Source organism: Bacillus cereus group sp. N21 (genome assembly GCF_016483395.1).
Lineage (GTDB): Bacteria > Bacillota > Bacilli > Bacillales > Bacillaceae_G > Bacillus_A > Bacillus_A pseudomycoides.
On the sequence record NZ_JAEHBX010000001.1, the window covers coordinates 1 to 115,343 of the forward strand.

Here is a 115,343-nt window from a genome sequence, read left to right on the forward strand (position 1 = left end):
AGTGTTTTTTTTGGCCCCATGCCGAGTGAAACCAGAAGGAGAGAACGAGCGCGGGTTACCTTTTGTTTTCATAGCCCGTAATGTGAGTGTTGGATAATGAAAATGGGAGTATGCGGTGAAAGTTTTAGTTTGTGTAAATACAAATTGAAAAACGAGGTATTCCATTTTTTAAGTTGGAAGAGAGGATCCGCTCATGCATAGAAGCGGTCAGTGCTTTTTTTGGTCCCATGCCGAGTGAAACCAGAAGGAGAGAACGAGCGCGGGTTACCTTTTGTTTTCATAGCCCTAATGTGAATGTTGGATAATTGAAATGGATGTATCCTGTAAAAGTCCGATTAGTGGGGCTAATAATCAGTGGGGGATGAAGAAAACTCCCACTGATTAAAGTTTCACTTTATACAGAAAAATTTCGTAGATTCTATTTCTCCTCGGATGAGCATATTGTGAAGTAGCAAGTCCGAGGAGGGACATGGATGACGGTTGAACAACTAGTACCTTTGATTATAATGGCATTTGCCTTAGGGATGGATGCATTTTCTGTAAGCCTCGGCATGGGTATGATAACGCTCAGAATGCGACAAATCATTTATATCGGTATGACAATAGGGCTGTTTCATATTGTTATGCCGTTTCTCGGTATGATACTAGGTCGTTTTTTATCAGAGAAATTTGGGCATATTGCGACTGTTGCTGGGGCTATTCTGTTAATTGGATTAGGATTTTATATTGTGTATTCTTCCATTTTAGAAAGTGAAGAAACAAGGTCTGCTCCGGTAGGAATTAGCTTATTGGTATTTGCATTTAGTGTAAGTATAGATAGCTTTTCAGTTGGGCTCAGCCTCGGGATTTACGGAGCGCAAATGGTTGTAACAATATTGATGTTTGGATTGATCAGTATGATATTAGCATGGGGTGGTTTACTTATTGGAAGACATGCAAAGCATATGCTCGGTACATATGGTGAAGTACTCGGCGGTATTATTCTTGTTGGGTTTGGATTATGTCTTCTTTTTCCAATATAATCTTGCTATCATAAATGGTACATTTAGTTTTTGACATTTTTATCAAGATAGTTATGTAGGTTTATTGTTTACGGGGCTATTTTATAAATAGTAGTACTTTGCTGGATGAAATGAAATTGGGAATGGTAACGGAATCCTCTTTCCTGTACAACCTTACTGTTTCTATTATTGCTTGTCGCACTAAAAATAACTCTAACTCTTATACATAGAAGGGATGGTACAAGTGACAAGAGTAAAACAAATTTTGGGTATTATTATTAGCTTTTTCGTATTTTGGTTTAGTATGCTCGGTGTACAAATGTTTGCTGAGTTTTTAGATATAAGTTCTTTAAAATTTATTGAGGGAAAAACAGATACGGCTCGTATGTTTTATTCGCCGTATCCATTTTTTATCGTTTTTCTTATTACATTGCTCTCTTTATATTTCTTTGTTGTAAAGCTTGGAAAACCGAAGAAGGAAAATGCGCCTACGCTAGAAGAAAAGCGTGAAGAAATATAAAAAAAATCCCCCGCTTATAATGGCGGGGGATTTTTTGTTGTGGAATGAACGAGCTGTCGCCACTTTTAAATTGGCCTTACAAGCTCAAATTGTTCTCCTAATTTTGCGTAGTTGTGTCCTGCTAGGCGGCTTACTGGTTTTAGTCCTTCTGCATGAATTCGTCCGTTTTCATATAAATGTTCTGCGACGTGGAACCGGACAACGCGGCCGATAAGAAGGTCACATGCTGGGGAGTCTTCTGTTCCACCTAGTGGGATGGCGCGTTCTAATACGCATTCCATTCGAATATTCGCTTCTTTTACGCCCGGTACAGAGATGACATCACTTTCGATCGGGGTTAGTTTCGCTAATTCAATTTCACTTTGATTTGGAGGGAGGTTTGCAGCGGTTTCGTTGATGGCCTCCACATAGGATTCGTCGGAAATATGTACAACAAATTCACCTTTTTCAATGGCGTTTCGAGAAGTATCTTTTCTTTCTCCTCCTTTACGTTGTACGGAAACAGAAATGAGCGGCGGATTAGCAGCAACGATATTAAAATAGCTATATGGAGCCCCGTTTAAAACACCATCTTTTGTTACAGAAGTTACGAATGCTACAGGGCGCGGAATGATACTCCCTGTTAATAATTTGTAATTATCTTTTTCTGTTTGTTCGTTTGGATTAATCGAAAGCATATTTGTAATCTCCCTTCCTCGATATGAATACTTCTTTGTTTGTTTACAAGATAATGGAGGGAAACTCCTGCTAAAAAAATATTTTTTTGACGGTTTTTGTAAATGAGAAAAAAGAATAGGAGTAGATTCCAGCTTGGAATCTACTCCTATCATTAATAAATATATAAATACATTTTGATTTTTCAACATATAAGTCGCGGCTATGAAGAATAAAAGATGATCTGCACTCATTTTCTCGCTTTGTTTTCACTTGGCATGGGGCTGGAAAAGGATCTGACCGCTTCTATGCATGGCCGGATGGTCTCTCCCACCTAAAAAAAGTTTTTTTCAATTTGCACTTATATATCTTGAAATTGAGATAACTGATTAAAGTAAAACGTAAGCGCCAGGTCCAGTTAACGCAACGCCAACTGCAATAGCGATTAAGATCATGTTATATTCAAACCCGTTTTGTGTTACCCAGTAGCCATTTTTTCCGTGTACAGTAAAGATTGCAACTAGCATTGTACCAACGATAAATAATGAGCCAACCCAAGTGAAGATACCTGCAGCGAATAAGAAACCACCTAATAGCTCAGTTGCGCCAGCCATAAATGCCATGAATACGCCAGGGCGTAAGCCGATTGATTCCATCCAGCCGCCTGTTCCTTTCAGACCGTGACCACCAAACCAGCCAAATAATTTTTGAGTACCGTGACCCATGAATGTAATTCCGATAACAAGACGAATAAGAAGAAGACCGATGTTCATCATTTATAAAACCTCCAAAAAGTTATTTACTTACCTTATGTAAGTTATAATAAATGAGTTACTTACTTTAGTCAAGTTACTTTCTTATAAAATTTGAAGAAAATTTTACAAATCAATAATAAAAAATAAATATGTTGTAAAGACCTCTAGACGAGCGGAGGAGAAAATACAAGTAAGAAGTTAATTCTCATAATTGTTATTCAGACAATCTGAATTGACTGGAATTTTGCAAAGCGATACAATAAGGGTCTATTGGTAATAACGTAATTCTTTTCGAAAGCGTTTTTACAATATAATATTTGAAGTATGAAGTCTTACGTGTATCTCAATCTTTACTAGGGATTGCCCTATACATTTTCAACCTAATTATAAGGAGGACTATCCTATGTTTAAAAAATTATTTGGCCTTGGTTCAAAAACAAATGTAGAAACACTCGTAGCTCCATTAACTGGAGAAGTGAAAAATATTGAAGAAGTACCAGATCCAGTATTCGCTGGTCGTATGATGGGCGACGGTGTTGCAATCGTTCCCACTGAAGGTGTAGTTGTATCACCAGTAGATGGCGAAATCGTACAATTATTCCACACAAAACATGCTGTTGGAATTAAAGCGAAAAACGGTACAGAAATTTTAATCCATGTTGGTTTAGAAACTGTAAAAATGGAAGGCGAAGGTTTCGAAGCTCACGTATCTGAAGGACAAGCTGTGAAAGCTGGCGATAAATTAATTTCTTTCGATTTAGAATTAATTCGCGAAAAAGCAAAAAGCACAATTACTCCAATTGTTATTACAAATACAGATGCAGCTGAATCTATTAATACAACTGTAGGTGTTTCAGCTACAAAAGGTTCAACAGAAGTAATGAAAGTTACAATGAAATAATGATTTTTTGTAAGGAATCCATTTTATATGAAATGGATTCCTTATTTTATTTAGTCATAAGTTTTTTTCGTGGGATGTTTTAGTGATGTATGGTACTATATTGAAGGTACTTGGAACTAGGGTTTCACATATATGTGGATAAGGCGTATTTCTCTTAGAAAAAATAAAAGGGAAATGCGCCTTTTGTATGTTCACATTTCTTTTGTTCCATTGTAATGTACGTTATGATGAATGTAGGACATTCACCATAAGGAGTGGATTTGGATGAAGCGAGTGTTGTTTGTTTGCACTGGAAATACATGTCGTAGCCCAATGGCAGAAGCGTTGCTTCGTCACTATGGGGAAGGGAAATTTGAGGCGAAGTCTGCTGGTGTTTTTGCCAGTTTTGGAAGTGATGCATCTTTACATGCAAAAGATGCATTAGCAGAAAAGGGGATTAAAGTAGCGCATGCTTCGCAGCAAATAACGAATGAATTACTTGAGTGGGCTGATATGGTACTCACGATGACGGAAAGCCATAAACAACTTGTGGTTGAATATCATCCGAGTGCTAGGGAGAAAGTGCATACATTCTATGAATTTGTAGAGGGTACAAGTAAAGATATTTCAGACCCGTTTGGCGGTTCTCTTTCTATTTATCAATCAACATTAGTAGAGATGGAAAAACTTGTACAAACTTTATTGGAAAAATATTCAGAAGGTTAATGTTTCGTGTATAATACGATATTGGAGATGATCTTGCTTGGAATGAGCAAGTGAGTATCAAACTTTTGCAATCATTCATCAGTGGGGATAAGTAATCCTACTTGATAGAAGTTTCACTAAAATTTTGGAGGGGTCAAAATGAAAGTAGTAGTAGCATCTGATCACGGTGGAATGAATATCCGCAAAGAAATCGTAAGTTTATTAGAAGAATTGAATATTGAATATGTTGATTTAGGATGTGAATGTGAAGCAGGTTCTGTTGATTATCCTGATTTTGCATTTCCAGCGGCAGAAATGGTTGCAAATGGTGAAGTAGACCGTGGTATTTTAATTTGTGGAACAGGCATTGGTATGTCAATTGCAGCAAATAAAGTACACGGTATTCGCTGTGCGTTAGTACATGATACATTTAGTGCAAGAGCAACAAGAGAACATAATGATACGAATATGTTAGCGATGGGTGAGCGTGTAATTGGTGCTGGTTTAGCGCGTGATATCGCAAAAATTTGGCTAACAACTGATTATGAAGGCGGACGTCACGAAAATCGCGTAGGGAAAATTAAAACATACGAAGCGAAGTAATCTTCTATTAGGACATACTATAATTTGTTGAACCAATCTGTGAAAGGAAGAGGCGTCATGACGGAAATAGTAAAAATGAAAGAGCAGCTACAAATATCGCTTTCTGATTTTCAAGAGCAAGCTTCTTTACAAAGCGGGCAAATTTTTGTAGTGGGCTGTAGCACGAGCGAGGTGCTCGGAGAGAGAATTGGGACATCAGGAACGATGGAAGTGGCGGAAGCGATTTTTTTTGAGCTAAAACAATTTCAAGAGCAAGCTGGTATAGAGTTGGCATTCCAATGTTGTGAGCATTTAAATCGTGCTTTAGTAGTAGAGAGAGAAGTGGCAATGAAGTATCAATTTGAAATTGTAACTGTTACGCCTGTTAGATCAGCCGGTGGTGCATTAGCAACATATGCCTATCACAATCTAAAGGATCCTGTAGTCGTGGAATTTATAAAAGCAGATGCGGGCATGGATATCGGTGATACATTTATTGGTATGCATCTAAAACATGTTGCGGTTCCAATTCGTACACGTGTAAAAGAGATTGGAAGTGCACACGTAACGATGGCTAAAACACGTGCGAAACTTATTGGTGGGGCACGTGCTGTATATGCGGCAGTAGAAGAAACAGTTACTTGTAGCTAAAAATAAAGAAGAAACAGAAATACTGTATCCTTTATATAACATGTAAAGAGGTATGTAGTCTGACTTCGTAAAGGATAAAAGAAAAGACCGAACTCGGTCTTTTTTTCTTTTATGATATAGAAAGTCATGTTAGAATGTAGTTGAAAACATGAAGGTTCTAAAGAATTACAACTTGAATTTTCGTTTTTTCTCAATAAATAAGAAAAAACTATCGGGAATCAGTGTAATTCGTTCAGAAAAGGGGGATTTTGGTGGATCATTTAAAACGTCAAGATGAAAAGGTATTTGCTGCAATTGAAGCAGAACTAGGAAGACAGCGTTCAAAAATTGAATTAATTGCCTCAGAAAACTTCGTAAGTGAAGCTGTAATGGAAGCACAAGGTTCTGTTTTAACAAACAAGTATGCAGAAGGATATCCTGGTAAACGTTACTATGGCGGTTGTGAGCATGTAGACGTAGTAGAGGATATTGCACGTGATCGCGTAAAAGAAATCTTTGGCGCAGAGCATGTGAACGTTCAACCACACTCTGGTGCACAAGCGAACATGGCTGTATACTTCACGATTTTAGAGCAAGGCGATACAGTACTTGGTATGAATTTATCCCACGGTGGTCACTTAACACACGGAAGCCCTGTTAACTTTAGTGGGGTACAATATAATTTCGTAGAATATGGCGTTGATGCTGAATCACACCGCATCAATTATGATGATGTGTTAGCAAAAGCAAAAGAACATAAGCCAAAATTAATCGTTGCAGGTGCAAGTGCGTACCCTCGTGTTATCGATTTCAAGAGATTCCGTGAAATCGCAGACGAAGTTGGTGCATACTTAATGGTAGATATGGCACATATCGCAGGTTTAGTTGCAGCAGGTTTACATCCAAACCCAGTACCACATGCACATTTCGTTACAACAACAACACATAAAACATTACGTGGCCCACGTGGCGGTATGATTTTATGTGAAGAAAAATTTGCAAAGCAAATTGATAAATCAATCTTCCCTGGTATTCAAGGTGGACCACTAATGCACGTAATTGCTGCGAAAGCTGTTGCATTTGGTGAGACACTTCAAGAAGACTTTAAAACATATGCACAAAATATCATTAATAATGCACAGCGCTTAGCAGAAGGTCTTCAAAAGGAAGGACTTACACTTGTTTCTGGTGGAACGGACAACCATCTTATCTTAATCGATGTTCGTAACCTAGATATTACAGGTAAAGTTGCAGAGCATGTATTAGATGAAGTTGGTATTACTGTAAACAAGAACACAATCCCATTTGAAACAGCAAGCCCATTTGTAACAAGCGGCGTACGTATTGGTACAGCGGCGGTAACATCTCGTGGCTTCGGATTAGAAGAAATGGATGAAATTGCAGCAATTATTGCTCATACGTTAAAAAATCATGAGGATAAAGTTGCATTAGAAGAAGCACGTAAGCGTGTAGAAGCATTAACAGATAAGTTCCCAATGTATACAGATCTATAATAGATTAGATGAAGACTGCTGAAGCATATATTGTTTCAGCAGTCTTTTTTTCATTTGAAACACAAGCTCTTAATAGATAGTTTTTCAGAATACCTTCTATAAGTGATAGTTTCTACCGTAGAAGATATGAAATTGTAGTTTTCTCTGTCTGCGAGTGGCAGGATAAATGGGTTTTAAGGTAGTGAAATTTGGATATTTTCACATAGGAGAGCGGGTTAGCTAAGTGAGAACATAGATAACTTCCGAAGTATGTATACAAACAATGAATAATTTTTGGATATATAATGAAGGATACGATTTCCATAATTGGTAAAGATATTAGGTAGGTTCATAATAGATTTGAAACTTTTCCAAATTTGCCCTTGAATATTAGTAGCGTTTTCTTTACAATCGTAAATAGTGTAAAACGGCGTGTACGCACGCATGAATATCATCTGAAGGAGAGATTCACATGGGAAAACTGTATGTATTTGATCACCCGTTAATTCAACATAAGATTACATATATTCGCGATAAAAATACAGGTACAAAAGAATTTCGTGAATTAGTGGATGAAGTAGCAAGCTTAATGGCATTTGAAATTACACGCGATCTTCCACTTGAAGAAATCGAAATTGAAACACCTGTAAGCAAAGCGAAAACAAAAGTGATCGCTGGTAAAAAGCTTGGTCTAATTCCGATTTTACGTGCAGGCTTAGGAATGGTAGACGGAATTCTGAAATTAATCCCAGCAGCAAAAGTAGGACACGTTGGTTTATACCGTGACCCAAAAACATTGCAACCGGTAGAATACTATGTGAAACTTCCAACGGATGTAGAAGAACGTGACTTTATCGTACTTGATCCGATGTTAGCAACAGGTGGTTCTGCAGCTGAAGCAATTAACTCTCTGAAAAAGCGCGGTGCGAAGCAAATTAAATTAATGTGTATCGTAGCTGCACCAGAAGGAGTAAAAGTAGTACAAGAAGAACATCCTGATGTTGATATTTATGTGGCGGCATTAGATGAAAAATTAAATGACCATGGTTATGTTGTTCCAGGTCTTGGCGATGCTGGTGACCGTTTATTTGGAACGAAGTAAGACAACAGACGAGAGGGAATTCCCCACTCGTCTTTTTTGTATAAATATTGAGGGCAGGGGAGGAGTGTGGTATTTTTTGTATATGCAACATAACTTGCATATTTTTCACATATAATATAGAAGTCAAACGTCTAATAAGCCCTATATTATAGAAGAAAAACGTTATATCGTAAAAATATAATCGTGACAAACTTGTGAACTTTTTCTTCTATTATAAGGAGAAAACTTGAAGGAATCAGATATCTTTGACCAGTATTTAGAAGGGGAACGTTTTCATTTTTGGCAAGAAATTACTAATACTCAAATTTTTTGATTTTTTACGATTTCTCGTTGACAGTGCTAATACCCTATTGTATGCTAACTACGGGGATGGATGGTAGGGCTTTCAGTGACAAATTTGCATCTATTCCGTGACGAAAAAGTAAACTTTTTATTTTGTATAGAATTTATGCAAGAAAATGAGTTATTATTAACACATCGTGAATGAGGGTTACATATTGGAGGGATGAATCCTTGCAAAAAAACGATCGCAACCCGGTAAAAGCTTATGCTTTAATGTCAGGTATTCTTGCTCAATTAGTTGGTTCCATTCTTGTTGGAATTTTTGGTGGGCAATGGATTGATAGTAAGGTTGGAACGTTTCCGTTGTTTCTTATTATAGGCTTATTGCTAGGATTAGGAACAGGGATTTACGCAATGATTCGACTCATTCGACATTACTATTCGGGAGAGCAATGATGATAGACGTACATGGACTTGTCCACAGACAAAAGAAATATATGTACTACTTGCTTGCGCTTCTAGTGCTAGGATGGGGATTTACCTCTTACAAGGATGTATTTCTTGGACTGATTATCGGAACGATTTTCAGTTTTCTTAGTTTGCGCATCATTGCACGTAGAACAGACAAGCTATTAGATCGCGTTACAAATGGAGAACACGTGAAATTTAAAGCGACGGCTGTTAGTACATATTCGAGATTTGCCACGATTGGGTTATTAATTTTATTTGCCGCGAAATATCAGCATTTAATTGCGATGTGGAGCTTAGGTGTAGGATTGCTGACAGGATATCTTGTCATGATCATAGATTTTCTTTATTTAGAGTATAAGAGCAGGGAAGAGAGGTGAATTACTAGTGGAACACGGTAAATTAGTTGAATTTCTAGGTTTAACGTTCGATTTGTCCTCAGTCATGATGGTTACTGTGGCAGCAATTATTGTTTTCTTAATCGCTGTTATTGGAACTCGCACATTAGCTCTTCGTCCAACAGGAATGCAAAACTTTCTTGAGTGGATTTTAGACTTTGCGAAAGGGATTATTAACAGTACGATGGACTGGAAAACAGGTGGACGCTTTTTAACACTCGGCGTTACACTTATGATGTTTATTTTCGTATCAAACATGCTCGGCCTACCATTCATGTATTCAACAACTGAGGCTGGTGAACACATTGCATGGTGGAGATCGCCAACGTCTGACCCAGCAGTTACATTAACATTAGCCGTGATGGTAGTTACCCTCACCCATTATTATGGAATTAAGATGAAGGGTACAAAAGAATACTTAAAAGGATTTTTCCAACCTATGAAGTTCTTATTTCCTTTAAAGGTTATTGAGGAATTTGCTAACACATTAACGTTAGGTCTTCGTCTATTCGGTAACATCTATGCTGGTGAGATTTTATTAGGATTACTTGCTAAATTAGGCGGAAGTACAGTACTTGGAGCATTAGGCGCTATTGTGCCGATGTTAGCATGGATGGGATTCAGTGTATTCGTTGGTTCAATCCAAGCGTTTATCTTTACAATGTTAACGATGGTTTATATGGCTCATAAAGTAAGTCATGACCATTAATATACTTTAATAAGTAAGTAAAAAAATCTATTTTTTTATAATACAAAGGAGGACAAATTAAATGAGTTTAGGTGTAATCGCAGCTGCAATTGCAATTGGTTTATCAGCATTAGGTGCAGGTATTGGTAACGGTCTTATCGTATCACGTACAATCGAAGGTGTTGCTCGTCAACCAGAATTAAAAGGCGCACTTCAAACAATTATGTTCATCGGGGTTGCATTAGTTGAGGCACTTCCAATCATCGGTGTAGTTATTGCATTCATCGTAATGAACAAATAAGGGAGACTCCCCTTACATAGATGGCGAAGAGTGTTTTTGGACTTTCTTCGCCATTGCTTTATGAACGAAATGGTTGTCTTTTTTTTCATATAGTCAATTTAGATATCACGAAGGGAGTGAATCCTTGTGCCAACTTTAATTTTAGGAGCTGCCATTCCATTTGGAACGATTGCTTATACATTGTTAGTTTTCCTAATTTTATTAATCATGCTACGTAAATTTGCTTGGGGTCCTTTGATGGGAATTATGAAGGAACGTGAAGAGCATGTTGCTAGTGAAATCGATGCTGCAGAACAAAACAATGCAGAGGCGAAGAAATTAGTAGAAGAACAACGTGAAATGTTAAAACAATCACGTGTTGAAGCACAAGAGTTAATCGAAAGAGCGAAAAAGCAAGCAGAAGATCAAAAAGATGTTATTGTTGCTGCTGCAAAAGAAGAAGCAGAATCTATTAAAGCATCTGCTGTACAAGAAATTCAACGCGAAAAAGAGCATGCGATTGCTGCTCTGCAAGAACAAGTCGCTTCTTTATCTGTTCAAATTGCTTCTAAAGTAATTGAGAAAGAATTAAAAGAAGAAGACCAAGTGAAGTTAATTCGCGATTATATTAAAGAAGTAGGAGAAGCGCGATGAGCAATGAGATTGTAGCAAAACGTTATGCTGTCGCTCTTTTTCAAATTGCAAAAGAAAAACACGTATTAGAAATGTTTGAGGAAGAATTACGCCTTGTACAAAACGTTTTTGTAAAAAACGGAGAACTACATAGCTTTTTAACACAACCAAACATTTCAAAGGAGCAGAAAAAAACGTTTCTTTCTAACGTGTTTGCTTCTGTTTCTGAATCAATTTTAAATACGTTATATATTTTAGTTGATAACAAACGTATTGAAATTCTACCTGAAATTGCAAATGAATATGTTGCTCTTGCAAATGAAGAACGTAACGTAGCTGATGCAACTGTATATTCAGTTCGTCTTCTATCAGAAGATGAAAAGCTTAACATTGCAGAATCATTTGCAAAAAGAACAGGAAAAGATGCAATCCGTATAAAAAATGTTGTAGATGAAGATTTACTAGGCGGCATTAAAGTACGCATTGGAAATCGCATTTATGATGGTAGTTTACAAGGAAAATTAGCACGTATTCAGCGTGAACTTATGAAGAATAGATAGGGGTGAAGCACATGAGCATCAGAGCTGAAGAAATTAGCGCACTGATAAAGCAACAAATTGAGAACTATCAGTCTGAAATCGAAGTTAGCGATGTTGGTACAGTTATCCAAGTTGGTGACGGTATCGCGCGTGCTCATGGTCTAGATAACGTTATGGCTGGTGAACTTGTAGAGTTCTCTAACGGCGTTATGGGACTAGCACAAAACTTAGAGGAAAATAACGTAGGTATCATTATTTTAGGACCTTACACAGAAATCCGTGAAGGTGACGAAGTTCGTCGTACTGGTCGCATCATGCAAGTGCCAGTAGGAAAAGAACTAATCGGTCGTGTTGTAAACCCATTAGGTCAACCAGTAGATGGTTTAGGCCCAATCAATACAACAAGCACTCGTCCAATCGAAAGTCCAGCACCAGGTGTAATGGATCGTAAATCTGTTCATGAGCCACTTCAAACAGGTATTAAAGCGATCGATGCTCTTGTACCAATCGGTCGTGGTCAACGTGAGTTAATCATCGGTGACCGTCAAACTGGTAAAACAGCAGTTGCACTTGATACAATCTTAAATCAAAAAGATGAAGATATGATTTGTATCTACGTTGCAATTGGACAAAAAGAATCTACAGTACGTAACGTAGTAGAAACACTACGTAAGCACGGTGCGTTAGAATACACAATCGTTGTAACTGCATCAGCTTCTCAACCAGCTCCATTATTATACTTAGCTGCTTATGCTGGTGTAACAATGGGTGAAGAGTTCATGTACAATGGTAAACACGTATTAGTAGTATATGATGACTTATCAAAACAAGCAGCTGCTTACCGTGAGCTTTCATTACTATTACGTCGTCCTCCAGGTCGTGAAGCATATCCAGGGGATGTATTCTACTTACATTCTCGCTTACTAGAGCGTGCGGCAAAATTAAGTGATGCAAGAGGCGGCGGTTCTTTAACAGCTCTACCTTTCATCGAAACACAAGCAGGGGACGTATCAGCTTACATTCCAACAAACGTAATCTCTATTACAGATGGACAAATCTTCTTACAATCTGATTTATTCTTCTCTGGCGTACGTCCAGCGATTGATGCAGGTACTTCAGTATCTCGTGTTGGTGGATCTGCTCAGATTAAAGCGATGAGTAAAGTATCAGGTACACTTCGTCTTGACCTTGCGTCTTATCGTGAGTTAGAAGCGTTCGCTCAGTTCGGTTCTGACCTTGATAAAGCAACACAAGCGAAATTAAACCGTGGTGCTCGCACAGTTGAAGTATTAAAACAAGGATTACACAAGCCGTTACGAGTAGAGAAACAAGTTATTATTCTTTACGCTTTAACACGTGGATTCTTAGATGATATTCCAGTAGCGGATATCACTCGTTTTGAAGAAGAATTCCATGCTTGGTTAGATTCAAATGCAGCTGAGCTATTAAGTGAAATTCGCACAACAAAGAAACTTGCGGATGACGACAAATTTGCAGCAGCAATCAACGGATTCAAAAAAGTATTCGTAGCTTCTGAATAATAAAAAGCGGAAGCGGCTTCTGCCGCTGAAACTAGATTATATAAACAGGCAATTCTTACAGGAATTGCTGACGGTTATGTAGAGGAAAAGAGTAGGTGCACCTATTCTTTTCCTTCAATCATGAGCAAGAATATCTTGCAATGTAGATTAGAAAGATGAACGAAAAGGATTCTTACTAATCGAGCCAACTTCCGGAAAAAAGGTGGTGAAAACCTGTGGCATCTTTACGCGATATAAAAGCGAAAATTAACTCGACTAAGAAAACGAGTCAAATTACGAAAGCGATGGAGATGGTATCTGCATCGAAGTTAAGTCGTGCAGAGCAAAATGCTAAATCTTTCGTTCCGTATATGGAAAAGATTCAAGAAGTAGTAGCGAGTATTGCGCAAGGTAGCAAAGGGATCAATCATCCAATGCTAACAGCGCGTCCTGTAAAACGTACAGGATACATCGTTATTACATCTGATCGCGGACTAGCAGGTGGTTATAACAGTAACGTATTACGTACAGTAAGTAACGTAATTCGTGAACGTCATAATATGGATTCAAACCAATATTCAATTATTGTGCTTGGACGACTAGGACGTGATTATTTAAAACGTCGCGGCTTTAACATTATTGATGAAGTAGTTGGATTATCTGACCACCCATCATTTACAGATGTTAAAGACCTTGCTTCTCGAGCAATCGCGATGTTCGCAGATGGTGCTTATGATGAACTGTACATTTACTACAATCATTTTGTAAGTAAAATTTCACAAGAAGTAACGGAAAATAAAATTTTACCGCTTACGGAAGTGACGTCTGACAAACCGACGACAGCTTATGAATTTGAACCTTCTGAAGAAGATATCTTAAAAGTGTTATTGCCACAATACGCAGAAAGCTTAGTGTACGGTGCATTACTAGACGGTAAAGCAAGTGAACACGCAGCGCGTATGACAGCAATGAAAAGTGCTACAGACAACGCGATGGAAGTTATCGATTCACTTACACTTTCATTCAACCGTGCTCGTCAAGCAGCGATTACGCAAGAGATTACGGAAATCGTTGGTGGCGCAGCAGCGTTAGAATAGTAATATAAGGCGGAAGCGGTTCGTTCAGAATGGGAGGGGGATGGAGCTTTTGACGTAGAGGCGCTCTTTGCCTCGCAGGAAAGAGCGAAGTCACCGAGCATTCTAACCGCTGGAGCTAGATTAATAAAAAGCGGAAGCGGCTCTTTTGGAAGAGTCGCCCAAGCTATACTAATAAAAAATGAAAGCCGACTCTCATAGAAAGCTGGCTAATTTAAAGAAAGCTAGGAGGGAACCCGATGAATAAAGGGCGCGTTACGCAAATCATGGGTCCGGTTGTAGACGTTAAGTTTGACGGCGGAAAGCTACCTGAAATCTACAATGCCCTTAGAATTAAACAAGACGCAGTTAACTTAACTTTAGAAGTTGCACTTCACTTAGGTGATGATACAGTTCGTACAGTTGCGATGTCTTCCACAGACGGACTTGTTCGTGGTACTGCAGTAGAAGATACTGGCAAAGCGATTTCTGTTCCAGTTGGTGATGCAACACTTGGTCGTGTATTTAACGTATTAGGTGATGCAATTGACTTAGATGGTGAGGTTCCAGCAGATGTACGCCGTGATCCAATTCACCGTCAAGCACCTGCATTCGAAGAGTTATCTACAAAAGTAGAAATTCTTGAAACTGGTATTAAAGTAGTAGACTTACTTGCTCCTTACATTAAAGGTGGTAAAATCGGTCTATTCGGTGGTGCCGGTGTAGGTAAAACAGTATTAATTCAGGAATTAATTAACAACATCGCACAAGAGCACGGTGGTATCTCTGTATTCGCTGGTGTAGGTGAGCGTACTCGTGAAGGTAACGACTTATACCATGAAATGAGCGATTCTGGCGTAATCAAGAAAACTGCGATGGTATTCGGACAAATGAACGAGCCACCTGGTGCACGTCAACGTGTTGCATTAACAGGTTTAACAATGGCTGAACATTTCCGTGATGAGCAAGGACAAGACGTACTATTGTTCATCGATAACATCTTCCGTTTCACGCAAGCGGGTTCTGAAGTATCTGCCCTTCTTGGTCGTATGCCATCTGCGGTAGGTTATCAGCCAACACTTGCAACAGAAATGGGTCAATTACAAGAACGTATTACATCTACAAATAAAGGGTCTATCACGTCTATCCAAGCGGTATATGTACCAGCCGATGACTATACTGACCCAGCACCAGCTACAACGTTCGCTCACTTAGATGCAACAACAAACTTAGAGCGTCGTTTAACACAAATGGGTATTTACCCAGCGGTAGATCCATTAGCATCTACATCTCGTGCACTTTCTCCAGAAATCGTAGGAGAAGAGCATTATGAAGTAGCTCGTCAAGTACAGCAAACTCTTCAACGTTATAAAGAGCTTCAAGATATCATCGCTATCTTAGGTATGGATGAGATCTCTGAAGAAGATAAGTTAGTTGTACAACGTGCTCGTCGCATTCAGTTCTTCTTATCACAAAACTTCCACGTAGCGGAGCAATTTACAGGTCAAAAAGGTTCTTACGTACCTGTAAAAGAAACAGTTCGTGGTTTCAAAGAAATTCTAGAAGGAAAATATGATGACCTTCCAGAAGATGCATTCCGTCTTGTTGGTAGTATTGAAGAAGTTATTGAAAACGCGAAGAAAATGATGGCGTAAGGCCTTAGGAGGGACGAATTATGAAGACATTTCCAGTCAGTATTGTAACTCCTGATGGACCGGTTTACGAAAAAGAAGTAGAAATGGTAAGCGTGAAGGCAGAAAGTGGGGAAATGGGGATCTTATCAGGTCACATTCCAACTGTTGCACCGCTGAAAATTAGTGCGGTTCGTTTGAAAAATGGCGGTCACACTGATTATGTAGCAGTAAGCGGTGGCTTTATCGAAGTTCGTCCAGATAAAGTAACAGTATTAGCACCATCTGCTGAAGAAGCAAACCATATCGATATTCATCGTGCAAACGAAGCGAAGCGCCGTGCTGAGCAACGTATGCAAGATAAACAAGTACATGTTGACTTCAAGCGTGCAGAACTGGCGCTGCAGCGTGCAGTAAACCGTTTGAACGTTTCTGATATGAAATAAAAAAAATCCGTAAAGGTTCATTCCTTTACGGATTTTTTTTATAACTTATGGGTAACAACGCTTTCTTTTTTAGACTTTGTTATATCAAAATCTAATTATATAATGAAAAAAAATCCCTAAAAATGGTATGATTATTCTGAATATATCTAGGGAAACGCTTTACAACTGTGATTAGAAAAGGAGATGAGAAAGTGATTGGTGAAATGAAACGAGAAGCTTTACAGTCATTAAGGGGAAAATGGGGGCTTGGCGTAGGTTCAACACTGTTATATGGTATTTTAAGTTATATTCTATCACTGTTTGCAACTCTTATTGTTATTATTCCTTTTGTTCTCTTATTTATGTTACTTGGTGATTCTATCGATTTATTTGAAGGGGAAACGGTGACAATCGGCTTTACGGTTACTTTCGTTATTTTGTATGGACTTATGATGTTTATGAGTCTTATGAGTCTTATGTCATATGGTATTACAGCGTATGGTTACACGAATGTGTTTTTAAATATTAGCAGGAGAAAAGGTGCTACAATAGATGCTTTATTTGAAGGTTTTCGCGGCTTTAGAAGAATGATGAATGCTGCAAAGGCGATGATTTTAATCTTTTTATATTCTGGAATATGGATTCCTTTCGTGCTATTAATTATTGTCGGTTTGTTAGGAGATGAGACAGGGGGTGCTGGGGAAGGATCAGCAATCGCATTTTTTGTTTTATTATTTGTTTCATTTATTGTCATTATTATTGCATCCTTTTCATATGTGATGACTTATTATGTTATGATAGACAATCCGGAATATGGTGTTTTACAAGCGATGAAAGAAAGTAAAAAAATAATGAAAGGACATAAAATGGATTTATTCCTTTTATGGCTTAGTTTCATTGGTTGGGGAATATTAGCGATGATTCCTTTCGGGTTTGGGTTGCTTTGGCTCTGTCCATATATTAGTACAACGACTGCTCATTTTTATCAGTATGTATCAGAGAAAGCATAGCATCTTTATTTAGGAATTGGTTTCCTATGGTTAGCTCCATATTTTTACACGACATCTGCTGCGTTTTATAAGGAAATTTCAAAGAAATATTATAAAAAAGAAGATACTACTTTTTAAAAAACCGACTAGCATGAAATTAATCATTCGTGCTAGTTTTTTTGTGAGAGTGAAATTAATTATAATTGCTGTAAACCAAGCAACATAGAGCGAAGTCATCCTCTAGTTACTTGGTTTTTCTTTTTCCCAATATATCGACATGGGAATTTGAAGTTTGTTATAATAATAAATAATCGCATTATTTAGAAAAATTTAAAAATAATAAATAATGCAGGTGAGACATATTGTTTACTAAGTGAACTTGTTCTTAATTTAGGGGGGAGGGCTTCAGGGTGGCAAATGTATATGAAAATAGTTATATGATTGTTGGCATCTTTTTACTATTGGGCATATTACTGCCGGTAGTGGCTCTTACATTAGGCAAGCTGCTGCGCCCACATAAACCAAGTGCAGCAAAGGAAACGACGTACGAAAGCGGAATTGAACCCTATCATGATGCAACTGTTCGTTTTCATGCTCGTTATTATATTTTTGCATTATTGTTTGTCATTTTTGATGTGGAAACTGTATTTTTATATCCGTGGGCTGTCGCATATGACAAGCTTGGTTTGTTCGCGCTTATTGAAATGTTGATCTTTGTCATTATGTTGCTCATTGGTTTGGCCTATGCTTGGAAAAAGAAGGTGTTACAATGGTTATAAATTTTGAAGATTTACATCCAGGGGAACGAGTGGAATTAGAGAGAAATATCTTTTTTACAACACTTGAACAGATAAAAGGATGGGCGCGTAGTAATTCTTTATGGCCGATGACATTTGGACTTGCATGCTGCGCGATTGAAATGATGGGAGTTGGCTCATCGCATTATGATCTAGACCGGTTTGGGTCATTTTTCCGGACATCGCCGAGGCAATCAGATGTCATGATTGTTTCAGGAACAGTAACAAAGAAAATGGCACCAATTGTGCGTCGTTTATACGATCAAATGCCAGAACCGAAATGGGTTATTGCAATGGGTTCTTGTGCAACAGCTGGTGGCCCGTATGTGAACTCGTATGCTGTTGTGAAAGGGGTGGACCAAATCGTACCGGTAGATGTGTACATTCCAGGATGTCCCCCGAACCCAGCTGCTTTAATTTATGGGATTAATAAATTAAAAGAGAAGATTCGTTACGAAGCAAAGACTGGAAAGCAGGTGACGAATAGATGAGCGATCCGAATAAAGAGATAGAGGACATGAAAAAAGAGGCGGCAAGACATGCGAAAGAAGAAGCACGGAAACGACTTGCTGCTAGGCATGAGGCGGAACTGTCTAAGGATGAGGTACAAGGAGAAGAAAAAGAGAAAGCGCTACCAAAAGAGGCGGAGATAAATATAGAGGAAGCAAAACGCCTTGCCGCAGAGGCAGCAAAAGCAAAGGCGGCAGCGTTAGCGAAGCAGAAAGCAACAGAAGGCGAAGCGATATCGGAAGAGGAAAGGGCAAAAGCGAAGGCGAAAGCCGCAGCAGCAGCAAAGGCAAAAGCGGCAGCACTAGCAAAGCAGAAAGGAGCAAAAGGCGAAGCGATATCGGAAGAGGAAAGGGCGAAAGCCGCAGCAGCAGCAAAGGCAAAAGCGGCAGCGCTAGCAAAGCAGAAAGGAGCAGAAGGCGAGGCAATATCGGAAGAGGAAAGGGCAAAGGCGAAAGCGAAAGCCGCGGCAGCAGCAAAGGCAAAAGCGGCAGCGCTAGCAAAGCAGAAAGGAGCAGAAGGCGAGGCAATATCGGAAGAGGAAAAAGCAAAAGCGAAGGCGAAAGCCGCGGCAGCAGCAAAGGCAAAAGCGGCAGCGCTAGCAAAGCAGAAAGGAGCAGAAGGCGAAGCGATATCGGAAGAGGAAAGGGCAAAAGCGAAGGCAGCCGCGTTGGCAAAACAAAAAGCAACAGAAGGCGGAGCGCCATCTAACGATGAAAAGGCAAAGGCAATTGCAGTGGCGAAAGCAAAGGCGGCAGCTGCTGCCAAGGCAAAAGGTGCTGCGGGTAAGAAGGAAGAAGAGCCGAAGCAGGAAGAACCATCACCGAATCAGCCATATTTAGATGCTTATGTAAAGATTATTAAGGAGAAGACAGGCGAACATTCATTAGTAGATTACTATATTAATAAACTTTCAAAAGATGTACCAACGCTTGTTGTTGAGCCGAAGAATTACTATGAAGTGATGGAATTATTAAAGTGTCATGAAGGACTTGCCTTTGATTATATGTCGGAGTTACATGCGACGGATTTCGTTACACATATGGAAGTGTATGTCCATTTGTTTTCATATGGAAAGCGTCAATCTGTAGCAGTGAAGGTGAAGGTAGATAGGGAGGCGCCGCGGGTAGCATCGATTGCGCCGCTATGGCACGGGGCGAACTGGCCAGAGCGAGAAGCGTATGATTTGCTTGGTGTTGTCTTTGAAGGTCATCCCAATTTAACGCGTATTTTAATGCCAGATGATTGGGCGGGTTATCCGCTTCGAAAAGATTATGAGCCTTTGGATGTGGAGGTGTAGCATTATGATCCGTACAGAAGAAATGCTTTTAAATGTAGGACCGCAGCACCCGAGTACGCACGGTGTATTTAGGCTTGTTATTAAAATTGATGGGGAAATTATTAAGGAGGCTACACCTGTCATTGGGTATTTACACCGTGGAACAGAGAAAATCGCAGAGAGCTTGCAGTATACACAAATTATTCCTTATACAGATCGAATGGACTATTTATCAGCGATGACGAATAACTATGTGATTTGTCACGCTGTTGAGACAATGATGAGCCTTGAAATTCCAGAGCGTGCAGAATATTTGCGAGTACTTGCAATGGAGCTTGGCCGCGTTGCGAGTCACCTCGTTTGGTGGGGAACAAACCTTCTTGATATTGGAGCGGTTAGTCCGTTTCTATATGCATTCCGGGAGAGGGAGATGATTATTAATCTCTTAAATGAACTCTGTGGTGCGCGGCTAACGTTTAATTACATGCGAGTGGGCGGTGTAAAATGGGATGCTCCAGATGGCTGGATCCGAAAGGTCCGTGAGTTTGTTCCATATATGAGGGAGCAATTGAAAGGCTATCACGACCTTGTGAGCGGAAACGAAATTTTCTTGAATCGTGTGAAGGGCGTTGGAATATATAGCGCGGAAGATGCGCTTTCTTATTCGCTTAGCGGGGCAAATTTACGCTGCACAGGTGTGAAGTGGGATCTTCGCAAGGATGAACCGTACTCTATTTATGATCGCTTTGATTTTGATATTCCGGTAGGAAACGTGGGGGATGCTTGGGATCGTTACGTTTGTCGGATGGAGGAGATTGAGGAGTCTCTCAAAATTATTGAGCAGGCGGCTGAGCAATTCCCATCAGAAGGGCCAGTGTTGGCGAAAGTGCCGAAAATTATTAAGGCACCAAAGGGCGAGGTATTTGTCCGGATCGAGTCGCCGCGCGGAGAAATTGGCTGTTATATTGCTAGTGAAGGAAAGAAAGAGCCGTATCGCTTAAAGTTCCGCAGGCCATCTTTCTACAACCTTCAAATTTTACCGAAGCTTTTGAAGGGCGAAAATATCGCGAACTTAATTACGATTTTAGGTGGCGTTGATATTGTGCTTGGGGAGGTTGATGGGTGATGATAGAGCGGCTCTTAGAGTCATCGGCAAGCTGGACAAATTTTTTCATCTTTTTTGGGTTAGCGGTGCTTCTTTTATTTGCTGTCCTTGGATTTGTTACATATGGGATTTTAGCAGAGCGAAAAGTGATGGGATTTATGCAAGGGCGGATTGGTCCGAACCAGGTCGGCGGCAGATTCGGTTTACTGCAAACAGTTGCTGACGTTTTAAAGCTTTTATTAAAAGAAGATAGCATTCCGAAAGCCGCAGATAAGCCGCTGTTTATATTGGCACCTGTTATTGCATTTGCACCAGCTTTTATGGTGCTTGCAGTCATTCCATTTACGGATAAATTTCAGTTTGCAGATATTGGAGTCGGGCTTCTTTACTATATTGCTGTATCAGGGATTACAACGATTGGTGTTGTGACCGGGGGATGGGCATCAAACAATAAATATTCACTTTTAGGCGGGATGCGTGCGGCAGCGCAAATGATTTCCTATGAAATTCCGCTTGTAATGAGCGTCATTGGTGTTGTCTTATTAGCTGGCAGTCTTAATTTAAATGAAATTGTAGCGGCGCAGGAGAAGGTTTGGTACATTTTCGCACAGCCAATCGGTTTTGTAATTTTCTTAATCGCAGCGGTTGCAGAGTTGAACCGGACGCCGTTTGACTTACCAGAGGCGGAATCGGAACTTGTTTCTGGATATCATACAGAGTATTCGGGGTTTCGCTGGGCATTCTTTATGCTTTCTGAATATGTATACTTCTTTGGAATGGCTTCGCTCATTACGGTGCTCTTCCTAGGAGGATGGAATCCAGTTATGTTCCTTGGTTTTATTCCTGGAGCTGTATGGTTTGCCTTAAAGTTTAGCGCGGTGGTCTTTCTCTTAATTTGGTTCCGCGTTACGTTTCCACGTATCAGGGGCGATCAATTAATGGAGTTTGGCTGGAAGGTATTATTGCCAATCGCACTTGCGAACATTTTCTTAACGGCATTGATTAAGGAGTTGTTCTTCTAATCCATGAGGGGGGTGCCACTAAGATATGAAAGGACTATTTAAAGGATTAAAGTATACGCTTAGCAACTTAAGTAAGAAAAAAGTAACGTACGATTATCCCAATCAACCATTGTCACTACCAGATCGCTTTCGAGGGATTCAAAAATTTTATCCAGAAAAGTGTATTGTTTGTAACCAATGTGCCAACATCTGCCCAACTGACTGTATTCAACTAACAGGGAAGAAGCATCCGGATCCGGCGAAAAAAGGAAAAATCATTGATACGTACGATATTAACTTTGAAATTTGTATTCTGTGCGATTTATGTACAGAGGTTTGTCCAACAGAGGCAATCGTTATGACAAACAATTTTGAGCTAGCGGAGTATACGCGTGATGATTTGTTTAAAAATTTGCAGTGGCTAGATGAAAATGATGAGAACGTCAGAAAGGAGAATAAAGCATGAACGGCGAGTTGATAGCGTTTTTTTTACTATCCTTAACGGCGATTATCGGTGGTATTCTTATGCTGAACTTAACGAAAGTCATGCATATGATGCTCGCTCTTGTGTTTACGTTTCTTAGCATTGCGGGATTGTATTTTCTATTATCGGCAGAGTTTGTTGGAGTAGCGCAAATTTTAATTTATTCCGGGGCGATTACGATTATTATGATTTTTGGCATTATGTTAACGAAACATGACGCTGAAAATGAATCTAGTTTTAGTTTTCGTAAATGGCTCATCTTCTTCGCAGTAGTAGTGTTTGGCGGGGTGATGTATTTCGCTGTTAATAATATAGATTTTACAAATCGAAGTGTACAAGGAAGTGTACCACTTCATGAACAAAACACACTTCAAATTGGTACACTCTTATATTCGAAATATGTCATTCCATTTGAATTAACGTCGGTTATTTTACTTGTTGCACTTGTTGGGGCAATTGTACTTGCGAAGAAGGATGAGAAAGAGGGGGATTCCAATGAGTAGTGTTCCAACTTCCGCCTACTTAGCTCTTGCCATTATTCTGTTTTGCATCGGTTTATTCGGGGCTTTAACAAAGCGGAATACGGTCATTGTTTTAGTTTGTATTGAACTGATGTTAAATGCGGCGAATTTAAACCTAGTCGCCTTTAGTAAATTAGGTTTTTTTCCGAACTTAACAGGACAAATCTTTTCACTGTTTACGATGTCTGTTGCCGCAGCTGAAGCAGCAGTTGGACTTGCAATATTAATTGCGTTATATCGTAAACATGCAACAGTTAACGTAGATGAAATGGATTCGCTTAAGGGTTAGCATTGTGACCGAAAAGGGGGAAGGAAACAATGATCGATTATGCATGGCTCATACCGCTTTTCCCACTTACCTCGTTTTTTTTGCTCGTTATGTTTGGGGAAAAATTGAGAGAAGGAAGCAGCTTACTTGGTATCTTTCTCACATTTCTTTCCTTTGTGGGTGCGGCGACTGTATTAATAGAACGGTTTTCATCAGAAACAGTAAAGCATCAGTGGTTATGGCTCCGAATTGGTGATGTGGATCTTTCGTTTGGTTTTGAGATTAACGCATTAAATGCTTTGATGCTTTTTATTGTGACACTCGTTAGCTTCCTTGTACATGTGTATTCAAAAGGGTATATGCATGGTGATGAGAGGTTGCCCGTATTTTATGCGTATTTAGGGCTCTTTACATTTGCGATGCTCGGGCTTGTTATCTCGACGAATTTACTACAGCTTTATATATTTTGGGAATTAGTTGGACTTGGCTCGTTTTTACTAATTGGTTTCTATTTCTTTAAAGAGGAAGCGAAGGCTGCTGCGAAAAAAGCATTTATTATGACGCGTATTGGAGATGTAGGTTTATTTATCGGGATGATTTTACTCTTCTGGCAGGCTGGTAGCTTTGAATATGAAGTAATCTTTAAAGCGATGAAAATGGGAGACATATCACCTACTATGATAACGCTCACGGCAATCTTGATCTTTATTGGTGCCATGGGGAAATCAGGTCAGTTTCCGCTTCATACGTGGCTACCGGATGCGATGGAAGGGCCAACGCCTGTATCTGCGCTCATTCACGCGGCAACGATGGTTGCAGCAGGTGTGTACTTAGTGGCAACGATGTTTCCGCTATTCTCTGCAAGTCCTGCAGCGATGCAAACAGTCGCGGTTGTTGGCGCCTTTACTGCAATCTTTGCTGCGTCCATTGGCCTCGTACAAACGGATATAAAAAGAGTCCTCGCATATTCAACAGTGAGCCAGCTCGGCTATATGATGCTCGCGCTTGGCTCGGCAGGATACGTTGCTGGAGTCTTTCATTTAACGACACATGCTTTCTTTAAAGCATTGCTTTTCTTAGCGGCAGGAAGCGTCATTCATGCGGTGCATACGCAAAACATTAATGAAATGGGCGGATTGCAGAAGAAAATGAAAGTGACGGGGCTACTCTTCTTAATCGGCACGCTAGCAATTAGTGGTGTCCCGCTCTTCTCAGGTTTTTTTAGTAAGGATGAAATTTTGGCGGCGACGTGGATGCACGGCAATTATGTTTTGTTTGTCCTTGCGGTTCTCGCAGTATTTTTAACGGCGTTTTACATGTTCCGGTTATACTTTCTCGTTTTTACAGGAGAGGCGAAGAAAGAAGAGGATGTGCATGAATCTCCGCGCGTCATGACATTTCCGATGATTGTCCTTGGTATTCTTGCAGTTTTGGCAGGGTATATCAATACGCCTTGGTTTGGCACGTTTCTTGGGGACTGGCTTACAAAGAATGTCCCGTTCCAAGTAGAGCAAAGTCATGGTCCGGTGTGGATTATGATTGTTGCGACACTCGTTTCGTTTGCGGGCATTCTCGCGGCATATCTTATCTATGGGAAACGATCTATTTCTAGAGATCGGGATGGCGGAAAAGAAACAGTCCTATATAGCCTCCTTAAGGAAAAATATTATGTAGATGAACTGTATAGTGTGACTGTGCTCCCGCTCGTAAAAGGAATCGCTTATGTGCTTCACTTATGTGAGGTCTATATTGTGGAAGGAATCGCCCAGTTAATCAGAGGTATTGTGAGAGGAGCAAGCATTGTTGGTTCTAAACTTCAAAACGGAAACGTACAAGTATACGGAACCGCAGTGGCTGTTTCCGTGGCGACATTAGTTGTCATTCTGTTATATACGGGGGGGTATTGGCAATGAATGCATTATTATTATCATTCTTCATTTTCTCCCCGCTTCTAGGGATTCTCTTACTTACGTTAACACCGAAAACGGAAGTGCGTGCAGTGCGAGTCCTCGGTTTGTTCGGAACAATTCTTCCGCTTGGCATCGCGATTGTTCTGGCTAGTACATATGCTTCCGGAAAGAGCTTAACGATGTTTGCTGAAAAGGTGAAATGGATTCAATTCGGACATTTTCCGGGCGTAGATGAAAAGTTGTTTTCTATTTACTATGAGCTTGGTATCGATGGCTTTTCGCTTGTGATGATGATACTCACGGCGCTTTTAGCAACACTTGCGGCGATTACTGCCTTTTCCATTCAAAAAAATATAAAAGGTTTTTACATGCTTTTATTAACACTTGAAATTGGGATGCTCGGTGTCTTTGCAGCAGAAAATTTACTTCTATTCTTTGTCTTCTTTGAAATTACATTACCACCGATGTTTTTGCTTATTGGAAAGTGGGGGAAATTGAACAGTGAAAAAGCTGCCTATAGTTATTTGATTTATAACGGAATTGGATCAGCGATTTTACTCATTGTTTTCTCTATCCTCTTTGCAAAAACGGGTACAACAAATATTGCAGATTTAAAAGATATTTTGACTGGGGTGGACACGGCGCTTCTGGGCGATATTTCAAGTTCATTGCAGCTCGGTTTATTCATTGCACTTATGATAGCCTTTGCTATTAAGCTACCGGTATTCCCTTTGCATCGCTGGATGGTGAATGTGCATGTCGAGGCCCATCCTGCTGCGGTGATGCTCCATGCGGGTGTTCTGCTCAAGATTGGAGCATACGGCATCGTTCGCTTTGGGAAGGGGCTATTCCCGGAGCAGTTTCAAGACTTTGCGATGCTACTGGCGATTTTAGGGGTAATCAACTTGCTATACGGTGCTTTTCTAGCGATCATTCAAACAGATTTTCGAAAGGTACTCGCTTATTCCAGTATTTCGCATATGGGAATCGTTTTAATGGGACTTGGGGCACTGAATGCAGCCGGTATGAAAGGAGCGCTATTTCAAGTCGTATCTCACGGTTTAATTGCAGCGCTACTATTTTGCTTGCTCGGCATGATTGAGGGGCGTTTTGGCACGTCTGACATTACGAAGCTTGGTGGCCTTGCAAAACAAGTTCCTGTGTTAAGTGGTTTCTTATTAGCAGGAAGCATGGCTTCGCTTGGCCTTCCGGGCATGTCTGGGTTTGTTAGTGAGTTTCTTGCATTCCTCGGACTATTTCAAGGGAAGCCAATGCTCGCGGCGATCGGTGCGCTTGGAATCATTTTAACAGCGGTATATGTCCTAAGGGCTACGCTTCAAGTGACATTTGGAAAGAAGGAATTGGCAGCGAGGCCGGATGTCCGCGGCTGGGAATACGTTCCGATTGTACTCTTGCTCACTTGTATTCTTGCAATTGGTATTATGCCAGAACTGTTAGGAACGCCGCTGCAATACACAGTAAAAATATTGGGGGTGAGGTAGGATGGATATGAATACATTACTTAGCTTATCTTGGCATTTAATGGTACCGGAGTTCATTATTCTTGGAGCGGCCATCCTTCTCTCGCTTCTTGACTTATTTCTAAAGTTTGATCGTAAGTATTTAGGGCTTGGGGCGATTGGAGCGGCAGTACTATCGCTAATCGCATTAATTACATTGTATGGTGAACCGGCTGGAGACATTTTAAGTGGTTCGTTTGTACTAGATGGATTTTCAAAAGGGTTTAAAACGTTACTATTAATTGGAGCCATCCTCGTTTTATGTATGGCGATGAGCGATGATAAAAAAGAGCCGATTCAAGATAAAGGGGAATACTATTATTTATTTTTAATGGCAGTTCTCGGGGCGATGTTTATGGCGTCTAGCGTCGACTTTATTACGCTCTTTATTGGCCTAGAGTTGTTATCACTGTCTTCGTACATTTTAGTTGGGATTCGAAAGACAAATCGTGCTTCGAATGAAGCGGCGATGAAATATGTTATTAATGGCGGAATTGGGACGGCTATTACGCTCTTTGGAATGAGTTACTTATACGGCATTACGGGGGCTACTAATATTATTGGTATGCAGGAAGTTCTCATGCAAGGTGTGGATGGCAGCATTCAACTTTTGTTATCGCTTGCTTTCTTGCTTCTGTTTGTTGGGCTGTCCTTTAAAATTGCGACGGTGCCGTTTCATATGTGGGCACCAGACGTATATGAAGGGGCCGTGACACCTGTTACAACTTTCCTTGGGACAATTTCTAAAATCGCCGGTTTTATTATGATGATAAGATTGTTCCTTATGGTATTCGGCGCTATACCTGTTCATGGAAGTGAGCAAACAGTATTTGCTAACATGAGCGTATATATTGCCGTGCTCGCTATTATTACAATGATCATTGGTAATGTCGTGGCACTCAAGCAATACAGCGTAAAGCGTCTATTCGCCTATTCTGGCATAGCGCACGCTGGATATTTACTCGTTCCACTTGTAGCGTTATCACCATTTACAATGGATAGTATGTGGTTTTATATGTTGGCATACCTGTTAATGAATATAGGAGCTTTTGCAGTCATCCACGGATTAATCTTACAAAGCGGAAAGGAAAATTTCACAATTTTCTCTGGTTTATACAAACGCTCTCCGTTTGCCTCTGCAGCGATGACCATTTTCATTCTGTCTTTGGCAGGAATTCCAGGAACAGCTGGTTTTATCGGAAAGGTTAATATTTTCTTAAGTGCCTTCACTGCTAGTCCAGCCCATTACGTGCTGGCATCAGTCATGATGGGCACGACGGTTATCTCGTTTGTATATTATTTCCGTATTTTGCAGCAAATGTTCTTTCGAAAGAGTAGTGAAGAAGATCCGGTACACTTACCGATCAATTTGAAAGTCGTCATTAGTTTTTGTTTAATTGCAACTGTATTACTCGGAATTCTACCGGCAATTGGCTACAATTTCTTTTATGAATATTTTCCATTGATGAAAGATTTCTTCTTCACAGGGAACGTGGTACAATAGTGAAAACAAAAAGTGTAGAGTCATCGCTCTACGCTTTTTATTGTGGAGCAATGAGAGGGGTAAAGTGAAACTTTCGTTAGCGCGAGACCTTATCCTTCACGAATGTGATGCTCGAACAAAGTAAACTTTAATAGGTAGTGCCCCTTCTTTCGGAGGGATACTTTATACTGCCTGTTTGGGCGGGAAAAAGTGTGGTTTCCATTTATATGGGATCGTTTTGCATCCTAGGTGATGGTAAGCCAAACAAAAGGAGTCGATTTTTTTGGCGCAACTTTTAGGGCAACAAGCACTGATTGCGATTGTTTCGCATTTATTGTTTATTACCATTACGTGGTGGGCCTTACAAGGTATCCATATCGAACGCCTGATGAAATCTGGAAAGGTATTGCAGACGAGGATTTTACTCATTCTTGTTACGATTGCCATTGGGACATCTGTCAGCAACTTTTTTCTTGATTATTTAGGGTATTCGAAGAGTTTAACGTATTTAGTCAAGTAAGTGTATAGAACCTCATATCTCCGTTAACAATGGGGATAGGAGGGGATGAAACTTGAAAAGCTTAAAAACAATTCTTATTGTTGTCGTAAGTATTGTCGTATTCTTGGTCGGGTATAAAGAGATAAAGCCCGTAAGTGACGAAGAGAAAATGGAGAGTATGATCGCAGCTCTTGAAAAAAATGGAGCAGAGGTAGAGCGGTGGTCATGGTTAGCACGAGAAACTAAAACCATTTCTAATATACATACGTTTCAAAAATTGTTAAATGAAGTGAAAGAAAAAGCGGATATTCAAAAATGGGAATTGGAAACATCTCATGATGGATATAAAGCAACAGCATACAAAAAATTTTCTTCTTATGAAGAACGAATAGTAGTAACTTGGAGTAAGGAAAATAGTAAAGAAAACACTTTCATTATCTTTGAAGTAAGCGGGTCAAAATGGGACCCCAAAAACATTCGGGAAATGGATAAAATTTTTAGTACAAAACCTACAATTTACACTTGTGTTCAAGGTGTACTGAGTGATAAGATTGAAGGTGTTTTGCAAAATAAAACCAATCAGGTTTTGAAAGATCTTTCAGCAAGAGCGATCGAGAAGATAGAAGAAAGAGCATTTGTGTCAGTCTCCGCATATAATAAAAAGTGGAATGACGCTCTTTCAACAAATAGAGAGAAAATCAATGTGCAAATAGCAATACGCTCTACAGACAGCAAAGATACAATTGTGGTTGGCACACCGATCATAACTTCTGAGTATTGAATAGATATTGAAAAAAGGACACGGAGGGGAATAAATTGGAAAAAATCATCGTCCGTGGCGGAAAGCGGTTGAATGGCACAGTGCGTGTTGAGGGCGCAAAAAATGCTGTATTACCTATAATCGCTGCAGCCCTATTAGCGAGTGACGGAAAGAATGTACTATCTGAAGTACCAGTTTTGTCTGATGTATACACAATTAATGAGGTATTACGTCATTTAAATGCTGAAGTCGTATTTGAAAATAACCAAGTAACAATTGATGCTTCAAAGGAGTTAAATATTGAAGCACCATTTGAATATGTACGTAAAATGCGTGCGTCCGTTCAAGTAATGGGACCACTATTAGCACGTAATGGTCGTGCTCGTATTGCACTTCCTGGTGGATGTGCAATTGGTTCACGTCCAATTGACCAACATTTAAAAGGCTTCGAAGCAATGGGAGCGAAAGTAAAAGTTGGTAATGGCTTTGTTGAAGCTTATGTAGATGGACAATTACAAGGCGCGAAAATTTACTTAGACTTCCCAAGCGTAGGTGCAACAGAAAACATTATGTCTGCTGCTACATTAGCAAAAGGGACAACAGTACTTGAAAACGCAGCAAAAGAACCAGAAATCGTTGACTTAGCTAACTTCTTAAATGCAATGGGAGCAAAAGTACGCGGAGCTGGAACTGGAACGATTCGTATCGAAGGCGTTGATAAATTATATGGTGCACACCATTCTATTATTCCTGACCGTATTGAAGCAGGAACGTTTATGGTTGCAGCAGCAATTACTGGTGGAGACATCTTAATTGAAAATGCTGTACCAGAACATTTACGTTCTATCACAGCGAAAATGGAAGAAATGGGTGTTAAGGTTATTGAGGAAAACGAAGGCGTACGTGTTATCGGCCCAAGTAAATTAAAAGCCGTTGATATTAAAACAATGCCTCATCCAGGTTTCCCAACAGATATGCAATCACAAATGATGGCATTGTTATTACATGCGGATGGAACAAGCATGATTACAGAAACGGTATTTGAAAACCGCTTCATGCATGTGGAAGAATTCCGTCGTATGAATGCAGACATCAAAATTGAAGGCCGTTCTGTTATTATGAATGGACCTAACAACTTACAAGGTGCAGAAGTAGCAGCAACTGACTTACGTGCTGCAGCGGCATTAATTCTAGCTGGTTTAGTATCAGATGGTTACACACGTGTAACAGAATTAAAACACCTTGATCGTGGATATGTAAACTTCCATGAGAAACTAGCTGCATTAGGTGCAACAATTGAACGTGTAAATGAAAAAGTAGAAGAAGTGACGAAGCAACAAGTTTCTGACCTTCACGCTTAAGTTTGAGTAGTCTCTATGTCTTTTTGACATAGAGGCTATTTTTATTGGGCTATTATTGTTATAGTCAACAAATTCCTTTTTTATGCCTGTCCACCTGAAAAATTTAGAAAATTCTTTCCTTTGAGATTGAATCCTGTCATATCAGTACTTTATATTTTCCCTTTGCAGAAGTTCCTCCTGATATGTTCTAAAAGCTTGCCACGTTCCATAAGAATGAAATGAGTCTAATTTCATAGCGGGGGAAAAAGATGAAAATTTCAAAGCCACTTTTCATTACAATGGCGCTCTTAGTGGCGCTCGTCATTATTGTACCGACCGTACTTGTTATTCCGTTTACGAAAGCGAAAGTAAGTCAGCCGCCCGAACATCCTCCAGCCATGCAAAGTGTGCCAGCTCCTAAAAAGGTAAATACTGCTGTCCAAGTTACTGTGTATCGTAATGCACAAAAGAAGGTAGAAACGATGCCGATGGAAGAGTATGTTACAGGTGTAGTAGCTTCTGAGATGAATGCTAGCTTTGAAATGGAGGCATTAAAAGCACAGGCATTGGCAGCGAGAACATTTATTGTACAGCGTATGCTAGGCGGAAGTAAGAAAAACAATGCGGATGTGACAGATACGGTTAATGATCAAGTGTACAACAGTAAAGAAGAGCTAAAGAAGACATGGGGCAAAGATTATGAGAAAAATTTGAAGAAGATTGAAGAAGCTGTGTCTAAAACAGCCGGACAAGTTTTAACTTATGATGGTAGTCCCATTACGGCGTCCTTCTTCTCAACAAGTAACGGTTATACAGAAAATGCTGCAGACTACTGGGGGAGCGACTTACCATATTTAAAAAGCGTAGACAGTCCATGGGATCAAGCTTCTCCAAAATTTGCGAGTGAGCAAACTTTTACTGTAGATGATTTTCAAAAGCGTCTTGGCGTAAAGGTGCTTGCAAATGGAAAAGTCGGTAATATTAAAGACCGTACAGAAGGAAAACGGGTGAAGGATGTAGAGTTTCAAGGAAAGGTATTAACAGGGAAAGAAGTACGAACAAAACTGGGATTACGCTCCTCTGACTTTACATGGAAACAACAAGGAAAGAGCATTGTCGTCACAACGAAAGGTTTCGGCCATGGCGTTGGCATGAGCCAGTATGGTGCCAATGGAATGGCGAAAGAAGGAAAAGGATATACGGATATTGTTGCTCATTACTATAAAGGTATCGAAATTAAAACGCTAAACGAGTATGAAGGAAAGTTAATGGCGAAGAACTGATGCTTAAGGGTTACTGACAGTTGGGTGCTGCTCGTTTGAAAATATATCGGCGCTTTTTGGAATATATCAACCGTTCGACAAAACTTAGTGATTATTTGACAACAAAGGAGCTCATCCCAATGAGCTCCTTTTGTCATTATTTGTAGAAAACGAAAGAAATGTTAACGGCTTTTGTCTCGTTTTGTTGTGTTATAATACAGTTGTATGTGTATATATAAAATAATAACAGGGGGCATGAAATATGATGATGGATGTACCACTTCTCATTCCAGCAATGATGGAACGAGCGGAGAAATATTTTTCAAAAAAGGAAGTTGTTTCGCGCACTGCATCGCGTATTCAAACATTAACATACGGAGAGATTGCGAAGCGGACAAGACGGCTTGCTAGTGTACTAAATAAAATGGGGATTGATAGAGGGGACAAAGTTGGAACAATCGCTTGGAACCATCACCGCCATTTGGAAGCATATTTTGCAATTCCAGGAATTGGGGCGGTGTTACATACGATTAACTTACGGCTCTCCGCAGAGCATATTTCTTATATCATTAACCATGCTGAAGATAAAATCATTCTCGTTGATGAAGATATGGTTCCTGTATTAGAAAGTATTCAACACGAAATTCCTCATGTGAAAGCATTTATTATTATGACAGATGATCACGAACTACCTCACACAACACTATCACCAGTATATCATTACGACAAACTACTCGAAGAAGGCGACGAAACATTCCCATTCATAACAGACTTAGATGAAAAAGAACCTGCGGGTATGTGCTATACTTCCGCAACGACAGGAAAACCGAAAGGCGTTGTGTATACACACCGTAGTATTGCACTCCATAGTTATACGCTCGGCCTTGTGGACGGCGGGAATCTATCAGAAGTAGACACTTGTATGCCTGTCGTTCCGATGTTCCATGTAAACGCATGGGGGCTTCCGTTTGCAGGTACATGGTTCGGCACAAAGCTCGTCTTACCAGGACCACACTTTACACCGGAAATATTAGCTCAGCTTATTGAGTGTGAGAAAGTGACAATTACTGCTGGTGTACCAACAATTTGGATTGGGTTACTGCAAGAGCTTGAAAAATATCCGTATGATATTAGTAGTATTCGTACGATATGGTCAGGTGGATCAGCAGCACCAGGAAGCATGATTCGCACATATGAGGAGAAATATGGAATTGCTTTTAGGCAAATATATGGAATGACAGAAACAAGCCCAGCTGTTGTAATTAACTGTCCAAAGTCATATCAGCGCGATTTACCGAAAGAAGAATATTATGAATTACGCTCCCGCCAAGGTTACTTATTCCCAGGCCTTGAAATGAAGGTAATTGGTCAAGAAGGGGAGATCAAATGGGATGGTGAAGAAATGGGAGAGCTTTGCCTGCGCGGACCTTGGATTGCGGGTAGTTATTATAACGATGAACGTACAGCAGATTCCATGCAGGATGGCTGGTTACATACAGGAGATATTGTAACTGTTGATCCAGAAGGGTTTATTAAAATTGCTGACCGTACGAAAGATTTAATTAAAAGCGGCGGTGAATGGATTTCCTCCGTTGATTTAGAGAACGCTTTAATGGCACATGACAAAGTACTAGAGGCATCTGTCGTTGCCGTGCCACATGAAAAATGGCAAGAACGCCCTGTTGCCTGCGTTGTCTTAAAAGAAGGACAAACAGTCGAACAAGAGGAGCTCTATGCATTATTAGAAGACCAGTTCCCGAAATGGTGGATGCCGGATGACATTTTATTCGTGGAAGAGATTCCAAAAACATCTGTCGGGAAATTCCTGAAAAGGGCACTTCGTGATCAGCTGAAAAGTTATATGGTGAAGCAGCAGTAATAGTTGTATGCTAAAATCAATCAAAAAGGAGCTAATTTAGCTCCTTTTTATTTTTGAGATAAATATCATAATCTTCCATTAACTGTTTGGTATAATGAGATAAAAACTCATCTGGAGGAGAAAACATGGCGTTATTGGAGTTAAAACAATTGGGTAAGACGAACCAGTTGCAGGCGATTCAGCTTGAAATTGAAAAAGGGCAATGTGTTGTGCTGCAATGTAACAATCATACGGCGAAGATTTTACACCGCATTATAATCGGTGAAGAAGAGGCATCGGCTGGAAGTGTTTTATTTGACGGGGAACCGATTCAAAAGCAAGTCTACTCGCGCATTGGTTTTTGTTTTTTAAAAGATGAGGCATGTAACCGCTTAAAAGTAAAAGAATACTTCGCCTTTTTATCCGGATTGTATGACTCGAATATTAGCATAGAAGAAGTTGTCCAGTATGTTGGTTTACTAGATAAAATGAACGTCAAAATTGAAAAGCTATCATTTTCTGAAAAACGCCGTCTTCACATTGGGCGGGTCATGATTCATAATCCGGATTTAATTATTTTTGAAGAGCCAGAGCAAAATGTAGATATAGAGAGTACAATTATCATTCGAAAAGCAATTATGAAGATGAAAGAACAAGGGAAGGCCATCTTTATTACATCATCCTTTTTATCGGATGCACTTTCTTTAACAGAAGATGTGTATGTATTAAATCCAGATGGCGTTAAAAAAGTAGAAATCGAACAGGAAGAAGGGGAAGAGATAGATCAAGAAAATATCGTTCAAATGATTCCGCAAATGAAGCTCGAAAGAATCCCAGCAAAAGTGAACGATAAAATCATTTTGCTTGATCCGATGGAAATTCATTTTATTGAAACGCAAAATGGAACAACGCATATTCATGTTCGCGAAGGGGACTTTGTATGTGCGTTAACATTAAGTGAGTTAGAAGAAAGATTAAAAGGTTTTGGATTCTTTCGATGTCACCGCTCTTATCTTGTTAACTTACAGCGCGTACGAGAAGTGATTACTTGGACTCGTAATAGCTTTAGCTTAATCTTGGATGATGAACGAAAAAGCTCTATTCCACTTTCTAAAGGTCGAATGGATGAATTAAAAGGTGTCATTGGACTATAATGATGCTCCAGTAAGCGGAAAATAGGATTCATTCACCGGTAAAAAGACTCCTTTTACCGGTATTTTACTGCGTAACCCCTTTGTTTTTCATATGATTGAGCCAAGAACAGCGAACACAACAAGCCGAGGCGGTAAACGAGTCGCTGAAGCGAAATTATCTATAGAAGAAAAACAAAGGGGATGACAAAATGACATTGGCAATTGAAATGAAGGATGTAATGAAAACCTTTAATGAAAAAACAGCACTTCGAAATGTAAGTATTGAAGTAAAGCAAGGAGAAATCTTCGGGTTTCTAGGACCAAGTGGATCAGGGAAAACAACAACAGTGAAAATTTTAACTTCCCAATTGTTTCACAGTGTTGGAAAAGTGAAAGTACTAGGAAAAGATATTACAGGTCCAAACAGCATCGATTACAAACGAATTGGTATTTTAACAGATAACAGTGGTCTATATGAAAGACTTAGCATTTATGATAACTTACTATTATTTTGCGACTTATACGATTGTCCTAAAGAAAGAATTGATGAAGTACTATCCCAAGTGAATTTATTAGAAGATAAAAAAACACCAGTCAAAAAATTATCAAAAGGGATGAAGCAGCGCGTTACGCTAGCACGAGCAATTCTGCATAAACCGGATATTCTCTTCTTAGATGAACCAACATCAGCACTTGATCCAGTCAACGTCCAAAACATTCATAACATCTTAAAGGACCTAAATAGAGAAGGAACAACGATTTTCTTAACGACGCACAATATGGATGAAGCAGAAACGCTTTGTGACCGCATTGCTTTCTTATGCGGAGGGGAAATTGTAGCACTTGATACACCAGAAAATTTAAGACTTCAATACGCGAAAGACAAAATCGAAGTCGTCCTAAAGGATAAGAAAAAAGAAACGGTGAAAAAAGACGAATTAGGCGCAAAACGTATTTCTGAGTGGATGAAAAATGGTGAATTATTATCGATTCATTCTTATGAGCCAACACTAGGAGATATCTTTATTGAAGTAACTGGGAGGGGATTATAATGACATTTTCAATGAGACGTGTATCGGCGATTTTACGGAAAGAGATGCAGGATTTGAAGAATAACGCACAAATATTATTAATGGCGATTTTACCACTTGGATTGGCATTGTTTTATAAGCAAATGGGACAAGGGAAGGAGTTTATGGGAGGCTTTGTAATCGTCATGATATTATGTATGGTTACAACAATCTCACAGGCAACTCTTATTGCGGAAGAGAAGGAGAAACATACGTTACGAGTGCTTATGCTATCTCCTGCCTCTCCATTTGAAATTATTATTGGAAAAGCACTACCAATCATTGTTTTAACGTTTGCTATAAGTTTTCTTAATTTATTTATACTAGATGTTTTACAAGGGAATATGTTGTTCATGTTTCTGTTAATGTTATTAGGAACATTAGTGTTCATCATATTTGGGACAATTATCGCTCTTTTAGCTAAAAATTTAGTGCAAGTTTCTGTTATTGCATCACCGGTTGCAATGGTCTTACTCATGACTCCAATTTTAAGTAATGTTATAAAAAATGACATTTTGAAAAACATACTATCGTATTTACCGACTAATCATATTTTTGAAGCGTTCGTAAGTGTTGTGGAGGGGAAAGGCTTCTCTGCAATTGCTGCAGATCTAATCAATGTCTCTATTTGGTTAGTCATTTCAATTATTGTTTGCCTCTTCGTCTACAAAAAGAAACAACTAGACTAAAAAACTGAGCCAATCCGCTCAGTTTTTTCTTTTTTCTATCATTTCCTCGGAAATTTCGCAATTCCTATACATATTTTTACAGATTTTGTCGAAAAGTAATTAGTTATAGGTTGTATAGGATGAATGAATATTGTTCAAAATGATTGCTGAGGTGATGATAGAATGCGAGGAAGGAATAATAAAAAGTCGCAAAAGGTAGTTCATTTATTTCAAAAACGGTGGGTATTTCCGGCAATCTATATTGCATGTGCAGCGGTAATCTTGACGGTTGCTCTATGGTTCCAGGCAGCTAATCCAAAGAAAGCGCCTAATAAAGAGCAAAGTGCGCCGTATGGTCAAACGGAAAATCCAGTAGTACCAGTAACAAAGTCTTCAGAAGTTGTGAAAATGCCAGCTGCAAAGAATGTAGATGTTGTTGTGAAGAAGAAGTTTTATGAAGATGGAGCAGCAGAAGAGGAGCAAGAACAAGCACTTGTCTTTTATAACAACACATATTCTCCTAATAAAGGAATCGATGTTGCTGCGAAAAATGGAAAAGAATTCGATGTTACAGCTGCTTTAAGTGGTACAGTAACAAAAGCTGAAAAAGATTCGCTTCTCGGTTATGTCGTAACAGTGGATAACGGAAATGGTCTTGCAACATCTTATCAAAGCTTAGGCAGTGTAAAAGTAGAAAAAGGTGCAAAAGTTGCACAAGGTGAAGTATTAGGAAAATCCGGTCTAAGTGCAATGAATAAGGAAGCAGGTTCTCATGTACACTTTGAAGTTCGTAAAGATAATGTAGCTGTCAATCCAGAGCGTTACCTTAACAAACTTGCGACAGACGTAAAAGCAGAAGCAGGAGCAGCAAAAGAAACAAATGGTTCTGCTGATGAAAAAGGTAAAAAAGAAGAGAAATCAACAAGCGGTTCTGCTGATGAAAAAGGTAAAAAAGAAGAGAAATCAACAAGCGGTTCAGCTGACGAAAAAGGTAAAAAAGAAGAAAAATCAACAAATGGTTCTACGGAATCATCTAGCGATTCTTCTTCTACACAAGAATAATAAAACGAAAAAATCAGCTCTCACTAGGGAGTTGATTTTTTTATTTTTATATAAAAATGATTCATTTCGAGAGGGAAATAGCAATAACAAGGAAATTTGACGGAATTCTCGAATATATATTAAGAAAAGGAGGGGATTACTCTGTCATTTGTATTTGTTCTGTCGATTGCCCTTATTTTGTTGTTTATTTTATTTACTTTATATTATTACATTGCCAGTAAGAAAGAAGTTCCCCACCATCAATTATTAGAAGAAGAATGTGATCATGAAGAATGACGCCTTTGACAAGAGGCGTCATTCTTTGGTTTTTGTAGGGCAATCCATCAAGTGAAAATTGTCATTGTTAACGTATTTCTCACACGAATTTGTAATTTTTCTTAACTTAGTCCGTAAAAATACCGAACTTGTAGCATATATCAGTAGTGCGGGCAATACAATGATATAAACCAATGCAAAGAGAGTGTTTGAGGTGAGAAATCGTGGGTCATTTCATTATAAATTCCAGAATGTTTAAAGCTTACAAACAGCACTCGAATTTACTTCTTAGTCATATGCAGCGAGTCTCATTTCACACTTCTCACATCCAATTTAGGGAGGCGAGTGGTGTGCACGATTACATCAAAGAGAGAACTATCAAGATTGGCAAGTATATCGTGGAGACAAGAAAAACAGTTCGTGTGATTGCAAAAGAATTTGGGGTATCAAAGAGTACAGTCCATAAAGATTTAACAGAACGTTTACCAGAGATTAATCCAGAGCTCGCAAATGAAGTGAAAGAAATTCTTGATTATCATAAGTCGATTCGCCACCTAAGAGGCGGGGAAGCGACGAAGCAGAAGTACCGAAAAGAAGATACAGAAAGAATCGTGCAGCAATAATTCATTATACGGCAAACATTCCTTGGTCATGACGGAACATTTTTCAGAAGAATTATCTTTTCAAATATTACGTTTTCGTTAAATTTATGATAAAATCAGAAATTAGGTGTAAAAGAATTCGGGTACAACCTGATTTTGAATATCAAGGAGGAAAACACAGGAATGTTTGCGAGAGATATCGGAATTGACCTAGGCACAGCTAACGTATTAATTCATGTAAAGGGTAAAGGGATCGTTTTAAACGAACCGTCTGTTGTAGCAATTGATCGCAATACTGGAAGAGTATTAGCGGTAGGTGAAGAAGCAAGAAGTATGGTAGGACGTACACCTGGTAATATTGTAGCGATTCGTCCGCTTAAAGATGGTGTAATTGCAGATTTCGAAATTACAGAAGCAATGTTAAAGCATTTTATTAACAAGCTGGACGTGAAGAGCTTCTTTTCAAAACCTCGCATTTTAATTTGTTGTCCAACAAACATTACATCTGTAGAACAAAAAGCAATTCGTGAAGCTGCTGAACGCTCAGGTGGTAAAACAGTATTCTTAGAAGAAGAACCAAAAGTAGCTGCTGTTGGTGCCGGCATGGAAATCTTCCAACCGAGCGGAAATATGGTTGTTGATATCGGCGGAGGTACAACAGATATTGCCGTGCTTTCAATGGGTGATATTGTTACCTCCTCCTCTATCAAAATGGCTGGCGACAAGTTTGATATGGAGATCTTAAACTATATTAAACGTAAGTATAAGCTATTAATCGGAGAACGTACATCAGAAGATATTAAAATTAAAGTCGGTACAGTATTCCCAGGTGCACGTAGTGAAGAACTTGAAATTCGCGGACGTGACATGGTAACGGGCTTACCACGTACAATCACAGTATGTTCAGAAGAGGTTACAGAAGCATTAAAAGAAAATGCGGCTGTCATTGTACAAGCTGCAAAAGGTGTATTAGAGCGTACACCACCAGAACTATCTGCAGACATCATTGACCGCGGTGTGATCTTAACAGGCGGAGGCGCATTATTACATGGTATCGACATGCTTCTAGCAGAAGAATTAAAAGTACCAGTACTAATCGCTGAAAACCCAATGCACTGTGTTGCTGTTGGTACAGGCATTATGTTAGAGAATATTGATAAATTGCCACGTCGTATGTTGAAATAGTCATATAAAGGGTAGTAAAAAGTGCGAAGGAACTATTTCCTTCGCACTTTTTTTGTAAATGAAAGAAAGTAAGAGGAGGTTTGTAACACCAATTAAGAAAGCGTTTTCTTGTGCCGGATATGACAATAGTTGTTAGGTTATTGTCATAGTTTGTAAATAAAAATTATGGTATAATCATCTTTGTGAATTTCGTGTGAACTCAATGTAAAATCTATGTAAATTTGTTTTGGATTTACATTGGTGAATTTGAGTCGTTCTTACCATTCATAGGCGTAGGAGAAGCTCTAATTTAAATATACTTCTAAACTAAATAATTATAAAAATAATAACATTTCACAGGGGGCGCGATTATGAAAAAGGTTATTACATATGGAACTTTCGATTTATTGCACTGGGGACATATTAACTTATTGAAGAGAGCGAAAGATTTAGGAGATTATTTAATTGTCGCCGTTTCTTCAGATGAATTTAACAAATTAAAAAATAAAAAATCTTATCATAGCTATGAGAATCGTAAAATGATTCTAGAAGCGGTTCGGTATGTGGATGAAGTAATACCTGAACATAATTGGGAGCAGAAAGCAAATGATGTTGTTAATCATGATGTAGATATTTTTGTTATGGGTGATGATTGGGAAGGGGAATTTGATGAATTAGATGAATACTGTGAAGTTGTATATTTACCACGTACAGCTGGAATTTCTACTACAAAAATAAAAAAGGAACTAGTGCAAGTTGCTAGATAAACTTAGATGATTAGAGAAATTAGCGTAGAAATATATCTTATTTTATTTAAAATTTTACATAGCATCATGAAAATTTTCCCAATAAAAAGAAAAGTAACTTTCATTATGTCTTATGGAGAAAATCTCATTTTTATTTATGATGAAATGAAACGGAAAAAAATTGATTGTGAGGTAATTTTCTTATATAAATCTACATGTAAATATGAAGTGGATAGCTACTCGAATGTGAAGTCTTTTAAATTTGAAACGAAAAATATCCTTCATACAATTAAATCAATCTATCATTTGTCTACTTCCCAATATGTTATTATTGATAATTATTTCGGATCATTAGCGAAAGTTAAATTTAAAAAGGGGGTGCAATGTATTCAAATTTGGCACGCAGCAGGTGCTATAAAAAAATTTGGATTGTTGGCACCTTCTTTTAATAAAAGGAGCCTACGAGCTCAAAAGCGCTTTCTTGATGTTTATAGAAATTTTCATAAGATTGTTGTAGGTTCGGATGCTCTTGCAAGCATTTATAAGGATGCTTTTGGGTTATCGAACGACAGGATATTAAAAACAGGTATTCCGAGAACCGATTTGTTTTTTTATGAACAGCGCAAGAGAGAAATTAAAGACAATATTCTATTAATAAATCCGACTTTAAAAAGTAAGAAGATCATTTTATATGCTCCAACCTTTAGAGATAAAGAGTTATTAGATTTTGATTTGCATTTGGATATGGAAGCTATGTATAAAGCACTAAAAGATGAGTATATCGTTTTAATCAAGCTCCATCCGGCAGTAAGAAATAAGTTGGAGTATAAGGATAAGTATACAGGATTTTTATATGATTATTCGCTATATCCCAATATAAATGATCTATTTTTAGTAACAGATATTTTGGTAACAGATTATTCATCTGTTCCTTTTGAGTTCTGTCTTTTAAATAAGCCAATGGTCTTTTTCTCATATGATCTGAAGAAGTATACGAAAAAAAGAGGAATTATTGGAGATTACACAACCACTGTTCCAGGATCAATTGTGTACAATACCAGTGAATTAATCCAGGTTATTAAAAGCAATTCGTTTGATATGGAAGTCTTAAAAGGTTTTAAGTTGAAGTGGAATAAATATTCTCAAGGGAATTCAAGTGAAAAATTAGTTAACTATTTATTTAATCGTGAAGTGTAATTGGTAAATATCTATTTAAAAGTTAATGTGCTAGACTTTTTGATGTCCGTTCAATTGGAGAAGTCGTTAAGATATTAATATTTATAAAGGGAGTTAATTTAATGGTTTTACCTAAATTAAGTATAGTAGTACCTATTTACAACGTAGAAGGTTATTTAGAAGAGTGCCTTGATTCACTATTGGAGCAAGCATATAACAATTATGAAGTAATTATGGTTGATGATGGTTCACAAGATAATAGCTCTGATATTATGTTTCAGTATGCTGATAAGTATGAAAACTTTCATGCATTTAAAAAATCTAATGGTGGCCTAGGGAAAGCTAGAAACTTCGGGTATGAATTTATTACAGGGGATTATGTTACATTTGTTGATTCAGATGACATTATTCCTACGGGCTCATATAAAGCCATGATGAATACAGTTTTACAAACTGGTTCGGATTTTATCATAGGAAATGTTATAAGATTCAACTCTACAAAAGAATTTCCATCTGTATTACATAAAAAAGTATTTAGTGAAAATAAGCTAAAAACACATATTACTGAGTCGCCAGAATTACTGTACGATACAACTGCATGGAACAAAATCTATAAAGTTAGTTTCTGGGAAGAACATGAATTTCAATTTCCAGAAGGAATGTTATATGAGGATATTCCGGTAACAATTCCAGCGCATTTTAAAGCAAAAAGTGTAGATGTATTAACAAGTATTGTATATAAATGGAGAGCGCGGGATGCTGGTGATCAATCTATTACACAGCAAAGAACAGATATTAATAATTTAACAGATCGTTTGAAAGCCTTAGGAATGGTAGATCAACATTTTAGTGAAAATAATATTGATGGACTAGTAAAGGAAGAAAAAGATTTTAAATATCTTAGTATTGATTTACTAGTATACCTTAACCAACTTGATAGAGCTGATGAAGAGTATATAGACACGTATTTTAAGAGTGTATCGGAGTATCTGAAAAATGTAGATATGTCAGTTTTTAAGAGATTAAAAGTTATTGATCGGTTAAAGTATCAGCTGGTGCAAAATAATGAGAAACAAAAGTTATTACAGTTATTAGAGTTTCAAAAAACTGAATTGAAAAATTCTAAACCAATTAAAAAGAATGATGTTTATGTTGCCGATTACCCGTATATTGATCAATTACCAATGGAATTAAGAATATTGGAGGAAGAATTTGAGACAGTTAAAAGAGTAGAAAGTGCAAGTTGGAACGGAAATTGTCTAGAGATTAAAGGTTATGCTTATATCAAAAATTTAAATGTGAAAAGAAAATCTGATGCTGAGATCAGTGTCTTCATTAGTGATGAGCAAGGCTCGATTAGAATTCCGGTGAAAGATGTAACAATTCATAAACGAACAGACATTACAGCCAAAATGGGTATAGCTATAAGTTCAAAGATTCCTTTAAAAAGAGCATTTAACTACAACTGGTCAGGATTTGAAATTAAAATCAACTTTGATGATATTCTAAAATCTTACGAGTTAACAAATGATAAATATTATATTTTCTATTCTATTAAAAACGATGGAGTTGAGAGAACAGTTAGATTAGGACAACCAGTTGCTGGTTTAAAAACAAAGCCTAAGTACAGGGTTTTTGATGGAAATATTATTTATCCAAAGTATAATGCTGCATGGGATATTCGCTTAGAAGTGAATCAAACAAAATCGACAGTGAAAAAAATATATAGAAATAAGAAGCATTTAATCTTTGAAGGAAATACTTTATTCTCATTTAAAAACTCAAAGCTATTACTTATTAATTATGAGCTAAGAAAGTCTATTATAAAACCTTTACAAAAAACAGATAATACAAATGCATTTATGGCAAAAATAGAGGTATCTAAGTTAAGCAAGGTAAAAGACCGTGGGGAATGGTTTGGACATATTGTTGAAAATGGAGAGAAAAATCCTTTAACTCTTATGCCAATTCAATTCAATGAAATTAGTAGTATTGGTGTAAATGAAGTAGAAATTGATCACAGCTCAGCAGGGAACTTGCTAGTTAGACTGGATAAATTCTTCCCTAAAGTAGAATCATTAAAAATTGTTAATAACAGAGTTGAGCTGAGCATTAAAGTTGCAAACAATTTTTATCTTGGCATTGACAGGGAAAATATTGAACACAATTTAATGATTGAAAAAATGAATGGACAAGAACAGATAAATATGAAAATGAGTAAGTCTGAAATCAATAAGGGACATACACTTTTATATTTTGAATTTCCATTATATAAAGACAAGGTATCTATGTTTGAAAGTGGACGTTGGCAGTTAAAGTTAAAGACAACTGGACAAAAGAATTTAGAAAGTAGAATAGAATTTAAGAAAGAAAATATGGATAGTGTTCGAACAATTTTTCAAGATTATAAATATGTAATTTACCGTTCAAAGAATACTAATCTTTTAACATTGAGAGTGGAACCTGAGTGGAAGTGGATTGAAAGGGGTCCAAGAAGGCAAGAGGTAATTAGAAAAGTGCTATATCCTTTAATGAGATTATTACCTTTGAAAAAGAAAGATGTAGTATTTGAATCTTATTGGGGCAAAAATTTCGAATGTAATCCAAGAGCTGTCTATGAGTATATTGATGAATATAAAAAAGACTACAAAACAGTTTGGTTTTTAAGAGATCATCATACAAATGTACCAGGAAACGCAGAAACAGTTAGAATTAATTCGTTAAAGTATTATTATCATTTGGCAACAGCTAAACATTTTGTAAACAATGTAAACTTCCCTGATTTTTATGAAAAGCGTAAAAATGTAACTGAAATTCAGACGATGCATGGAACACCGTTAAAAACTTTAGGTTTAGATGCACCAGGAGAAGTCGTTGGTGAAGTTCAGAAGGAGAAGTTTTTAAGAAGATGTCACCGTTGGGATTATTTATCAGTTCCAAGTGATTATGTTTCTGATATTGCCAAGAGCGCATATGATTTCAATAATAAGTTCTTAAAAGTTGGTTATCCGAGAAATGATAAATTATTTAGAGATAATAATAAAGGGAGTATTAATAAAATCAAAGAAAAGATGGGTATACCTGTAGATAAAAAAGTGATTGTTTACGTTCCAACATGGAGAACAAAGGGTAAATTTAGAATGCCTATAAATCTGAATCAACTAAAACAAAATTTTGGTGATGAGTATATATTTATTGTTAAGCTACATCATTTTTCGAAAAAAGGATTCTCATTAAGTGAGTACGAAGGTTTTGCTTACGATTATAGTCATTATGATGATATTCGAGATATGTATTTAATAGCTGATATTTTGATTACTGACTATTCATCAGTTATGTTTGATTATTCATTATTAAATAAACCAATGCTATTTTACACGTATGATTATGATAATTATAAAAATAAATTACGAGGTATGTATGTTGACTTTGAAGAAGAGGCACCAGGTCCACTTATCGAAGATACAGAGACACTTGTAAAAGAAATTCAGGATATTGCTACATTCTCAAAAAAGTATCAAGAGAGAATCATACGTTTTCAAGAAAAATATAATCAATTTGATGATGGAAGAGCATCTGAAAAAATTGTTAACGAATTGTTTTAAAATTGGCTTGAAAGTTGAATATAGGGAGTCTAAGAAATAATCTAAGACTTTAGGGCAGAGGAACATTTATATTATGATTTGAAGAAAGTATATATTCAATCTTTATATACAGTGTTAGCCAATAAGGTGGCATACATGTTAGATAATCTACAACTAACTATTGAAATGGATAAAAAAGCTCGTGGAAATGAATTAAATCTTTTTTTCAGAAGCTTACAGTGAAAAGTGGATTGTGCTATTTAATAAATTTAAAAAACAATAATGGATTAAGATTTACTTATTTCCAGTTTTAGTTTTTGAAAAATAAGATTTATAACTCAGTTATTATATTTTAAGTAAAAGAACTCAAAGCTAAGTGAACTATATTTATGTCACTTAGCTTCTTATGTAAATAATAACGCTTTTAACGCTGTTAAGATGGTGAGGGAGGATTATTTTGAAACAGATTACAGTCATAGGTGCAGGAAGTTGGGGAACAGCGTTATCTATGGTTCTTGCGGATAACGGACATGAAGTAAGGATTTGGGGGAATAAGGCGGAACAAATCCATGAAATTAATGAGAAGCATACGAATGAAGCATATTTACCGGGGATTCAACTTTCTAAAACAATAAAAGGATACGAGTCTCTAGAGGAAGTAATGGATGGGATAGATACGGTACTATTAGTTGTTCCAACGAAAGCGATTCGTAGTGTAATACAACAACTAAAGGAAGTTGTAAAACAACCGATAACAATTATCCATGCAAGTAAAGGAATTGAACCAGGATCATTTAAACGTATCTCAGAAATGATTGAAGAAGAGATGCCGAAAGAGTTAATAGAAAGTGTTGTTGTTCTTTCAGGGCCAAGCCATGCAGAAGAGGTAAGTCTTCGTCATCCTACTACTGTAACTGCTGCGTCATATCATCTACAGGCCGCAGAAAAAACACAAAAGCTATTTATGAATACAAATTTCCGTGTTTATACAAATCGAGATGTGATTGGTGTTGAATTAGGCGGGGCACTAAAGAATATTATTGCCCTTGGCGCAGGAATCTCAGATGGTCTTGGTTACGGAGATAACGCAAAAGCAGCGTTAATTTCCAGGGGACTAACGGAAATTACACGATTAGGGTGTGAGATGGGAGCAAATCCGCTTACTTTTGCGGGATTAACAGGTGTCGGTGATTTAATTGTGACTTGTACAAGTGTTCATAGTCGAAATTGGCGAGCTGGAAATTTACTTGGTAAGGGTCATAATTTAGAAGAAGTATTAGAGAATATGGGCATGGTGGTAGAAGGTGTTCGTACAGCTGAGGCAGCATATCATTTAGCTGAAAAAATGAGTATTGAAATGCCGATTACGACTGCGATATATAATGTTTTATTTAATGGGAAAAATGCAAAAGAAGAGGTAGACGCATTAATGGGAAGAACGGGAAAAGGCGAGGTTTCGCGTTAATGTATCGTAAGTATGTAGCGACTGAATTAGAAGGTGTGTAAATAACATGGGATTTATAAGAAGAATAAAAAATCACCGTATTGTAAAAAAACTATGTAAGGCAGTATTTCTTTTCTGTAGTTGTTTGCCTCCCAAAAGGAAGTTAATTTTATTTGAGAGTTATTCCGGAAAACAATATAGTTGTAATCCACGAGCTATGTATGAATACATGTTACAAAATGACATGGACTTTCAAATGGTTTGGAGTGTAAATAAAAATTACACAGCGCAGTTTGACAAAGAAAATATCCCATATGTAAAAAGATTTTCAATTCGTTGGTTTATTTTATTGGCACGTGCGCAGTATTGGGTAACAAATAGTAGAATGCCACTTTGGCTTCCTAAGCCAAGGCATACTATTTATATACAAACTTGGCACGGTACACCTCTTAAGAAATTAGCGGGTGATATGAAAGAAGTTCATATGCCGGGTACAACAACTGAAAAGTATAAGGACAATTTTCATCGTGAAGCACAAAACTGGGATTATTTACTTTCCCCTAATGTATATTCGACTGAAATATTTAAGAGGGCTTTTCAATTTCAAAAAACTGTTGTTGAAGCAGGATATCCTCGTAACGATTTCTTATATGTAAATAATAATTCTAAGGCAGTCGATACATTAAAGAAACAGAATGGATTACCTATAGATAAAAAAATTATTTTATATGCCCCAACGTGGCGAGACGATCAGTTTTATAGTAAAGGTCGATATAAATTAGATTTACAATTAGATTTAAGTCTTTTGCAGAAACAATTAGGTTCAGATTATATCATTTTGTTACGCATGCACTACTTAGTTGCAGAACAGTTTGATTTAGAACCGTATAAAGGGTTTGTGTATGATTTCTCTAAGCATGTCGATATAAATGAGCTGTATTTACTATCTGACTTGTTAATTACAGATTACTCTTCAGTCTTTTTTGACTATGCGAATTTGAAACGACCAATCATTTTCTACACGTATGATATTGACTCGTATCGTGATAAGTTAAGAGGTTTTTATTTTGACTTAGAGACAGAAGCTCCTGGTCCAGTTGTGATGAATACGGAAGAAGTGCTTGAGGAAATATTAAGATTCGAAACTCTAGGTTTAGGTGAATTTGCAGGGAAATATAATACCTTCTATAATAATTATTGTTATTTAGAAGATGGTTTTGCTTCTAAACGAGTAGTAGAGAAAATATTCTTCGGAGAGGCACAGTAAAGATGAACTCAATGATTATGGTATTAAAAGAACAGGTAAACAGTCTATATTTAATTCAACGTTTATCTATTTATCAAGTAAAAAGTACAAATAATAATAATTATTTAGGACTTGTGTGGGAAGTTTTGAATCCTCTCATACAGATAAGTATTTATTGGTTTGTATTCGGCTTTGGGATTCGGGGTGGTCAAGGAGTAAATGGAGTACCATTTGTTTATTGGTTATCTGCAGGGCTTGTTGTATGGTTTTTTGTACAACCAGCAATGCTACAAGCATCTAAGTCTATTTATACAAGGTTAAATATGATTTCGAAGATGAGTTTTCCAATGAGTGTTATCCCAAGCTTTGTAATTATGTCTAATCTTTATCAGCATTTGATACTTATCGGTATTGTGACAATTTTATTTTTAGTAACGGGTCAAGGTATTTCTATTCATTATATTCAGCTTGTTTATTATATGTTTGCTACCCTTATGTTAATATTTTCACTCTCCTTAATTACGTCAACGTTAGCAACAATTGTGAGAGATGTTCAAATGATTGTTCAATCAATTATGCGAATGTTGCTATACTTAACGCCTATATTATGGACACCTGAAAAATTACCATCGTTTCTTCAAAAAATTATGCAGTTAAATCCATTTTGCTATATTGTAGATGGATATCGTGCTTCTTTACTAGGAACAAGCTGGTTTTATCAAGATCTAAATTATGCATTATATTTTTGGTCGTTTGTCCTTGTTACGTTGTTAATTGGTGCAACGCTACATGTGAAATTTAGAAAGCACTTTGCAGATTATCTATGATGAGGGTTGTAAAAAATGAATGAATCAGTGAGGTTTCATAATGTAACAAAAAAATATAAAATGCATAGCAAAAACTCTGAGAAATTAAAGGATATTCTGTATCCTGGAGGATTTGGTGAAGACTTTTATGCATTAAGAAACTTAGAATTTGAGGCTCAAAAAGGCGATGTTATTGGTATTGTTGGGGTAAATGGTTCTGGAAAATCTACAATGTCTAATTTGATTGCTGGAATTACACCGCCTACAACTGGAAGTATCGACATAAAAGGGAAAGTCGCACTTATTGCAATCGCAGCTGGTCTTAATAATCAATTGTCAGGTAGAGAAAACATTGAGCTTAAATGCTTAATGATGGGAATGAGTAAAGCACAAATTGAAAAGTTAACACCTGAAATTATTGATTTTGCTGATATAGGTAAGTTTATTGATATGCCAGTAAAAAAATATTCTAGCGGGATGAAATCGCGTTTAGGATTCGCGATTTCAGTTAGTATTAATCCAGATGTACTCGTAATTGATGAAGCTTTATCAGTAGGTGATCAAACATTTGCTGATAAATGCTTAAACCGTATGAATGAATTTAAAGAACAGGGCAAAACAATATTTTTTGTTAGCCATTCTTTAGGACAAGTGAAAAAATTCTGTACAAAGGCTCTATGGCTTGAATACGGTGAAATTAGAGACTATGGTCCTATTGAGGAAGTAATGCCGAAGTATGAAAGTTTCTTAAAAGAATATAAGGCAATGAGTAAAGAAGAGCAGCAAAACTTCAAAAAAGAAGCAATGGAGAAACAGGCAGGAAAAGGGTTGGCAGAGGTAAATATTGCTTCAAAAGAGGTTCCAAAAGAAGCTTCCAATTATGCACCTAGATTAAGTGGAGCGCATGTTCACAGTAAGAATAATCGAATCAAACGTAAGTATATTGCTGGCTTAATTGGTGTATTACTAATTACAACTATAAGTGGATTGACGTATTGGCAAAGGGATAATATCTTTTCTCCTTTACAGGCTAAAGAACAAAAGAAAGAACAATCTAGACAAGCAAAGGTTGTTAAACAAGAGAAGAATCCATTAGCTGATTTAGATGTTCGGTATGTAAATTCTGCTAAAGCTCGTGTGAGAAGTGTGCCAGCGTTAGAGGGACAAGCGATTGCTACTATGGTATTTGGAACACCTTTTGTGGTAAAGGATCAGAAAAAAGATGAAAAATCTGGGGTCAATTGGTTGAAGGCTATTTATGATAATGGGGAAGAAGGATGGGTTAGTGAAGAGATAGTAAGCTCAATTCCATTTACTCATGCATTATCTTATGAGGATGTTGTAAATAAAATAAAAAAATTAGAAGGTACTTCTCAAAATCTGGAACAAGCCCTTACTTTTTTAGGTAAGCGTAAAGAGGATGTAACTAGTATAATAGGTATTCCTCAAAATGAAGAAAAAGTACCAGAAGGAGTACTAACAAAATATAAAGAAATTGATGTTTTATATAATAATCAATTGATTGTTAAACAGGTAAGTCTTAAGAACGTAAATATATTGAAGGCAACGTTGTTAGAACAATTGGGTGAAGCACAATTGAAAAACGAAGATAGTTCTTTATTAATTTATCGATCTGATAAGTTTGATTTTAAGTTTGCTTCTAATGGTTCAACAATTGAGCAAATATCCATCTTTGATATATTAAAATAAGGAAATATTGATATAATAAGTGTGTTTGTTAATTGTTCAATCAAGTAAATATAAAAAAATTATATATTACTAGGAGGAATATCATTGAAAAAAGTAAGAAAAGCTATTATTCCAGCTGCTGGATTAGGGACTCGCTTCCTACCAGCAACAAAAGCAATGCCAAAAGAAATGTTACCAATTGTTGATAAACCAACAATTCAATATATCGTGGAAGAGGCAATTGCGTCTGGAATTGAAGATATTATTATCGTAACAGGAAAAGGAAAACGTGCAATTGAAGATCATTTCGATCATTCCTTTGAATTAGAACAAAACTTACTATCAAAAGGAAAGTATGAAACTCTTGAAAAAGTACAAGAATCTTCAAAGATCAATATTCATTATATTCGCCAAAAAGAGCCTAAAGGTCTAGGACATGCTGTTTGGTGTGCTCGTAAATTTATTGGAAATGAGCCATTTGCGGTACTACTTGGTGATGATATTGTTCAAGCGGATACGCCATGCTTACGCCAATTAATGAATCAATATGAGAATACACAATCATCAGTAATTGGTGTTCAAACTGTTCCAGAGAATGAAACGCATCGCTATGGTATTATTGATCCGTTAGAGCAAAAGGATCGTAGTTATCAAGTGAGTAAATTTGTTGAAAAACCTGCTAAAGGAACAGCACCATCTAACTTAGCGATTATGGGACGTTACGTGTTAACGCCAGAAATCTTTATGTTCTTAGAAGATCAACAAACAGGGGCAGGCGGAGAAATTCAGTTAACAGATGCGATTCAGCGTTTAAATGAAATTCAACGTGTATTCGCATATGATTTCGAAGGAAAACGCTATGATGTCGGAGAAAAACTAGGGTTTATTCAAACAACAATTGAAATGGCACTGCAACATGAAGAGTTAAAAAAAGAGCTATTAGATTATATGAAAAAGTTAGTGGAAAGCGAAATGGTTTGTAACTAAGCTTTAACGATACAAAAAGAACTTAAGTCTATTTCATTAGAAATAAGTTTTTTGTAGATTTCAGTCAATATGTTGGGGAAAAGTTAAGTCTATGTTAGTTTTGGAATGGGACTTTCTAATGTTATTTCTCTTTCATTAATCGTCAAAAGAGGACAATATTGTTTCATTTATTTATAAATGGTTATCGGCTACTTATAGTATGCTACTATTTTGCTTCATTTTTTAATAAGAGGACCTCAACTCTATAATTCAACAATTGTTTTTAAACTCTTTTATAAGCGGTTGTTGGACATATAGATACCGTCACAAGAATTTAATTGGGTAATATGCATATGACTATACGATCTTTACTTCCTTGAAATAATTATTTATGAGATTATGTGTGAATTTATATGAAGATAATTGAATGGGATATTCTAGGTAGAGAGTGAATTGGACGTATAAATTTATATTGACGGGGGTATTATCAAGAACTAAAATGAATAATACATGAGTATATTATGATTAATGAAACGAAACGTTTGTTTTGTTAATCAAATCTATACTTGAAAAGTTCAATTTTCTTATCTTGCATTAAATTACATTGAATATATAAATATTAATTTAAATATATAAATATTAATTTAAATATACGTGTTAACGCTAGGATAAATATGTATAATTTTGATTGATTTCCCCTGACTATGAAAAGTAAATATACATAGGTATATAGTTAAAACCTTACAGAGTAAGGCTTTGTTTAAAAGACTGTGCAATGTTCTATGTGTAGGATACTAACACTAATTCCTTTATAGTGTTACATGAAATAATGTAACACTATAAAGGAATTTTTGAAGATTTATTCATGCTTTAGGGTCAGTCATTGTAATAAAAATTAGGAGTGATTTTGTGCATCTTTAAACAAGTGGAAATGTGTATATTCGGATGGTGATTTGTAAATATATTCAGATGTAAATTAAATGATGTTGTTCAATATATATTTAACTTCATTTTTAATCAATTAAATAATAGTGGAGGGGAAGTATGGAGAAGGAAATAAATTTAAAAAGCTTGTTTAATATTATAAAAAGAAGATTTTGGATTATGGCAGTAATCACAATATTGGCCGGATTAGTTGGTGGGATATACAGTTTTTTTATGAAAACGCCTTTATATTCATCTTCCGCAAGGATCCTTATTCCGGCAAATCCTGAAGCAATGGGTACACTTAAAGTGATGATTAAAGAACCTGTTGTTTTAGAGAAAGTAGCTCAGCAACTAAATTTGAAAAAATCAGCAGGCGCATTAAGCGGACAGATAAGTGTTGGAAAGGTGGAAGAATCACAGATTGTCACTATAACAGCTATAGATACTAATCCAGTGCAGGCTGCCCAAATTGCTAATGTTACAGCAAATGTTTATAAAGAAGAAGCAAAATCTGTTATGAATTTCGGAAGTGTTCGTATTTTAACAGAAGCAAACGCACAAGGAAACCCTTCGCCAATAAACTTAAATCATGCAGGTACGATAGAGCTGGCCATGGCTGCCGCATTTATATTGAGTATAGGGATCGTTTTCTTATTGGATTCCCTTGATGAAACAATTAAATCGGAACGTGATATTGAAAAGTTACTACCGATCCCTGTTTTAGGAAGTGTTTCCCAAATGAAAAAAAATAATATAGTAGATAAAAACAGTAAGAAAGAAAGTGTAATGGTAGGAGGAAAAACATTTGATTCTTAATAAAAAACAAAGTCGTCCTCTTGATAATAGTAATTTAATTGCGCATACAGCTCCGAATTCGAAGGTTGCTGAGGAATATCGAACAATTCGTACTAATCTTCAGTTTGTATCTGAAGCAGATAAAAAAAGAACTATAATAATTACTTCTCCTGGATATGGGGAAGGAAAAACCATTACTGTGGCAAATTTGGCGGTTTCTATGGCTCAGCAGGATGAAAGGGTCTTAGTCATTGATGCGGATTTAAGAACTTCAGAACTACATAAAATTTTTGGAATAGAAAATAGATCGGGATTAACAAATATTCTAGAGGGAAAAGCAACGCTAGAGAAGGCGGTAATTCAGACGGAAATCAAAAATGTACATGTTTTAACAAGTGGTTCTGAAGTTAATAATCCAGCTGAGCTGCTTAGCTTACCATCCATGCAAGATTTAATTAACAAAGTAATAGAACAATATGACGTTATTTTATTTGACTCTTCACCTCTTTTGGAAGTAACAGACACGAGTATACTAGCTAGTCAGTGTGATGGCGTATTGTTGGTATTAAGTTGCAATCAAACTGCTAGTGAAGCGGTAGTTGAAGCAGAAAGAGTGTTAGGTTTAAGCAACAGTAGGTTTCTAGGGGCTATTTTGAATAAAAAGGTATAAGAGATTTATTCAAATCAGTTATGCGGGCGATGCTCATACAGTACTTTTTAGCTCATAGGGTAAGGAGGAAGGACATTCTTCGGTAAAGAATGAAAGGTCACCTATAAAAAAAGTATATGGTACGGTGATGTCTCCTTACCGCTATCAATGGAGGCACTCGATTATGCTGTGGGTTAAAACACCTTAGACGTTAGTCGTCAAGAGCGTGATGTGAGGGAGGGTTAAATGCCCGTGTTTATTTGAAGTTTCTGTCTAGAAAGTCTTTTTGAAGGATCTTGTAGACAGGAACTTTATATTAGTTAGTCATTTATTTCCTTCCTTAAATATTTAGTTAGATATATAGATAAAAATATTAGTTACAAAAAATTGAGAGAGGGGCCTATTATGACGTATCATCAAAGATTGTTTCTATTAATTTTAGTAGATTCCTTAATTGTATTAACCACGATTTTCTTTAGTCGCTTTTTAGTAAGTGCTGATTTCCACGTTATAACATTGCCTATTGTAGCAAGTGCGATGACCTTGCTTCTTAGCCATCATATTTTTTCTTTTATTTATAAGCTATATAAAAAAGCATGGGAGTATGCAAGTATAGGCGAACTACTCATTATTTTGAAAGCAGTTACACTTTCTATTATCACAACAGCAGTAGTACAAAAAATATTACTCCATGATATTTATTTCCGTCTACTTGTTGTTACTTGGATGATCCATGTTTTATTGATCGGAGGATCACGTTTTTTATGGCGAATGTTCCGAGATGCTTATATCCAAAAGGGTGACAATAAAAAACGAACGCTAATTATTGGTGCAGGTTCTGCAGGTACAATGGTTGTACGGCAGTTGTTGAATAATAATGAAACAGAATTACTACCAGTTGCTTTTATTGATGACAATATAAAGAAACACGGACTGGATATACTTGGAATACCAGTGGTCGGGGGAGTGAATCGCATTGAATCTACTGTTCAGAAATTAGGCATCGACAGTATCATAATAGCAATTCCTTCACTTAGTAAGAAAGAATTAAATATGATTTTCCAAGAGTGTTCTAAGACAAAAATGAAAACACAAATTCTTCCGATGTTAGAGGATTTAGTGACTGGAAAGGTTTCAGTAAATGAATTTCGTGATGTTCAGGTAGAAGATTTATTAGGGCGTGAGCCGGTTGAATTAGATATTGAAAGTATTTCAGATTTTATAACTAATAAAGTTATTTTAGTAACTGGTGCAGGTGGCTCAATTGGGTCTGAAATTTGTCGTCAAATCGCACATTTTAACCCAAAACAATTGATTTTATTAGGTCATGGTGAAAATAGTATCTATTCCATTGAAATGGAATTAAAAGAGCTATACAGTGACACCGATATTATCTTTACTACAGAAATTGCTGATGTGCAGGATGATATGAAAATGATGTCAGTCATGAGTCAATATCATCCTCAAGTTGTTTATCATGCTGCTGCACATAAGCATGTACCCTTAATGGAACGTAATCCTGAAGAAGCGATAAAAAATAATTTGATCGGGACAACAAATGTAGCAACAGCAGCAAGTTGGCATGGAGTTGAGACGTTTGTAATGATTTCTACAGATAAAGCTGTGAATCCTACGAGTGTAATGGGAGCGACAAAAAGGCTTGCTGAAATGGTAATCCAAAACTTAGATAAAACAAGTAGTACGAAATTTGTGGCTGTACGATTTGGAAATGTATTAGGAAGCCGTGGTAGTGTTATACCACTGTTCAAAAAGCAAATTAAGCAAGGGGGACCAGTGACTGTCACTGATCCAAAAATGATTCGTTACTTTATGACAATTCCAGAAGCATCTAAACTTGTAATACAGGCTGGGGCATTAGCTAAAGGTGGGGAGATATTCATTTTGGATATGGGTGATCCTGTCAAAATAGTGGATCTTGCGAAAAACTTAATTACATTATCAGGACATTCATTAGATGAGATACAAATAAAGTTCACTGGAATGAGACCTGGAGAGAAGCTTTTTGAAGAATTGCTGAAAAAGGAAGAAGTGCATGAGCAACAAATCCATCCTAAAATTTACATAGGTAAAACATCAAATCTTTATATAAAAGAAATTGAAGAAATTATTCAAACATACCCTAATCTTGAGAAATTAGAATTGAGAGAACAGGTATTGGCATTGGCAAATAACCGTATAGCTTCGCAAAATATAGTGTGAATGTCGATTTGAATACGTGCGTTTAGATACGTATTTTACTATTTAGAAAAATGAAGTATGTACAGGTTACAGGCTGGTTAGACAGATTATAACGAGTGTAGGGTGATATATGTGGGAAATAAAGTATTGTTCTGTGCAACGGTAGATATTCATTTTAAAGCATTTCACTTGCCGTATATGAAATGGTTTAAAGAACAGGGATGGGAAGTTCATGTTGCTGCTGCCGGCAACTTGGACCTTCCATACGTGAATAAGAAGTATGAACTTTCTATTCAAAGATCACCTTTGCAGCCCAAGAACATTAAGGCTTATAAAGAGTTGAAAGCTATCATTGATAAAAATGGATATAAAATTATTCATTGCCATACACCAATGGGGGGAGCCCTTACACGTTTGGCAGCAAGAAATGCTAGAAAATATGGAACAAAGGTTTTATATACTGCTCACGGATTCCACTTTTGTAAAGGTGCCCCGCTAATAAATTGGTTATTATATTATCCTATTGAAAAAGTAATGGCAAATTACACAGACTGCCTGATCACAATAAATCAAGAGGATTATGATCTGGCTGTTCAGCGGCGTTTCAAAGCAGTTGAAATTGAACAAGTACACGGAGTGGGAGTAGACACAGAATACTTTAAACCAGCTGATGAGATTCAAAAGCTTTGTCTGAGGAGTGAGATGGGATATAAGCCCACCGATTTCTTGATGTTCTATGCGGCTGAGTTTAATAAAAATAAAAATCAACAATTTTTGATTCGATCATTGGCTTTAATAAAGGATAGTGTCCCAAACGCAAGGCTTCTATTGGCTGGAAACGGTCCCTCACTAGAGGATTGTAAAGATTTGGCTAAGCAAATTGGCGTATTTGAAATGGTGGAATTTCTTGGTTATCGGAATGATATCTCGAAAATTTTATCCGTTTGCGATATTGCGGTTGCATCAAGTCTTCGCGAAGGTCTGCCGGTTAATATTATGGAGGCCATGGCTTGTGGGTTACCGATAATTGCAAGTGAGAACAGAGGACATTTGGAACTTGTAGAAGATAAAGTAAATGGCTATATCATTTCCAATCAAGATGCTCAAATGTTTGGTTTAAGAGTACTAGAGATGAACAAATCAAAAGACTTACTTGTAAAAATGGGTATTGAAAGCAAAAAGAAAATGCATAAATATTCGATTATTCAAGTTGAATCTGAATTGAGTTCTATTTATGGGAAATACATTCTGGAGGAAACAGATGAAACCGAAAATCAGTATAATAGTTCCTGTCTATAATGTTGAAACTTTATTAGGAAGGTGTTTAAACAGCCTAACGTCACAAACACTTGAAGATATCGAAATCATTATGGTAAACGATGGCTCAACAGATAAGAGTGCAGGTATACTTAATGAGTACGCAAAGAAAGATAAAAGAATTATAGTGATTGAAAAAGAAAACGGTGGTGTTTCTTCAGCAAGAAATGCAGGTATTCAAACCGCGAGCGGAGAATATATTGGGTTTGTTGATCCGGATGATTGGATAGACATGGACATGTATGAAACCTTGTATCAGGAAGCAGTTCAAGGTAAGGCAGACGTTGTTATGTGTACATATACTCGTGAATTTGGAAGTCATTCAAAAGAGAAGAAATTTGATCTTCCTGAAAAAGTTTGTTATGAAGGCGAAGAAATTAAAGCAAACGTAATGAGACGTTTAATCGGTCCTATAAATGAAGAAATAGGAAATCCAGAATTCTTAGATGCTTGGGGAACTGTTTGGTCAAAGCTTTATCGTTCTGAGGTTATTAAAGAAAACGCGATTCAGTTTGTGGATTTAAGTTTTATTGGTACAAATGAGGACTCATTATTTAATATACAGACATTTTATTATATTGATAAATTTGTTTTTTTAAATAAGCCTTTTTATCATTACTGGAAAACAAATGCAGCTTCCGTCACGTCTAATTACAAACCGGAATTGATGAATCAATGGTTTAACCTTTATGACATAATCGAGCAATTTTTAGAAGATAAGCAGCTATCAGGAAAATTTCGATTAGCCTTAAATAATCGTATTTGTCTTAATACGCTCGGACTTGGCTTAAATACAATGAGTAAAAGTAATCGCATATCTCCATTAACGAAATTTAACAGATTAAGTAAAATACTAAATGATAATCGGATAAGGCGTTCTTTTAAACAATTAGAGATGAATCACTTCCCTATTGTTTGGAAGGCGTTTTACTTTTGCGTAAAATATAGGTTTACCGCAGGGTATTATTTTATGTTAGTGGCAATAGATTCACTCAGAAAGATGATGAGATAGGAGTGGTACTCTTGAAACCTATTCGTATACTTCAAGTAGTTACCGTCATGAATCGCGGCGGGCTTGAAACTATGTTGATGAATTATTATCGAAGAATAGATCGTAGTAAGATTCAATTTGATTTTATGGTACATAGAACAGATAAGGGACATTATGATGATGAAATAATGAAGCTTGGCGGGAAGATTTATCGAATGCCACAGATACGACCTGGAAATTATCGCCGTTATTTTAAATTACTCAAAGAGTTCTTTGCTACTAATCCTGAATATAAAGTAGTACATTCCCATATCAATGAGAACAGTAGTTTTGTATTAAGAGCAGCGAAAAATGCAGGTGTTCCATGCCGTATTGCGCATAGTCATTTAAGTGATTTAGGTATTGATATAAAACTTCCTTTTCGACTATATGCAAGATTTATGATGAAAGACAATCCGACTGCATATTTTGCATGTTCGAAAAAAGCAGGAGAATGGTTGTTTGGAAAGAAACAGACAAATTCTAATGAAGTAACGGTTCTAAATAACGCAGTGAATGTTGAAGAATTTAAATATAATGAAAGTAAAAGAAATAAAGTAAGAGAAGAAATTGGGGCAAATGATAATACGTTAGTTATAGGGCATGTAGGAAGATTTAATAAGCAAAAGAATCATGAATTCTTAATAGATATTTTCCATGCTGTACATAAAAAGAATCCAGAATCCATACTGACTCTCATAGGAGAGGGTACCCTACGTGCAAGCATTGAAAAAAAAGTTGCTGACTTAGGGTTGTCTTCTGAAGTCAGATTTCTAGGAACTAGAACCGATATCCCGCAATTGATGCAAGGATTTGATATTTTTCTTTTTCCTTCGCTTTTTGAAGGCTTGCCAGTTGTACTAGTGGAAGCACAGGCTGCAGGTTTAAATTGTGTGGTGTCTGATGCAATTACTAGTGAATCTAACTTGACTGACCGAATGAAATTTATGAGCTTAAAGAGTTCAACGGAATTATGGGCAGATTATATTCTTTCCTCATCATTGGAGCATGAGGATACAACAAATGTAATGCAAAATAGTGGCTATGATACGGCTACTATGGCAAACTGGTTGACAGATTACTATTATGCACATGCCTATAAATAATAAAAATTTGATGCAGGAGGGTTTGCAATGACGCCACTCTTAACCGTTTTTACGCCTACATATAATCGTGCATATACCCTTCATTTATGTTATGAAAGTTTAAAGAGGCAAAAATGTAAAGATTTTATTTGGTTAATTATTGATGATGGCTCTAATGATAACACAAAGGAACTTATTGATACTTGGATTGTAGAAGATGTCGTTCCCATTCGTTATCATTACCAAGAAAATCAAGGTATGCATGGGGCACACAATACCGCTTATGAATTAATTGATACAGAATTAAATGTGTGTATAGACTCGGATGATTATATGGCTGAAGATGCTGTTGAAAAGATTGCTTCATTTTGGAAGGCACATGGAAGTAAGAAGTGTGCTGGAATAGTCGGGTTGGATGCGAAACAGAATGGAGAAATCATTGGAACTAAAATGCCATCTAATATTAAATCTTCCACACTGTCAAGTTTGTATGGTCTTCATGGGGTCAGAGGCGATAAGAAACTAGTTTATCGTTCGGAATTGACAAGAAATTCTTTGCCATATCCTATATTTTCAGGAGAAAAGTACTGTCCGCTCAGTTATAAGTATATTTTAATTGATCAACAATGTCCTTTACTTATTATGAATGAAGTCTTATGCCATGTGGAATATTTAGATGATGGTTCGAGTATGAACATGATTAAACAATATAAGAAAAATCCGCGTGGGTTTTTATTCTTCAGAAAGGTTGCTATGCAGTATGCTCCTTCTTTTAAGGAGAGATTTCGAGAATCCATACATTATGTATCTAGTAATCTGATGATTAGAAATTATGCTTTTCTTAAAGAATCACCATGTAAGGGTACTACTTTCCTGGCGATACCTTTCGGGATTCTTCTCTATCTTTATATACAGAATACAAGTAATAAAACCGTTTCGAAGCGCCATTAAGAGGCTGAAGGTATACCGGTAATTGTTGTGTAAGCTTGCAATAATTGGCTAATGAATCTGTTAATATATTTATGTGTAAATATATCTATTTTCTTCAGTGCTTTTGCATGTCTAAGTTACTTGCTTGTTTGCTGTGTGGAAGGAGTTATGGAATGACTATATTATGGATAAACCTTTTTGTAGTTTACATTTTATCTTTTTTTTCAAGATATTCTGCAAAGAGCATGAGCAATGGGATCGTTCCAGTTCAACCAAATAAAATGCTTAGTTTCTTGGCAATGGCATCGCTTGTTATTGTATCGGGACTTAGAAATAATATTGGTGATACTTATTTTTACATGTATTCCTATGCCCACAATGAATTCAGTTGGAGCAATATTGATTTCTCAGGGGATTTTGGGTTTGATCTTTTACAGATGTTTCTGCAACACTTCTCAAAAGATCCGCAGATAATGGTATTTTTTGTCGCCTTAGTGACAAATGTATTAATTGTAATAACTCTTTATAAATACTCCCGGATGCTTGAATTAGCCTTATTTGTATATATTACAGGTGGAATGTATTTAGTATCCATGAATGGAATCAGGCAGTTTTTAGCAGCATCTATTGTCTTTCTGGCCACAAAATATATTTTTAATGGAAATTGGAAAAAATATATTTTAGTTGTACTTTTAGCAGCTATGATTCATAAGTCAGCGCTTGTTTTAATCCCAATTTATTTTTTGGTTAGGAGAAAGGCTTGGGCATGGGATACGTACGTATTGCTGTTCTTCTCGGTCATTATAGTAATTGGGTTTAACCAATTCTCATCAGCTTTGTTCTCGGCATTAGAATCAACTCAGTATGGACACTACAAGGACTTTGCAGAGGGAGGAGCAAATGTATTACGTGTTGCAGTTAGTGCTGTGCCAATAGTTCTTGCATATCTTGGAAAAGAAAAATTAAGAGAAGTCTTTCCGAAAAGTGATTACATTGTAAACATGTCTTTAATTGGTTTAGTGTTCATGATTATTTCAACGCAAAATTGGATATTTGCAAGATTCACCATTTATTTCAGTTTATATCAATTAATTTTAATTTCATGGATTGTTGTATTATTTTCTAAAAAGGATAGGAATTTCGTATATTACGGACTTTTATTGTGTTATCTCATTTATTATTTTTACGAGAGTGTAATAAGTTTAGGCATCATTTATACAAGTAAATATCTATCTTTATAGATTTTTCAGTAACACTACTTCTAAGTATAAATTTAAGCATATCGGGGGGAGCGTGTATCAATTGGAGAACGTGAGGAAAATTCCATCAACCATACATTATTGTTGGTTTGGTGGTAGAGAGAAACCTGAGATTGTACAAAAATGCATAGATAGCTGGAAGAAGAACCTCCCAGAATATGAAATTATTGAGTGGAATGAAAATAATTTTGACATAGAATGTAACTTATATGTCAAAGAAGCCTATGATTCGAAAAAATTTGCATTTGTAAGTGATTATGTAAGGGTATATGTTCTTTATAAGTTTGGAGGTATTTATTTAGATACCGATGTAGAGGTATTCAAACCTTTTGATAATATGCTCCATCATGATTCATTTTGGGGATTTGAACAAGAAAATTACATAGCGACAAGTACTATAGGAGCTATGAAAGGAAATAAGTTGATTAAAATGTTTTTGGATTCATATGAAGGAAAAGGGTTCATCAAAGAGGATGGAAAACATGATGATTTAACCAATGTGGCGGTTGTAACTAATATACTAAAAAATGCAGGATTGAAATTAAATGGAGAATATCAAGAAATAAGCGGTATGGGAGCTTTTTATCCACAAACTTATTTTTCTCCATATGATTATATCAATTGCAGAAAATTTATAACTGAAAATACATATGCAATGCATCATTTTTATAAAAGTTGGTTGCCTCCTAAAGTAAGAATCAAGAGTAATATAAAATTGATTTTAGCGAAAATCATAGGCGGAAATAACGTTGCTAGGCTAAGAAAATATGTGATGGGAAAAGAAGCTTTTAAGGAGAATACACATGATTAAGGTATTCAAGAAAATAGTTCAAACGATAGTTGCAGAAAGCCGTAATAGAGGACTGTACTTTACTATACTAATGAATATTTCGCATGTAATTGGTGCATTAAGAGGTGCCTTCTATAAGGTAGTATATTTTCGTAATATAAAGTGTTCAATCTTTTTTCTTCAAGCAAATAGCAAGATTGAGATTTTCAATAAGCGTTCAAAAGTCAATATTGGAAAGTTTGTATTTGTAAGAAAGAATGCCAGCATTAGACTGGATTTTGACGGAGTATTAGATATAGAAGAAAAAGTATTTATTAATGATAACTGTAATATCAACTGTGTAAATAGAATATCGATTGGAAGAAGTACAAAAATAGGGCCAAATGTGAGTATTAATGACCACGATCATAATTATAAAAACCCTGCAGATAGCCATCTGATAAAAGGTAAGGTAAAGATAGGGAAGAATGTTTGGATTGGTTCTAATGTAGTTATATTGAAGGATACTGTTATAGGTGATAATACCGTAATAGCCGCCGGAAGCGTTGTAAAAGGGCATATTCCTTCTAATACGTTATTTGTGAATAAAAGAGAGAATATGTGTATTGATCGCACTAGTTTAAGCAGCTAATAAAAAGTTTATTCCATATGAATTCATATACTGCGATTGCTTTCATTTACTTACATCAAAACAAAACATGAACGTGAGGAAGCGTATGAAAAAAAATGTTTTAATCTCTATCTATGATATGGAAATTGGTGGAGTAGAAAGAAGCTTAATTAATATGCTGGAAAGCTTCGACTATGATACATACAACATAGATTTATTGATATTTAATCATACTGGAGAGTTCTTAAATTTAGTACCTAATAAAGTTAACGTACTACCACAGATAGGTGGATATACCGTCTTTAGGAAGTCAATTGTGCAATGTATACGTGAAGGATATTTTGGGGCAGGAATCACAAGAATAATAAGTAAGTATATGGCAGGGAGAATATCGAAAAAAAGACAGTTAAAGGAAGGTTCGGGATATATTCAGATGCAGCTTGTGTCAAAGTATGCAGCATATTTTTTGCCTAAACAGAAAAAAAAGTATGACTTTGCGATTAGTTACGCATGGCCACATAATCCTTTAGCTGATACTGTAAGTGCTGATAAGAAGATAGCTTGGATTCACACAGATTATAGCACACTAGAAATTGATAATAAAATTGACTTTGCTATGTGGAATAAATTTGATTACATAGCATCTATATCAGATGAATGCACAAAAGCGTTTTTAACTGTATATCCATCGCTAAAAGATAAAATTTTACAAATAGAAAATATTACTTCACCCAAATTTATTCAGAAGATGGCTGAAGATACTGTAAGTTTTAATAAACAAGGTAACAGTGCTTTTAATATTTTATCGGTTGGAAGGTTGTCATATGCGAAAGGGTTTGATGTTGCTATAAAAGCCCTTAAAGCATTACATAATAAGGGGTTAAACAATATAAAATGGTATGTGATAGGATACGGATCGGATGAATCTAACCTTAAGGAATTGATAAAGGAACAACAGTTAGAAGACAGTTTTATACTATTAGGCAAACAAACTAACCCATATCCGTATATGAAGTTATGTGATTTATACGTTCAACCGTCCAGATATGAGGGAAAGGCAGTTACGGTTACGGAAGCTAAAATCCTTGAAAAGCCTATATTGATAACTAATTATCCTACTGCAGCCAGCCAATTGGATGATGGAATTGAGGGCATTATATGCGATTCAAGTGTAGAGGGGTTAGTCGAAGGCATCGAAAATTTATATAGAGATGATGAACTAAGGAAAACATTAATTAATAATTTGCGAGATAGAGATTACAGTAATAACGCTGAGTTGAATAAGCTATATAAAATTATCCCGCATTAACGGGTAGTAAGACCTCCACCTCAAAGTTCGGCGAAAACAAAGGAGTTAGGTGGGGGATCAACTGCCCGTAAAAGCCCGATTCGTTCAACTAATTAAAGTTTCACTTTATAGGCGCCTAAACAATCAATACATCAAGTATAGGAGACAACAATAAAGGTGTATTTATGATGATAGCGTAAGAGATTTCTCGTAAAGGTGTGATTTAGGCATGAGCCAAAAAGTAAGTGTAATAATACCAGTTTATAATGCAGGGAAATATATCACTCGGTGCATAGAGTCACTTTTAAATCAGACACTCCAAGAGTGTGAGTTTATATTTATTAATGATGGCTCGATAGACGATAGCAGGGAAATCATTGAGGGATATAAACAAGTAGATGACAGGATAATACTTATAAATCAAGTAAATCAAGGTGTAAGTATTGCAAGAAATAAGGGCTTACATTTAGCCGCTGGAGAATATGTGGGATTTGTTGATGCTGATGATTGTATAGAAAAGGATATGTATGAAACACTATATAACTCAGTAAAACAAAGTAATTGTGATGTAGTTATATCAAATTTTAAGGGCGAGACGGAAGGGCATAAGGTAATTACAACATATCCATTTCCTATAGATATTGTTCTTGAAAAAGATTATATAGAGCAAGAAGTATTACCTTATTTCCTTAAGGCAGATAATTTAAATACTGTTGTAAATAAGATCTATAGAAATAATTTAATTAAAGAAAATAACGTTAAATTCCCAAGCGGAATTGCATTGGGGGAAGATGGAATGTTTAACGTTGCATTCTTTAGTGGTGCAACTCGTATGAAATATGTAGATTATGTAGGTTACCATTACAAGGAGGTAGCTGGTAGTGCTACCAGAAACATATCCGAAAAAGATTATTTTCAGAGGGCTGTAGAAGTATATACTATGGAATTACCCCAAATATATACTGATAAAATTGATAGAGTAAGAATAAGTAAATTAAGGTCAATAAAGTTTATTAATAGTGTAATGTCCTATATACATGTTTATTTTACACCATCTAAAGATGTAAGTTTCAATAAGCGGTATAAATACGTAAAAAGTATGATACGAAATAAACATGTGAGAGAGGCACTACCTATATATTATAGTGAAATTTATAACAAGCTAGGAAGATATGAGCGGTTAATAATAAATTTAATAAAGAGACAATCAACTGTTGGGCTGTATTGCGTTACAGCTTACAGTAGATTCAGAAATAAATAATAGTGAGGGAGTTTAAGTATGAAAATTATGATGTTTGCCCATGGTGGAAGTCTTAATAGGGGATGTGAGGCTATTGTTCGTTCCTCTACTAATATCATAAAAGAAAAGGTAGATGAAACAAAGATATATTTGGTATCAAGTAAGCCTGAAACAGATAAGATTATAACAAAGTTAGATGGAATATATGATGGTTCTACTAAGAATATAGCGAAGTACTCATACGATTGGTGGATGGCTTTACTTAAAGTAAAATTATTTAATGATGAATCTTATGCAATAGCTAAAATGGAAGATAATATAATTAAACATATAAAGAATATGGATGTATGTTTATCTATAGGTGGAGATAATTATTGTTACGGGGAACAGCCTGCATTGTATGAAATAAATAAAAAAGTAAAAGCAGCAGGAAAGAAGTTAGTGTTATGGGGATGTTCTATAGGTGAAGAGGATATGTCTGAGAGAAAGTTAGGAGACTTAAAACAGTTTGATTTAATATTAGCTCGTGAAACTCTTACCTATAATATGTTGAAAAACAAGGGACTTAATAACGTTAAATTGTGTGCAGATCCTGCATTTACCATGGAGAAAGAAGAGTTGGAATTACCTAAAGGATGGCAAGATGGCAATACAATAGGTCTTAATTTTAGTCCACTTGTATGGAATAGAAACAAGGATTCACAAGTTGCAGTAAGAGATTTAATTAACCATATACTAGATACTACAGATTCAACAATTGCTCTCACACCGCATGTTATGCAGGATGGGAATAACGATTATGAAGTTCTGTATACATATTATGAGGAATTTAAAAATACAGGTAGGGTAATTATATTACCAAACAATTTAAATGCAATACAATATAAAGGGTATATAGCTAGGATGCGATTCTTTATAGGAGCTAGAACACATGCCACGATAGCGGCTTACTCAAATTGTGTTCCAACTATGGTATTGGGATACAGTATAAAATCGAAGGGAATAGCTAAAGACTTATTTGGAGAAGAGAAATTAGTCTTAAATATAGAAGAAATATCTAATAGTAATAAATTAAAAGCTAAATTCGATGAGATGGTAAGAGAAGAAGATCAATTGAAGAGCAAACTAGAGCAAACTATGCCTAATATTAAAAAAATGTCATATAAAGCGGTAGAATACTTACAAGAATTAGCTAAGTAAATCGAGGTATATTATGAAAAAAAATTTATTATTTGTTATGCCTAGTCTATCTGCTGGTGGTGGAGAAAAGAGTCTAGTAAACTTATTATCTCAAATAGATTATCAGTTATATAATGTAGATTTATTTTTGTTTAACCATGAAGGTATATTTATGGAATTTGTACCAAAAGATGTACAAATTTTACCTATACCAGAAACATATAAGACGTTTACTTTACCTTTGTTTAAATCGGTCAAAACGTTTTTATTAAAAGGAGAAATATCGCTGGCCTATAATAGATGTATGTTCACCATAAAGAATAGAGCAGGAAAAAATACATCGATAAAGGAACAATACAGCTGGAAATATATCGCTAAGTCTTTAAATGAAATTGAGAAACAGTATGATGCTACTATAGGGTTTTTAGAAAAAACCGCTACATATTTTTGTGTAGATAAGGTGAAAGCACATAAGAAAATAGGATGGGTACATATTGACTATAATAAATTAGGGATGGATTCGAACTTTGATGCTTTGTACTTCAGAAAGCTAAACAATATAGTTACAGTATCGGAAGAGTGTGCCAATATTCTAAAAAACAGATTTCCTAATCAAAAAGATGAGATAAGCGTTATTTATAATATTGTATCACCGACAATGATACATAAAATGGCTAACCAGGAAAATAAGGATGTTTATACTAAGAAAGATAATGAAATTATTATACTTTCAGTAGGTAGGCTGCACTACCAAAAAGGCTTTGAAATGGCTATAGAATCCTGTAAGAAACTAATAGATAAAGGGTATAAAGTAAAGTGGAATATTATAGGAGAGGGCGAGGAAAGAGAACAACTGACTAATTTGATAAAAGCAAATAAATTAGAAAACAATTTCAAATTGTTAGGATTAAAATCTAATCCTTATCCGTATATAAAACAAGCAGATATTTATGCACAGACATCTAAATTTGAAGGGAAATCTATAGCAATTGATGAGGCGAAAATATTGAATAAGCCTATACTTGTTACTGATTTTAGTACCGCGAAAGATCAAATTGACAATGAAATAAATGGATTAATTGTAGATATGAAGCCGGAGGCTATTGCAAAAGGAATTGAGAGGCTTATAAAAGATACAGAATTAAGAAAAAAATTAGTAAATAACCTTTCGAAAGAGAAATTAGGAACGGAAGAAGAAATATATAAGTTATATGAAATTCTATAATGGGTGAGGTTCATGAAAAAAAAAATATTATTTATAATGAATAATTTAAATTGTGGTGGGGCTGAAAAAGCCCTAATTTCTTTATTGGGCATTATAGATTATTCTAAATACAAAGTGGATTTATTTTTATTTAAGCATGAAGGAATATTTATAAATAAGTTACCAAAAGAAGTCACTCTATTACCTGAACCAATAAAGTATAAATATTTTGATATGCCTATAAAAAGGTCTTTGACAGAATTAATGAAAATAGGAGATTTTAAAACGACATTTTCTAGAGGAGTATTAGGGTATCTGGCTAAGACAGAAACGAATGGAGCTATAATCGAACAAAAAATATGGAAATACATGTCGAAATCAATAGATGAAATCAATAAGGAATATGATGTAGCGATAGGATTTCAAGAAAAAAACCCTATATATTTCTGTGTAGACAAGGTAAAAGCGAAAAAAAAGATTGGATGGATACACACGGATTATAATAAATTAGGGATTGATTATAGTAAAGAAAAATTTTATTTTGGTAAACTAGATCATATAGTGACTGTATCAGAAGAGTTAGTTAATATTTTAAGGGATAATTTCCCTGAATATAGAAAGAAAATTGGATGTATACACAATATAGTTTCTTCAAGAATGATAAGGAAAATGTCATTAGAGAAAGTTGATTTTAAAGAAGAGAACGATAGAAGTATATCATTAATTTCGGTAGGAAGATTGGCTAAAGAAAAGGGATTAGATATCTCTTTAGAAGCATTTAATATACTCGTAAAAAAAGGGTACGATCTTAAATGGTATTTGATTGGAGAAGGCAACGTAAGAGAAGAACTTGAAAGACGTATAAGGGAAGAAAAACTAGAAAAAAGAGTAATTTTATTAGGTATAAAAGAAAATCCATATCCATACATAAAGCAAGCAGATATATATATACAGACATCCAGATATGAAGGTAAATCTATTTCTATAGATGAGGCAAAAATACTGGCAAAACCAATATTAATTACTAATTTTGAGACAGCTAATAATCATATAAGAAATAATATCAATGGAGTAATTGCAGAGATGAACCCTATGTCAGTGGCAAAGCATCTTGAGTTATTAATAAAAGAAGAAAAATTAAGAATTAAGTTTATCGATAATCTCAAGAAAGAAGAATTAGGGACAGAGGATGAAGTGAATCATTTGTATAATTTAATGAACAGTTAAGTGTAGCGTTTAAAAATAAGTTAAATAATGAAATACATTCACTGGAGGCAATTATGTTTAATCGGATAAAAAAATCTTTAATGGTAAGATTAGGAATGGTATCTCTTGAGGATTTAACGGTAGAAGCGTGTTTGCAAAGAGGTATGAAGGTAGGGGAAAATTGTAGTGGATTAGCTGGAAGTACAATTGACTATGCTCATTGTTGGCTAATAGAAATAGGTGATAATGTTACATTTGCACCTCAAGTCTATCTCCTTGCACATGACGCCAGTACGAAACGGTATTTAGATTATACAAAAATAGCAAAAGTAAAAATAGAAGACCATGCATTTATAGGGGCAAGGGCTTTAATTATGCCGGGGGTTACAATAGGGAAAAATGCTATTGTGGCCGCGGGAAGTGTAGTAACAAAATCGGTTCCTGAAGGGTGCATAGTTGGAGGAAATCCCGCGAAAATTATAGGGAAAACAAAGGATTATATCAATAAGCACAAATTAAATCTAAAGACAGCAAATCGTTATGATAAAAACTGGACAATAGGTGAGAATATCACACCAGACATGTGTACTAAAATGTCAGAAGAATTAGGTAGTACTGTTGGATATGTTAAATGAGTATTTAAATTATTTTCACGTTGAAAGGGCAATATAAAGATGATATTTCAAATTTTGAGCTATATTGTAATTTTTATTATTTTAATGGTTATTACCATAGACTTAGTACCTGTAATAAAAGATTGGGTGCTGAGAATTCATATGGGGAGATATGAAGATAAATCCATATGGAATGAGACTATAACTAAAAAAGGGTCTAAGTGGTTACTAAACACACCAAAAATAAAAGTAACAGACAATACAAGATTAGTTGTAATAGATATGTTGAAAGGGAATTATACGAAAAGCACGATACAACATTGGCAAGAAGCATCATTAGTATTAGGCTTATCTGAGTATGTAAAACATAATGATGATAAGGAAATGAAATCTGAGATTGAAAAATTTTTGAATTCGAAATTTGATAGTAATGGTCAATGGCTAGAAAAACCTAAGCATATAGACGGAGCTATACTTGCTTACGCTATTATGAAGTTGGAATATATTGATATAAACAAATACAAAAAAGCATTAGATTATACATGGGAAATGATTAAGGATCATATAGGTGAGGACGGCACAGTAGAATATAGGAAGTTTATGAAAAGCTACAGATATGTAGATACTATAGGGTTTATATGCCCCTTTTTAGTTTGTTACGGTACTAAATTTAACAAAGATGATTGTATAGATTTAGCAGTGAAACAAATTAAAGAGTATGAGCAATATGGAATGTTAGACAAACATTCACTACCATGTCATGTTTACAAGATTGAGAATAAAGTTCCTCTTGGATTATACGGATGGGGAAGAGGACTTGGTTGGTTTGCTATAGGTCTTATAGATGCGTGGAATGAATTGCCACAAGATAGTAAATATAAATTTGCTTTCGAAGAAAGTGTTAAAAGATTCGCGGAAGCTGCAATGAGCTTTCAACAAGATAATGGTAGTTGGAATTGGACTGTAACTAGAAATGAGAGTAGGTCTGACTCTTCCGCTACAGCTACGCTAGGCTGGTTTATGTTAAATGCCTCAAAGATAGAGAAGGTATCAAAAGAATGCCTAGATAGCACAGAAAAGGCTATGAGTTATTTAATGAAAGTTACGAGGAAAGATGGGGCAGTTGACTTTTCTCAAGGCGATACAAAAGACATAGGGGTGTATTCCACACTGTTCAATATATTGCCGTTTACTCAAGGGTTCTGCATTAGATTAATCAATTCATATTTAAGTAGGAACTAAACCTTCATCCCCTTTACTCATATTTGTATGAGGCAACTTTATTGATAAAGAAAATAAATGGTTTGAAAATTCGAACCATTTATTTTTTGGGGAAATGAGAAAGGTGGGAATCATATGTTAAACTCTTTAACGTCATTTAGGTTTATTGCTGCGCTAATGGTTTTCTTATTTCATATGGGTGTGTTTAGCCAATATCAATTAGGTTCAGCGGGCGTTCAATTCTTTTTTGTTTTATCTGGCTTTATTTTAGCTTATAACTATCATTCTAAATTTACAGAGCTAAATAAACACAGTATCAAAAAATTCTATAAAGCAAGATTTTCTAAAGTATATCCAGTTCATGTATTAACCTTTCTTCTTTCTGCACCATTAGTTATTTTATACTTTCACCCTAATAGTTTATATTTTATAAAACTTGCTTTTATGTCAATCATTAATTTGCTATTGATACAAAGCTTCGTACCTAGTCAGGGTACTTATTTCAATTTTAACGGCGTTTCGTGGACATTATCGGTTGAAGCTTTCTTTTATGTTATGTTTCCGTTTCTGCTATGGGTATTTATGAAACTTAAAGTTAAAAAGAACATCATTACATCCATATTGGTATTCTTGGTAGTATGGATAATTTTATTTCTATTGAATAAAAACTTGGATGAAGATAATCCATTTTTTATTTGGATATTACATATTTTTCCGGTTACTAGATTGTTCGAATTTTCAACGGGTATACTTTTGGGATTGATTTATATTGAAAAATCCGATAAAGCAAACTTTAACAAAAACATATTTACTGTTTTAGAACTACTATGTTTACTTTTATCCATTGCTTTATTATCGTATTCGATAAAATTAGATGTAGGAATTGTTCGTGGTGTTTATTTTGTTCCACTATGGTGCTTGTTAATTTTCATCTTTTCATTTCAATGCGGTATATTTTCAAAATTATTATCACAAAGGCTATTTGTTTACTTAGGTGAAATTAGTTTCTCATTTTATATGATTCACCAAATAGTGATACGATACTTGGATTTCTTGAAGTTAGAAAATACATATAGTTTTGTGGTTTGTTTAATAGTTTCTTTATTGTTAAGTGCAGTAATTTATCAATTTTATGAAGAGCCGTTACGTAAGAAAATTCGTTTTGGTTTTCAAAAAAAACATCAAAAGATACAAGTGCCTTTACCAAAAGAATTCCTTAAATAAGAGATTTTTATAAAAGATTATTGTTAAATGTAGTCCTAGAAAACAAACATTTTCTTCTTCATAGCTCGAAAAAATTAATATCTAAAGATAACAAGTAGAATAAAGTGTAATAGATTTAGTACGTAAACGAGAGGGAGTATAAATGGATTTTCTTTTTGTAATATTAAAAGATATATTTTCATTTGTAGAAGTTAAGTCTTGAAATAGGCAAATAATTAACTGAAATGATTACTGTGAATAGATGGAAAGAAAAAGTTAGGATAAAAATGAGGGGATTAAATGAGAATAACAGTATTCACTCCAACATACAACAGGAGTTATATCATAGAGAAATTATATAGATCGTTACAAGAACAAACATATACGGATTTTGAATGGCTAGTTATTGATGATGGGTCAAGTGATAATACAGAGGAATTATTCAAGATGTGGAAACTAGAAAAAAACCCATTTCCCATACGGTATTATAAAGTCAAAAACGGAGGGAAACATAGAGCGATTAACAGGGCTGTCGATTTGGCTGAAGGTGAAATGTTCTTTATAGTAGATTCTGATGACAATCTTACAGAAGATGCTTTAGAAAGTATAGTAAGTTGGGAAAATAGCCTAGAAGATAAAAAGCTATTTTGTGGTGTTTCGGGTAATAAAGGGGGGAGTATTGAGGACCTCGTAGGGACAACATTTGAAGGTAAATATATTGATGCAACTTCACTTGAACGGAATACATATAATATAACGGGAGATAAGGCTGAGGTTTTTTATACCGATATATTAAGGAAATACAAGTTTCGTGAGTTTGAAGGGGAAAAATTTATGACAGAGGCTACAGTATGGAATAAAATGGCTTATGAAGGTTATAAAATAAGATGGTTTAATAAAACAATATATATATGTAATTATTTAGAGGATGGTTTAACTCAAAATATGAAGGAGATATTCGCCGGAAGTCCTAAAGGTACAGCATATTATATGAAGCAGCAAATTGAATTTTATAAGTGTAGTCCAAAGGGTAGATTATCCTATTATAATTTATATTACGATTTTGTTAAGTCTAATTTAAATGTAAAGAAGGCTGCAGAATACTTAGGTATTCAACCGGTTACTTTAATGGCGGCTATCTTTTTAGCTAAATGTAAAAAAATTATATCAAGAAGGTCTTAAAATGAGGATAAAAAACTCCATAATTAATATATCTGCTGGGATCGGAAACCAAATCATTGTTACATCTTTAAGCTTCATTTCACGAACTGTATTTATCAATAGTCTAGGTATTGAATATCTAGGTATAAATGGATTCCTTACTAATATATTATCCATGCTTTCTTTAGCTGAGGCAGGGATAGGTGCTAGTATAATGTATAGTCTTTATAAGCCGGTTGCAGAGAACGATCAAGAAAAGATTAACGTACTTATGAGATTGTATCGGAAAGCATATATGGTAATCGCCTTAATTGTCTTGTTACTTGGATTGTCCTTGATGCCATTTCTTGGTTATTTCATTAAAGATTCGAATGTCGAAAATATCCATTGGATTTATCTTATTTTTCTATTCAATACAGTTGTACCTTATTTGTACATGCATAAGAATTCATTCTTAAGTGTTTCGCAAAAGGGTTATATTGTAACAGGAATATATTCTATATCTTCAATTGCATCTGCTTGTCTCAAGATTGGAATACTTCATTTTACAAAAAATTATATTTTATACTTAGTTATTGATAGTGTGATAACAGTCGCTACTAGCATTGTTTTGGCAATTATAGTCAACAGGATGTATCCATTTTTAAAAGAGAAAGTTTCGGGTGTATTAGATGCTGAAACTAAAGAGAAAATTGTTAAGAATGTGAAAGCAATTGTACTACAAAACATAGGGAATTATTTAGTATTGGGTACTGATAACATTATTATATCTTCGTTTATCAGTGTGGCGGCAGTCGGATTATATTCTAATTATAATATGTTAATAGATATTTGTAGAAACTTTACTTATCAAATCTTTAATAATACATATCATAGTGTAGGAAATTTAGTAGCAGAGGAAAGTGTAGAGAAGGTTTATAGTGTGTATAAAGTCTATATGCTTTTAAATTTTTGGTTATACTCATTCTTCTCTATACTTTTATGCATTACAATAGAACCTTTTATCACTTTATGGATTGGAACCGAGTATCTTATGAGCAAAAGTGTGTTGCTTGTATTAATAATTATTTTTTATGAAAGGGGCATGAGGAATTCCATAACGACTGTAAAAACTACAGCGGGTGTTTTTCATGAGGATAGATATGCGCCTTTGGTTCAAGCTGCTGTTAATTTAGTAATTTCTATTGTATTAGTTAAGTATATGGGAATAATAGGTGTCTTTATTGGTACACTTGTAAGTGTGCTTGTTGTTCCTTTCTGGATTACTCCTTATTTAGTATACAAAAATGTATTTAATAGGTCTGTAATGGATTATTTCTTGAAATACTCCTACTACGCAGCGATAGGTATAGGAACGTATTTTATTACAAGTTTTTTGAGCAATTTCACGTTATCAAACCATTTCTTGGAGTTATTGTTAAAGGGAATGATTTGTATCATAGTTCCTAATGTGATTTATATATTGATTTTTCATAAAACAACAGAGTTTAAATATTTATTTGGGATTATTAGAGGGATTTCACAAAAGTTATTAAAAAAATTCAATTTAAACAAGAAAATTTCTTATTAATTTTAACTAAGATATTGTTAAATTCTATTACCATACGTTTTGGGGAAAGCCCTGTGAACTATAGACTATGGAATGAAGCCCTTCTTAGTTCATACTGATTGATTAGGGAGAAGATGGTGACTACGGCCAAATATGTATTCAATGATGTATCTATTGATGCAAGTACAAATGCTAGATTAATAGATGATACTATCATTAACTGAATGTAGAAATAATAAACCGCTATCTTTGTATAAAAATATAGCGGTTTTATTATGGGCTTAGGCGTCCGGTACTTTAGGAAACGAAGGATTGTATCTATAGCATACTGAGTGAAGATATACACTGCAAATGACTTTCATGTTATGTATATGAAACTGAGGGTAGGATTAAATTGGAGAGAATTACTAAAAAGTAATTAGAAGATTGGAATCCTGTTCTGTGGGGAACTCTCCAAAAAATTTTCGATTGGAGTATAATTATTTATGAAAAGATTTTTTGATTTATTCGTTTCTTTATCATTATTGGTGTTACTGTTAGTTCCTATTAGTATAGTAGCCGTATTAGTTAGATGTAAGTTAGGTTCCCCCATCATATTTAAGCAGCAACGCCCGGGATTACATGGCGCGTCTTTTTCTCTTTATAAGTTTAGATCTATGACTGATGAGAAAGATAGCAACGGCAATCTGTTGCCTGATGATGTAAGGTTTACTAAGTTTGGGGGATTTCTTAGAAAGTGTAGTTTGGATGAGTTGCCACAGTTATTCAATGTTATAAAAGGCGATTTAAGTTTAGTAGGTCCCAGACCACTATTAATGGAATATTTGGAGTTATATACAGAAGAACAATCTAGGCGGCATATGGTAAGACCAGGAATTACAGGATGGGCTCAAGTGAATGGAAGAAATGCAATTTCATGGGAAGAGAAATTTGATTTTGATGTGTGGTATGTCGATAATAGGACTTTTTGGCTTGATATGAAAATTTTGTTGTTAACGGCAAAGAAAGTATTTAAGTCAGAAGGAATCAATCAGGTTGGGCATGTAACTGTGGAAAAATTTAATGGTACAAAGAATTCTTGAGGAGGTAAGATGGATGCGAATAATTATGATTGGGGCAGGTGGTCATAGTAAAGTAATCCGAGATATTATCCTATCGTATGGAAATTATGAAATCATTGCGCAATTAGATGATGTGTATAAAGAGTTAAAAGTTGAGGATGGCGTTTATTTTGGACCTATTTCTGCAGCTGTAAAGTTAATGGATGAGCAGGTAGATACAAAGTTCGTGATAGCTATAGGAAATAACAGAACAAGAAAGATAGTTATGGAGCAGTTAGAGATTCCCAGTCATCGCTATGCGACGCTTATACATAAACAATCTATTGTTAGTTTAAGTGCAAAGATTGGAGCTGGTACGGTTGTGATGCCTGGTGCAATTATTAATGCAGATGTTGAAATTGGGAATCACGTTATTGTCAATTCAGGCGCTATTATTGAACATGATAATAAGGTAAAAGATTTTGCACATATTTCCCCAAATGCAGTGCTTACAGGATCCGTTACTGTAGGAACAGGAGTACATATAGGAGCAGGAGTTAATGTAATTCCAAATATTACAATTGGCGATTGGTCCGTTATCGGTGCCGGAGCAACAGTGATCTGTGACATTGTAGCGAATTGTAAAGCAGTTGGCATTCCAGCTAGAGTAATAAAAAAAGAATTATAGGAGAGTGTTTAAAGTGGTATATTCACAGGAAAAAACAAGAATCTATCTCTCCGCTCCACATATGAGCGGTAATGAACAAAAATATATAGGGGAAGCATTTGATATGAATTGGATTGCTCCACTTGGTCCAAATGTAGATGCGTTTGAAAGTGAACTTTCATCCCATGTTGGAGTTCTTGATGCGGCTGCAGTTAGTTCAGGAACCTCTGCTATCCATTTGGCACTTCGCTTACTGGATGTAAGAGATGGAGATACGGTATTTTGTTCGAGTCTTACTTTTATAGCGAGCGCAAATCCAATTCTATATTTAGGGGCTAAACCAGTATTTATTGATTCTGAGCTTGAAACATGGAATATGTCGCCACAAGCTTTAGAACGTGCATTACGTGATGCAAATGAGAAAGGAATACTTCCGAAAGCAGTCATTGTTGTAAATTTATATGGACAAAGCGCTAAAATGGATGAAATTCTTTCGTTATGTGATACATATAATGTTCCAGTAGTAGAGGATGCAGCGGAATCACTTGGTTCTTCCTACAAAGGTAAAGCGAGTGGGACATTCGGAAAATTCGGTGTTTATTCGTTCAACGGCAATAAAATCATTACAACTTCAGGTGGAGGTATGCTTGTTTCGAATGATGTCGAAGCATTGAGAAAAGCAAGATTTTTAGCTACTCAAGCAAGAGATCCGGCTCCACACTACCAACATAGTGAGGTTGGATATAATTATCGTATGAGTAATATTTTAGCGGGTGTAGGTAGAGCGCAGCTGCAAGTCTTACGGGATAGAGTACAGGCAAGGAGAAAAATATTTGATAGATACTATCAAGAATTATCTCATATTCCAGGGGTACAGTTTATGCCTGAGTTAGAGGATACTTATTCAAACCGATGGCTTACAGTTCTTACTGTAGATGAAGAAAAAATAGGAGTATCGATTCAGACATTACTGAAACAACTGGAAAATGAAAACATTGAGGCGCGTCCTGTTTGGAAACCTCTTCATATGCAACCGCTATTTGAGGGAATAACTTATTATTCTCATAGTGAACGTGAAGATATTGCTAGAAAACTATTTGAAACCGGTCTATGTCTTCCATCTGGATCAGGTATGACAGAACAAGATCAGGCAAGAGTTATTACATGTATTAAGAATATATTGACGGTAAGTGCTGGCATGTAAAGATAAAAAATAGAAAGAGCTTCAATTAAGAAAGGCGTTAATGAACTAGGAGGATTTAATATCTTATTCAGTGCCGTTTTTGTGAAATTTCATTTTACGGAAAAAAATTTTTTTTGAATGAAAGTCACGGCAATCCCTATAAAGAGTGAAATAGTAAGCGTACATAATCTTGTGGTAAATGCGAATTATATTCTTTGCTAGCATTATTAGTGGTGAACGCATATTATATCATCCCCTTTGTGAAAATGGTATAAATATAAAAAGGTTATTCTCCTGTTTCGATTAAAGAAGCAGAAGAATAAAGTAATAGAGAACATAAAATATAAAAATCAGCTTTAATTAATAGGTTAATAATAAATTATATAAAATATCATAGCACAGAAATTTTTAAAATATAAAAAGATGAAAATTTTGCTGTGTATTTGTAAGATATAACGTTTATCCTGCTATTTGTGAACATTAAGAGCACTACCTTAAGATTTTAGGGGAACTAAGAAGATAGATGGAATGTTCGTAAAAGCTCGATTGGTGAGGTTAATAGTCGGTAGGGATGTAAAGTCTCCTACCGATTAAAGTTTTACTGTATTATTTGTTCTGACAGTTACTAAAAAAGATACATAAATATTCACTTTTTTGAGTATATAGATGCTTGACAATACAATAGTGAAATGGTAATCTGATTTTATATTCTTTATAAAGAATATAAACGTTTTATTGATATATTAAATTCAAGGATTTTTATTCATATAAAATTCAGATGGTAATATTTTGATTCGGATTAAGAAGATCATACCTTTGTTCTTTTTTTGAGAAAATTAAAATGCAAGGGTTTACATTAGGATAGGTAGCCTGAAAGCTTGAATACTTCAACTGAAAAAAGATTTAAGGCTATAAAATTGGGTTTTAAAATCTGTTATGCGTAAACGAGGTAGTTTGAGGAAAGGGTTTTCTGGTATATTAATAACATTTTTTTGATATATCTGGTAATTTGCTTATCCATCGGGTTTTCCCTTAATTGTCTCGTAGTGGGAGGAAAAAAATGAGTGCAATAACCGGAATTTATCATTTAAATGGAGAACCGATACCGCCTGAACATAGGATTGGAATCATGAAGGATTTATCTCGTTATCCAGGTGACAATACCGATATATGGCACAAGGAAAATATTTTTTTGGGCTCCCATGCAAAATGGATAACATCTGAATCTATTAATGAACAATTACCTTACTATGATTATGAAACACAGTTGGTTATAACTGCTGATGCTATTATTGATAATCGCAATGAATTATTCGATAGATTGCAAGTAGAAAAGGTACATAGAAGAGAGATGCCTGATAGTAAGTTGATTTTACTCGCTTATCAAAAGTGGGGAGAGCATGTACCAAAGTATCTAATTGGTGATTTTGCTTTTATGATTTGGGATGAGAGAAAGCAATTACTCTTTGGTGCACGTGATTTTTCAGGAAGTCGGACTTTTTACTTTTACCGCAATCAAAATCAATTTGCTTTTTGTACTAGCATACAACCGCTGTTTTCTTTACCGTACGTCGGGAAGGAATTGAATGAGCAATGGTTAGCTGAATATTTAGCAATACCTAATATGCTTGATACAATAGATGCATTTTCAACAGTGCATAAAAATATAGAGCAAGTCCCCCCTTCTCATACTATCTCCGTAGTTAAGGGAAGAGTTAGTATTGCGAAATACGACACGTTATTTGTAGAGGAGCAGTTGCAACTCAAATCAAATGAAGATTATGAAGAGGCGTTCAGGGACGTATTTGAAAGCGCAGTAACATCAAGGTTACGTACTCATCGTAATGTTGGTTCTCATTTAAGTGGGGGATTAGATTCAGGTGCTGTTGCTAGCTTTGCTGCGAGAGCTCTGCAAAAAGAGAACAAAAAATTATATACATTCAGCTCAGTACCTGCAGAAGGATTTACTGATTGGACTCGTGGTCATACGATTGCTGATGAAAAGCCATTTATTCAAACTACAGTACAACATGTAGGGAATATTAAAGGGAATTATTTGAATTTCCCGGGAGAAAATTCTTTCTCAGAAATTGATGATTGGCTTGAGATTATGGAGATGCCATATAAATTTTTCGAAAATTCCGTCTGGGTGAAAGGAATTTATGAAAAAGCCCAACAACAAGGGATTGGGGTGCTCTTAAATGGAGCGAGAGGAAATTTCACAATCTCTTGGGGGCCAGCTTTAGATTATTATGCTATTTTACTTAAAAAATTCAGCTGGTTACAGCTTTATCGTGAAATTGATTTGTATGGTAAGAACGTTGGGGTCAAAAAATCGAGAATACTGAAAGTTGTAGGGGAGAAAGCATTTCCATCGATAAAAAACATGTTTTCCTCGGAACAGCAATACGAATTGCCAACGTTAGTTAGTCCAGAACTTGCAAAACGTACTGATGTATTTAGAAAGCTTGAAGAACATGGTGTGAAAGTAACAGGGGCTTTTATCCCAAATATATATGAAATAAGGCAGAAACATTTTGAACAGCTAAACTTGTGGAATACAACGGGTACAAGTGGAACAAAGCTCTCTTTGCGCTATGGTTTACAAGGGCATGATCCAACGAATGACTTACGGGTAATTCGATTCTGTTTATCGTTACCACTCGAACAATTTGTTCAAAATGGCTTAAATCGTGCACTTGTCCGGAGGTCCACAAAAGGATTTCTTCCTGACAAAGTAAGATTAAATCAACGTGTGCGGGGAATACAGGCAGCTGATGTGGTTCATCGCATGATTCCTTCATGGAAAATGTTTATCGAGGAACTTCAGCAGCTTAGTAAAGACCCAGTGGCCTCTAACTTTTTTAATATAGAGATTATTAAGAGTGCGATTTTGAAAATTCAAGGAGAACCACGAGTAGAATACGTGTTTGATCCGGATTTTAGAATTTTAATGCGTAGTCTTATTGTCTATCGATTTATCAAAAAATATATTTGAAAGGGGGTGAAATTATGAAACAAGAATGGCAATCACCAGTATTAGAAGTGCTTGATATCAACATGACAATGGCTGGACCTGGAAAGAGACTTGTTGACCAAGTTTTTGAAGATGAGGATGAGCAAGGCGCACTTCACCACAGCTAATGCACTAATATTTAAATGAGATTTATATGCTTTACAGCCCTTATATAGTTTAATTACGGTATAAGGGTTTTTTTTAATCAATTTTTCAACTATTTGGAGTGAGAAAGATGATACATACTGTAAAGAAAGAGATTTACAAAGCCTTCGGATTAGCCCTATTAAGTGAGATTCCCCTGCCGGAATTACCTCAAGTAAGTAATTACGAAAATGAAGTAGACGTAAAAATAGAAACTGCAGATTTGTCCCAATTATGGGGAGAGTTATCTTCTCCGAAGTCAGTATTTGTAGTTGAAGAAGAATTAATTATGTTTCAAATCCCCGAAACTGCTACGTTTTGTATTCAAAATGGAGAAAAAATTATTGTTTCACCTATGAAAGGGTCTGATCAAGATAAGATTCGGCTTTATATTCTTGGGACTTGTATGGGGGCATTGTTGATGCAGAGAAAAATACTCCCTCTGCATGGAAGTGCAATAGCCATCAATGGAAAGGCGTATGCTTTTGTAGGAAGATCGGGAGCTGGAAAATCAACTCTTGCATCAGCCCTTTTAAGCAAAGGCTATCAGCTTTTAAGCGATGATGTAATTGCTGTGTCTCTTTCTGAGGATAATACTCCTTTTGTTACACCATCTTACCCGCAACAAAAGTTATGGAAAGAGAGTCTTGATCAGTTTGGAATGGAGACAGCGCATTATCAGCCATTATTTGAAAGGGAAACTAAATATGCTGTCCCCGTTACAGCTAACTTTTTCGAGGAGCCATTGCCATTGGCAGGTGTATTCGAATTAGTGAAAGTAGAAAATGGGGATGTTGAACTTCAGCAGATTGAAGGACTGGAGAGACTACGCACATTGCTGCGTCATACATATAGGAATTCATTAATCCCACGATTGGGGATGATGGAATGGCATTTTATGCATTCTACAAATATCGTAAACAAAATAGATATGTTTCAATTGAGACGTCCTATTTCAAAGTTTACGGCACATGATTTAGTATCCAAAATTCTAGAATCTTTAAAAGAGGAGGAAAAATAATGAGTAGTAAACAAAAAATTTCATTACACAGTTTTGTTGTACAAGGTCAGGAAAATGTAGTGAGCGATATGGATGGGGAGAAAGTGATGATGAGCATCCATAATGGGAAATACTATAACTTGGGAGGTATAGGTGGTGAAATTTGGAGTTTAATTAATGAATTAATATCTGTCAATCAAGTGATTGATATATTATTGTCTCGATATATGATTGAAGAGACAGAATGTAAGGAACAAGTACTCTCTTTCTTAAATCATTTGTATGCAGAAGGGTTAATCTCGGTTGATGAAAAACTTTGATTTTTAATTGAACGTTCCAGATTTGATAGATTAGGAGTAGGATCGATGAATATCATAAATAAAGCCAAAGCTTTCTTGTCGTTCGATATGGGAACAAAATTATTACTTATAGAAGCTTTCTTTTATTTAGGCTGGGCTCGTATTCTTAAAAGTATACCGTTTTCTAAAGCTGCTCCTATATTAGGAATTCATATGGCAGAAACGTCTTTAAGCCATGATGAATCGGACAAGGTTACATTAAGGAAAATTTCTCAAGCAGTGCATATGATGAGCCGTTATACATTTTGGGAAAGCCAGTGTCTCGTTAAAGCTATCGCTGCAATGAAAATGTTGGAGAAGCGTCAAATTGAAAGTACCCTGTACTTAGGGACCGCGAAAGATGAGACAGGAAATATGATTGCCCATGCGTGGTTACGTAGCGGGCCCTTTTATATTACTGGCGTAGAAGAAATGAAGAGATTTACTGTTGTTGGTAAATTTGCAAAAAGGATAGGGTAAAAAAATCTTGAAGGAGAATGAGATGTATACCGGTTGTAATCTTGATTTGAGTCATTTACCTAAAGAACTAAAATTGTTACTTGAAATTATAAAGAAGGAAGATAAAGAGATACAAGAAATCCCGGGAGACTGGTTCATAAATATTGATTGGAACAAATTTTTGAAACTGGCGCTGCATCATCGTATGTACGCGTTCATTTATCCAAAAATGAAATCTATTGATAAACAGTTAGTTCCATCAAATGTTGTGCAAGTATTAAGTACATATTTTAAAAGGAATACATTCCATATGCTTCATTTAAGTGGAGAAATGGGAAAGGTAAGTAAATTATTTGCTGAAAACCAACTTCGACTTCTATTTTTGAAGGGCCCTATTCTTGGCGTAGATCTATATGGAGATGTTTCCCTTCGAACATCAGGGGATTTGGATGCCCTTGTTCCTATAGATGATCTTGGAAAAGTGAACGAATTACTTGTAAAGAATGGTTATGTCAAAGAGGATGATTTTCCGACGGTTATGAATGAATGGAAGTGGAGACGCCACCATACAACTTACATGCATCCGATAAGTAAGGTGAAATTGGAGATTCATTGGCGACTACACCCAGGACCGGGAAAGGAACCACGCTTTGATGAGTTATGGGAGCGAAAGAGGACGAGTCCTGTCACAAATTATCCTGTCTATTTTTTAGGTAGAGAGGATTTGTTTATGTTTCTTGTGACTCATGGGGCAAGGCATGGTTGGTCCAGGCTTCGATGGTTAACAGACATTGACCGTATGGTAAGGCAAGAAATAGATTGGAAAGAACTCACTGTTATGTTGGAAAGATATGGATGTAAGCAACTGGTAGGTCAGGCGCTTATTTTATCTTCTGAGCTTTTAGATACTCTTATAATAGAAGAAGAGGCAAAAGTATTAATGTCAGGGAGAAGGGTAACGCAATTAGCGCAGCTTGCTATATATTACTTGGAAAATATGATTAACTTGCATACAGATCCCGTCCCAGAAGAAGTTTCAAAATATCATGAGCGATATTTATATTTGTTAAAGACAAGCTCTCAAAAGCTACTGTTTCATCTTAGTTGGTTGTATCCTTATCCTCAGGATGTGGAAACTTTACCACTGCCAAAACAACTGCATGTTTTATATTTCCCTTTGCGGCCGGTTTTATGGATTTGGAGGGGAATGAGGTACCGTAAGGAGAAGTGAAAATGAGAAATATTTTATATTTTACAAAGCAGTTATACTCTTTTACTGGAAACATTCTCATTGTTAATCTCTTGGGAATGGTATTGGTCAGTCTTGTAGAAGGGATCGGTATTTTACTATTAATCCCAATGATAAGTATTAGTGGTATTGCGAAGATGAATGAACAGGCAAGCCCTCTTTCAGGGGTTCTTGGATTCCTAGGTGAGTTTCCAACTACTGTAGGATTACCACTTGTATTAGGAATATATATTATATTGGTCGTGGGACAAGCGCTTTTGCAAAGGAATATAACAGTTCGTAATGCGAAAATCCAGATACGTTTTATTAATCATTTGAGATTGGAAACTTATCGTGGATTGTTGCAGGCCAACTGGAGTTTTTTTGTGAAAAAGAGAAAATCAGATCTTATCAATTCTTTGACAACGGAATTAGGGCGTGTTAGCGCAGGCACTAATTTATTTTTACAGTTGCTCACTTCTTTAATGTTTACATTTATACAGATTGGTTTCGCTTTTTGGTTAGCGGCAGATATAACAATTTTTGTACTATGTTGCGCTGTGGTACTTGCCTTTCTTTCACGAAGATTTATTAAAAAATCAAAAAGATTAGGTGGTCGAACCTCAGAGAATTCAAAAGCGTATCTTGCAGGTATAACTGATCATTTTAATGGAATTAAGGATATTAAGAGCAATACACTAGAACGATCTCGTTATATGTGGTTACGTAATTGGGTGGGAGATGTGGAACGTGAACAGTTTGCATATATTAAGGTGAGAAATAATTCTCAACTCTTTTATAAAATTGCATCAGCTGTTTTCATTGCTATTCTTATCTTTCTATCTGTTAAGTTGTTTCAGACGAAAACGGAGCAATTATTATTAATTATTCTTATATTTTCTCGTTTGTGGCCAAGATTTGCAGGTATACAATCAAACATGGAACAAATTGCAGCGAATCTTCCCGCTTTTAAAGATTTGCTGCAATTACAGGAAGAGTGTAAGAAAAGTATAGAATTGCAGGATATAGAGCAGGATTATGATTGTATAAATCCTATGCAGATAGAACAATCTATTGAGTGTCAGAATATCTCTTTCCGCTACAATAAAGAAAATGCTGTATACTCACTTAAAGATATTAATTTGCGTATTCCTGCAAATTGTATGACAGCTATCTCAGGGCGTTCCGGTGCTGGAAAGAGTACATTAATTGATATCATAATGGGACTTATGCAGCCAGAGAGCGGTCAGCTATTAATAGATAACAAACCGTTGATAAGTAAGGACCTATTATCATTGAGAAAATCTATTAGCTATGTTCCTCAAGATCCATTTCTATTCAATGCCAGTATAAGAGACAATTTGAGAATGGTTGAACCAAATGCAAGTGAGGAACAGCTTTGGGAAGCTTTGGGATTTTCTGCTTCCGCTGAGTTTGTTAGTAGGCTCTCACAAGGATTGGATACAATGATTGGCGATAGGGGAGTCAAACTTTCAGGGGGAGAACGACAACGTCTTGTTCTGGCTAGAGCGATACTTCGAAAGCCTTCTATTTTAGTATTAGATGAGGCAACAAGTGCGTTGGATGCTGAAAATGAAGCGAAAATACAAGAAGCATTGGAAAGATTGAAAGGAAGCATGACAATTATTGTCATTGCACATAGACTATCTACTATACGTAAAGCTGACCAAGTAATTGTAATGGATCAAGGACAAATTATTCAACATGGTAGTTTCACACAACTGGCGAAAGATGAAAGTGGTTTGTTTAGTAGCCTACTTGGACAACAGGCCAAAGTAAACATTTAAATATGGCTTGTTATAATTGTTTTTTATAAATTTAAGGAATACACTGCCTTTATTTCTTTCGGGCCGGTAACACAATTTGATTATTTATGGTTTGGGGTATAATTGGTATTTGTGTACTGGTCTTTTTATGGAAATATGAGCTTAATTTAATTGTGTGACCAGTAAAAAAATTAGAAATACTTTTTGTGACTTATTAATATACCATCTATATACATGTATAAATATCCGTGTTATAATTTAACATGGAACCTGATTTTATTTATACCATATAACAAAAGCAGCGAGACCCCTCGTCTTTAGGACTAGGGGTCTTTTCTATTTTTGTATATAAAGGTTTATTAGTGTAGTTGTGATAATATATTTTGAAGCACCTTGTAGACATTTTTATGGTCAGTGATTAATGAGAGGTAGTGCCTACTCAATTGTTGGTATTTTGAATTGCTACTAATTTTATATAAGTAATTAAGAAGGGAAACGATTTGAGGAGATGAAAGAGAGATAGTGAAGAATATTATATAAGTATTTCTTTTTATTTCATTTGAGTTTTTCTCTCAAATCCTCCAGGATGCCTTAGTTAACAGATAAACAAGGAAAAGCAACAATTTCTTATTGGTTATACTTTATTTTTATGTATTGTTAAATAGATTTAAAAGAATTCATATGTAGTATTGGATATTTATGTAAAATGTAAATATATCTTTTGTGATGATATTTTATAGGACTTTTATTAAAGGCTAATCCACGAAGATTTATTTTTTTATAAAGCATAGTGTTCTGGATTATGAATCTTAATTTCTAGATATGCTATTTAAGATAATATAAGAAAAATGAAGAAATTTGTAGAAAATTGTAGAAAATTAAGGCTATAATGGTAAAAATCAGTAAATATTAAATTTTTCTTTCTTATTTTTGTCCTTTATAATGAGCTATGAATACGACACATGAGGCAAATAATGTATATTGCCTCTCCCTAACTTTGATATACACCTTTTTCCAACCTCCGTGTTAATTGCTATTATTTTGTTATACCGATTAGCGAAGGGAAAAGGGTGTATCTTTTTTGTATGAATAGTCCTAATAGATATTTTGGGTAGAAAGCATTTCTTGTTTTTCGTGACAAAAACAATAGAGAATGGGATAATAAGGACAGTGTGTTGGTGGTATGACCAATTTGGTATATAAGGAGAGAATGATATGCTAGATATTCAACAGATTAAAGAAATTATTCCACATCGTTATCCATTTCTACTAGTCGATCAAATTCTAGAAGTAGAAGAAGGAAAGCGTGCGGTTGGGATTAAAAATGTAACGGCAAATGAGGAATACTTTAATGGACACTTTCCAGATTATCCTGTGATGCCAGGTGTTCTAATTGTAGAAGCATTAGCGCAGGTGGGTGCTGTTGCGGTATTAAAAAAAGAGGAGAATCGTGGACGCCTCGCATTCTTCGCTGGTATTGATAACTGCCGCTTCAAGCGTCAAGTACGTCCAGGTGACCAACTTCGTTTAGAAGTGGAAATGACACGTGTACGTGGACCAATTGGTAAAGGAAAAGCAGTCGCAACTGTAAACGGTGAAATTGCTTGTGAAGCTGAGGTTACATTCGCGCTTGGTGATAAGAAAGAATAAAGATATGATAAGTTGGGAGGTGAATGAAAATAAACTTTTCATTCACCTCCTTTTTAATAAAAGAAAAGTAAGAGAATTTGTTGATAGGTAGGTTCTCTTTATTTAAACAAACGTTTGATTAAATAACATAAGGGATTTTCGGGAAAACTTTCTCAACTTAGCGTCTAGAAACGCTGTTGAAAAATAGAATGAAAATTTATAATGGAAAGTGTTTTTTAAACGAGTTATTATAAATATACAGGTGAATTTATAATATATTCACTAATAATACTAACTACATTCACATATTATCAATATATGGTAAATGTAAACCCATACCCGACAAAGGATATCTAAATTTGTCGAATTTGTCATTATAATATTTGTCAATTTATTAAATGAATTTCTCAACCATTATTGTTATACTAATGTAAGTTATGTAATATGTTAAATAGTTGTCTAGGACTAAACATGATTAGGACTAGATACTAGATTCTTATTGTCAGCCGCAAATCTGACATTTTATTTATTTATAAAGGAATTTATGACAAATTATTGGAAGCTGGAGGAAGGCATGGAAGAAACAATAAGTTTGAAAGAACTATTTACTATTTTAAGAAAACGTTTAGTTATGATCATCGCAATTACGATTGGGGCAGCTCTTGTAAGCGCAATTGTAAGTTTCTACTTTATAACGCCGATTTACCAAACTTCAACGCAAATTCTTGTTAACCAAAAGAAACAAGAGGGTGTTTTCCAACCTGGGGAAGTACAAACAAGTCTTCAATTAACAAATACATATAAAGTTATTGTGAAAAGCCCAGTTATTTTAGATCAAGTGAAAGAAAAGTTGAAACTGAATATGTCAACTGGAGCATTAAATAACAAAATTAACGTAGCTAATGAGAAAGATTCGCAAGTTATTGCGGTTACAGTACAAGACAAAGATGCAAAATTAGCTCGTGATATCGCAAATACAACAGCGGAAGTATTCAAAAGTAAAATTGCAAAAATTATGAGTGTAGATAATGTAACAATCCTATCAAAAGCAGAAGTGGCGGAAGGGCAATCTCCAATTAAGCCTAATAAGATGTTAAATGTAGCTATTGCATTTGTCGTTGGCTTAATGGCTTCTGTCGGACTTGCATTCTTACTAGAATATTTAGATAACACATTCAAAAAAGAAGAAGATATCGAAAAATTTCTAGGTCTACCAGTTCTTGGAGTGATTTCTCATATAGAAGAAGATAAGGTGAAAAGCAGAAGTCCGTCAAGGGCAAAGAGAGTAGGAGGGCATACAATTGGTTCTTAAGAAAAAAGCATCACGCGCACGTCGTCGGCTTATTGCATATGAACAACCGAAATCATTTGTTTCGGAACAATATCGAAATGTACGAACAAATATTGAATTTGCATCCGTTGATAAAAAAATTCGTTCTCTTATAGTTACATCCGCTAATTCAAGTGAAGGAAAGACAACAACAGCTGCTAACATTGCAATAGTCTTTGCACAGCAAGGTAAAAAAGTATTACTCATTGATGCGGATTTACGTAAGCCTGCACTACATCAAATGTTACAAGTTGAGAATATTTTTGGCTTAACAAGTGTATTAACACGTAGTAAAAAACTTGAAACATGTGTGGAAAATACAAAAATTAGAAATTTAAACTTCCTGCCATGTGGGCCAATCCCACCAAACCCAGCGGAATTATTAGGGTCAAACTCGATGAAAGATTTACTTTCAGAAGCATATGGCATGTATGATCTCGTTATCTTTGACACATCTCCGATTTTACCAGTTACTGATGCGCAAGTCATGGCAAATCAATGTGATGCTTCTGTACTAGTTGTCCGAAGTGGCGTAACAGAAAAGGATACGGCGATTAAAGCAAAACAAGCACTTGATGGCGCAAAGGGTACATTACTTGGCGTTATTCTAAATGATAAAGAACAAACAGGAGCTGAGTATTATTATTACAGTTCTAATTAAATAGATGAGAGGAAAGAGGAGACATCTTCTTTTCCTCTTATATTCACAATGTGAAGAGTAAATGAAGAATAGATAGAGAAGGGGTGTAAGGGAATGATTGATTTACATTGTCACATTTTGCCTAGTATCGATGATGGGGCACAATCAATCGAAGATAGTATCGCGATGGCAAAGGCAGCATGTAAAGAAGGTATTCATACAATCGTTGCCACTCCGCATCATCAAAATGGTGTTTATATTAATCCAGCAGAAGGCATTCTTCATCAGGTAAAGCAGTTAAATGATAGATTGAAAGAAGAAGACATTAATTTAACCATTTTACCTGGTCAAGAAATCAGGTTATATGGAGAATTGTTAGAAGACTACGAATTGGGTAAAATTGTTACATTGAATCGTACGGATAAATACATATTAATTGAATTCCCAGCAAATCATGTCCCGCGCTATGCAGAAAAAATGTTATATGAACTGCGTATAAAAGGAATCACGCCGATCATTGTGCATCCAGAGCGAAATATGGAAATCATCGAACGCCCTCAAGTATTGTATAAGTTCGTAACTCAAGGCGCACTCACGCAAATTACTGCGGGGAGTGTAACAGGAAAGTTCGGAAAGAAAATCAAGAAATTTTCGTTACAACTCATTGAACACCATTTAGCACATGTCATATCATCAGATGCCCATAACACAACAACGCGCTCATTTCACTTACAAGCAGCATATGAGGTAATAGAGAAGTCATTTGGGAGCTCTACACTTTATTGTTTCAAAGAAAATACATATTCACTAATAAGTGGGAAGATAATTTACCGAGAAGAACCAGAACAGGTGCGACGTAAGAAAATACTGGGTCTCTTTTAAGTATAAACATTTGGTGATGCCTCCTAACCAATATCAATGGAGACACTCGGCTATGCTGTGGGTAGAGTAAGCTTTACCTTAGACACGCTTGTTGTCAAAAGCATGGTGTGAGGTCGGGTTAGATGCCCGTTATGATTATAAAATTGTTGGAACCTTTATTATATCTATATATAAATATAATAAAGGATAAGGGACAATACAAGTTGAAACAAGTAAAAAAAGCCATCATTCCAGCAGCTGGGCTGGGGACAAGATTTTTACCAGCGACAAAAGCAATGCCGAAAGAAATGTTGCCAATCGTTGATAAACCGACGATTCAGTACATTGTGGAAGAAGCAATTGCATCTGGAATTGAAGACATCATCATCGTAACGGGTAAAGGAAAGCGTGCAATTGAAGATCACTTTGATCACTCTTTTGAACTAGAACAAAATCTACTAGAAAAAGGGAAGTACGAAATGCTTGAAAAAGTACAAGTGTCTTCCCAAATTAACATTCACTACATAAGACAAAAAGAACCAAAAGGACTCGGGCATGCTGTATGGTGCGCATGTAAATTCATTGGCAACGAACCGTTTGCTGTATTACTTGGTGATGACATTGTTCAAGCGGAAACACCATGCTTACGTCAATTAATGAATCAATATGAAGCAACGAGATCATCAGTAATCGGTGTACAAACAGTGCCGGAAAATGAAGCACATCGCTACGGTATTATCGATCCATTAGAACAAAAGGGACGCAGTTATCAGGTGAGCAGATTTATGGAAAAACCAGCGCAAGGAACAGCACCATCGAACTTAGCGATTATGGGGCGTTACGTATTAACACCAGAAATTTTTATGTTCCTAGAAGACCAACAAACAGGTACGGGTGGAGAAATTCAGCTAACGGATGCGATTCAGCGATTAAATGAAATTCAACGTGTATTTGCATATGACTTTGAAGGTAAGCGTTATGACGTTGGGGAGAAATTAGGTTTTATTCAGACAACGATTGAAATGACGCTTCAGCATGATGAATTAAAAGATGAACTTGTGAAGTATATGAATGAACTTGTACAGAAAGAACTTTTAAACGTATAGATTGTATATAACTGAAAAATAGGCTGTTTTTAAATATAGGGCATGGTTTATAAAATGTTAGGTGTGGGAAGGACTCTTATTTTAAAGTTATATAAAAGAAAGGAACGTGTGTCTTGAGTTATCAAAATAGGCTCTCATTATTAGTATTATTAGATTCATTCATTGTTTTAACATCGGTATACTTGAGTTACTGGTTTATTCATCCTAATGCATTAGACAATATTCCAACTACACTTATTATTAGTTCAATTACGTTACTTTGTAGTCATCATGTGTTTGCTGCAATTTACAAGTTGTACAAAAAAGCTTGGGAGTATGCAAGTATAGGAGAGTTAGAAAATATTTTCAAAGCCGTTACATTCTCTATTATCGTGACTGCAATCGTTCAGCAAGTTATTAATCACGATATTTATTTCCGCATCTTAGCAATCGCATGGATGTTCCATATGCTACTTATTGGTGGTTCACGATTTATATGGCTTATTTTCCGTGATACATACATTTCAAAGAAAACAGATAAAGCTCGTACATTAATTGTAGGAGCGGGTTCAGCAGGAGCGATGATTGTACGTCAGCTTCAAAAAAGTCATGAGGCACATTTAGAAGCGGTAGCATTTGTTGATGATGATCTAAGGAAACAAAGGTTAGAAATATACAATATCCCTGTTGTAGGAACAAGAGAAGACATTCAACGGGTTGTTGATCGTTATCAAATTGAACATATTATTATTGCTATTCCTTCCCTTAGTCGTAAAGAAGTGAATGGAATTTTTGAAGCATGTACAAAAACGAAGGCAAAAACACAAATTGTGCCAATGCTAGAAGATATTCTGGATGGGAAAGTTTCTGTTAATGAGTTTCGTGATGTACAAGTAGAAGATTTATTAGGACGTGAGCCTGTGAAATTAGATGATGCAGGTATTGGTGAAAAGATTACAGGAAAAACAATCTTAGTAACTGGCGCTGGAGGATCAATTGGTTCCGAGCTGTGTCGCCAAGTCATGAAATTTAAACCAGGTAAAATTGTATTACTTGGTCACGGTGAGAACAGCATTTATACAATTGAAATGGAATTGCGTTCACTATATAAAGATTCCATCGAAATTACAACAGAAATTGCGGATGTGCAAGACCGTAATAAAATGTTTGAAGTGATGAAGAAGCATAACCCATACATTGTGTATCATGCAGCGGCACATAAACATGTTCCACTTATGGAAAGGAACCCAGAGGAAGCTGTAAAAAATAATATTATTGGTACGAAAAATGTTGCGGAAGCATCGGCTACTTTTGGTATAAACACATTTGTTATGGTCTCTACAGATAAAGCTGTTAACCCAACAAGTGTAATGGGGGCAACGAAGCGTATTGCAGAAATGATTGTGCAACATATGGACACAGTCAGTAATACTCGTTTTGTAGCTGTTCGTTTTGGCAATGTACTGGGAAGTCGTGGTAGTGTTATTCCTTTATTTAAGAAACAAATTCAAAAGGGTGGACCGGTTACTGTTACACATCCTGATATGATTCGTTATTTTATGACAATTCCAGAGGCTTCACGTTTGGTTATTCAAGCTGGATCTTTAGCTAAAGGTGGGGAGATTTTCGTTCTTGATATGGGAGAACCTGTTAAAATTGTTGATTTAGCTAAAAATCTTATTAAACTATCTGGTTATCAGGTCGAGGATATTGGAATTAAGTTTTCTGGGATACGCCCTGGGGAAAAACTTTTTGAAGAATTATTAAAGGATGATGAAGTGCATAAAGAGCAAATTTATCCCAAGATATACATTGGTAAATCTAATCATGAATTAAGTGCCGAATTACCGTATTTAGTACAATATATTTCTAATTTAGAAGGTAATCATTTAAGAGATTTCTTATTAGATTTAACTAATAATCGTCAAAAAGTAATAGATAAAATGAATATTTAACAGCACTTGGTGGAAAAAAATATGATATTTATTAAAAAATTATTATCTTTGTGTTTAAGTTAGGTGAGAGGATACCTTGTATGATTACAAATTTAAAGCAAAAAGCATTTAGTGGAGCTAAATGGACTACAACATCAGCACTAATTGTTTCTAGTTTACAAATAATTCAATTGGTTATAGTATCTAGAATACTTCCGCCTGAATCATTAGGATTAATGACTACTATTATGGTAGTTGTAGGGTTTGCTCAATTATATTCGGATATGGGAATTACTAACGCTATAATTTATAAAGAGAATTTAACTAAAAAACAATTATCGAGTCTTTATTGGTTTAATATAATGTTAGGGTTATTATTAACTTTAGTTATTATTGGATTTACTCCAGTTATAGCATATTTTTATCATGAACCAAGATTAAGCATTTTATTATGCTTAATAGCAGTAATATTTTTGATTAATCCAATAGGCCAACAATCTATGGTTTTACATCAAAAAGAGCTTAAATTTGATATTCTAGCAAAGATAGAAATAATAGCGGCTATATCAGGTTTTTTATTAACCATAACTCTTGCTTATATAGGCTATGATGTCTACTCATTAGTTATTGGTCAAATATTTATTAACTTTATGAAAATGTGTGGATATGTTTTTATTAGTAAAAATGTATCGAAGCCTATGATGTACTTTAGATTTAGTGAAGTGAAATCTTTCGTAAGTTTTGGTTTATATCAATTAGGTGAAAGAACAATTCATTACATCAATTCTAATCTGGATTATATAATTATTGGAAGTCTACTTGGTTCAAAAGCTCTAGGTTATTATACTATTGCTTTCAATCTTATAATATTACCTATTTCAAAGATTAATCCCATAGTGACAAGAGTGGCATTTCCTATATTTTCTAAGATGCAAAATGATATATCTTTGCTAAAAAAATCATACTTTAAAATCATTCAGATTTTGAGTTGTATAAATTTCCCTTATTTTTTTGGTTTATTTATATCTGCTCCAATTTTAGTTCCTGTTATTTTTGGAGAGAAATGGATGCCTAGTGTATTACTTATTCAAATACTCTCTTTTGTTGGAATAACAAGAGCTATTGTCAATCCAATTGGGGCATTAGTAATGGCCAGGGGAAGAGTAGATTTAGGATTTAAGTGGCACTTTTTTATGCTGTTTTCTCAAGTGCCCTTAATTATCACCGGAGCATATTTTGGTGGAATAACGGGAGTAGCTATGGGATATTGTTGCCATCAAGTGGTATACATAATTACAAATTACACATTTGTGATTCGAACATTAGTGGGTTCTTGTTTGAAAGAGTTTTTAGAAAGTTTTATGAGTTCTATAAAAGCTTCATTAGTTATGATGGGAACTGTATTGGTGATACTGAATTTTATAAAGCAGTTAGATATGACAATTCAGCTAGTTTTAGTGGTTTCGTTGGGAGCCGTGTTTTACATAACGGCTTCTTTGGTATTTCAACGACAACTAATTATAGAATTAAAAGAATTATTTTTAAGGAAAAGGATAAAAAACGTTAGTTAAGAGGTAAATTATACATGCTTACAACATTAGTTTTTTTAGTATTTTTTTATCTTATAGGCACAATCTTAACCTTAAGATTAGGACGTAAAGAGGTTAAGTTATTTCATATTATCTTTATTTTTAATGTCTTAATAAGTATTTTAATGTACTACATATATATAGATAGATATGGAGTACCTTATTATATTGGTGGAAGTGATGATTTAGTTTACGAACAACAAGCAGCATATGCGTATGAAAGTTTAGGTATTTTTGATTATTCTAGTCTTAAAGAAATTTTTTGGATGTCTAACTCGTTAGGATACACATACTTGGTAAGTATATTCTTTCGAATTGCATCTTTTTTTGATGGATACCATACATTAGTTCCTCGTTTTTTTAATGGTTTATTGCTGGCTTTTATTTCTGTATTTGTATATAAAATAAGTATGAATTATATGGGGTTGAAACAAAGGTTTGCTTTTCTAGCAGCAGTAATAGTAGGGTGCTCACCCATAATGAGTTTTAATGCTGCGCATGTTTTTAGAGATATTGTAGTTACTTTCATAATGGTACTTGTAATATACCTTGCATTAGGTTTTTATAAATTTAATTTATGGGAAAAATCTATGGCTATTTGTGGAATGTTTATATTATTTGTAATACTTTATGAAATTCGTTATATGTCGGCTTACTTTTTAGTGATTCAGATAATATTTACAATGTGGGCAGCATACCGTAATTCGAAAAATAAACCATTAAAACTAAAAAATATAATGAGTATTTCTATAATTGTTTTGTTATTTATACTCATTTTTAATACTTCTTTAGTTAATACAATATTTAATTACTATGAAATTTATGCTGATTATAGAACGGAGAGAACTGATGGTTTAGCTCAATACGTTTTTAATGCTCCTTTATATGTGGGTTTTTTTCTAAGAATTGTATATTTATCTATTACTCCTTTTCCTATTTTTTCATCTGAATTGGAGCGGAATTTTTTAAGTATAGGTACTATTGTGCAATTATTTTTGATGCCTTATGTATTAATTGGAATTAGGAAGTCTTTTTCAAATAGTAATGTAGCAACAATTATGTTTAGCTTTATTGTAGTTTATATTTCTGTAAGCATGTTATCTTTTACAATTAGACATATATGTTTATTCTATCCATTTATGATTTTGTTAGCTTTTTATGGGTATCAGAATGCAAATTTATATTTTAAACATAAGAAAATGCCATTGGCGATAGTTTATTTTATGATTTTAATTGGTATAACAATGTACAGTATTTTGAAATTTTATTGATATTTAAGGGGCTAAAGGGACATGAAGATTTTATTTATAGCAAATCACTTTCCGCCTATAAACAATTCTGCGAGTATTAGAATGTTAAATTATGTTAATCATTTGCAGGTGATGGGGAATGAAGTGATGGTACTCACACCAGATTATCCTAAAGATTTTATAAATTATGATGAAGAGCTTTTATATAAAATAAATACAAACATTAAAGTAATTAGAGTAGATATGGGATCAATATATAAAAGAATTTATCCTAAGAAGAGTAGGCAGATTGGTAATGATTCTCCTGCGAAGGCTAGCAAAAAAAATATTTTAAAATCATCTATAAAAAGGAATTTAGCTATTCCAGATTCTTATATTGAATGGAAAAACAATGCCGCCAAGATAGGAGATAAACTAATAAAAAAAAATAAAGTAGATATCATTATTTCAACGCATGAAACCCCTTCTTGTCATTTAGCTGGCTTGAAATTAAAAAAAAATAACCCAGAGGTGAAATGGATAACATATTGGAGTGATCCTTGGACATTTGAATATTATAGATCCAGAGAAAGTTTATTAAAACGTAATGTTGAAAAGTGGTTGGAACGTAATGTTGTTAAAAAGAGTGATAAATTTCTATTTACTACTGAGGAAACAAGGGATTTATATATAAGTAGCTATAGTATACCTAAAAGTAGAACTGCTATTGTTTATAGGGGATTTGAAGAATATTCACGAGAAAACTCAAAGAAATTCATAGGTTTATTAAAAAAGGATAAAATTAATTTAGTGCATACTGGTGAAATATATACTGAGTTGAGAGATACTAGGCCTTTAATTGAAGCATTGAAAGCCTTAGAAGAGGAAGAGAAGGATATTTTTGATCAAATTAATATAGTTTTGGTAGGAGGAGTTGATAATTTAAAGATTAAAAAAGAATTAAAAGATATAAAATGTGTATCTCTTCTATCACGGGTTCCTTATGAAGAGGCGCAAGATTATATGCATAATAGTGATGGGTTATTATTGTGGGGCAATAAATATGGTTGTCAGATCCCTGGAAAAGTCTACGAGTATTTCGGAGTTAAATCACCTATTTTAACCATATTGGCTAATAATCAAGATCCAGTTGGTAAATTAATGAAGGACGTCGATAAGGGACCCATTATTTATAATAATGCGCAAGAAATTAAAGAAATGCTAAAAGAGTTCGTTAAAAATAAAGATAAAAAAGAATATTGGTATGAAATCATTCCTAAGTATAAATGGGAAAATGTAGCTAAAGATTTGTTTTCTAAGATTTCAGATTAAATAATGGAGGAGAATGCATATGAATCAAGCTAAGAAGGTATGTATAGTTTCTCCTATACACGATTATAAGGATATAAGGGTATACCAAAAACAAGCAAAAACTATAGAAAATAGTGGTTATGAGGTTAGTTTGCTTGCTAGAAAAGATTATGATGAGAAAATAGGTAATATACAAATCTTCGCAATTCCAAAATCAAAAAACTTTTTAAGTAGAATTATCTTGCAACCTAAATTACTTTGTAAAATACTTAAGACAAGGTCTAAAATAGTTCATTTGCATAATCCTGACACGATATTATTAGGATTTTTGTTGAAAATGTTTAATAAAAAAGTTATTTATGATACTCACGAAGATTTTTCAAAAAGAATATTAATTCGGGAATGGATTCCCTATTCTTATAGGAAACTTATTGCTAAAGTAGTTACAGGTTTAGAGTTAATGGCATCAAGGTGTTTTGATGGATTTATTGTTACACAAGAAGGTTTACTTGCCAAATATAAAAATGCATTGTTAATTGAGAATGCGCCAATTCATCAGGGTGAACTAATAACGAGGGCTTATGAATTAAGTAAGCTAATCTCAAAGAGTAACTATATAAGGGTGGTTTACGTTGGTGGAATCAGTGAGCAACGGGGTTTGAGACAGATAGTACAAGCTTTAGAAGAAATAAATAAGACTTATAGTTGCAGATTATGGCTAATTGGTCCAGATTCAAAAGAAATAAATGAGCTTCAGAAATTGAATGGTTGGAAATATGTAGACTATTTAGGAAAGCTTCCTCAAGAGAAAGCTTTTTCATATGTAATAAAATCAGATATAGGTTTATGTACAATATTAGATGTTGTTGATCATGCTGAGACAAGCCCCAATAAGATTTTCGAGTATATGACTTTAGGTATCCCATTTATTGCAAGTGACTTCCCGAAATGGGAAAAGAAAATAGGGTGTAGTAATGCGGGATATTTTGTAGATCCACAAAATATAAACAAGATTGCAGATCTGATATTGAAGATTGGTTCGGATGAAAATTTGAAAAGTTATTTATCTAATAATGGAAAGAAATATATTTATGAAAAATTTAATTGGGAAAGAGAATCGGAAAAACTTATAGAGTATTATAAAAAAATAAATTAGTAGGAGCATAAAAATTATGAGGGTTTTATTACTTCATCAGTATTTTTTAGGAAAAGATGACCCAGGTGGTTCTAGATTTAATCAATTTGTTAAGTATTGGGAAGAGCAAGGACATGAGATTACAGTTGTGGCTGGGACTGTACATTACACTACGGGTAAAAAAGAAGAGAAGTATAAAGGAAAATGGATTGTAGCAGAGGAGTATTCCCCGAATGTAAAAGTACTAAGAACATATGTATCTGAAGCTTATAATAAGTCATTTTTTGGAAGGCTATGGGGGTACTTTTCGTTTACAGTTTCTTCATTAACAGCTATTCTTTTCAGGGTGAAAAGTCATGATATTGTAATTGTAACTTCTCCGCCGTTATTTGTTGGGGTTACTGGTATTTTTACAAAATGGTTTAAAAGAATACCGATGATATTTGAAGTTCGAGATTTATGGCCAGAATCGGCTATTGATACTGGGGTTTTAAAGAGTAAGCCATTAATAAAAATGGCTTTTTTTGTTGAAAAAATGTCTTATAAGTTTGCGAATAAAATCAATGTTTTAACTCCTGCGTTTCGTAATGTATTAATTGAGAAGAAACATATTTCTCCAGATAAAATAACTTTTATCCCAAATGGGGCAGATTTAGATATTTTCGAACCAGGTGAAAAAGATAACTGGGTTCGTGAAAAATACAGTTTGCAAAATAAGTTTGTCGTTACTTATATGGGGGCACATGGGCTAGCGAATAATTTAGATAGTCTTTTAAATCTTGCGAAGGCATGCGAAGAATATGAAGATATAGCTTTTCTATTAGTTGGAGATGGGATGGAAAAAGCACGACTGAAAAAAAGAGTTAAGAGTGAAAGGCTACAAAATATTATATTTATTGACTCGCAACCAAAGGCAGTTATTCCTGATTTTTGTAATGCTTCAGATATTTGTACTGCAGTTTTGAAAAAGGTAGATACATTTAAGACAGTATATCCTAATAAAGTGTTTGATTATATGTCATGTGCAAAACCGATTTTACTTGGAATTGATGGAGCTGCTAGAGAATTAGTAGAGGAAAGTGGATGTGGAGTTTATGTTGATCCTGAAGATATTATCCAGTTTAAAGAGAAAATATTAGAATTCTATCATAATAGAGAACGATTAGATGAAATGGGTCTTAAAGGTTATAAATACGTGCAAAGGAAATTTAGTCGAAAAGCTTTAGCACATAAATACATTCAAGAAATTGAAAGTATAATCAAATAGGAGGAAATAGCAATGAGTAAAAATTTATGCGTAGTAGGACTAGGCTATATTGGATTACCCACATCAGCAATGTTTGCAAAAGCTGGTTATACTGTAACAGGTGTAGATGTAAATCCAATTGCGATAGAAATGATTAATCAAGGGGAAATCCACATTGAGGAAGTTGGTTTGGGAGAATTAGTTAAAGAAATGATTGGGAAGGGAAGATTAAAAGCTAGTCTTCAACCAACTCATGCAGATGCATATATCATTGCGGTACCAACACCGCATAATGCAGATCATACTGCAAACTTAGATTATGTAATTGGGGCGACAAAATCTATTGTACCCTTTGTAAAACCAGGAAATGTAGTTATTGTTGAATCTACAATTCCTCCGAGAACAATTGATGATGTAGTGGCGCCAATTTTCAAAGAACATGGATGGATTGTAGGAGAAGATATTTATCTAGCCCATTGTCCAGAACGAGTGTTACCAGGACGTATATTAATTGAGTTAGTTGAAAATACACGAATTGTTGGGGGAATCAATGATATTTCTACTAGCAAGGCTGCAGAGCTATATCGTAGCTTCGTTAAAGGACAGATATTAGAGACTACTGCTGTTACAGCTGAAATGTCTAAGTTAATGGAGAATACGTATCGTGATGTTAATATTGCACTTGCAAATGAATTGGTCAAAATTTCTCAAGAGTTAAATGTTGATGCATTAGATGTAATTCGTTTAGCTAATCATCATCCGCGTGTGAATCTACACCTACCAGGACCAGGTGTTGGAGGCCATTGTTTAGCAGTCGATCCTTATTTCATCATCGAAAAGGCACCAGAACAATCCGTACTAATCTCAAATTCTAGAGAAATAAACAATTCTATGCCGATATTTATTACAGATCAAATAGAAAAAATAGTTCCAAGTAATGGGAAGGTTGCTGTTCTAGGCATTACTTATAAAGGAAATATTGATGATGTTCGAGAAAGTCCTGCGATGACAATTGTAGATTTATTAACAGCTAAAGGATATGAAGTAGCGGTACATGATCCACATGTCCATCAACAACAAGTAGTATTTAATCTATATGACTTTGAAGAAGCGATTATAGATGCAGATTGTGTACTTGTTTTAACAGATCATAATGAATTTAAGCATCTAAATGAGACCAGTATTTTAGAACATGCAAAAAAAACTGTTATCCTGGATACACGTAATTGTGTGAAATGTGAAAACTCAGAAATAATGTATATTAATTTTAATAATTTATATGAAATTAAAGGTTTAGAAAGTGTCAAGAAGCAATTAGTAAATAATTAAAGGCGTGTGATGGATATTATGAAAAGGGCTTTTGATGCTCTTACAGCAGTTTTAACTCTGATGTTGTTGTCTTTTATAATTTTAATTGTCGCCCTTCTTGTAAGGTTCAAACTAGGTAGCCCTATTATTTTCAAACAACAACGTCCAGGCTTACATGGAAAACCCTTCTATGTATACAAGTTTCGTACAATGACAGATGCAAAAGATGAAGAGGGTAATTTCTTACCAGATAATGTTCGTTTAACATCATTTGGTAAATTACTTAGAAAGTTAAGTCTAGATGAATTAACACAACTTATTAATGTAATAAAAGGATATATTAGTTTAGTAGGACCTCGTCCATTATTAATGGAATATCTCCCACGGTATACCTCCCAACAAGCTAGACGTCATGAAGTGCACCCTGGTATTACTGGATGGGCGCAAGTAAATGGACGAAATGCAATTTCTTGGGAAGATAAATTTAAATTAGATGTTTGGTATGTGGATAATCAGTCCCTTTGGTTAGATATAAAGATTTTATTTTTAACAGTTGCAAAGGTTTTTAAATCAGAAGGGATTAGTCAACAAGGTCATGTGACGATGCAGAAATTTACAGGATTAAACTCAAATAAAGAAGTGGTGAAATGAAAAAGATAGCTTTAATTGGTCAAGGTGGGCATGCGAAAGTTATTATAGATATGATTCATGCAAATACAGGTTATGAGATTGTTGCTATATTTGATGATAAATATGAATGTTTAAGTGAGGACCAGGGCATATGTTATGGACCAATCTCTTCTATTAAAGAAATAATAGAAGAGATTGGATTTAAAATTGTGCTTGCGATTGGACATAATGCTGTACGAAAAAGGATAGTTGAGCAGTTAGAATTGAAGGATGGAAGTTATGAGACAATTATTCATCCAACTGCTGTAGTGAGTGAGTCTGCTTCCATTGGATTTGGAACTGTTATTATGCCTAAAGCAGTTATTAATGCGGATACTATAATTGGAAGGCATGTTATTGTTAATACTGCAGCAGTGATAGAACATGATAATCAGATTGGTGATTTTGCACATATTTCTCCAAATGCGACGTTAACGGGAACAGTCTTTGTTAATGAAGGTACACAAATAGGTGCAGGGGCAATTGTTATCCCGAATCGAAAAATTGGCCAATGGAGTATAATTGGTGCAGGAGCAACAGTCATTCATGATATACCATCTTCTTGTACAGCAGTAGGTTTGCCCGCAAGAGTTATAAAATAAGTTACGTTACCATAAGGAGTGTAATGGAAGCATGGAAAACAAAAGAATCTTTTTATCACCACCACACATGAGCGGAAATGAACAAAGATATGTAAATCAAGCATTCGAGCAAAACTGGATTGCGCCACTAGGACCTAACGTAGATGCATTTGAACATCAAATTGCAGAATATATTGGAGTGAAAAGTGCCGCTGCTGTTAGCGCAGGTACTGCAGCAATCCATTTAGCACTTCAACTGTTAGGTGTTAATAGAGATGATACTGTATTTTGTTCTTCATTAACGTTTGCAGCAAGTGCAAATCCAATTGCGTATCAAGGGGCCGAACCAATTTTCATAGATTCAGAGCCTGATACATGGAACATGTCTCCAGTTGCACTTGAGAAAGCTTTTGAAGATGCAAAAGCTTCAGGAAAACTTCCGAAAGCAGTAATTGTTGTTCATTTATTTGGACAAAGTGCAAAGATGGATGAAATTATGGATGTTTGTGATAAGTATGGTGTACTAGTTGTGGAAGACTCTGCGGAATCACTTGGAACAACTTATAAAGGGAAGCAAACTGGTTCATTTGGTAAGTTTGGTATTTTCTCTTTCAATGGTAACAAGATTATCACGACTTCTGGTGGTGGCATGCTTGTTTCTAATGATGAAGTGGCGATTCAAAAAGCACGCTTCCTTTCGACACAAGCACGTGATCCAGCAGTTCATTATGAACATAGTCATATTGGTTATAATTATCGTATGAGTAATATTGTGGCTGGTGTAGGACGAGCGCAGTTGGAAGTATTAAATAATCGTGTGCAAGCACGTCGTGATATTTTTACTCGCTATAAAACAGCTTTAGGTGAATTACCTGGAATTACATTTATGCCAGAATTCGAAGATGCAGTTCCAAATCGTTGGTTATCTACATTATTAATTGATGAAAAGGTAACAGGTGTTACGTATTTAGATGTGATTGAAGCTTTAGCGGCACAAAATATTGAAGCGCGTCCAGTTTGGAAGCCGCTTCATAGACAGCCTGTCTTCGCAGGTTCTAAATATTATACTCATGGTGATACAGATAGTATTTCTGATAAGCTGTTTAGTCAAGGTTTATGTTTACCTTCTGGTTCAAGTATGACAGTGGAAGATCAAGAAAGGGTTATCGCTACTGTTAAAGAGGTATTAGCAAAGCAAGTTGTAACGAAATAAATTATAAAAAGTGCATTCTTTTTTTGAATGCACTTTTTTATTTTAAGTAGGTAAGTGATACTGGTAATCGGCAGTGCGGGTTATATCGGGAGTCATGTTGTGAAAGAACTGCTATCACAAAAACATCGAGCTGTTATAAAGGATTTTACCACCGTTACTAACAATGATCACGTATCAAATTAAACATTTTGTTTTTTCATCATCTATATCAGTTCATGGTATGCCTTATAAAGATCAATTGCAGGAAATATATGTCCCATTCCCAGTTGTCTTTCAAGGGAATTCTAAGCTTATTATTGAACAGGCTTTAGAAGATTTTTATAAGGCGTTATATGTCTCTTCATTACCACAATGCTATAGGTGCTCATACAGATGGGAAAATAGGTGAAGACCATCGCCCAGAAACATATATTGTACCAAATGTTTTATTGCATATAGTAAAAAAACAAGAGGAGAGTTTTATGATAGACGGTGGATACGGTACAAAAGATGGTAGTGCGGTCGGTGATTATGTACATGTCATGGATGTAGCAAAAGCACATGTATTAGCACTGCATAGTTTATTAGATTCAAGTGTGTGAGGAAATAGCAGGTAAAAAGGTGAATATAACGTTTAATGATTGTACAAAGAATGGGAACCATTCATTTTTTATATCTAGTAAAAAGATATACACACAATTAGGTTGTCCTACATAGGATTGCTTATGATATATTTAAATTAATAAATTGTTATAAAAAGGAGAAATAGCTATGAATTTCAAAGGTGTCATGAAAACAGGCTCATTAGTCGCTGCACTTGCTCTCGGTTGAACAGCATTCGCTACACCGGCTGCACATGCAGCAAGGGTTAATGAGTTTAAAAACTGAGCAAAAAGTAGAAATGCTTCGCTTATTCTTGGATAGTGCGAAACTTGCACATCTACAAGTAGCACTTGTAGATGAAAAGGGAAATTCGTTGGATCTTTTAAACTATACAATTAGTAAGGATAATAACTTATTAATTCAATTAAAAGATTTAGATGGAAAGTTACTTGCGACAATTAACCCAACGAGAGAAATGGTACAAGCAGCTAACTTTAAAAGCTTGGTAAATTCATTGAAAGTTGCGATGGAAGCAAAGCGTGAGCTAAATGCAACTGGTCATTTTGTTCCAATGCCAAATGCTGAAATGCCAAATACAGCATCTAATGAACAAACTTACATGCTAATTGGGGGATTAATTGTACTTCTAGGTGCAGCTGCATTAGTTCCAGCAGTACGATTAGCTCGTAAAGTAGAACAAGCGTAATACGCTCTATGGAAAAGCGAAAGAAAGTACATAAGCGTAAGTCAAAATGGAGATGGGTAATCATCGGGATTCCTGTTTCCATTATTTTGTTAGGTCTTGGGATTATTGCTTTTTTCGGCTGGGAACTTACAAAGCAAACAACATTGTTAGCTCATACAGTTGTTACACCGTATAAGCCTGTAGAGGCTGAAAAAGAGTTTAAACAAATTTGGTCTAAAATTCCTGATCCAGGAGAGAAGCTTGGTGAATTGAAGTTTCCTTCTCTTTCTTATGAGGTTCCTGTTGTAGAAGGGACGCACCCGAAAGAGCTGAAATCAGGAGTCGGACATTTTGCTGGGAGTACGTTGCCAGGACAAGGCGGGAATGTTGTGTTAAGCGGACACCGGAATACGAGTTTTCGTAAGCTGGAAGATGTGAAGAAAGGTGATCAAATCAAATTCGCAACGCCGTATGGTGAGTGTGTTTATGAAATAACAGATTTCAAAATTACGGGAGCGAATGATGAGACGATTATCGTTCTAACTGATTATGAGACATTAACGTTAACGACATGTTATCCGTTTGAGTATATTGGTGATGCTCCGGATCGCTTTATTGTGTATACGAAGCTTGTGTCTAAGCCGGATTTAGAGAAATAGTCATGGCCTAAAGAAGGCCCAATTCCCTTTTATACAATTGGGCTTTCTTGATGAAAAATGAAAAATAGGAAGTACATAGATATAATGTGTTGGAACTCATTCTGTTTGGAATTCACAAAGAGAAGTAATGAAAAGCTAATAAATAAGAAATAAATAACCCTGGGAGGTCTTCATTATGGCGATACTTGTAACAGGTGGAGCAGGATATATCGGCAGTCATACATGCGTGGAATTATTAAATAATGGTTATGATATTATAGTAGTTGATAACCTTTCTAATAGTTCAGTAGAATCGTTGAATCGAGTGAAAGAAATAACAGGAAAACAGTTTAAATTTTATGAAGAAAATCTTCTAAATCGTGATGCAATCGATGTGATTTTTAAAGAAAATACAATTGAAGCAGTCATTCATTTTGCTGGCTTAAAAGCAGTTGGAGAATCAGTAGCAATTCCGCTTACTTATTATCATAACAACATTACAAGTACATTAATATTATGCGATGTTATGCAGAAGCATAATGTAAAGAAAATGATTTTTAGTTCATCAGCAACGGTATATGGTCTTCCTGAAACATCACCAATTACAGAAGAATTTCCTTTAAATGCAACAAACCCATACGGTCAAACAAAGTTGATGATTGAACAAATGATGCGTGATGTAGTTGTAGCTGATTCTGAGTGGAGTGTTGTATTACTTCGTTATTTCAATCCATTTGGTGCACATGAAAGTGGGCGTATTGGAGAAGATCCAAATGGAATTCCGAACAACTTAATGCCATATGTAACGCAAGTAGCAGTTGGTAAGTTAAAAGAACTAAGTGTATTTGGAAACGATTATCCGACAAAAGATGGTACAGGTGTCCGTGATTATATTCACGTTGTTGATCTTGCGAATGGACATGTGAAGGCTCTTGAAAAAGTATTACATACAACAGGTGTAGATACATATAACCTTGGTACAGGTACTGGATATAGCGTGCTAGAGATGGTACAAGCATTCGAGAAAGTTTCAGGAAAGTCCGTTCCATATAAAATTACAGAGCGTCGTCCTGGAGATGTTGCTGTATGTTTTGCAGATGCATCTAAAGCGAAACGTGAATTAGAATGGGAAGCAAAGCGCGGGCTTGAAGAAATGTGCGCGGACTCATGGAAATGGCAGTCGAATAATAAGGATGGCTACCAAGAAGCAGAATGTATGAAGTGAATATGATCTTGTAAATGCTTTCTTTATGATTTGCTAGACATATCATCAATTTTTTTGAAGAAATAATGTAAACGTGAAAAAGCCTCGTCTTATCCTATGCTAGATAAGACGAGGCTTTTTGTGTATGGTAAGGTATCTAATGAGAAAACATATATGTATGAAATTATAGAATAATTTGGATATAGAAACTAATCCCATGTATAATGGGTGTGGTACTTTATTCCTTAAAAACCTATAAAGCTGATTCAAGAAAGAAGGTTACATAATGAAAAAAATTCTATTTTGGATACTGGGTATTATCGGCGTTCTTGTCATTGCAGGAGGCGGTTATGCGTATTATCTGTACTCATCCGTTTCGGGGACAATAGATAAAGTGTATACGCCGCTTGAACGAGATCATTCTGAGAAACGTTCTACTGATGTGAAGTTAGGAAATAAACAACCTGTTTCTATTTTATTATTAGGTGCAGATGAGCGTGGGGCAGATAAAGGGCGTTCGGATTCGATTATGTTATTAACATTAAATCCGAAGCAAAGTTCGATGGAAATTGTAAGTATTCCTCGTGATACATATACGGAGATTGTTGGGAAAGGGAAGAAAGATAAAATCAACCATGCGTATGCATTTGGTGGAATTGATATGTCTGTGAAGACGGTTGAAAATTTTTTAGATATTCCAATTGATTATTATATTGAAGTAAATATGGAAGGTTTCCGTGATATTGTTGACGCTGTTGGCGGGATCGATGTGAATAATGACTTAGCATTTACGCTTGAAGGTATGTCATTTGAGAAAGGGAACATTCATCTAAATGGCGAGCAGGCACTGAAGTATACGCGTATGCGTAAGGAAGATCCACGCGGTGACTTTGGTCGTCAAATGCGTCAGCGTCAAGTGCTAGAAGCGGTTATTAGTAAAGGCGCGAACATATCATCTATTACAAAACTTGGCACGATGTTAGGTGCTGTTGAGAAAAACGTAAAAACAAATTTAAATCAAGATCAAATGTGGGATCTTCAAAGTAATTATAAAGCTGCGATGAATAAAAAAGAGGAAATTCAAATTCCTGGTGACGGTCATAAGCAGGATGGTGTTTGGTACTATTTCGTTCCTGATAAAGATCGTAAAGATTTGTCTAATAAATTAAAAGCTCATTTAGAGTTAACAAAATAGTAGTTGAGTATAAGGAATAAGCTTAATGATCCTGTAATGGGACATTAGACTTTTTTTGATGTCTCATATATAAGCTGCTAAGAACAGCAAAAGGTGACCTGCTACTTGTTTTCTCTCTCTGTTTTTCCTTGGCATGGGGCAGGAAAAGGGTCTGACCGCTTCTATGCATGGCTGGATGCTCTCTCCCACCTGAAAAGAAGGATTTTATGTCGGTTTTTCAATTTGTATTTATATAGTAAATAATAGGCGCTACCTATCCTTTATGTATAAAGGATAGGTAGCGCCTTATTTTTGTCCAAATCTTATATGTGTAGCCTATCCAACTTTTAAATTTTGCATATGAGCTTTTTGTTTACTTTCTTCTGGTATTTGCATGTAGTCTCCATACATTCCTGATAAGTAGCGATCTGCATCATTTGGAACAGGGAACATGTGTCCATCGAAAATTCCTTCTTTTAACGGGAAGATTTCACTAAGCTCGAAGTTATGCCATCTGTAATAGCCGGTTTCCATTCCGTATGTTACAGTGTTTGTTTTTTTAAGACCTTTTACATATAGTTTAAAGAATTTCGATTTGTTTAGAATTCTTCTTGCTACATCTGCAGGACCGTTTATTTTTGAAGGATAATTGATTGCGGCAAGTTTTCGGACAATTTTTTCTAACGGCGTTGCCGATTCTGAAACGTAGTCAAATGGGAAAATATCAATGGATATTCCTTTTCGGTGTGTACCATCGCTTTCTTGCCATTCAAAATCATCTAGATAGAGAATTTTCGTCCAGTTATGTTTGCCGTGTGTGTTTACTTTTTCTGTTTCTAGTTTATATGGCTCTGGTAAATGGTTTGGAATAATGCGCAAAAATTTATCGTAATCTTCTCTTAGCATAGCAAGATCTGCATCATCATCCCAAGGGATAAATCCTTTATGTCTAACAGACCCTAGTAAAGTACCGTCTGTGATCCAAAATTTAATATTATGTTCTTTACAGATTTTATGAACCGTTATGAGCATATCCAGCATCACTTTTTGAGCTTGCTCTAAAGGTGTTAACTGTGTTGAATCCAAAATAAATTCCTCCATTGTTCTAATCGATACGACAAATTTTTTATGGTTCAGATTGCATGGAAAGAGATTACAATCATAAGTTTAAGTATACAGCAGTGATAAATTGACACGCAACTACAGTCTTTTTATATGTTGTTCCTTATACTTTTATTGATTATGTTTTTTCGTTAATATTATTCATAAAGGATGTTCTTTACAAAGCATACATTAAATTTACAAAATATTTACGTTTATGTCCATAGATGATATGATAATCACATGTTCAAAAAATGAACGGATGAAATCGGGTGATGGAGGGGAGCTCTATGCAACAAGTATTAAATATATTAGAGGTTATCAATCAAAATCCACAGATGAACCAAAAAAAGATTGCAGAGCAGTGCAATATATCTGTTGGTAAAGTGAATTATATTATGAATGATTTAACGAAGAATCAATACATCTATAGCAAAAAGTCAGGGAAGTACATGAATTATTATTTGTACCAGAAAGGCTTTGAATACATGCGACAGGAGCTAGAGGCTTACCAAGGGAAGAAGCTTAGAGTCCATCGCAAAGAGGGCAAGAAGGTTACGCAAGCTGTTGTTCTTGCGGCTGGTAAGCGTCATGAGTTTGGAAAACCATCTGGTTTGTTAACGGTTGGGGAAAAGCTTTTGTTAGATCGCAGTTTAGAAATCCTTAAAAATAATGGCATTGAAAAAATTGTGGTGGTTGTTGGCTATAAGAAGGAGCAGTTTGAAGGCTGGACAGGTCGTCATAATGTGCACTTTGTGGAAAATCCAAAATATAAGTGGACAGGATCAATGGCATCGCTAGCAGAGGTTCAGGAACTGATTACAGATGATTTCTTATTAATTGAAGATGATATTTTAATCGAAGAGAAGGCACTTGTGCAAGTGTTACATCATCCAGAACCGGACTGTGTACTCATTACAAATGAGAGTGGATCTGGTGATGAAGCGTTTGTTGAGATTCAAGATGGCTATCTGTATAAAATTTCAAAGGACATTCATCAGTTAAATCGTATTGATGGTGAGATGGTTGGGATTTCTAAAATCTCGTATGAAGTGTTCATGAACATGTTAGCAACATTCCGTCATAATCAAAATCCATATGTGAACTATGAATATTTACTTCTTGATGCTGCAAGGTTGTACGATGTCGGCTATGCAAAGTTACCAGATGTTGTATGGGCAGAGATTGATACACCGAAGCAATATGAAGTTGTGAAAAATAAAATCTATCCTCGCTTAGTGAAAAAAGAAGCAGAGTTTAAAGAACGACAAATTAAAAAATATGTTTCGGAAGCACTTTCTATTTCAAAAGATGAAATTACAGATATTCAGCCATTTGGTGGTATGACGAATACGAATTTCAAAGTAAGTGTTGGAAAATCCGAATATGTGCTACGTATTCCAGGAAGCGGTACAGAAGATATGATTAGTCGCCGTGATGAAATGGTAACTTCTAATTTAGCGAGCCAATTAGGAATTGATGCAGAACTTCTATACTTTAATGAAGAAACTGGTGTGAAATTAGCAGAGTTAATTCCAAACGCAGAAACATTGAATCCGAAAACGGCAAAACGCAGTGATAATATGAAGTTAACGGCGAATATATTAAAACAATTACACAGTTCAAATGCCGAAATGAATAATACTTTCAATGTGTTTGAAAAAATAGAGCATTATGAAGGGCTTTTAAATAAAGTAAACGGCTCTAACTTTGATGATTATGCAGAAGTGAAGAACAAAGTAATGCGGTTAAAGGATATGTATGAGGCGATGGATGTTACGTTAACAGCTTGTCATAATGATACGGTTCCTGAAAACTTTGTTAAGAGTGGAGAAGACAAAATATACTTAATCGATTGGGAATATGGCGGTATGAACGATCCGATGTGGGATATTGCAGCACATAGTTTAGAGTGCGACTTTTCTTCAGAAGAGGAGGAGTTATTCTTATCCTACTATTTTAACGAGGAAGTAGAAGAGTCTTACCAGAGAAGAATATTGATGAATAAGATTTTCCAAGATTTCTTATGGAGTATTTGGACGAAGATTAAAGAAGCAACAGGCAGTGATTTTGGGACATATGGAATGGATCGCTATAATCGTGCGAAGAAAAACTTACAGCTCTTCTTAGAGTTGTAGTGGGGGATATAACGATGAGAAAAGTGCAAAGTAAAGGCATATTTTATGGAATATTTTCTGGTTTTGCTTGGGCTGTAGATACGGTATTGATTGGGATTATTTTATCTTCACAACTGATGTTAGCAACAGAACAAGTTGTGTTTCTTGCTCCTCTAGTTAGTACGTTTTTACACGACTTTATGTCCACATTATGGATGATGATCTATATGGCGATAAAGGGTCAACTCAAAACGGCCCTTTCTAAGCTGAAAACGAGAAGTGGACGGTTCGTTATGTTAGGAGCACTTATGGGTGGACCAATTGGGATGACGTTTTATGTATTAGCTGTAAAGTATATCGGGGCTTCTTATACAGCAGCGATTTCAGCTGTATATCCAGCAGTGGGTGCATTTTTTGCATTTGTGTTTTTGAAAGACCGTCTTCGTTCATGGAATTGGCTTGGACTTATCATTAGTATTGCATTTATTATCGTACTCGGATTTACAGGCGATGGATTTGCAACGGAAAACTATATGTTAGGATTTATTTTTGTCCTTATTTGTATCGTTGGCTGGGGCTTAGAATGTGTTATCTGTGCGTACGGTATGAAAGATGAAGAAGTATCTCCAGAAGAGGCACTTCAAATTCGTCAGCTTGTTTCAGCAGTCACATATGGACTTGTTATTTTACCTTCAGTTGGAGGGCATTTCTTAACAAAAGAAGTTGTGATGAGCAGCGAGTTTATTTTAATCATTGTGGTTGCATTAGTTGGAACAGCTTCCTATGTGTTTTACTATAAGGCAATTCATGAAATTGGACCGACAAAAGCGATGGCGCTTAACATTACGTATTCTGCATGGGCGGTTGTCATTTCTATGTTAGCATTAGGATCACCGTTTTCATGGAAGTTAATTATTTGTTGTATTGCGATCCTTGTAGGAGCTATATTAACAGTTGCAGATATAACTGAATTTACAAAAGCGAAAAAATATAGAGGTGAAGTAACATGAGAGCGATTTTATTAGCGGCGGGTATGGGAACTCGTTTACGTCCATTAACGTTAACGACTCCAAAATCATTAGTAGAAGTAAATGGCAAGCCGATGCTAGAGCGTCAAATTGAATATTTACAGGAAATTGGTGTAGAAGAAATTATTGTCGTAACAGGCTATTTAGCAGAGAAATTTGATTATCTTGTTGAGAAGTATAATGTGAAGCTTGTGCACAATGATAAATATAATGTGTATAACAACATTTATACGATGTATTTAGTTCGTGAATATTTACAAGATGCATATGTAATGGATGCGGATGTTTATTTACACCGTAATATTTTTATAGAGAACCCAGAGTCATCCCTATACTTTAGTGCGAAGAAAGAAGATTTCCGTAATGAATGGATCATTAAGCATGACGAAAATCGTAAAGTATATGATATTGAAATTGGTGATGGTAACGATGACTACATCTTATGTGGTATTTCGTACTGGTCAAAAGAAGATGGCATCCATATTGTGAAGAAACTAGAAGAAGTAGTAAATCAGGAAGATTTCAGTGAACTGTACTGGGATAATATTGTAAAAGATAACATTCAAAATTTAAATGTTCATTTGTACAAAATTGGTAGCAATGATAGTTTTGAAATTGATTCTGCCCTGGACTTGAAGAAAGTAGAAGAAAAACTAGCTGTTTTAGCGAAATAATCATTGTTGATGGTTTTATGAAATAATTGGAATTTAACTTGCCCTATAAAATAAAAGAAGATAAGCTATATTCTATAGGTTAAAAAGTACTATAAAGTGAACCTTCCATCAGTGGGGCGCTTTATCCCCAAAATGATGGAAGGTTCTTATCGATCAGGCAGTGCTCCTCTACCTATCTTCTTTGATGTAGAGGTTTTTCTGTCCGCAGATAGCAGGGTAAAATAATTCATTAAAAGTTGGGTGTGGAGAACATGGGTTCTATTTTAGTGTGTGGCGGAGCTGGTTATATTGGCTCTCATGCTGTAAAAAAGTTAGTTGATGAAGGACAATCTGTAATTGTAGTTGATAATTTACAAACAGGTCATGAAGATGCTATTGCAGAAGGCGTGAAATTTTATAAAGGTGATCTTCGCGATAAAAGTTTCTTAAGAGACATTTTTAAGCAAGAAACAATTGACGCAGTCATGCATTTTGCAGCGGATTCTTTAGTTGGTGTAAGTATGGAAAAACCGCTTCAATACTATAATAACAACGTATACGGTGCGCTATGCTTACTAGAGGTGATGGATGAGTTTAAAATTGATAAATTTATCTTCTCATCAACTGCCGCAACATATGGAGATGTAGATGTTGAGTTAATTTCAGAAGAAACACCAACAAATCCTACGAACACATATGGAGAAACAAAATTAGCGATTGAAAAAATGTTGCATTGGTATAGCCAAGCTTCTAATTTAAAATATAAGATCTTCAGATACTTTAATGTAGCTGGTGCAACGCCAAGCGGTATTATTGGTGAAGATCATCGTCCCGAGACGCATTTAATTCCCCTTGTACTGCAAGTGGCTTTAGGACAACGTGAGAAAATCATGATGTTTGGTGATGATTACAATACACCAGACGGTACATGTATTCGTGACTATATCCATGTTGATGATTTAGTAGCGGCTCATTTCCTTGGACTGAAAGATTTACAAAATGGCGGAGACAGTGACTTTTATAACTTAGGAAACGGTAACGGATTTAGTGTAAAAGAAATTGTTGAAGCAGTTCGCGAAGTAACAAATCATGAAATCCCAGCAGAAGTTGCGCCAAGAAGAGCTGGAGACCCAGCGCGCCTTGTTGCATCGTCTCAAAAAGCAAAAGAAAAATTAGGCTGGAGCCCGCAATATACAGATGTGAAAACAATCATTGAACATGCGTGGGATTGGCATCAAAGTAAGCCGCATGGATATACGAAGTAAGAGTGATTTATAAAAGAGAGTGTATTGTCGTTCAACATATGTTCGATAGTGCACTCTTTTTTTGTATGGGATATTTGCTATACTAAAATGTACTGCGAAAGGAGGGGAACCATGAAAATACTTGTAGTCGATGATGAGTCGAGCATTCGGAATTTAATTCGGATGCAGCTAGAGATGGAAGGATATGAAGTGCTTACGGCCGCTGATGGAAAAGAGGCGCTGCAAAGGTGGGATGAAGAGCCGAATGTATTGATTTTAGATGTGATGCTTCCGGATACGGATGGTTATGAGCTGCTTCGGTTGTTCAGGGAGAAGGACCGAGATATTCCAGTACTCATGTTAACAGCGAAGAGTCAGATGAATGATAAGTTGCTTGGTCTTCAGCTTGGGGCTGATGATTATGTGACGAAGCCATTCAATTATGCAGAGTTGATTCTTCGGGTGAAGAATATGGCACGGCGTGTAATGAAGCACGGGGTACCTAAGGATGATAAGGTCATTCGGGCCGGTGAGTTAGTCATTTATCCGAAGGAACGAAAAGTGCATGTGAATGGAGAAGAAATTGATTTAACGTACCGTGAGTTTAATTTATGCCAGTTGTTTGCTTCTAATAAGCAGCGTGTGTTTATGCGCGATGAGCTATTAGAGAAAGTATGGGGCTTTGAGTATAGCGGAAATACGAGAGCAGTTGATATTATGGTGCAGCGCCTTCGGAAGAAGCTTGGAGCAAGCGGAGAACATATTAAGACGATTTATGGCGTTGGTTATAAGTTGGATTGTTAAAAGGTGATAAGATGTCGTTAAAAAGAAATATGGTACTTGGTATAGTAGGATTATTGATTCCGATTTTGTTTCTTCTTTATACGGTGATTTACATTGCACTGGAAAAGAATATGTATCATAATGCAGCAGGTTCTTTAGAGAAGTTAAGTGTAGAAGCACAAATTTACACGATGAATTATTTAGAGAAGGAAGCAGAAGTGGAGACACTAGGGCCGAATTCACTCTTGATTGCTTCTTATTTAGCGAAGCGGATGGATGTTCGTGTGCAGATGATTGGAAAGAATGGAGAGGTCGTTGCCGATACAGAGAAAGGGGCCTTGCTTCATAAGAATATAGATATTGATCAGTCCTTACGAGGAAAGAAGGCATATGTGTTTGAAAATGATGATCCAGCACCACTTCTTTTATTTTCGAGTCCGGTTTATCATGGAAGCGATGTCATAGGGGCAATTCGCTTTATTAATGAATTACAAGATGAGAAAGAAGTTTTAACGAATGTGAGCTGGACATTTCTCGTTACATCGATTTGTTTAGTAGCAGGCGGCATTTTCTTTGCGATTCGTTTAGCGAAGTCTCTTCATA

General features: G+C 35.6%; 111 protein-coding genes (1 of these 111 running past the window's edge). 108 read left to right on the top strand and 3 right to left on the bottom strand.

What is annotated here, in order from left to right:
* The first annotated feature begins 473 nt into the window (after positions 1-473).
* Positions 474-1,022, top strand: a complete 549-nt coding sequence (locus JDS96_RS00005) for a manganese efflux pump MntP (protein WP_199665679.1) — start codon at positions 474-476, stop codon at positions 1,020-1,022.
* 223 nt (positions 1,023-1,245) lie between these two features.
* Positions 1,246-1,521 carry a DUF3935 domain-containing protein gene (locus JDS96_RS00010; protein WP_018764923.1) on the top strand — a complete coding sequence of 92 codons (276 nt, stop codon included), beginning with the start codon at positions 1,246-1,248 and terminating at the stop codon, positions 1,519-1,521.
* Between the two features lie 65 nt (positions 1,522-1,586).
* Here JDS96_RS00010 and JDS96_RS00015 read toward each other — a convergent pair whose 3' ends face one another.
* Both JDS96_RS00015 and JDS96_RS00020 read right to left on the bottom strand, forming a co-directional pair.
* The gene (locus JDS96_RS00015; protein WP_003202262.1) at positions 1,587-2,198 is read right to left on the bottom strand and encodes a flavin reductase family protein; all 612 of its coding nucleotides are present in this window, start codon (positions 2,196-2,198) and stop codon (positions 1,587-1,589) included.
* 366 nt (positions 2,199-2,564) lie between these two features.
* Complete coding sequence (locus JDS96_RS00020) at positions 2,565-2,951, bottom strand: DoxX family protein (protein WP_018781179.1); 387 nt, start codon at positions 2,949-2,951, stop codon at positions 2,565-2,567.
* 382 nt (positions 2,952-3,333) lie between these two features.
* On the opposite strand from JDS96_RS00020, the gene JDS96_RS00025 reads away from it, so the two are divergent.
* From JDS96_RS00025 to tagU, 100 genes are all read left to right on the top strand, one after another.
* Positions 3,334-3,831 carry a PTS sugar transporter subunit IIA gene (locus JDS96_RS00025; protein ID WP_003202266.1) on the top strand — a complete coding sequence of 166 codons (498 nt, stop codon included), beginning with the start codon at positions 3,334-3,336 and terminating at the stop codon, positions 3,829-3,831.
* A gap of 264 nt (positions 3,832-4,095) precedes the next feature.
* A complete protein-coding gene (locus tag JDS96_RS00030) occupies positions 4,096-4,536 on the top strand; it encodes a low molecular weight protein arginine phosphatase (RefSeq protein WP_033796585.1) in 441 nt (146 codons plus the stop codon).
* 138 nt (positions 4,537-4,674) lie between these two features.
* Positions 4,675-5,118, top strand: coding sequence for a ribose 5-phosphate isomerase B (gene rpiB, locus JDS96_RS00035; protein ID WP_003202270.1), 444 nt, complete (start codon positions 4,675-4,677; stop codon positions 5,116-5,118).
* A 57-nt stretch (positions 5,119-5,175) separates the two neighbouring features.
* A complete protein-coding gene (locus JDS96_RS00040; protein WP_018764926.1) occupies positions 5,176-5,748 on the top strand; it encodes a TIGR01440 family protein in 573 nt (190 codons plus the stop codon).
* A 251-nt stretch (positions 5,749-5,999) separates the two neighbouring features.
* On the top strand, positions 6,000-7,241 hold the full coding sequence (gene glyA / locus JDS96_RS00045; RefSeq protein ID WP_199665680.1) for a serine hydroxymethyltransferase: 1,242 nt from the start codon (positions 6,000-6,002) through the stop codon (positions 7,239-7,241).
* 451 nt (positions 7,242-7,692) lie between these two features.
* A complete protein-coding gene (upp, locus tag JDS96_RS00050) occupies positions 7,693-8,322 on the top strand; it encodes a uracil phosphoribosyltransferase (protein WP_003202275.1) in 630 nt (209 codons plus the stop codon).
* A gap of 373 nt (positions 8,323-8,695) precedes the next feature.
* Positions 8,696-8,809, top strand: a complete 114-nt coding sequence (locus tag JDS96_RS00055) for a DUF4024 domain-containing protein (protein WP_003202277.1) — start codon at positions 8,696-8,698, stop codon at positions 8,807-8,809.
* Positions 8,810-8,835: 26 nt separating this feature from the next.
* Positions 8,836-9,060, top strand: a complete 225-nt coding sequence (locus tag JDS96_RS00060) for an AtpZ/AtpI family protein (RefSeq protein ID WP_001171217.1) — start codon at positions 8,836-8,838, stop codon at positions 9,058-9,060.
* Entirely contained in the window at positions 9,060-9,452 is a 393-nt protein-coding gene (locus JDS96_RS00065; protein WP_003202279.1) for an ATP synthase subunit I, read from the top strand. The genes JDS96_RS00060 and JDS96_RS00065 overlap by 1 nt, the downstream gene beginning before the upstream one ends.
* A 7-nt stretch (positions 9,453-9,459) precedes the next feature.
* Positions 9,460-10,179 (top strand): F0F1 ATP synthase subunit A, encoded by a 720-nt coding sequence (atpB, locus tag JDS96_RS00070; RefSeq protein WP_033796583.1) that lies wholly within the window; start codon positions 9,460-9,462, stop codon positions 10,177-10,179.
* A 61-nt stretch (positions 10,180-10,240) separates the two neighbouring features.
* Positions 10,241-10,459, top strand: coding sequence for a F0F1 ATP synthase subunit C (gene atpE / locus JDS96_RS00075; RefSeq protein ID WP_000052064.1), 219 nt, complete (start codon positions 10,241-10,243; stop codon positions 10,457-10,459).
* Positions 10,460-10,585: 126 nt separating this feature from the next.
* Complete coding sequence (gene atpF / locus JDS96_RS00080; RefSeq protein WP_003202282.1) at positions 10,586-11,092, top strand: F0F1 ATP synthase subunit B; 507 nt, start codon at positions 10,586-10,588, stop codon at positions 11,090-11,092.
* Positions 11,089-11,631 (top strand): F0F1 ATP synthase subunit delta, encoded by a 543-nt coding sequence (locus tag JDS96_RS00085; protein WP_018764928.1) that lies wholly within the window; start codon positions 11,089-11,091, stop codon positions 11,629-11,631. The genes atpF and JDS96_RS00085 overlap by 4 nt, the downstream gene beginning before the upstream one ends.
* Positions 11,632-11,642: 11 nt before the next feature.
* On the top strand, positions 11,643-13,151 hold the full coding sequence (atpA, locus tag JDS96_RS00090) for a F0F1 ATP synthase subunit alpha (protein ID WP_006096654.1): 1,509 nt from the start codon (positions 11,643-11,645) through the stop codon (positions 13,149-13,151).
* A 215-nt stretch (positions 13,152-13,366) separates the two neighbouring features.
* On the top strand, positions 13,367-14,227 hold the full coding sequence (gene atpG, locus JDS96_RS00095; RefSeq protein WP_003202288.1) for a F0F1 ATP synthase subunit gamma: 861 nt from the start codon (positions 13,367-13,369) through the stop codon (positions 14,225-14,227).
* A 236-nt stretch (positions 14,228-14,463) separates the two neighbouring features.
* A complete protein-coding gene (gene atpD / locus JDS96_RS00100) occupies positions 14,464-15,858 on the top strand; it encodes a F0F1 ATP synthase subunit beta (RefSeq protein ID WP_006096653.1) in 1,395 nt (464 codons plus the stop codon).
* Between the two features lie 20 nt (positions 15,859-15,878).
* Entirely contained in the window at positions 15,879-16,280 is a 402-nt protein-coding gene (atpC, locus tag JDS96_RS00105; protein WP_006096652.1) for a F0F1 ATP synthase subunit epsilon, read from the top strand.
* A 191-nt stretch (positions 16,281-16,471) separates the two neighbouring features.
* A complete protein-coding gene (locus JDS96_RS00110; protein ID WP_199665681.1) occupies positions 16,472-17,269 on the top strand; it encodes a DUF975 family protein in 798 nt (265 codons plus the stop codon).
* A 389-nt stretch (positions 17,270-17,658) separates the two neighbouring features.
* Positions 17,659-18,027 carry an NADH-quinone oxidoreductase subunit A gene (locus JDS96_RS00115; RefSeq protein WP_199665682.1) on the top strand — a complete coding sequence of 123 codons (369 nt, stop codon included), beginning with the start codon at positions 17,659-17,661 and terminating at the stop codon, positions 18,025-18,027.
* On the top strand, positions 18,018-18,536 hold the full coding sequence (gene nuoB, locus JDS96_RS00120) for an NADH-quinone oxidoreductase subunit NuoB (RefSeq protein WP_199665683.1): 519 nt from the start codon (positions 18,018-18,020) through the stop codon (positions 18,534-18,536). The genes JDS96_RS00115 and nuoB overlap by 10 nt, the downstream gene beginning before the upstream one ends.
* Complete coding sequence (locus tag JDS96_RS00125) at positions 18,533-19,852, top strand: NADH-quinone oxidoreductase subunit C (protein WP_199665684.1); 1,320 nt, start codon at positions 18,533-18,535, stop codon at positions 19,850-19,852. The genes nuoB and JDS96_RS00125 overlap by 4 nt, the downstream gene beginning before the upstream one ends.
* A 4-nt stretch (positions 19,853-19,856) precedes the next feature.
* Entirely contained in the window at positions 19,857-20,957 is a 1,101-nt protein-coding gene (gene nuoD / locus JDS96_RS00130) for an NADH-quinone oxidoreductase subunit NuoD (RefSeq protein WP_199665685.1), read from the top strand.
* Positions 20,957-21,958: an NADH-quinone oxidoreductase subunit NuoH gene (gene nuoH, locus JDS96_RS00135; RefSeq protein ID WP_018764933.1), complete on the top strand. Its 1,002-nt coding sequence runs from the start codon at positions 20,957-20,959 to the stop codon at positions 21,956-21,958. Before nuoD ends, nuoH begins: the two co-directional genes overlap by 1 nt.
* A 25-nt stretch (positions 21,959-21,983) precedes the next feature.
* A complete protein-coding gene (nuoI, locus tag JDS96_RS00140) occupies positions 21,984-22,403 on the top strand; it encodes an NADH-quinone oxidoreductase subunit NuoI (protein ID WP_199665686.1) in 420 nt (139 codons plus the stop codon).
* Positions 22,400-22,924, top strand: a complete 525-nt coding sequence (locus tag JDS96_RS00145) for an NADH-quinone oxidoreductase subunit J (protein WP_016112671.1) — start codon at positions 22,400-22,402, stop codon at positions 22,922-22,924. The genes nuoI and JDS96_RS00145 overlap by 4 nt, the downstream gene beginning before the upstream one ends.
* Complete coding sequence (nuoK, locus tag JDS96_RS00150) at positions 22,917-23,231, top strand: NADH-quinone oxidoreductase subunit NuoK (protein ID WP_018764934.1); 315 nt, start codon at positions 22,917-22,919, stop codon at positions 23,229-23,231. Before JDS96_RS00145 ends, nuoK begins: the two co-directional genes overlap by 8 nt.
* A gap of 29 nt (positions 23,232-23,260) precedes the next feature.
* Complete coding sequence (gene nuoL, locus JDS96_RS00155; RefSeq protein WP_199665687.1) at positions 23,261-25,123, top strand: NADH-quinone oxidoreductase subunit L; 1,863 nt, start codon at positions 23,261-23,263, stop codon at positions 25,121-25,123.
* Complete coding sequence (locus JDS96_RS00160; RefSeq protein WP_033799257.1) at positions 25,120-26,622, top strand: NADH-quinone oxidoreductase subunit M; 1,503 nt, start codon at positions 25,120-25,122, stop codon at positions 26,620-26,622. The genes nuoL and JDS96_RS00160 overlap by 4 nt, the downstream gene beginning before the upstream one ends.
* 7 nt (positions 26,623-26,629) lie before the next feature.
* On the top strand, positions 26,630-28,144 hold the full coding sequence (gene nuoN, locus JDS96_RS00165) for an NADH-quinone oxidoreductase subunit NuoN (RefSeq protein ID WP_029427058.1): 1,515 nt from the start codon (positions 26,630-26,632) through the stop codon (positions 28,142-28,144).
* A 262-nt stretch (positions 28,145-28,406) separates the two neighbouring features.
* On the top strand, positions 28,407-28,643 hold the full coding sequence (locus tag JDS96_RS00170; RefSeq protein ID WP_003202077.1) for a DUF1146 family protein: 237 nt from the start codon (positions 28,407-28,409) through the stop codon (positions 28,641-28,643).
* 52 nt (positions 28,644-28,695) lie between these two features.
* Positions 28,696-29,403 carry a YwmB family TATA-box binding protein gene (locus tag JDS96_RS00175; protein ID WP_018764938.1) on the top strand — a complete coding sequence of 236 codons (708 nt, stop codon included), beginning with the start codon at positions 28,696-28,698 and terminating at the stop codon, positions 29,401-29,403.
* Positions 29,404-29,438: 35 nt separating this feature from the next.
* Positions 29,439-30,743: a UDP-N-acetylglucosamine 1-carboxyvinyltransferase gene (gene murA / locus JDS96_RS00180; protein ID WP_003209210.1), complete on the top strand. Its 1,305-nt coding sequence runs from the start codon at positions 29,439-29,441 to the stop codon at positions 30,741-30,743.
* 248 nt (positions 30,744-30,991) lie between these two features.
* Positions 30,992-32,005 (top strand): stage II sporulation protein D, encoded by a 1,014-nt coding sequence (gene spoIID / locus JDS96_RS00185; protein ID WP_006096642.1) that lies wholly within the window; start codon positions 30,992-30,994, stop codon positions 32,003-32,005.
* Between the two features lie 241 nt (positions 32,006-32,246).
* Complete coding sequence (locus JDS96_RS00190) at positions 32,247-33,863, top strand: long-chain fatty acid--CoA ligase (RefSeq protein WP_199665688.1); 1,617 nt, start codon at positions 32,247-32,249, stop codon at positions 33,861-33,863.
* 125 nt (positions 33,864-33,988) lie between these two features.
* Positions 33,989-34,996: a LytTR family transcriptional regulator DNA-binding domain-containing protein gene (locus JDS96_RS00195; RefSeq protein WP_199665689.1), complete on the top strand. Its 1,008-nt coding sequence runs from the start codon at positions 33,989-33,991 to the stop codon at positions 34,994-34,996.
* Positions 34,997-35,184: 188 nt separating this feature from the next.
* Positions 35,185-36,027 carry an ABC transporter ATP-binding protein gene (locus JDS96_RS00200; RefSeq protein WP_199665690.1) on the top strand — a complete coding sequence of 281 codons (843 nt, stop codon included), beginning with the start codon at positions 35,185-35,187 and terminating at the stop codon, positions 36,025-36,027.
* Positions 36,027-36,734 carry an ABC transporter permease gene (locus JDS96_RS00205; RefSeq protein ID WP_018764943.1) on the top strand — a complete coding sequence of 236 codons (708 nt, stop codon included), beginning with the start codon at positions 36,027-36,029 and terminating at the stop codon, positions 36,732-36,734. The genes JDS96_RS00200 and JDS96_RS00205 overlap by 1 nt, the downstream gene beginning before the upstream one ends.
* Before the next feature lie 162 nt (positions 36,735-36,896).
* Positions 36,897-37,775: a stage II sporulation protein SpoIIQ gene (locus JDS96_RS00210; RefSeq protein ID WP_199665691.1), complete on the top strand. Its 879-nt coding sequence runs from the start codon at positions 36,897-36,899 to the stop codon at positions 37,773-37,775.
* Positions 37,776-37,916: 141 nt separating this feature from the next.
* The gene (locus JDS96_RS00215) at positions 37,917-38,051 is read left to right on the top strand and encodes a hypothetical protein (protein ID WP_042511388.1); all 135 of its coding nucleotides are present in this window, start codon (positions 37,917-37,919) and stop codon (positions 38,049-38,051) included.
* A 329-nt stretch (positions 38,052-38,380) separates the two neighbouring features.
* Positions 38,381-38,653, top strand: a complete 273-nt coding sequence (spoIIID, locus tag JDS96_RS00220; protein ID WP_018781193.1) for a sporulation transcriptional regulator SpoIIID — start codon at positions 38,381-38,383, stop codon at positions 38,651-38,653.
* Between the two features lie 162 nt (positions 38,654-38,815).
* The gene (gene mreB / locus JDS96_RS00225) at positions 38,816-39,817 is read left to right on the top strand and encodes a rod shape-determining protein (protein WP_003202097.1); all 1,002 of its coding nucleotides are present in this window, start codon (positions 38,816-38,818) and stop codon (positions 39,815-39,817) included.
* A 350-nt stretch (positions 39,818-40,167) separates the two neighbouring features.
* A complete protein-coding gene (tagD, locus tag JDS96_RS00230; RefSeq protein WP_199665692.1) occupies positions 40,168-40,563 on the top strand; it encodes a glycerol-3-phosphate cytidylyltransferase in 396 nt (131 codons plus the stop codon).
* 6 nt (positions 40,564-40,569) lie between these two features.
* Positions 40,570-41,739 (top strand): CDP-glycerol glycerophosphotransferase family protein, encoded by a 1,170-nt coding sequence (locus JDS96_RS00235; RefSeq protein ID WP_199665693.1) that lies wholly within the window; start codon positions 40,570-40,572, stop codon positions 41,737-41,739.
* A 101-nt stretch (positions 41,740-41,840) separates the two neighbouring features.
* Positions 41,841-45,323: a bifunctional glycosyltransferase/CDP-glycerol:glycerophosphate glycerophosphotransferase gene (locus tag JDS96_RS00240; protein WP_199665694.1), complete on the top strand. Its 3,483-nt coding sequence runs from the start codon at positions 41,841-41,843 to the stop codon at positions 45,321-45,323.
* 436 nt (positions 45,324-45,759) lie between these two features.
* A complete protein-coding gene (locus JDS96_RS00245; protein ID WP_199665695.1) occupies positions 45,760-46,767 on the top strand; it encodes an NAD(P)H-dependent glycerol-3-phosphate dehydrogenase in 1,008 nt (335 codons plus the stop codon).
* Between the two features lie 46 nt (positions 46,768-46,813).
* Positions 46,814-48,013 carry a CDP-glycerol glycerophosphotransferase family protein gene (locus tag JDS96_RS00250; RefSeq protein ID WP_199665696.1) on the top strand — a complete coding sequence of 400 codons (1,200 nt, stop codon included), beginning with the start codon at positions 46,814-46,816 and terminating at the stop codon, positions 48,011-48,013.
* Positions 48,014-48,015: 2 nt separating this feature from the next.
* Positions 48,016-48,819: an ABC transporter permease gene (locus tag JDS96_RS00255; RefSeq protein ID WP_199665697.1), complete on the top strand. Its 804-nt coding sequence runs from the start codon at positions 48,016-48,018 to the stop codon at positions 48,817-48,819.
* A 15-nt stretch (positions 48,820-48,834) separates the two neighbouring features.
* The gene (gene tagH, locus JDS96_RS00260) at positions 48,835-50,508 is read left to right on the top strand and encodes a teichoic acids export ABC transporter ATP-binding subunit TagH (RefSeq protein WP_199665698.1); all 1,674 of its coding nucleotides are present in this window, start codon (positions 48,835-48,837) and stop codon (positions 50,506-50,508) included.
* Between the two features lie 84 nt (positions 50,509-50,592).
* A complete protein-coding gene (gene galU, locus JDS96_RS00265) occupies positions 50,593-51,474 on the top strand; it encodes a UTP--glucose-1-phosphate uridylyltransferase GalU (protein ID WP_041488624.1) in 882 nt (293 codons plus the stop codon).
* A 1,023-nt stretch (positions 51,475-52,497) separates the two neighbouring features.
* The gene (locus JDS96_RS00270) at positions 52,498-53,196 is read left to right on the top strand and encodes a YveK family protein (RefSeq protein ID WP_003202114.1); all 699 of its coding nucleotides are present in this window, start codon (positions 52,498-52,500) and stop codon (positions 53,194-53,196) included.
* Positions 53,186-53,845, top strand: a complete 660-nt coding sequence (locus JDS96_RS00275; RefSeq protein ID WP_016112647.1) for a CpsD/CapB family tyrosine-protein kinase — start codon at positions 53,186-53,188, stop codon at positions 53,843-53,845. The genes JDS96_RS00270 and JDS96_RS00275 overlap by 11 nt, the downstream gene beginning before the upstream one ends.
* A gap of 384 nt (positions 53,846-54,229) precedes the next feature.
* Entirely contained in the window at positions 54,230-56,044 is a 1,815-nt protein-coding gene (locus JDS96_RS00280) for a polysaccharide biosynthesis protein (RefSeq protein WP_003202117.1), read from the top strand.
* A 111-nt stretch (positions 56,045-56,155) separates the two neighbouring features.
* Positions 56,156-57,322, top strand: a complete 1,167-nt coding sequence (locus tag JDS96_RS00285; RefSeq protein WP_199665699.1) for a glycosyltransferase family 4 protein — start codon at positions 56,156-56,158, stop codon at positions 57,320-57,322.
* Positions 57,285-58,352: a glycosyltransferase gene (locus JDS96_RS00290; RefSeq protein WP_199665700.1), complete on the top strand. Its 1,068-nt coding sequence runs from the start codon at positions 57,285-57,287 to the stop codon at positions 58,350-58,352. Before JDS96_RS00285 ends, JDS96_RS00290 begins: the two co-directional genes overlap by 38 nt.
* A gap of 11 nt (positions 58,353-58,363) precedes the next feature.
* Complete coding sequence (locus JDS96_RS00295; protein WP_199665701.1) at positions 58,364-59,476, top strand: glycosyltransferase family 1 protein; 1,113 nt, start codon at positions 58,364-58,366, stop codon at positions 59,474-59,476.
* 27 nt (positions 59,477-59,503) lie between these two features.
* Positions 59,504-60,406 (top strand): glycosyltransferase family 2 protein, encoded by a 903-nt coding sequence (locus JDS96_RS00300; protein ID WP_199665702.1) that lies wholly within the window; start codon positions 59,504-59,506, stop codon positions 60,404-60,406.
* Between the two features lie 152 nt (positions 60,407-60,558).
* Positions 60,559-61,626 (top strand): EpsG family protein, encoded by a 1,068-nt coding sequence (locus JDS96_RS00305; protein ID WP_199665703.1) that lies wholly within the window; start codon positions 60,559-60,561, stop codon positions 61,624-61,626.
* A 61-nt stretch (positions 61,627-61,687) separates the two neighbouring features.
* Positions 61,688-62,455, top strand: a complete 768-nt coding sequence (locus JDS96_RS00310; protein ID WP_026008498.1) for a glycosyltransferase family 32 protein — start codon at positions 61,688-61,690, stop codon at positions 62,453-62,455.
* The gene (locus tag JDS96_RS00315) at positions 62,448-63,065 is read left to right on the top strand and encodes an acyltransferase (RefSeq protein WP_199665704.1); all 618 of its coding nucleotides are present in this window, start codon (positions 62,448-62,450) and stop codon (positions 63,063-63,065) included. The genes JDS96_RS00310 and JDS96_RS00315 overlap by 8 nt, the downstream gene beginning before the upstream one ends.
* 85 nt (positions 63,066-63,150) lie before the next feature.
* Positions 63,151-64,353, top strand: coding sequence for a glycosyltransferase (locus JDS96_RS00320; protein WP_199665705.1), 1,203 nt, complete (start codon positions 63,151-63,153; stop codon positions 64,351-64,353).
* Between the two features lie 208 nt (positions 64,354-64,561).
* The gene (locus JDS96_RS00325) at positions 64,562-65,593 is read left to right on the top strand and encodes a glycosyltransferase (protein ID WP_003202137.1); all 1,032 of its coding nucleotides are present in this window, start codon (positions 64,562-64,564) and stop codon (positions 65,591-65,593) included.
* 18 nt (positions 65,594-65,611) lie between these two features.
* On the top strand, positions 65,612-66,772 hold the full coding sequence (locus JDS96_RS00330; protein WP_003202141.1) for a polysaccharide pyruvyl transferase family protein: 1,161 nt from the start codon (positions 65,612-65,614) through the stop codon (positions 66,770-66,772).
* Between the two features lie 13 nt (positions 66,773-66,785).
* Positions 66,786-67,976 carry a glycosyltransferase gene (locus JDS96_RS00335; RefSeq protein WP_003202144.1) on the top strand — a complete coding sequence of 397 codons (1,191 nt, stop codon included), beginning with the start codon at positions 66,786-66,788 and terminating at the stop codon, positions 67,974-67,976.
* Between the two features lie 12 nt (positions 67,977-67,988).
* A complete protein-coding gene (locus tag JDS96_RS00340) occupies positions 67,989-69,182 on the top strand; it encodes a glycosyltransferase (RefSeq protein ID WP_199665706.1) in 1,194 nt (397 codons plus the stop codon).
* A 53-nt stretch (positions 69,183-69,235) separates the two neighbouring features.
* Positions 69,236-69,796, top strand: coding sequence for an acyltransferase (locus JDS96_RS00345; protein WP_033796571.1), 561 nt, complete (start codon positions 69,236-69,238; stop codon positions 69,794-69,796).
* Between the two features lie 39 nt (positions 69,797-69,835).
* Positions 69,836-71,017, top strand: coding sequence for a glycoside hydrolase family 88 protein (locus tag JDS96_RS00350; RefSeq protein WP_098124851.1), 1,182 nt, complete (start codon positions 69,836-69,838; stop codon positions 71,015-71,017).
* 114 nt (positions 71,018-71,131) lie between these two features.
* Positions 71,132-72,220: an acyltransferase family protein gene (locus tag JDS96_RS00355; RefSeq protein WP_199665707.1), complete on the top strand. Its 1,089-nt coding sequence runs from the start codon at positions 71,132-71,134 to the stop codon at positions 72,218-72,220.
* Positions 72,221-72,499: 279 nt separating this feature from the next.
* Positions 72,500-73,381: a glycosyltransferase family 2 protein gene (locus JDS96_RS00360; protein ID WP_003202156.1), complete on the top strand. Its 882-nt coding sequence runs from the start codon at positions 72,500-72,502 to the stop codon at positions 73,379-73,381.
* Between the two features lies 1 nt (position 73,382).
* The gene (locus JDS96_RS00365) at positions 73,383-74,930 is read left to right on the top strand and encodes a lipopolysaccharide biosynthesis protein (protein ID WP_018764968.1); all 1,548 of its coding nucleotides are present in this window, start codon (positions 73,383-73,385) and stop codon (positions 74,928-74,930) included.
* Positions 74,931-75,394: 464 nt separating this feature from the next.
* A complete protein-coding gene (locus tag JDS96_RS00370; protein ID WP_003202160.1) occupies positions 75,395-75,991 on the top strand; it encodes a sugar transferase in 597 nt (198 codons plus the stop codon).
* A gap of 13 nt (positions 75,992-76,004) precedes the next feature.
* Positions 76,005-76,637 (top strand): acetyltransferase, encoded by a 633-nt coding sequence (locus JDS96_RS00375; RefSeq protein ID WP_199665708.1) that lies wholly within the window; start codon positions 76,005-76,007, stop codon positions 76,635-76,637.
* Positions 76,638-76,650: 13 nt separating this feature from the next.
* A complete protein-coding gene (locus JDS96_RS00380) occupies positions 76,651-77,820 on the top strand; it encodes a DegT/DnrJ/EryC1/StrS family aminotransferase (protein ID WP_307838163.1) in 1,170 nt (389 codons plus the stop codon).
* Between the two features lie 1,039 nt (positions 77,821-78,859).
* Entirely contained in the window at positions 78,860-80,797 is a 1,938-nt protein-coding gene (locus JDS96_RS00385; RefSeq protein ID WP_199665709.1) for a lasso peptide isopeptide bond-forming cyclase, read from the top strand.
* A gap of 14 nt (positions 80,798-80,811) precedes the next feature.
* Positions 80,812-80,943, top strand: coding sequence for a paeninodin family lasso peptide (locus tag JDS96_RS00390; protein WP_000808480.1), 132 nt, complete (start codon positions 80,812-80,814; stop codon positions 80,941-80,943).
* 107 nt (positions 80,944-81,050) lie between these two features.
* Positions 81,051-81,980 carry a hypothetical protein gene (locus JDS96_RS00395; RefSeq protein ID WP_003202169.1) on the top strand — a complete coding sequence of 310 codons (930 nt, stop codon included), beginning with the start codon at positions 81,051-81,053 and terminating at the stop codon, positions 81,978-81,980.
* The gene (locus JDS96_RS00400; RefSeq protein ID WP_199665710.1) at positions 81,980-82,279 is read left to right on the top strand and encodes a lasso peptide biosynthesis PqqD family chaperone; all 300 of its coding nucleotides are present in this window, start codon (positions 81,980-81,982) and stop codon (positions 82,277-82,279) included. The genes JDS96_RS00395 and JDS96_RS00400 overlap by 1 nt, the downstream gene beginning before the upstream one ends.
* A gap of 45 nt (positions 82,280-82,324) precedes the next feature.
* Positions 82,325-82,777, top strand: a complete 453-nt coding sequence (locus JDS96_RS00405; protein ID WP_199665711.1) for a lasso peptide biosynthesis B2 protein — start codon at positions 82,325-82,327, stop codon at positions 82,775-82,777.
* Between the two features lie 22 nt (positions 82,778-82,799).
* Positions 82,800-83,987, top strand: a complete 1,188-nt coding sequence (locus tag JDS96_RS00410) for a nucleotidyltransferase domain-containing protein (protein ID WP_199665712.1) — start codon at positions 82,800-82,802, stop codon at positions 83,985-83,987.
* Positions 83,988-83,989: 2 nt separating this feature from the next.
* Positions 83,990-85,792: an ABC transporter ATP-binding protein gene (locus tag JDS96_RS00415; RefSeq protein ID WP_199665713.1), complete on the top strand. Its 1,803-nt coding sequence runs from the start codon at positions 83,990-83,992 to the stop codon at positions 85,790-85,792.
* A 1,194-nt stretch (positions 85,793-86,986) separates the two neighbouring features.
* Positions 86,987-87,421, top strand: a complete 435-nt coding sequence (gene fabZ / locus JDS96_RS00420; RefSeq protein ID WP_003202177.1) for a 3-hydroxyacyl-ACP dehydratase FabZ — start codon at positions 86,987-86,989, stop codon at positions 87,419-87,421.
* A gap of 553 nt (positions 87,422-87,974) precedes the next feature.
* Positions 87,975-88,712 carry a YveK family protein gene (locus JDS96_RS00425; RefSeq protein WP_199665714.1) on the top strand — a complete coding sequence of 246 codons (738 nt, stop codon included), beginning with the start codon at positions 87,975-87,977 and terminating at the stop codon, positions 88,710-88,712.
* The gene (locus JDS96_RS00430) at positions 88,702-89,391 is read left to right on the top strand and encodes a CpsD/CapB family tyrosine-protein kinase (protein ID WP_199665715.1); all 690 of its coding nucleotides are present in this window, start codon (positions 88,702-88,704) and stop codon (positions 89,389-89,391) included. Before JDS96_RS00425 ends, JDS96_RS00430 begins: the two co-directional genes overlap by 11 nt.
* Positions 89,392-89,484: 93 nt before the next feature.
* Complete coding sequence (locus tag JDS96_RS00435) at positions 89,485-90,252, top strand: tyrosine-protein phosphatase (protein ID WP_199665716.1); 768 nt, start codon at positions 89,485-89,487, stop codon at positions 90,250-90,252.
* Positions 90,253-90,455: 203 nt separating this feature from the next.
* Positions 90,456-91,337 carry a UTP--glucose-1-phosphate uridylyltransferase GalU gene (galU, locus tag JDS96_RS00440; RefSeq protein WP_199665717.1) on the top strand — a complete coding sequence of 294 codons (882 nt, stop codon included), beginning with the start codon at positions 90,456-90,458 and terminating at the stop codon, positions 91,335-91,337.
* A 113-nt stretch (positions 91,338-91,450) separates the two neighbouring features.
* The gene (locus tag JDS96_RS00445) at positions 91,451-93,271 is read left to right on the top strand and encodes a polysaccharide biosynthesis protein (protein WP_018764977.1); all 1,821 of its coding nucleotides are present in this window, start codon (positions 91,451-91,453) and stop codon (positions 93,269-93,271) included.
* Between the two features lie 80 nt (positions 93,272-93,351).
* Entirely contained in the window at positions 93,352-94,821 is a 1,470-nt protein-coding gene (locus JDS96_RS00450) for an MOP flippase family protein (protein ID WP_033796574.1), read from the top strand.
* A 14-nt stretch (positions 94,822-94,835) separates the two neighbouring features.
* Positions 94,836-96,110, top strand: a complete 1,275-nt coding sequence (locus JDS96_RS00455; protein ID WP_199665718.1) for a hypothetical protein — start codon at positions 94,836-94,838, stop codon at positions 96,108-96,110.
* Between the two features lie 21 nt (positions 96,111-96,131).
* A complete protein-coding gene (locus JDS96_RS00460; RefSeq protein WP_242479833.1) occupies positions 96,132-97,400 on the top strand; it encodes a glycosyltransferase in 1,269 nt (422 codons plus the stop codon).
* Between the two features lie 19 nt (positions 97,401-97,419).
* A complete protein-coding gene (locus tag JDS96_RS00465) occupies positions 97,420-98,535 on the top strand; it encodes a glycosyltransferase (RefSeq protein ID WP_224796032.1) in 1,116 nt (371 codons plus the stop codon).
* Positions 98,536-98,551: 16 nt separating this feature from the next.
* Positions 98,552-99,781, top strand: a complete 1,230-nt coding sequence (locus JDS96_RS00470; RefSeq protein ID WP_003202196.1) for a glycosyltransferase family 4 protein — start codon at positions 98,552-98,554, stop codon at positions 99,779-99,781.
* A gap of 12 nt (positions 99,782-99,793) precedes the next feature.
* Positions 99,794-101,089 carry a nucleotide sugar dehydrogenase gene (locus JDS96_RS00475; protein WP_199665719.1) on the top strand — a complete coding sequence of 432 codons (1,296 nt, stop codon included), beginning with the start codon at positions 99,794-99,796 and terminating at the stop codon, positions 101,087-101,089.
* A 9-nt stretch (positions 101,090-101,098) separates the two neighbouring features.
* Positions 101,099-101,719 carry a sugar transferase gene (locus JDS96_RS00480; RefSeq protein WP_199665720.1) on the top strand — a complete coding sequence of 207 codons (621 nt, stop codon included), beginning with the start codon at positions 101,099-101,101 and terminating at the stop codon, positions 101,717-101,719.
* The gene (locus tag JDS96_RS00485; RefSeq protein ID WP_199665721.1) at positions 101,716-102,339 is read left to right on the top strand and encodes an acetyltransferase; all 624 of its coding nucleotides are present in this window, start codon (positions 101,716-101,718) and stop codon (positions 102,337-102,339) included. Before JDS96_RS00480 ends, JDS96_RS00485 begins: the two co-directional genes overlap by 4 nt.
* A gap of 31 nt (positions 102,340-102,370) precedes the next feature.
* Positions 102,371-103,531, top strand: a complete 1,161-nt coding sequence (locus JDS96_RS00490; protein ID WP_199665722.1) for an aminotransferase class I/II-fold pyridoxal phosphate-dependent enzyme — start codon at positions 102,371-102,373, stop codon at positions 103,529-103,531.
* A 54-nt stretch (positions 103,532-103,585) separates the two neighbouring features.
* Entirely contained in the window at positions 103,586-103,714 is a 129-nt protein-coding gene (locus JDS96_RS33195) for an NAD-dependent epimerase/dehydratase family protein (RefSeq protein ID WP_113708569.1), read from the top strand.
* A gap of 149 nt (positions 103,715-103,863) precedes the next feature.
* The gene (locus JDS96_RS00500) at positions 103,864-104,112 is read left to right on the top strand and encodes an NAD-dependent epimerase/dehydratase family protein (RefSeq protein WP_003202206.1); all 249 of its coding nucleotides are present in this window, start codon (positions 103,864-103,866) and stop codon (positions 104,110-104,112) included.
* A gap of 269 nt (positions 104,113-104,381) precedes the next feature.
* Entirely contained in the window at positions 104,382-104,819 is a 438-nt protein-coding gene (locus tag JDS96_RS00505; protein ID WP_239500221.1) for a hypothetical protein, read from the top strand.
* An 8-nt stretch (positions 104,820-104,827) separates the two neighbouring features.
* Complete coding sequence (locus tag JDS96_RS00510) at positions 104,828-105,457, top strand: class D sortase (protein ID WP_003202210.1); 630 nt, start codon at positions 104,828-104,830, stop codon at positions 105,455-105,457.
* Positions 105,458-105,632: 175 nt separating this feature from the next.
* The gene (gene galE / locus JDS96_RS00515) at positions 105,633-106,661 is read left to right on the top strand and encodes a UDP-glucose 4-epimerase GalE (RefSeq protein ID WP_199665723.1); all 1,029 of its coding nucleotides are present in this window, start codon (positions 105,633-105,635) and stop codon (positions 106,659-106,661) included.
* A 265-nt stretch (positions 106,662-106,926) separates the two neighbouring features.
* The gene (gene tagU / locus JDS96_RS00520; protein WP_003202214.1) at positions 106,927-107,835 is read left to right on the top strand and encodes a polyisoprenyl-teichoic acid--peptidoglycan teichoic acid transferase TagU; all 909 of its coding nucleotides are present in this window, start codon (positions 106,927-106,929) and stop codon (positions 107,833-107,835) included.
* Positions 107,836-108,150: 315 nt separating this feature from the next.
* Here the strand turns inward: tagU and JDS96_RS00525 are convergent, their stop codons facing one another.
* Entirely contained in the window at positions 108,151-108,915 is a 765-nt protein-coding gene (locus JDS96_RS00525) for a LicD family protein (RefSeq protein WP_003202215.1), read from the bottom strand.
* A 290-nt stretch (positions 108,916-109,205) separates the two neighbouring features.
* On the opposite strand from JDS96_RS00525, the gene JDS96_RS00530 reads away from it, so the two are divergent.
* The 6 genes from JDS96_RS00530 to JDS96_RS00555 form a co-directional block, all read left to right on the top strand.
* Complete coding sequence (locus JDS96_RS00530) at positions 109,206-111,053, top strand: NTP transferase domain-containing protein (protein ID WP_199665724.1); 1,848 nt, start codon at positions 109,206-109,208, stop codon at positions 111,051-111,053.
* Between the two features lie 14 nt (positions 111,054-111,067).
* The gene (locus tag JDS96_RS00535; protein WP_018764992.1) at positions 111,068-112,042 is read left to right on the top strand and encodes a DMT family transporter; all 975 of its coding nucleotides are present in this window, start codon (positions 111,068-111,070) and stop codon (positions 112,040-112,042) included.
* Complete coding sequence (locus JDS96_RS00540) at positions 112,039-112,734, top strand: CTP--phosphocholine cytidylyltransferase (protein WP_033799240.1); 696 nt, start codon at positions 112,039-112,041, stop codon at positions 112,732-112,734. Before JDS96_RS00535 ends, JDS96_RS00540 begins: the two co-directional genes overlap by 4 nt.
* Before the next feature lie 251 nt (positions 112,735-112,985).
* A complete protein-coding gene (galE, locus tag JDS96_RS00545) occupies positions 112,986-113,978 on the top strand; it encodes a UDP-glucose 4-epimerase GalE (RefSeq protein ID WP_003202222.1) in 993 nt (330 codons plus the stop codon).
* 111 nt (positions 113,979-114,089) lie between these two features.
* Entirely contained in the window at positions 114,090-114,761 is a 672-nt protein-coding gene (locus JDS96_RS00550) for a response regulator transcription factor (RefSeq protein ID WP_003202224.1), read from the top strand.
* Positions 114,762-114,772: 11 nt separating this feature from the next.
* Positions 114,773-115,343, top strand: the 5' end (the start) of a protein-coding gene (locus tag JDS96_RS00555) for a HAMP domain-containing sensor histidine kinase (protein WP_006096588.1). The gene runs 860 nt beyond the window's last position; the window shows 571 of its 1,431 coding nt (coding positions 1-571); the start codon lies at positions 114,773-114,775; the stop codon falls past the right edge of the window.

Excerpts from the sequence above, each read along its gene's own strand:
- JDS96_RS00125 (WP_199665684.1), top strand. The coding sequence starts at position 18,533 with ATGAGCGATCCGAATAAAGAGATAGAGGACATGAAAAAAGAGGCGGCA.
- JDS96_RS00465 (WP_224796032.1), top strand. The coding sequence starts at position 97,420 with ATGAATCAAGCTAAGAAGGTATGTATAGTTTCTCCTATACACGATTAT.
- mreB (WP_003202097.1), top strand. The coding sequence starts at position 38,816 with ATGTTTGCGAGAGATATCGGAATTGACCTAGGCACAGCTAACGTATTA.
- JDS96_RS00455 (WP_199665718.1), top strand. The coding sequence starts at position 94,836 with ATGCTTACAACATTAGTTTTTTTAGTATTTTTTTATCTTATAGGCACA.
- nuoL (WP_199665687.1), top strand. The coding sequence starts at position 23,261 with ATGATCGATTATGCATGGCTCATACCGCTTTTCCCACTTACCTCGTTT.
- JDS96_RS00270 (WP_003202114.1), top strand. The coding sequence starts at position 52,498 with ATGGAGAAGGAAATAAATTTAAAAAGCTTGTTTAATATTATAAAAAGA.
- JDS96_RS00315 (WP_199665704.1), top strand. The coding sequence starts at position 62,448 with ATGATTAAGGTATTCAAGAAAATAGTTCAAACGATAGTTGCAGAAAGC.
- JDS96_RS00200 (WP_199665690.1), top strand. The coding sequence starts at position 35,185 with ATGACATTGGCAATTGAAATGAAGGATGTAATGAAAACCTTTAATGAA.
- nuoD (WP_199665685.1), top strand. The coding sequence starts at position 19,857 with ATGATCCGTACAGAAGAAATGCTTTTAAATGTAGGACCGCAGCACCCG.
- JDS96_RS00550 (WP_003202224.1), top strand. The coding sequence starts at position 114,090 with ATGAAAATACTTGTAGTCGATGATGAGTCGAGCATTCGGAATTTAATT.
- JDS96_RS00330 (WP_003202141.1), top strand. The coding sequence starts at position 65,612 with ATGAAAATTATGATGTTTGCCCATGGTGGAAGTCTTAATAGGGGATGT.
- JDS96_RS00205 (WP_018764943.1), top strand. The coding sequence starts at position 36,027 with ATGACATTTTCAATGAGACGTGTATCGGCGATTTTACGGAAAGAGATG.
- JDS96_RS00255 (WP_199665697.1), top strand. The coding sequence starts at position 48,016 with ATGAACTCAATGATTATGGTATTAAAAGAACAGGTAAACAGTCTATAT.
- JDS96_RS00280 (WP_003202117.1), top strand. The coding sequence starts at position 54,230 with ATGACGTATCATCAAAGATTGTTTCTATTAATTTTAGTAGATTCCTTA.
- JDS96_RS00325 (WP_003202137.1), top strand. The coding sequence starts at position 64,562 with ATGAGCCAAAAAGTAAGTGTAATAATACCAGTTTATAATGCAGGGAAA.
- JDS96_RS00345 (WP_033796571.1), top strand. The coding sequence starts at position 69,236 with ATGTTTAATCGGATAAAAAAATCTTTAATGGTAAGATTAGGAATGGTA.
- JDS96_RS00020 (WP_018781179.1), bottom strand. The coding sequence starts at position 2,951 with ATGATGAACATCGGTCTTCTTCTTATTCGTCTTGTTATCGGAATTACA.
- nuoB (WP_199665683.1), top strand. The coding sequence starts at position 18,018 with ATGGTTATAAATTTTGAAGATTTACATCCAGGGGAACGAGTGGAATTA.
- JDS96_RS00320 (WP_199665705.1), top strand. The coding sequence starts at position 63,151 with ATGAAAAAAAATGTTTTAATCTCTATCTATGATATGGAAATTGGTGGA.
- tagH (WP_199665698.1), top strand. The coding sequence starts at position 48,835 with ATGAATGAATCAGTGAGGTTTCATAATGTAACAAAAAAATATAAAATG.
- JDS96_RS00360 (WP_003202156.1), top strand. The coding sequence starts at position 72,500 with ATGAGAATAACAGTATTCACTCCAACATACAACAGGAGTTATATCATA.
- spoIID (WP_006096642.1), top strand. The coding sequence starts at position 30,992 with ATGAAAATTTCAAAGCCACTTTTCATTACAATGGCGCTCTTAGTGGCG.
- nuoH (WP_018764933.1), top strand. The coding sequence starts at position 20,957 with ATGATAGAGCGGCTCTTAGAGTCATCGGCAAGCTGGACAAATTTTTTC.
- JDS96_RS00015 (WP_003202262.1), bottom strand. The coding sequence starts at position 2,198 with ATGCTTTCGATTAATCCAAACGAACAAACAGAAAAAGATAATTACAAA.
- nuoK (WP_018764934.1), top strand. The coding sequence starts at position 22,917 with ATGAGTAGTGTTCCAACTTCCGCCTACTTAGCTCTTGCCATTATTCTG.
- JDS96_RS00005 (WP_199665679.1), top strand. The coding sequence starts at position 474 with ATGACGGTTGAACAACTAGTACCTTTGATTATAATGGCATTTGCCTTA.
- JDS96_RS00190 (WP_199665688.1), top strand. The coding sequence starts at position 32,247 with ATGATGATGGATGTACCACTTCTCATTCCAGCAATGATGGAACGAGCG.
- tagD (WP_199665692.1), top strand. The coding sequence starts at position 40,168 with ATGAAAAAGGTTATTACATATGGAACTTTCGATTTATTGCACTGGGGA.
- JDS96_RS00425 (WP_199665714.1), top strand. The coding sequence starts at position 87,975 with ATGGAAGAAACAATAAGTTTGAAAGAACTATTTACTATTTTAAGAAAA.
- JDS96_RS00365 (WP_018764968.1), top strand. The coding sequence starts at position 73,383 with ATGAGGATAAAAAACTCCATAATTAATATATCTGCTGGGATCGGAAAC.
- galE (WP_003202222.1), top strand. The coding sequence starts at position 112,986 with ATGGGTTCTATTTTAGTGTGTGGCGGAGCTGGTTATATTGGCTCTCAT.
- JDS96_RS00390 (WP_000808480.1), top strand. The coding sequence starts at position 80,812 with ATGAAACAAGAATGGCAATCACCAGTATTAGAAGTGCTTGATATCAAC.
- JDS96_RS00385 (WP_199665709.1), top strand. The coding sequence starts at position 78,860 with ATGAGTGCAATAACCGGAATTTATCATTTAAATGGAGAACCGATACCG.
- JDS96_RS00435 (WP_199665716.1), top strand. The coding sequence starts at position 89,485 with ATGATTGATTTACATTGTCACATTTTGCCTAGTATCGATGATGGGGCA.
- upp (WP_003202275.1), top strand. The coding sequence starts at position 7,693 with ATGGGAAAACTGTATGTATTTGATCACCCGTTAATTCAACATAAGATT.
- JDS96_RS00475 (WP_199665719.1), top strand. The coding sequence starts at position 99,794 with ATGAGTAAAAATTTATGCGTAGTAGGACTAGGCTATATTGGATTACCC.
- JDS96_RS00470 (WP_003202196.1), top strand. The coding sequence starts at position 98,552 with ATGAGGGTTTTATTACTTCATCAGTATTTTTTAGGAAAAGATGACCCA.
- JDS96_RS00355 (WP_199665707.1), top strand. The coding sequence starts at position 71,132 with ATGTTAAACTCTTTAACGTCATTTAGGTTTATTGCTGCGCTAATGGTT.
- atpE (WP_000052064.1), top strand. The coding sequence starts at position 10,241 with ATGAGTTTAGGTGTAATCGCAGCTGCAATTGCAATTGGTTTATCAGCA.
- JDS96_RS00195 (WP_199665689.1), top strand. The coding sequence starts at position 33,989 with ATGGCGTTATTGGAGTTAAAACAATTGGGTAAGACGAACCAGTTGCAG.
- rpiB (WP_003202270.1), top strand. The coding sequence starts at position 4,675 with ATGAAAGTAGTAGTAGCATCTGATCACGGTGGAATGAATATCCGCAAA.
- JDS96_RS00485 (WP_199665721.1), top strand. The coding sequence starts at position 101,716 with ATGAAAAAGATAGCTTTAATTGGTCAAGGTGGGCATGCGAAAGTTATT.
- JDS96_RS00290 (WP_199665700.1), top strand. The coding sequence starts at position 57,285 with ATGAAACCGAAAATCAGTATAATAGTTCCTGTCTATAATGTTGAAACT.
- JDS96_RS00400 (WP_199665710.1), top strand. The coding sequence starts at position 81,980 with ATGAGTAGTAAACAAAAAATTTCATTACACAGTTTTGTTGTACAAGGT.
- JDS96_RS00370 (WP_003202160.1), top strand. The coding sequence starts at position 75,395 with ATGAAAAGATTTTTTGATTTATTCGTTTCTTTATCATTATTGGTGTTA.
- JDS96_RS00085 (WP_018764928.1), top strand. The coding sequence starts at position 11,089 with ATGAGCAATGAGATTGTAGCAAAACGTTATGCTGTCGCTCTTTTTCAA.
- tagU (WP_003202214.1), top strand. The coding sequence starts at position 106,927 with ATGAAAAAAATTCTATTTTGGATACTGGGTATTATCGGCGTTCTTGTC.
- nuoI (WP_199665686.1), top strand. The coding sequence starts at position 21,984 with ATGAAAGGACTATTTAAAGGATTAAAGTATACGCTTAGCAACTTAAGT.
- JDS96_RS00500 (WP_003202206.1), top strand. The coding sequence starts at position 103,864 with ATGTCTCTTCATTACCACAATGCTATAGGTGCTCATACAGATGGGAAA.
- JDS96_RS00250 (WP_199665696.1), top strand. The coding sequence starts at position 46,814 with ATGGGATTTATAAGAAGAATAAAAAATCACCGTATTGTAAAAAAACTA.
- JDS96_RS00450 (WP_033796574.1), top strand. The coding sequence starts at position 93,352 with ATGATTACAAATTTAAAGCAAAAAGCATTTAGTGGAGCTAAATGGACT.
- JDS96_RS00350 (WP_098124851.1), top strand. The coding sequence starts at position 69,836 with ATGATATTTCAAATTTTGAGCTATATTGTAATTTTTATTATTTTAATG.
- JDS96_RS00410 (WP_199665712.1), top strand. The coding sequence starts at position 82,800 with ATGTATACCGGTTGTAATCTTGATTTGAGTCATTTACCTAAAGAACTA.
- JDS96_RS00525 (WP_003202215.1), bottom strand. The coding sequence starts at position 108,915 with ATGGAGGAATTTATTTTGGATTCAACACAGTTAACACCTTTAGAGCAA.
- JDS96_RS00240 (WP_199665694.1), top strand. The coding sequence starts at position 41,841 with ATGGTTTTACCTAAATTAAGTATAGTAGTACCTATTTACAACGTAGAA.
- JDS96_RS00375 (WP_199665708.1), top strand. The coding sequence starts at position 76,005 with ATGCGAATAATTATGATTGGGGCAGGTGGTCATAGTAAAGTAATCCGA.
- JDS96_RS00065 (WP_003202279.1), top strand. The coding sequence starts at position 9,060 with ATGATAGACGTACATGGACTTGTCCACAGACAAAAGAAATATATGTAC.
- JDS96_RS00145 (WP_016112671.1), top strand. The coding sequence starts at position 22,400 with ATGAACGGCGAGTTGATAGCGTTTTTTTTACTATCCTTAACGGCGATT.
- JDS96_RS00300 (WP_199665702.1), top strand. The coding sequence starts at position 59,504 with ATGACGCCACTCTTAACCGTTTTTACGCCTACATATAATCGTGCATAT.
- JDS96_RS00305 (WP_199665703.1), top strand. The coding sequence starts at position 60,559 with ATGACTATATTATGGATAAACCTTTTTGTAGTTTACATTTTATCTTTT.
- JDS96_RS00210 (WP_199665691.1), top strand. The coding sequence starts at position 36,897 with ATGCGAGGAAGGAATAATAAAAAGTCGCAAAAGGTAGTTCATTTATTT.
- nuoN (WP_029427058.1), top strand. The coding sequence starts at position 26,630 with ATGAATACATTACTTAGCTTATCTTGGCATTTAATGGTACCGGAGTTC.
- JDS96_RS00040 (WP_018764926.1), top strand. The coding sequence starts at position 5,176 with ATGACGGAAATAGTAAAAATGAAAGAGCAGCTACAAATATCGCTTTCT.
- atpD (WP_006096653.1), top strand. The coding sequence starts at position 14,464 with ATGAATAAAGGGCGCGTTACGCAAATCATGGGTCCGGTTGTAGACGTT.
- JDS96_RS00395 (WP_003202169.1), top strand. The coding sequence starts at position 81,051 with ATGATACATACTGTAAAGAAAGAGATTTACAAAGCCTTCGGATTAGCC.
- atpC (WP_006096652.1), top strand. The coding sequence starts at position 15,879 with ATGAAGACATTTCCAGTCAGTATTGTAACTCCTGATGGACCGGTTTAC.
- JDS96_RS00505 (WP_239500221.1), top strand. The coding sequence starts at position 104,382 with ATGAGTTTAAAAACTGAGCAAAAAGTAGAAATGCTTCGCTTATTCTTG.
- JDS96_RS00405 (WP_199665711.1), top strand. The coding sequence starts at position 82,325 with ATGAATATCATAAATAAAGCCAAAGCTTTCTTGTCGTTCGATATGGGA.
- JDS96_RS00535 (WP_018764992.1), top strand. The coding sequence starts at position 111,068 with ATGAGAAAAGTGCAAAGTAAAGGCATATTTTATGGAATATTTTCTGGT.
- atpA (WP_006096654.1), top strand. The coding sequence starts at position 11,643 with ATGAGCATCAGAGCTGAAGAAATTAGCGCACTGATAAAGCAACAAATT.
- JDS96_RS00480 (WP_199665720.1), top strand. The coding sequence starts at position 101,099 with ATGGATATTATGAAAAGGGCTTTTGATGCTCTTACAGCAGTTTTAACT.
- JDS96_RS00055 (WP_003202277.1), top strand. The coding sequence starts at position 8,696 with ATGGTAGGGCTTTCAGTGACAAATTTGCATCTATTCCGTGACGAAAAA.
- JDS96_RS00510 (WP_003202210.1), top strand. The coding sequence starts at position 104,828 with ATGGAAAAGCGAAAGAAAGTACATAAGCGTAAGTCAAAATGGAGATGG.
- JDS96_RS00490 (WP_199665722.1), top strand. The coding sequence starts at position 102,371 with ATGGAAAACAAAAGAATCTTTTTATCACCACCACACATGAGCGGAAAT.
- JDS96_RS00460 (WP_242479833.1), top strand. The coding sequence starts at position 96,132 with ATGAAGATTTTATTTATAGCAAATCACTTTCCGCCTATAAACAATTCT.
- galE (WP_199665723.1), top strand. The coding sequence starts at position 105,633 with ATGGCGATACTTGTAACAGGTGGAGCAGGATATATCGGCAGTCATACA.
- JDS96_RS00160 (WP_033799257.1), top strand. The coding sequence starts at position 25,120 with ATGAATGCATTATTATTATCATTCTTCATTTTCTCCCCGCTTCTAGGG.
- JDS96_RS00235 (WP_199665693.1), top strand. The coding sequence starts at position 40,570 with ATGATTAGAGAAATTAGCGTAGAAATATATCTTATTTTATTTAAAATT.
- fabZ (WP_003202177.1), top strand. The coding sequence starts at position 86,987 with ATGCTAGATATTCAACAGATTAAAGAAATTATTCCACATCGTTATCCA.
- JDS96_RS00415 (WP_199665713.1), top strand. The coding sequence starts at position 83,990 with ATGAGAAATATTTTATATTTTACAAAGCAGTTATACTCTTTTACTGGA.
- JDS96_RS00025 (WP_003202266.1), top strand. The coding sequence starts at position 3,334 with ATGTTTAAAAAATTATTTGGCCTTGGTTCAAAAACAAATGTAGAAACA.
- JDS96_RS00540 (WP_033799240.1), top strand. The coding sequence starts at position 112,039 with ATGAGAGCGATTTTATTAGCGGCGGGTATGGGAACTCGTTTACGTCCA.
- JDS96_RS00340 (WP_199665706.1), top strand. The coding sequence starts at position 67,989 with ATGAAAAAAAAAATATTATTTATAATGAATAATTTAAATTGTGGTGGG.
- JDS96_RS00335 (WP_003202144.1), top strand. The coding sequence starts at position 66,786 with ATGAAAAAAAATTTATTATTTGTTATGCCTAGTCTATCTGCTGGTGGT.
- JDS96_RS00030 (WP_033796585.1), top strand. The coding sequence starts at position 4,096 with ATGAAGCGAGTGTTGTTTGTTTGCACTGGAAATACATGTCGTAGCCCA.
- JDS96_RS00530 (WP_199665724.1), top strand. The coding sequence starts at position 109,206 with ATGCAACAAGTATTAAATATATTAGAGGTTATCAATCAAAATCCACAG.